Origin of the sequence: Myroides odoratus (genome assembly GCF_001549985.1) — a bacterium.
In the GTDB taxonomy this organism is placed as follows: Bacteria; Bacteroidota; Bacteroidia; order Flavobacteriales; family Flavobacteriaceae; genus Flavobacterium; species Flavobacterium odoratum_A.
Genome location: NZ_LROZ01000005.1, coordinates 115,344 through 230,686, shown reverse-complemented (window position 1 = coordinate 230,686; position 115,343 = coordinate 115,344). Strand labels below are relative to the sequence as shown.

At 34.4% G+C, this 115,343-nt stretch carries 113 protein-coding genes and 1 tRNA gene (2 of these 114 cut by a window edge); 80 read left to right on the top strand and 34 right to left on the bottom strand.

Translation table 11 applies throughout. From position 1 onward, the window contains the following. The 23 genes from AWV75_RS07965 to AWV75_RS07860 form a co-directional block, all read left to right on the top strand. Nucleotides 1–447, top strand: partial view of a hypothetical protein gene (locus AWV75_RS07965; RefSeq protein WP_060873877.1) — the 3' end only. It extends 1,047 nt beyond the left edge of the window; the window shows 447 of its 1,494 coding nt (coding positions 1,048–1,494); its start codon lies beyond the left edge, outside the window; the stop codon is at nucleotides 445–447. After that, nucleotides 447–722, top strand: a complete 276-nt coding sequence (locus AWV75_RS07960; protein WP_060873876.1) for a helix-turn-helix domain-containing protein — start codon at nucleotides 447–449, stop codon at nucleotides 720–722. Before AWV75_RS07965 ends, AWV75_RS07960 begins: the two co-directional genes overlap by 1 nt. Next, a complete protein-coding gene (locus tag AWV75_RS07955; protein WP_060873875.1) occupies nucleotides 712–954 on the top strand; it encodes a hypothetical protein in 243 nt (80 codons plus the stop codon). The genes AWV75_RS07960 and AWV75_RS07955 overlap by 11 nt, the downstream gene beginning before the upstream one ends. Continuing rightward, on the top strand, nucleotides 939–1,898 hold the full coding sequence (locus tag AWV75_RS07950) for a hypothetical protein (RefSeq protein WP_060873874.1): 960 nt from the start codon (nucleotides 939–941) through the stop codon (nucleotides 1,896–1,898). Before AWV75_RS07955 ends, AWV75_RS07950 begins: the two co-directional genes overlap by 16 nt. 70 nt (nucleotides 1,899–1,968) lie before the next feature. Then, nucleotides 1,969–2,304 carry a hypothetical protein gene (locus AWV75_RS07945; RefSeq protein WP_060873873.1) on the top strand — a complete coding sequence of 112 codons (336 nt, stop codon included), beginning with the start codon at nucleotides 1,969–1,971 and terminating at the stop codon, nucleotides 2,302–2,304. Nucleotides 2,305–2,306: 2 nt separating this feature from the next. Beyond that, on the top strand, nucleotides 2,307–3,269 hold the full coding sequence (locus AWV75_RS07940) for a hypothetical protein (protein ID WP_060873872.1): 963 nt from the start codon (nucleotides 2,307–2,309) through the stop codon (nucleotides 3,267–3,269). After that, a complete protein-coding gene (locus tag AWV75_RS07935; RefSeq protein ID WP_060873871.1) occupies nucleotides 3,247–3,642 on the top strand; it encodes an ASCH domain-containing protein in 396 nt (131 codons plus the stop codon). Before AWV75_RS07940 ends, AWV75_RS07935 begins: the two co-directional genes overlap by 23 nt. 516 nt (nucleotides 3,643–4,158) lie before the next feature. Then, nucleotides 4,159–4,326 (top strand): hypothetical protein, encoded by a 168-nt coding sequence (locus AWV75_RS18695; RefSeq protein WP_156424181.1) that lies wholly within the window; start codon nucleotides 4,159–4,161, stop codon nucleotides 4,324–4,326. A 2-nt stretch (nucleotides 4,327–4,328) separates the two neighbouring features. Next, nucleotides 4,329–4,763, top strand: a complete 435-nt coding sequence (locus AWV75_RS07930) for a DUF3127 domain-containing protein (RefSeq protein ID WP_060873870.1) — start codon at nucleotides 4,329–4,331, stop codon at nucleotides 4,761–4,763. Beyond that, nucleotides 4,738–5,289, top strand: a complete 552-nt coding sequence (locus tag AWV75_RS07925; protein ID WP_197429567.1) for a hypothetical protein — start codon at nucleotides 4,738–4,740, stop codon at nucleotides 5,287–5,289. The genes AWV75_RS07930 and AWV75_RS07925 overlap by 26 nt, the downstream gene beginning before the upstream one ends. Nucleotides 5,290–5,307: 18 nt before the next feature. After that, nucleotides 5,308–5,499, top strand: a complete 192-nt coding sequence (locus AWV75_RS07920; RefSeq protein WP_060873868.1) for a hypothetical protein — start codon at nucleotides 5,308–5,310, stop codon at nucleotides 5,497–5,499. Next, complete coding sequence (locus AWV75_RS07915) at nucleotides 5,499–6,542, top strand: hypothetical protein (protein ID WP_060873867.1); 1,044 nt, start codon at nucleotides 5,499–5,501, stop codon at nucleotides 6,540–6,542. The genes AWV75_RS07920 and AWV75_RS07915 overlap by 1 nt, the downstream gene beginning before the upstream one ends. Further along, the gene (locus tag AWV75_RS07910) at nucleotides 6,484–7,323 is read left to right on the top strand and encodes a hypothetical protein (protein ID WP_060873866.1); all 840 of its coding nucleotides are present in this window, start codon (nucleotides 6,484–6,486) and stop codon (nucleotides 7,321–7,323) included. The genes AWV75_RS07915 and AWV75_RS07910 overlap by 59 nt, the downstream gene beginning before the upstream one ends. Nucleotides 7,324–7,389: 66 nt before the next feature. Next, nucleotides 7,390–7,878 carry a DNA N-6-adenine-methyltransferase gene (locus AWV75_RS07905; RefSeq protein ID WP_060873865.1) on the top strand — a complete coding sequence of 163 codons (489 nt, stop codon included), beginning with the start codon at nucleotides 7,390–7,392 and terminating at the stop codon, nucleotides 7,876–7,878. Next, on the top strand, nucleotides 7,879–8,619 hold the full coding sequence (locus AWV75_RS07900) for a site-specific DNA-methyltransferase (RefSeq protein WP_060873864.1): 741 nt from the start codon (nucleotides 7,879–7,881) through the stop codon (nucleotides 8,617–8,619). Between the two features lies 1 nt (nucleotide 8,620). Next, entirely contained in the window at nucleotides 8,621–9,238 is a 618-nt protein-coding gene (locus tag AWV75_RS07895) for a hypothetical protein (protein ID WP_060873863.1), read from the top strand. Nucleotides 9,239–9,240: 2 nt separating this feature from the next. Continuing rightward, a complete protein-coding gene (locus AWV75_RS07890; RefSeq protein WP_060873862.1) occupies nucleotides 9,241–10,623 on the top strand; it encodes a DNA cytosine methyltransferase in 1,383 nt (460 codons plus the stop codon). Nucleotides 10,624–10,625: 2 nt separating this feature from the next. Next, nucleotides 10,626–10,985: a hypothetical protein gene (locus AWV75_RS07885; RefSeq protein ID WP_060873861.1), complete on the top strand. Its 360-nt coding sequence runs from the start codon at nucleotides 10,626–10,628 to the stop codon at nucleotides 10,983–10,985. 105 nt (nucleotides 10,986–11,090) lie between these two features. Beyond that, the gene (locus AWV75_RS07880; protein WP_231738064.1) at nucleotides 11,091–11,642 is read left to right on the top strand and encodes a hypothetical protein; all 552 of its coding nucleotides are present in this window, start codon (nucleotides 11,091–11,093) and stop codon (nucleotides 11,640–11,642) included. Nucleotides 11,643–11,713: 71 nt separating this feature from the next. Continuing rightward, nucleotides 11,714–11,950, top strand: a complete 237-nt coding sequence (locus tag AWV75_RS07875) for a hypothetical protein (protein ID WP_060873860.1) — start codon at nucleotides 11,714–11,716, stop codon at nucleotides 11,948–11,950. Then, nucleotides 11,947–12,297 (top strand): YopX family protein, encoded by a 351-nt coding sequence (locus tag AWV75_RS07870; RefSeq protein WP_060873859.1) that lies wholly within the window; start codon nucleotides 11,947–11,949, stop codon nucleotides 12,295–12,297. The genes AWV75_RS07875 and AWV75_RS07870 overlap by 4 nt, the downstream gene beginning before the upstream one ends. Nucleotides 12,298–12,299: 2 nt before the next feature. Further along, nucleotides 12,300–12,983, top strand: a complete 684-nt coding sequence (locus AWV75_RS07865; RefSeq protein ID WP_060873858.1) for a hypothetical protein — start codon at nucleotides 12,300–12,302, stop codon at nucleotides 12,981–12,983. 33 nt (nucleotides 12,984–13,016) lie between these two features. Further along, nucleotides 13,017–14,072 carry a nucleoid-associated protein gene (locus tag AWV75_RS07860; protein ID WP_060873857.1) on the top strand — a complete coding sequence of 352 codons (1,056 nt, stop codon included), beginning with the start codon at nucleotides 13,017–13,019 and terminating at the stop codon, nucleotides 14,070–14,072. A gap of 29 nt (nucleotides 14,073–14,101) precedes the next feature. On the opposite strand, the gene AWV75_RS07855 is transcribed toward AWV75_RS07860, so the two are convergent. Beyond that, nucleotides 14,102–14,611, bottom strand: coding sequence for a hypothetical protein (locus tag AWV75_RS07855; protein ID WP_060873856.1), 510 nt, complete (start codon nucleotides 14,609–14,611; stop codon nucleotides 14,102–14,104). A gap of 124 nt (nucleotides 14,612–14,735) precedes the next feature. On the opposite strand from AWV75_RS07855, the gene AWV75_RS07850 reads away from it, so the two are divergent. Further along, nucleotides 14,736–14,978 (top strand): hypothetical protein, encoded by a 243-nt coding sequence (locus AWV75_RS07850; protein WP_060873855.1) that lies wholly within the window; start codon nucleotides 14,736–14,738, stop codon nucleotides 14,976–14,978. A gap of 592 nt (nucleotides 14,979–15,570) precedes the next feature. Here AWV75_RS07850 and AWV75_RS19135 read toward each other — a convergent pair. The 6 genes from AWV75_RS19135 to AWV75_RS07820 all read right to left on the bottom strand — a co-directional run bounded on the left by AWV75_RS19135 (nucleotide 15,571) and on the right by AWV75_RS07820 (nucleotide 31,356). Further along, nucleotides 15,571–23,646 carry a hypothetical protein gene (locus AWV75_RS19135; RefSeq protein ID WP_231738062.1) on the bottom strand — a complete coding sequence of 2,692 codons (8,076 nt, stop codon included), beginning with the start codon at nucleotides 23,644–23,646 and terminating at the stop codon, nucleotides 15,571–15,573. Between the two features lie 3 nt (nucleotides 23,647–23,649). Further along, nucleotides 23,650–25,092: a hypothetical protein gene (locus AWV75_RS07840; RefSeq protein WP_060873854.1), complete on the bottom strand. Its 1,443-nt coding sequence runs from the start codon at nucleotides 25,090–25,092 to the stop codon at nucleotides 23,650–23,652. Nucleotides 25,093–25,094: 2 nt separating this feature from the next. Continuing rightward, nucleotides 25,095–25,865, bottom strand: coding sequence for a hypothetical protein (locus tag AWV75_RS07835; RefSeq protein ID WP_060873853.1), 771 nt, complete (start codon nucleotides 25,863–25,865; stop codon nucleotides 25,095–25,097). 79 nt (nucleotides 25,866–25,944) lie between these two features. Further along, nucleotides 25,945–26,346, bottom strand: coding sequence for a hypothetical protein (locus AWV75_RS07830; RefSeq protein ID WP_060873852.1), 402 nt, complete (start codon nucleotides 26,344–26,346; stop codon nucleotides 25,945–25,947). Beyond that, complete coding sequence (locus AWV75_RS07825; RefSeq protein ID WP_060873851.1) at nucleotides 26,339–27,058, bottom strand: hypothetical protein; 720 nt, start codon at nucleotides 27,056–27,058, stop codon at nucleotides 26,339–26,341. The genes AWV75_RS07830 and AWV75_RS07825 overlap by 8 nt, the downstream gene beginning before the upstream one ends. Beyond that, the gene (locus AWV75_RS07820; protein WP_231738060.1) at nucleotides 27,055–31,356 is read right to left on the bottom strand and encodes a fibronectin type III domain-containing protein; all 4,302 of its coding nucleotides are present in this window, start codon (nucleotides 31,354–31,356) and stop codon (nucleotides 27,055–27,057) included. The genes AWV75_RS07825 and AWV75_RS07820 overlap by 4 nt, the downstream gene beginning before the upstream one ends. A 96-nt stretch (nucleotides 31,357–31,452) precedes the next feature. Here AWV75_RS07820 and AWV75_RS07815 point away from each other — a divergent pair, with 96 nt between their 5' ends. The 19 genes from AWV75_RS07815 to AWV75_RS07730 all read left to right on the top strand — a co-directional run bounded on the left by AWV75_RS07815 (nucleotide 31,453) and on the right by AWV75_RS07730 (nucleotide 51,213). Continuing rightward, nucleotides 31,453–31,884 (top strand): hypothetical protein, encoded by a 432-nt coding sequence (locus AWV75_RS07815; protein ID WP_060873850.1) that lies wholly within the window; start codon nucleotides 31,453–31,455, stop codon nucleotides 31,882–31,884. Nucleotides 31,885–31,886: 2 nt separating this feature from the next. Beyond that, nucleotides 31,887–33,089 (top strand): hypothetical protein, encoded by a 1,203-nt coding sequence (locus tag AWV75_RS07810; protein WP_060873849.1) that lies wholly within the window; start codon nucleotides 31,887–31,889, stop codon nucleotides 33,087–33,089. A gap of 3 nt (nucleotides 33,090–33,092) precedes the next feature. Further along, nucleotides 33,093–36,161, top strand: a complete 3,069-nt coding sequence (locus AWV75_RS07805; protein ID WP_060873848.1) for a hypothetical protein — start codon at nucleotides 33,093–33,095, stop codon at nucleotides 36,159–36,161. Nucleotides 36,162–36,171: 10 nt separating this feature from the next. Continuing rightward, entirely contained in the window at nucleotides 36,172–36,966 is a 795-nt protein-coding gene (locus AWV75_RS19130) for a hypothetical protein (protein WP_231738058.1), read from the top strand. A 2-nt stretch (nucleotides 36,967–36,968) separates the two neighbouring features. Continuing rightward, nucleotides 36,969–37,856, top strand: a complete 888-nt coding sequence (locus AWV75_RS07800) for a hypothetical protein (protein ID WP_231738056.1) — start codon at nucleotides 36,969–36,971, stop codon at nucleotides 37,854–37,856. Nucleotides 37,857–37,867: 11 nt separating this feature from the next. Beyond that, the gene (locus AWV75_RS07795) at nucleotides 37,868–38,173 is read left to right on the top strand and encodes a hypothetical protein (RefSeq protein WP_060873847.1); all 306 of its coding nucleotides are present in this window, start codon (nucleotides 37,868–37,870) and stop codon (nucleotides 38,171–38,173) included. Next, nucleotides 38,173–38,700: a hypothetical protein gene (locus AWV75_RS07790; RefSeq protein WP_060873846.1), complete on the top strand. Its 528-nt coding sequence runs from the start codon at nucleotides 38,173–38,175 to the stop codon at nucleotides 38,698–38,700. The genes AWV75_RS07795 and AWV75_RS07790 overlap by 1 nt, the downstream gene beginning before the upstream one ends. A gap of 40 nt (nucleotides 38,701–38,740) precedes the next feature. Then, nucleotides 38,741–39,295: a glycoside hydrolase family 108 protein gene (locus tag AWV75_RS07785; protein WP_060873903.1), complete on the top strand. Its 555-nt coding sequence runs from the start codon at nucleotides 38,741–38,743 to the stop codon at nucleotides 39,293–39,295. Beyond that, on the top strand, nucleotides 39,295–39,738 hold the full coding sequence (locus AWV75_RS07780; protein WP_060873845.1) for a hypothetical protein: 444 nt from the start codon (nucleotides 39,295–39,297) through the stop codon (nucleotides 39,736–39,738). Before AWV75_RS07785 ends, AWV75_RS07780 begins: the two co-directional genes overlap by 1 nt. An 85-nt stretch (nucleotides 39,739–39,823) precedes the next feature. After that, nucleotides 39,824–40,417 carry a co-chaperone GroES gene (locus AWV75_RS07775; RefSeq protein WP_060873844.1) on the top strand — a complete coding sequence of 198 codons (594 nt, stop codon included), beginning with the start codon at nucleotides 39,824–39,826 and terminating at the stop codon, nucleotides 40,415–40,417. Nucleotide 40,418: 1 nt separating this feature from the next. Beyond that, nucleotides 40,419–40,769, top strand: coding sequence for a hypothetical protein (locus AWV75_RS07770; protein WP_060873843.1), 351 nt, complete (start codon nucleotides 40,419–40,421; stop codon nucleotides 40,767–40,769). A gap of 45 nt (nucleotides 40,770–40,814) precedes the next feature. After that, nucleotides 40,815–43,058, top strand: a complete 2,244-nt coding sequence (locus AWV75_RS07765) for a hypothetical protein (RefSeq protein ID WP_060873842.1) — start codon at nucleotides 40,815–40,817, stop codon at nucleotides 43,056–43,058. Beyond that, complete coding sequence (locus tag AWV75_RS07760) at nucleotides 43,045–45,429, top strand: hypothetical protein (RefSeq protein ID WP_060873841.1); 2,385 nt, start codon at nucleotides 43,045–43,047, stop codon at nucleotides 45,427–45,429. The genes AWV75_RS07765 and AWV75_RS07760 overlap by 14 nt, the downstream gene beginning before the upstream one ends. 99 nt (nucleotides 45,430–45,528) lie before the next feature. Further along, the gene (locus AWV75_RS07755; protein ID WP_060873840.1) at nucleotides 45,529–46,569 is read left to right on the top strand and encodes a hypothetical protein; all 1,041 of its coding nucleotides are present in this window, start codon (nucleotides 45,529–45,531) and stop codon (nucleotides 46,567–46,569) included. Nucleotides 46,570–46,574: 5 nt separating this feature from the next. After that, the gene (locus AWV75_RS07750; RefSeq protein WP_060873839.1) at nucleotides 46,575–47,936 is read left to right on the top strand and encodes a hypothetical protein; all 1,362 of its coding nucleotides are present in this window, start codon (nucleotides 46,575–46,577) and stop codon (nucleotides 47,934–47,936) included. Between the two features lie 62 nt (nucleotides 47,937–47,998). Beyond that, nucleotides 47,999–49,066 (top strand): hypothetical protein, encoded by a 1,068-nt coding sequence (locus tag AWV75_RS07745; protein ID WP_060873838.1) that lies wholly within the window; start codon nucleotides 47,999–48,001, stop codon nucleotides 49,064–49,066. 42 nt (nucleotides 49,067–49,108) lie between these two features. Continuing rightward, complete coding sequence (locus AWV75_RS07740; protein ID WP_231738054.1) at nucleotides 49,109–49,798, top strand: hypothetical protein; 690 nt, start codon at nucleotides 49,109–49,111, stop codon at nucleotides 49,796–49,798. After that, the gene (locus tag AWV75_RS07735) at nucleotides 49,798–50,625 is read left to right on the top strand and encodes a hypothetical protein (protein ID WP_060873836.1); all 828 of its coding nucleotides are present in this window, start codon (nucleotides 49,798–49,800) and stop codon (nucleotides 50,623–50,625) included. The genes AWV75_RS07740 and AWV75_RS07735 overlap by 1 nt, the downstream gene beginning before the upstream one ends. Nucleotides 50,626–50,628: 3 nt before the next feature. After that, nucleotides 50,629–51,213, top strand: a complete 585-nt coding sequence (locus tag AWV75_RS07730; protein WP_060873835.1) for a MarR family transcriptional regulator — start codon at nucleotides 50,629–50,631, stop codon at nucleotides 51,211–51,213. On the opposite strand, the gene AWV75_RS07725 is transcribed toward AWV75_RS07730, so the two are convergent. From AWV75_RS07725 to AWV75_RS18865, 14 genes are all read right to left on the bottom strand, one after another. Then, nucleotides 51,210–52,031, bottom strand: a complete 822-nt coding sequence (locus tag AWV75_RS07725; protein ID WP_060873834.1) for a hypothetical protein — start codon at nucleotides 52,029–52,031, stop codon at nucleotides 51,210–51,212. The genes AWV75_RS07730 and AWV75_RS07725 overlap by 4 nt on opposite strands. 633 nt (nucleotides 52,032–52,664) lie before the next feature. Then, nucleotides 52,665–52,949 (bottom strand): chaperonin, encoded by a 285-nt coding sequence (locus tag AWV75_RS07720; RefSeq protein WP_060873833.1) that lies wholly within the window; start codon nucleotides 52,947–52,949, stop codon nucleotides 52,665–52,667. Continuing rightward, nucleotides 52,946–53,242, bottom strand: coding sequence for a hypothetical protein (locus tag AWV75_RS07715; RefSeq protein WP_060873832.1), 297 nt, complete (start codon nucleotides 53,240–53,242; stop codon nucleotides 52,946–52,948). Before AWV75_RS07715 ends, AWV75_RS07720 begins: the two co-directional genes overlap by 4 nt. A 15-nt stretch (nucleotides 53,243–53,257) precedes the next feature. Further along, a complete protein-coding gene (locus tag AWV75_RS07710) occupies nucleotides 53,258–53,455 on the bottom strand; it encodes a hypothetical protein (protein WP_060873831.1) in 198 nt (65 codons plus the stop codon). A 63-nt stretch (nucleotides 53,456–53,518) separates the two neighbouring features. Next, nucleotides 53,519–53,752: an Acb2/Tad1 domain-containing protein gene (locus tag AWV75_RS07705; RefSeq protein WP_060873830.1), complete on the bottom strand. Its 234-nt coding sequence runs from the start codon at nucleotides 53,750–53,752 to the stop codon at nucleotides 53,519–53,521. Nucleotides 53,753–53,770: 18 nt separating this feature from the next. After that, nucleotides 53,771–54,037, bottom strand: a complete 267-nt coding sequence (locus AWV75_RS07700; protein WP_060873829.1) for a DUF2829 domain-containing protein — start codon at nucleotides 54,035–54,037, stop codon at nucleotides 53,771–53,773. Beyond that, nucleotides 54,030–54,221: a hypothetical protein gene (locus AWV75_RS07695; protein WP_060873828.1), complete on the bottom strand. Its 192-nt coding sequence runs from the start codon at nucleotides 54,219–54,221 to the stop codon at nucleotides 54,030–54,032. The genes AWV75_RS07700 and AWV75_RS07695 overlap by 8 nt, the downstream gene beginning before the upstream one ends. Beyond that, nucleotides 54,211–54,384, bottom strand: a complete 174-nt coding sequence (locus AWV75_RS18870; RefSeq protein WP_197429566.1) for a hypothetical protein — start codon at nucleotides 54,382–54,384, stop codon at nucleotides 54,211–54,213. The genes AWV75_RS07695 and AWV75_RS18870 overlap by 11 nt, the downstream gene beginning before the upstream one ends. A 2-nt stretch (nucleotides 54,385–54,386) precedes the next feature. Then, nucleotides 54,387–54,914 (bottom strand): hypothetical protein, encoded by a 528-nt coding sequence (locus AWV75_RS07690; RefSeq protein WP_060873827.1) that lies wholly within the window; start codon nucleotides 54,912–54,914, stop codon nucleotides 54,387–54,389. 2 nt (nucleotides 54,915–54,916) lie between these two features. Beyond that, nucleotides 54,917–55,096 (bottom strand): hypothetical protein, encoded by a 180-nt coding sequence (locus AWV75_RS07685; RefSeq protein WP_060873826.1) that lies wholly within the window; start codon nucleotides 55,094–55,096, stop codon nucleotides 54,917–54,919. Between the two features lie 410 nt (nucleotides 55,097–55,506). After that, nucleotides 55,507–55,580 (bottom strand) — tRNA-Asp (locus tag AWV75_RS07680). A gap of 118 nt (nucleotides 55,581–55,698) precedes the next feature. After that, entirely contained in the window at nucleotides 55,699–56,010 is a 312-nt protein-coding gene (locus AWV75_RS07675; RefSeq protein ID WP_060873825.1) for a hypothetical protein, read from the bottom strand. A 331-nt stretch (nucleotides 56,011–56,341) separates the two neighbouring features. After that, on the bottom strand, nucleotides 56,342–56,647 hold the full coding sequence (locus AWV75_RS07665; RefSeq protein ID WP_060873823.1) for a hypothetical protein: 306 nt from the start codon (nucleotides 56,645–56,647) through the stop codon (nucleotides 56,342–56,344). Between the two features lie 557 nt (nucleotides 56,648–57,204). Then, nucleotides 57,205–57,360, bottom strand: coding sequence for a hypothetical protein (locus AWV75_RS18865; RefSeq protein ID WP_197429565.1), 156 nt, complete (start codon nucleotides 57,358–57,360; stop codon nucleotides 57,205–57,207). Between the two features lie 540 nt (nucleotides 57,361–57,900). Here AWV75_RS18865 and AWV75_RS07660 point away from each other — a divergent pair. The 13 genes from AWV75_RS07660 to AWV75_RS07600 all read left to right on the top strand — a co-directional run bounded on the left by AWV75_RS07660 (nucleotide 57,901) and on the right by AWV75_RS07600 (nucleotide 69,111). Continuing rightward, entirely contained in the window at nucleotides 57,901–58,410 is a 510-nt protein-coding gene (locus AWV75_RS07660) for a hypothetical protein (protein ID WP_060873822.1), read from the top strand. Further along, nucleotides 58,410–58,652 carry a hypothetical protein gene (locus AWV75_RS07655; RefSeq protein ID WP_060873821.1) on the top strand — a complete coding sequence of 81 codons (243 nt, stop codon included), beginning with the start codon at nucleotides 58,410–58,412 and terminating at the stop codon, nucleotides 58,650–58,652. The genes AWV75_RS07660 and AWV75_RS07655 overlap by 1 nt, the downstream gene beginning before the upstream one ends. Nucleotides 58,653–58,738: 86 nt before the next feature. Next, the gene (locus AWV75_RS07650) at nucleotides 58,739–58,939 is read left to right on the top strand and encodes a hypothetical protein (RefSeq protein ID WP_231738052.1); all 201 of its coding nucleotides are present in this window, start codon (nucleotides 58,739–58,741) and stop codon (nucleotides 58,937–58,939) included. A 108-nt stretch (nucleotides 58,940–59,047) separates the two neighbouring features. Beyond that, nucleotides 59,048–59,689 carry a DUF3560 domain-containing protein gene (locus AWV75_RS07645; RefSeq protein WP_060873819.1) on the top strand — a complete coding sequence of 214 codons (642 nt, stop codon included), beginning with the start codon at nucleotides 59,048–59,050 and terminating at the stop codon, nucleotides 59,687–59,689. A 41-nt stretch (nucleotides 59,690–59,730) separates the two neighbouring features. Further along, entirely contained in the window at nucleotides 59,731–60,474 is a 744-nt protein-coding gene (locus tag AWV75_RS07640; RefSeq protein ID WP_060873818.1) for a hypothetical protein, read from the top strand. A 2-nt stretch (nucleotides 60,475–60,476) separates the two neighbouring features. Next, nucleotides 60,477–60,770, top strand: a complete 294-nt coding sequence (locus AWV75_RS07635; protein WP_060873817.1) for a hypothetical protein — start codon at nucleotides 60,477–60,479, stop codon at nucleotides 60,768–60,770. Between the two features lie 114 nt (nucleotides 60,771–60,884). Continuing rightward, nucleotides 60,885–61,097, top strand: coding sequence for a helix-turn-helix domain-containing protein (locus AWV75_RS07630; protein ID WP_060873816.1), 213 nt, complete (start codon nucleotides 60,885–60,887; stop codon nucleotides 61,095–61,097). 389 nt (nucleotides 61,098–61,486) lie between these two features. Next, entirely contained in the window at nucleotides 61,487–62,026 is a 540-nt protein-coding gene (locus AWV75_RS07625; protein WP_060873815.1) for a hypothetical protein, read from the top strand. Between the two features lie 46 nt (nucleotides 62,027–62,072). Further along, a complete protein-coding gene (locus AWV75_RS07620; RefSeq protein WP_060873814.1) occupies nucleotides 62,073–62,765 on the top strand; it encodes an ABC transporter ATP-binding protein in 693 nt (230 codons plus the stop codon). 73 nt (nucleotides 62,766–62,838) lie between these two features. Next, nucleotides 62,839–63,414 (top strand): cob(I)yrinic acid a,c-diamide adenosyltransferase, encoded by a 576-nt coding sequence (locus AWV75_RS07615; protein ID WP_060873813.1) that lies wholly within the window; start codon nucleotides 62,839–62,841, stop codon nucleotides 63,412–63,414. Nucleotides 63,415–63,546: 132 nt separating this feature from the next. Continuing rightward, a complete protein-coding gene (locus AWV75_RS07610) occupies nucleotides 63,547–63,768 on the top strand; it encodes a DUF2795 domain-containing protein (protein ID WP_002986941.1) in 222 nt (73 codons plus the stop codon). Nucleotides 63,769–63,843: 75 nt separating this feature from the next. After that, nucleotides 63,844–66,939 (top strand): preprotein translocase subunit SecA, encoded by a 3,096-nt coding sequence (gene secA / locus AWV75_RS07605; RefSeq protein ID WP_060873812.1) that lies wholly within the window; start codon nucleotides 63,844–63,846, stop codon nucleotides 66,937–66,939. A gap of 141 nt (nucleotides 66,940–67,080) precedes the next feature. After that, nucleotides 67,081–69,111 (top strand): M3 family metallopeptidase, encoded by a 2,031-nt coding sequence (locus AWV75_RS07600; protein ID WP_060873811.1) that lies wholly within the window; start codon nucleotides 67,081–67,083, stop codon nucleotides 69,109–69,111. Nucleotides 69,112–69,416: 305 nt separating this feature from the next. Here AWV75_RS07600 and AWV75_RS07595 read toward each other — a convergent pair whose 3' ends face one another. From AWV75_RS07595 to AWV75_RS07575, 5 genes are all read right to left on the bottom strand, one after another. Further along, nucleotides 69,417–69,998, bottom strand: a complete 582-nt coding sequence (locus AWV75_RS07595; protein WP_060873810.1) for a hypothetical protein — start codon at nucleotides 69,996–69,998, stop codon at nucleotides 69,417–69,419. 93 nt (nucleotides 69,999–70,091) lie between these two features. Further along, nucleotides 70,092–70,964, bottom strand: coding sequence for a pirin family protein (locus AWV75_RS07590; RefSeq protein WP_060873809.1), 873 nt, complete (start codon nucleotides 70,962–70,964; stop codon nucleotides 70,092–70,094). Nucleotides 70,965–71,237: 273 nt separating this feature from the next. Continuing rightward, complete coding sequence (locus tag AWV75_RS07585) at nucleotides 71,238–72,011, bottom strand: ABC transporter ATP-binding protein (protein WP_060873808.1); 774 nt, start codon at nucleotides 72,009–72,011, stop codon at nucleotides 71,238–71,240. A gap of 4 nt (nucleotides 72,012–72,015) precedes the next feature. Beyond that, complete coding sequence (locus tag AWV75_RS07580; protein ID WP_002986928.1) at nucleotides 72,016–72,762, bottom strand: MlaE family ABC transporter permease; 747 nt, start codon at nucleotides 72,760–72,762, stop codon at nucleotides 72,016–72,018. A gap of 68 nt (nucleotides 72,763–72,830) precedes the next feature. Then, a complete protein-coding gene (locus AWV75_RS07575) occupies nucleotides 72,831–73,685 on the bottom strand; it encodes a glycosyltransferase family 2 protein (RefSeq protein ID WP_060873807.1) in 855 nt (284 codons plus the stop codon). A 136-nt stretch (nucleotides 73,686–73,821) separates the two neighbouring features. Between AWV75_RS07575 and AWV75_RS07570 the strand changes: the two genes are divergently transcribed. After that, the gene (locus AWV75_RS07570; protein ID WP_060873806.1) at nucleotides 73,822–75,291 is read left to right on the top strand and encodes a lipopolysaccharide biosynthesis protein; all 1,470 of its coding nucleotides are present in this window, start codon (nucleotides 73,822–73,824) and stop codon (nucleotides 75,289–75,291) included. Here the strand turns inward: AWV75_RS07570 and AWV75_RS07565 are convergent. The 3 genes from AWV75_RS07565 to AWV75_RS07555 all read right to left on the bottom strand — a co-directional run bounded on the left by AWV75_RS07565 (nucleotide 75,288) and on the right by AWV75_RS07555 (nucleotide 78,524). Continuing rightward, nucleotides 75,288–76,199: a DMT family transporter gene (locus tag AWV75_RS07565; RefSeq protein WP_060873805.1), complete on the bottom strand. Its 912-nt coding sequence runs from the start codon at nucleotides 76,197–76,199 to the stop codon at nucleotides 75,288–75,290. The two genes, AWV75_RS07570 and AWV75_RS07565, sit on opposite strands and share 4 nt — an antisense overlap. A gap of 109 nt (nucleotides 76,200–76,308) precedes the next feature. Beyond that, entirely contained in the window at nucleotides 76,309–77,505 is a 1,197-nt protein-coding gene (locus AWV75_RS07560; RefSeq protein ID WP_060873804.1) for an MFS transporter, read from the bottom strand. 95 nt (nucleotides 77,506–77,600) lie between these two features. Beyond that, entirely contained in the window at nucleotides 77,601–78,524 is a 924-nt protein-coding gene (locus AWV75_RS07555; RefSeq protein WP_060873803.1) for a helix-turn-helix domain-containing protein, read from the bottom strand. Between the two features lie 471 nt (nucleotides 78,525–78,995). On the opposite strand from AWV75_RS07555, the gene AWV75_RS18860 reads away from it, so the two are divergent. The 7 genes from AWV75_RS18860 (at nucleotide 78,996) to AWV75_RS07525 (ending at nucleotide 86,667) form a co-directional block, all read left to right on the top strand. Further along, the gene (locus tag AWV75_RS18860; protein WP_197429564.1) at nucleotides 78,996–79,169 is read left to right on the top strand and encodes a hypothetical protein; all 174 of its coding nucleotides are present in this window, start codon (nucleotides 78,996–78,998) and stop codon (nucleotides 79,167–79,169) included. 701 nt (nucleotides 79,170–79,870) lie between these two features. Beyond that, nucleotides 79,871–80,749: a hypothetical protein gene (locus tag AWV75_RS07550; protein ID WP_060873802.1), complete on the top strand. Its 879-nt coding sequence runs from the start codon at nucleotides 79,871–79,873 to the stop codon at nucleotides 80,747–80,749. Nucleotides 80,750–80,868: 119 nt separating this feature from the next. After that, the gene (locus AWV75_RS07545; protein WP_231738050.1) at nucleotides 80,869–82,026 is read left to right on the top strand and encodes a YcaO-like family protein; all 1,158 of its coding nucleotides are present in this window, start codon (nucleotides 80,869–80,871) and stop codon (nucleotides 82,024–82,026) included. A gap of 13 nt (nucleotides 82,027–82,039) precedes the next feature. Continuing rightward, nucleotides 82,040–82,831 carry a hypothetical protein gene (locus AWV75_RS07540; RefSeq protein WP_060873800.1) on the top strand — a complete coding sequence of 264 codons (792 nt, stop codon included), beginning with the start codon at nucleotides 82,040–82,042 and terminating at the stop codon, nucleotides 82,829–82,831. Further along, nucleotides 82,828–83,694, top strand: a complete 867-nt coding sequence (locus AWV75_RS07535) for a SagB/ThcOx family dehydrogenase (protein ID WP_060873799.1) — start codon at nucleotides 82,828–82,830, stop codon at nucleotides 83,692–83,694. Before AWV75_RS07540 ends, AWV75_RS07535 begins: the two co-directional genes overlap by 4 nt. Further along, nucleotides 83,691–84,752 (top strand): hypothetical protein, encoded by a 1,062-nt coding sequence (locus AWV75_RS07530; RefSeq protein ID WP_060873798.1) that lies wholly within the window; start codon nucleotides 83,691–83,693, stop codon nucleotides 84,750–84,752. Before AWV75_RS07535 ends, AWV75_RS07530 begins: the two co-directional genes overlap by 4 nt. Beyond that, nucleotides 84,736–86,667: a hypothetical protein gene (locus tag AWV75_RS07525; RefSeq protein ID WP_060873797.1), complete on the top strand. Its 1,932-nt coding sequence runs from the start codon at nucleotides 84,736–84,738 to the stop codon at nucleotides 86,665–86,667. The genes AWV75_RS07530 and AWV75_RS07525 overlap by 17 nt, the downstream gene beginning before the upstream one ends. Nucleotides 86,668–86,748: 81 nt before the next feature. Here the strand turns inward: AWV75_RS07525 and gcvP are convergent, their stop codons facing one another. Continuing rightward, a complete protein-coding gene (gene gcvP, locus AWV75_RS07520) occupies nucleotides 86,749–89,601 on the bottom strand; it encodes an aminomethyl-transferring glycine dehydrogenase (protein ID WP_060873796.1) in 2,853 nt (950 codons plus the stop codon). Between the two features lie 124 nt (nucleotides 89,602–89,725). Here gcvP and AWV75_RS07515 point away from each other — a divergent pair, with 124 nt between their 5' ends. The 4 genes from AWV75_RS07515 to AWV75_RS07500 all read left to right on the top strand — a co-directional run bounded on the left by AWV75_RS07515 (nucleotide 89,726) and on the right by AWV75_RS07500 (nucleotide 93,560). Then, nucleotides 89,726–90,544 (top strand): hypothetical protein, encoded by an 819-nt coding sequence (locus AWV75_RS07515; RefSeq protein WP_060873795.1) that lies wholly within the window; start codon nucleotides 89,726–89,728, stop codon nucleotides 90,542–90,544. 97 nt (nucleotides 90,545–90,641) lie between these two features. Continuing rightward, complete coding sequence (locus tag AWV75_RS07510) at nucleotides 90,642–92,027, top strand: leucyl aminopeptidase family protein (protein ID WP_060873794.1); 1,386 nt, start codon at nucleotides 90,642–90,644, stop codon at nucleotides 92,025–92,027. A 151-nt stretch (nucleotides 92,028–92,178) separates the two neighbouring features. Beyond that, on the top strand, nucleotides 92,179–92,682 hold the full coding sequence (locus tag AWV75_RS07505; protein WP_060873793.1) for a GNAT family N-acetyltransferase: 504 nt from the start codon (nucleotides 92,179–92,181) through the stop codon (nucleotides 92,680–92,682). A 2-nt stretch (nucleotides 92,683–92,684) separates the two neighbouring features. Further along, complete coding sequence (locus AWV75_RS07500; protein WP_060873792.1) at nucleotides 92,685–93,560, top strand: hypothetical protein; 876 nt, start codon at nucleotides 92,685–92,687, stop codon at nucleotides 93,558–93,560. A gap of 268 nt (nucleotides 93,561–93,828) precedes the next feature. Here the strand turns inward: AWV75_RS07500 and AWV75_RS07495 are convergent, their stop codons facing one another. Beyond that, nucleotides 93,829–94,728, bottom strand: coding sequence for a hypothetical protein (locus AWV75_RS07495; RefSeq protein WP_060873791.1), 900 nt, complete (start codon nucleotides 94,726–94,728; stop codon nucleotides 93,829–93,831). Nucleotides 94,729–95,139: 411 nt separating this feature from the next. On the opposite strand from AWV75_RS07495, the gene AWV75_RS07490 reads away from it, so the two are divergent. From AWV75_RS07490 to AWV75_RS07480, 3 genes are all read left to right on the top strand, one after another. Further along, nucleotides 95,140–95,544: a hypothetical protein gene (locus AWV75_RS07490; protein WP_060873790.1), complete on the top strand. Its 405-nt coding sequence runs from the start codon at nucleotides 95,140–95,142 to the stop codon at nucleotides 95,542–95,544. Next, nucleotides 95,534–95,734 (top strand): helix-turn-helix transcriptional regulator, encoded by a 201-nt coding sequence (locus AWV75_RS07485; RefSeq protein WP_060873789.1) that lies wholly within the window; start codon nucleotides 95,534–95,536, stop codon nucleotides 95,732–95,734. The genes AWV75_RS07490 and AWV75_RS07485 overlap by 11 nt, the downstream gene beginning before the upstream one ends. A 64-nt stretch (nucleotides 95,735–95,798) precedes the next feature. Beyond that, nucleotides 95,799–96,347, top strand: a complete 549-nt coding sequence (locus AWV75_RS07480; RefSeq protein WP_060873788.1) for a HugZ family pyridoxamine 5'-phosphate oxidase — start codon at nucleotides 95,799–95,801, stop codon at nucleotides 96,345–96,347. An 87-nt stretch (nucleotides 96,348–96,434) separates the two neighbouring features. Here the strand turns inward: AWV75_RS07480 and AWV75_RS07475 are convergent, their stop codons facing one another. The 3 genes from AWV75_RS07475 to AWV75_RS07465 form a co-directional block, all read right to left on the bottom strand. Continuing rightward, nucleotides 96,435–97,469: a hypothetical protein gene (locus tag AWV75_RS07475; RefSeq protein ID WP_156424180.1), complete on the bottom strand. Its 1,035-nt coding sequence runs from the start codon at nucleotides 97,467–97,469 to the stop codon at nucleotides 96,435–96,437. 64 nt (nucleotides 97,470–97,533) lie between these two features. Then, complete coding sequence (locus AWV75_RS19125) at nucleotides 97,534–98,427, bottom strand: hypothetical protein (protein ID WP_231738048.1); 894 nt, start codon at nucleotides 98,425–98,427, stop codon at nucleotides 97,534–97,536. A 300-nt stretch (nucleotides 98,428–98,727) separates the two neighbouring features. Then, on the bottom strand, nucleotides 98,728–99,630 hold the full coding sequence (locus tag AWV75_RS07465; RefSeq protein ID WP_060873786.1) for a DMT family transporter: 903 nt from the start codon (nucleotides 99,628–99,630) through the stop codon (nucleotides 98,728–98,730). 284 nt (nucleotides 99,631–99,914) lie between these two features. Here AWV75_RS07465 and AWV75_RS07460 point away from each other — a divergent pair, with 284 nt between their 5' ends. From AWV75_RS07460 to AWV75_RS07420, 9 genes are all read left to right on the top strand, one after another. Next, the gene (locus AWV75_RS07460) at nucleotides 99,915–100,622 is read left to right on the top strand and encodes a hypothetical protein (RefSeq protein WP_060873785.1); all 708 of its coding nucleotides are present in this window, start codon (nucleotides 99,915–99,917) and stop codon (nucleotides 100,620–100,622) included. A gap of 99 nt (nucleotides 100,623–100,721) precedes the next feature. Next, nucleotides 100,722–101,264, top strand: coding sequence for an RNA polymerase sigma factor (locus AWV75_RS07455; protein ID WP_060873784.1), 543 nt, complete (start codon nucleotides 100,722–100,724; stop codon nucleotides 101,262–101,264). A 98-nt stretch (nucleotides 101,265–101,362) separates the two neighbouring features. Then, a complete protein-coding gene (locus AWV75_RS07450; RefSeq protein ID WP_060873783.1) occupies nucleotides 101,363–102,295 on the top strand; it encodes a FecR family protein in 933 nt (310 codons plus the stop codon). Nucleotides 102,296–102,389: 94 nt separating this feature from the next. Continuing rightward, nucleotides 102,390–105,809, top strand: a complete 3,420-nt coding sequence (locus AWV75_RS07445) for a SusC/RagA family TonB-linked outer membrane protein (RefSeq protein ID WP_060873782.1) — start codon at nucleotides 102,390–102,392, stop codon at nucleotides 105,807–105,809. Between the two features lie 15 nt (nucleotides 105,810–105,824). Beyond that, nucleotides 105,825–107,255 carry a SusD/RagB family nutrient-binding outer membrane lipoprotein gene (locus AWV75_RS07440; RefSeq protein WP_060873781.1) on the top strand — a complete coding sequence of 477 codons (1,431 nt, stop codon included), beginning with the start codon at nucleotides 105,825–105,827 and terminating at the stop codon, nucleotides 107,253–107,255. 4 nt (nucleotides 107,256–107,259) lie between these two features. Then, the gene (locus tag AWV75_RS07435; RefSeq protein WP_060873780.1) at nucleotides 107,260–108,234 is read left to right on the top strand and encodes a metallophosphoesterase family protein; all 975 of its coding nucleotides are present in this window, start codon (nucleotides 107,260–107,262) and stop codon (nucleotides 108,232–108,234) included. Nucleotides 108,235–108,239: 5 nt separating this feature from the next. Continuing rightward, nucleotides 108,240–109,820, top strand: coding sequence for a calcineurin-like phosphoesterase C-terminal domain-containing protein (locus tag AWV75_RS07430; RefSeq protein WP_060873779.1), 1,581 nt, complete (start codon nucleotides 108,240–108,242; stop codon nucleotides 109,818–109,820). A gap of 180 nt (nucleotides 109,821–110,000) precedes the next feature. Beyond that, the gene (locus AWV75_RS07425; RefSeq protein ID WP_060873778.1) at nucleotides 110,001–111,572 is read left to right on the top strand and encodes a M20/M25/M40 family metallo-hydrolase; all 1,572 of its coding nucleotides are present in this window, start codon (nucleotides 110,001–110,003) and stop codon (nucleotides 111,570–111,572) included. A 164-nt stretch (nucleotides 111,573–111,736) separates the two neighbouring features. Next, a protein-coding gene (locus AWV75_RS07420) for an alpha-2-macroglobulin family protein (protein WP_231738046.1) crosses the window boundary here: on the top strand, nucleotides 111,737–115,343 show its 5' portion. Its footprint extends 2,354 nt past the window's final position; the window shows 3,607 of its 5,961 coding nt (coding positions 1–3,607); the start codon lies at nucleotides 111,737–111,739; its stop codon lies off the right edge, out of view.

Genomic DNA, 115,343 nt, shown 5'->3' with positions numbered 1-115,343 from the left:
AAAGAAAAAGACGAGCTTCTGAAAACTAAACGTATTCAAGCTTTGAAAAACTTAGGATTCGATGAAGATTTAGTTCTAAACCTAGAACATTGCAAAATTGTCTTTCCTATTGAAGATATTTTATGTGATGAAGAAGAGTTTCAAGATTTACTAAACAATACTAAGTATAGAATAGAAAATCCACCTATTCCAGAAGCAGAAATTAAAGAAGTAGAGTACGAAGAACCGCCAACTTGGGCTACAACAGCATTTCCTGAGGATTTTATTGACCAAGAACCATCTTTAATGGATATCGAATCCGTTGACAATGATCATATCGTTTTAGTTGAGTTAACCTCAGAACAAAGAACTCAACAAACTCTTTTAAACGATTTCTGTGATTACTGTTTATCCAAACATGGACACATTGACCAGGATTTTATTGTTGAATTTTTAACTAGAACATAATGGCACTAAAAGTTGAAGTTGATTTAAGCGACGACCAACTAAAAAAAATCGCGCATTACATAGTTGCTTTCGGATTATTACCTAGTGGCGAGAATAAGGAAAAACCCTTAAACGAACAATATATGACTGTTAAGCAAGTCGCCAAATTTACTGGAGTTACTGAACCAACGATTTTGAATCACATTAAATCTGGGTTACTGAAAGCTGAACGACCAGGTAAATCTTGGAGAATTTCTAGGCAGTCATTAAAAGACTACATGACAAATGGAGAATAACGAATATTTTTTTTTAGACTTCTCAGAAGAAGTTGAGAATCACTTATTATTTAATGATTATGAAAAGCGTAAAGATGCAATTAACGAAGGAGAATTAGAGCTTTTTATAATTGTAAATAAGTCATCAAAACAGTTTTGGATTAACGGTAAACCACAGTTAAATCATGCTAAGAAAATGACACCTATTAAATTCATAACCTTTAAAGACCTACAAAAATGGCAAACGAAATAAGTACACTCCCACAATACCAATTAGCGGCAGCAGAAACAATAAACACACAAGTATTAGCTGTTTTATCCGACAAGAGTCAGAACTTCACAAATGCTTTTGCAATGGCTAATGCAATTTCAGTTATTCGAAATACATTAACCCCAGAGGTAATGCAACCGATTATGAGTTTAGCAGGATCTAAGCTTGGATTTAGAACAGATAGAGACAAACCAAGTAAAGGGCAAATGCCTCAACCATATCCATTGGAAACTGTAAAGGATTGTTTAATTGACGCTGTATTGTTAGGGTTAAATCCTACTGGAAATCAATTCAACATTATTGCGAGTAATATGTATGTAACAAAAGAGGGTTTTACTTATTTACTTAAAAAAATAAAAGGACTTCGTTACAGTATTATTTACCCAACAACAACGTTTGCTCAAAATAAAGAAACCGCCTTAGTTACTTGTGAAGTTACTTACCAAATCGGAGAAGACAAACCAATCAAACAACTACTTGAATTTACAGTAAAAGCAGGTTCTTATGCAACAACAGATTCTTGTAATGGTAAAGCTGAACGTAAAGCAAAATGTTGGCTTTACAATCACATTGAAGGTACAGATATTACTGATGGCGATGCAGAGGATATTCCTTACACAGAGGTTGGTTCAACTCGATTATCAAAAGAAGAACAGATAAAAGAAAAAGAATTAAACCGATTGAAAGAGTACTTAGATAAAGCAGATAAATTTAGTTCTCTTTTGCAGCTAAAAAAAGCCGTTGCTGATTCAGATAATATCGAACTTCAAGAGCTTTACAATTCCAAAGAAAGCGAACTTATTCCAAAAGCAATCGAAGGTATTGAAAACTTAAAAGACCTAGAAAAACTTTCTCCTCACATTGAGCAAATGGAACACATCGTTTTGCTTGATGACAAAAAGAGAGCATTAAGTGGCCAATCCTAAAATTTGTAAATGTGGCAAGGAGTTTATACAGTACAATTCTCTTGAACCATACTGCTCTTACTCTTGCAAAATGAAATACGCTAAACCTAAGCGAATCAATCAGGTTTCCAAAAAAAGACAAGAGGATAACGAAATCTACAAAGTTATCCGACTAGAGTTCCTCTCTAAAGAATACAATCAAAAATGTTTTATCGAAGGCTGTAATAAGCAAGCTACTACTGTGGAACATCTCCGCGGTCGCGTTGGCTATGCAGATGATTGGGCAAGAGAAAACGGGATAACGCTCTTTTTAGATGTCAGATTTTGGAAACCTTGTTGTTTAGAACACAATCTCGAATTAGAGAGAAATCCAGAACTATCAAAACAATATCAACTAAGCCGAATACACGGTGGTAAAAAAGAATAACCATGCAAACAGAAAACTTAATATTCACCAATTGGGAAGCTAGATGTTCTTCATTTGGTAAGTTAATGACAAACCTTCCAAGCAAGGAAGCAGCGGAAAAAAGAGAAGCTAGAATCAAGGAATTAGTCAATGAGCGAGATTACGGAGTAAATGCCAACGGTAACAAAGTTAAGTGGACTCAAAATAAAGCTGATGAACTCATTAAACTAACAGATGATCGCGAAAAAGGCGATGAACTTCCAACAGGTGCAATCACTTATTTAGAAGAAGTGTTTCGCCATGAATTTTGGAAACGCAGAAGATTCCTTGAAAACAAATATCTAAGCAAGGGAACTATTTGTGAAGAGGATTCACTTGATTTAAACTCTCAACGCGATGAGTTTTTCTACCGAAAGAATGATGAACACCTAAGCAATGGTTTTATCCAAGGAACCCCCGATAATCTTCAAAAGAAAATCAAGGATACCAAAAGCAATTGGGACATGGAGTCTTTTGAAAACGCAGAACTAACAACACTGTACGAATGGCAATTAAAAGGCTATATGTGGATTGCTCATAGTTACGATTTTCCTGAGTTAGAAACCAAAACAGAAGCGGAGCTTGTTTACTGTTTAGTAAATGCACCACTCCACTTAATTGAGGATGAAAAGAGAAGAATGTGGTTTCAGATGGGACAACCTGACGACACAGATGAAGAATTCCGTTACAAAGTTGCTCAACTAGAGCGAAACATGATTTTCGACGTAGCAAAATTCAAAAAAGAATATCCTGGTTACGACTTCTACAATCCTATTCAAGACTTTTCAATTCCTCCACATATGCGTCTTAAATCATTCAATGTAGTTCTTACAGAAGATGATATAAAACACATGACTCGAAGAGTTACAATGGCGCGTAAATGGCTTGTAAACAAAGAACGTGAAACCCTAAAACAAATCGCAGATGGCTGGCAAAGAAATAACTAAAGCACTTTCAGTAAAGCAACCTTGGGCAGAGTTAATCTGCCTAGGGGTTAAGGATATCGAGAACAGAACTTGGCGAACTAGATTCAGAGGACGTGTTTACATACACGCGCCAATGTATGGTGATAAAAATGCTTCATTAACTAATGAGCAATACACAATCATAAAATCAATACAGAAGCCAATATTAACTCTTAGTGCAATTATCGGCGAAGTTACTATTGCAGATTGTGTTCAAAACCACAAATCAATTTGGGCAGATAAAGGAGAAGGTATTTGGCACTGGGTTTTAAAAGACGCTGTTTTCTATGAAAAACCAATTCTAAACGTAAAAGGCAAACTAGGTCTTTGGGATGTAGATATTGAAAAATTATAGGATGATGGAAGATGAAAAAGAGAAAGGAGTATTAATTAATTTTTGTAATGTTATTTAAAACTACCATTGATTGTAATCATTGTGACTGAATCTACACCTAATTAATTTAATACACAATCGACTACTTAATAAATTTTCTACTCCTTTCCTTTAAAATAGTAGAAAGAGGTCTAGGTTGTATATGTTTAAAAATCTGCAATGAAGTCCCCACTTTTATAAAAACATTTTGTTTTTATTGATGCAGAAAAGTCCCTATACCCTCTTTCATGTTTTATATGAAAGCAAAGCACAGCCCTAGTAGCAATAAAATAAAATTTAGATTGAAAATTGTATTATGAAAAACAGACTGTGCTTGCTTTCTTTTGTTGAAACCTGTTTTTATGATAATAAAGTTACTGATTTTATTGAGATAAATAATTTAATTATAGTTAAAATAATACTTAAAAGTACTTATTGTTAAGTATAGTGTAAATATAATAAGTAAAACTTCCCGATTGTAGGAATCGGCAAAATAATATGAGTAAAGAAACGATTAAAAAAGAAATAGAAACTCTTAAAAAAGAAGCTAGTATTTATGGTTGGAATGATCATAAATCAAAAGAGTATGAGAAACTAAAAAACGAATGGTATAAGTGTGTTCATTATAACGAAAATGGGCAAACAATCTCACCACCAAATATTTAACCATGGACATACAAGGACGTATAAAACTAATAGGAAGCACTCAAGATATTAGCTCTTCTTTTAAAAAAAGAGAGTTTGTCGTTACAACGGATGAACAATATCCGCAAGACATCCTAATCGAAGTAACTCAAGACAGAGTGAATTTACTAGACGGATTCCAAGTCGGAACTTACGTAAAGGTAGACTTAAATCTCAAAGGCAGAGAGTGGACTTCACCACAAGGCGAAGTAAGATATTTCAACACAATTCAAGCTTGGAAAATTACTGCAGCTGTAAACCAACCGCAAATGCAAGATGGCACTTACCACGGCCAAGGTTCGGCAGCAGATGCTCATCAGCAATGGAAACAGAATCAACAAAGTCAACCTGCTCCAGGTAATCAATTTCCTCCTACACCACAGTACAACGAAGATGATGAAGACAATCTACCATTCTAAAGAGTGTATAAAATGTAAAGTGACTAAACCTATAAGTCATTTTTACAAACATAAGCAAATGTTTGATGGGCACTTGAACAAATGCAAAGAATGTTGTAAATCAGAAGCAATAAAACATAGTAGAATTAAATCACAAGATCCTACTTGGGTTGAAAAGCAGAGAGAAAGAGGAAGGGAGAAATATGAGAGATTAAACTATAAGGAAAAGCAAATGGAGGCAAATAAAAAAAGAAATTACAAGAATGCTAAGTACAAAAATCTTTCTAGGAAACTCAACACTCCTAAAGAATGTGAAATTCACCACTGGAGTTATCTAGATGAGCATTTTGAAGATGTGTTTTTTCTAGACAAACAAACTCATAGGAGAATTCATAACTATCTAGTATATGATAGTAGTAAAAAATGTTTTAAATCTAAGTGTGGTAAACTATTAGATACTAAACAAAAACATACTGATTTTTTAATAACAAAGGGATATGATTTAACAAAAAATCACATCTCTTTTTTTATTCCTAGTCAAAAATAATTTTTAACCCTATTAAAAATGACTAAGCAAACCAAAAAGAAGCGGGTTCTTGAAAAAGAGCCCCTTTCTATCTGGGAAGAACAAGCTGAGTTGAAAGACATAGCAAAGACACTTTCTCAGAAGAATGAAGAACGCGAACAGAAAAAGTTCGATAAAGGTTACACTTGGGTACAAGTGGATGGAAGGACACGTAAACTAGTTAAAAAGTGATGGGAAATTTTATAAACAAAACACAAGGAAATTTCACAATAGTTCAGAATGAAATTCTAAATAGTGAAAAACTGACTTTTGAGTCAAAGGGGCTTTATGTTTACTTGCTTTCTAAACCGAATGACTGGGAGTTTTCAGCAAAAAAAATATCTAATCAGACCAAAGAAAGCGAAGGGACAATCAAGAGAATTTTAAAGAATTTGGAAAATGAAAACCTGCTTTTAAGGCACAAAATCAAGAATGATAAAGGCGTTTTTAACGGTATCATTTATGAGATTTTATCACCCGTGGTACAAAAAACCGCCGACGGTTTATCCGCCGATGGATTATCCGCTAGCGGGTTTACCGACGTCGGTGTATCCGCTAGCGGGGAATTAGCTAATATTAGTAATACTATACTAAGTAATACTAATAAAGATATATCTGAAGATATATCTAATAATATTAGCGAATCAGATTTTGAAAAAGGCAATGAAGATATCAAGTCTAAGGTTTTTAGAATTTGGAAAATCTACAATGGCAAGAAAATGTCATTCAAAATTGATCTCGAAAAATTTTTAGAAAAAACTGAGGGCGTTGAAATTGATTTCGAAAAATTATATAAACATGCAATTCCACACAACAAAGTTTATTTCCAAACTTGGCTAAATAAATTCTTCCCAAAAAGTCAAAAAATAAATGAGACTGAAGTTTTTAGACAACATTTTCTAAGTATTGGAGTAGATGAAAAAATACTTGATGATTATATCAACCATCGAAAAAAGAAAAAGGCTTCGTTTAGTGAAACTGCTTTAAAAAGTTTAGTCAGTGAAATAAACAAAACCGATTTACATGCAAATGAAATTTTTATTGAATGTATTAACAGAGGGTGGCAAGGTTTTAAATCTGAGTGGGTGAGTAATAACAAAAATCAGAATCAGAATGGACAACAGCAAGAAAGGTTTGTCGGTCGCCAATCAATCGACACAATCCAACACAACGCCAATGTTGGTTACGAAGCAGCTGAACGAGTTAGAAAGCAGATGCTTGGCGACGCCAATTAGTTTTGTAAAAAAAACTTACCTAAGCAAAACGATTCGGGAACGATTGGACGATGAAACACTGTCTATGTTGCTTACTCAGGTTTTGACCAAATCAATTGCGTTAAGTGGGATGAAAGAAAAAACTGATCAGCTGACCATGAGTGAAATCATGAGAATGTTCATGATGGCTTATGCTCACCTGACACCAGAAGAAATTTACAAAGCTTTTGAACTAGAGCGAATGCGGATGTATGAAAGTAAAACTGAACACTATCAACTTTTCGATACAGGATACGCTGCTGAAATTCTTCAAAAATACGAAGCTTGGAAACTCGAACTAAAGCAAAAACACAACATTACTCGCGAAAGTGTAATTCCTGTTCAAAATCAACTTCCTGCCGTTTCTGAAAGCCAAAAAACGGACATCATGAATCAAGCAATCGAAAGACTGTTTGAAGAATACAAATCAAATCAGTCTTTTTTACCGCCTTTTAGCCACGTATTTCAAGAATTAGTAGAAAGAGGAGTTATCCCTTATCCGAATGAAAAATCGTCGCCTAAACTCAAAGAATGGTATTCTGAAAAAAGACGATTAGCTCAGGAATTGGTAGAAAAAGAAATCAAGGATGAAATTTCCAATCCCGAACGTACACAAAATAGAGCTTTCTTACAGCAAATCCTTTCCCAAGTACAACAAAGCGAACACGAGAAAATCGAGTTAAAACTTCAGCAAATTGTCTTAGAGGGAGTATTCCAAAAGCGAATCAACGAGAACAAATCAATCGAGGATTGGCTTAAATAAAAATCAACAAAAACTTATTGTTTAACACTATCCGAAGCAACTCGGACAGATAATCTATTGTTTAAAATGAAAGGAATTGGAGGGCATCAAGCACCAGAAGGAAAAAATGACGAGTGGTTAACACCACCTGAAATATTGGAAAAACTAGGCGAATTTGATTTAGACCCTTGTTCCCCAATAAAAAGACCATGGCACACAGCAAAAAAACATCTTACAATTCAAGATGATGGTTTGCAACAAAATTGGGAAGGTAGAGTCTGGTTAAATCCGCCATATAACAGATATCACATTCATAAATGGTTGAAGAAAATGGCAGATCACAAGAACGGAATTTGCTTAATGTTTGCTAGAACAGAAACAACTTACTTTCAAGATCTAGTATTTAATTATGCTCATTCGATATTTTTCTTAAAAGGCAGATTAACATTTTATGATGTGAAAGGCAAAAAAGCAAAAGCAAATGGTGGAGCACCATCTGTATTGATTTCTTATACAGAGAACGATACCAATACAATCATCAATAGCGGTTTACAAGGTAAATTAATCTTTTTATAAATGAACATTATTCCTATCAATAACTGTTGTTATGATTTCTTAAAAACGAAGCCTGATAAGTATTTTGATTTAGGAGATGCAGACCCACCATATTTCAAAGGTCCTGAAAAAAGAGGGTACTATGGAAACAAAGTAAATAAACTAAACATAAAAAGAAGAGATTATCCTATTACAAACAATTGGGAAGTTCCTGACTTAAAATGGTTTATTGAACTTAAAAGAACTTGTAAACATTGGATTGTTTGGGGAGCTAATTATTTTGATTTTATAGGAGTTCCTTTTAAGACACCAAGAGGACAAAAAGAGCTCCAAGATTTTATTGATAAAAATCCTAAGAATTGGATTATATGGGATAAATGCAATGGAAAATCGAGTTTTAATGACTACGAATTAGCATACACAAACTTTGATATTCCAACTACTGTTTTCAGATTTATGTGGAATGGAATGTTGCAAGGAAAATCTATGAATGAAGGGCATATAATGCAAGGTGACAAAACCTTAAATCAAAAAAGAATACACCCAACAGAAAAGCCAATCATTCTTTACGATTGGATTTACAAAAACTTCACAAAACCGAACTTTAAAGTAATTAACACACATGCTGGATCATTCAGCTGTGCATTAAGTGCTATGAAATTCAATTTCAAAGAATACAACTGTTTAGAAATTGAAAAAGTCTACTTCGATTTAGGAGTTGAAAGAATAAATAACGAATCCTCACAAACAAAACTTTTTTAAAATGAACACACAAAACGAGCCTAAATACTTCATCATCACAAAAGGTGAAGGCAGTAAAAAAACATACTACAACGGGAAATATAATTACTTCTGTGATTTAGCAAATGCTACATATGCTAACACAAACAAAGAGGCACAAGCAATTATTGTTGCTAGACAACTAGGCGAGGCAAAAGTAGAACCAATTACAGAAAGTGAGTTGATTTATTCTAAGGCAAATGCCATGACTAAAATCACGATTATGTCTGCCTCGCTTAGTGTTTTATTTGAACACACACTTCCAAACCTCCCTCTCAAAAGTCAAGTGATGAAAGGAGCCTACAAACACCTAAAGCATGCATCAGAAGCAGTAAAGGGATTGATACCTGATTACAAACATTTCGTAAAGAAAAAAGAAGAAGATGTTGACGATGTTCAAGGGTGTTTCGATGAATTTATACACGAAATCGCGTCAGTAAACTTTGTTGATTTAATCAATCTAACGGGCTTAATCCAAGCCTACAAAGAAGATGAAAAATCAATGATTGGTATTGCAAGAAAGGTTTTGAAAGAAGCGGAACGCAAGGAGAAAGAAAAGGTTGCTCAGAAGAACCAATTATCAATTTTAGACCAGATTTAGTTATGAATAGAATTAAAATTTATTGGATAGACCTCTTTTGTGGAGGGGGAGGTACCACAACAGGTATTCACCTAGTTGGAGAAAATACAGAAGTACTTGCGTGTGTAAACCATGATAAAAATGCTATTGAATCACACAAAGCAAATCATCCAAGCGCAATACACTTTACAGAGGATATACGCGATTTTAAAGTTGTACAGAAAATTAAAAACATTGTAGATAATATCCGTAAAAAAGAACCGTATGTAGTTATTAATCTTTGGGCGTCTCTGGAATGTACAAACCACTCAAGAGCAAAAGGGGGACAATCACGGGATGGGGATTCTAGAAGTTTAGCTAATCATATGAACATATATTTGGATGCTTTAGATATAGATTATTTTTATATTGAAAATGTAACTGAATTTTTAGACTGGGGACCAATTCGTTTAAAATCTGATTTACATGAATCTGGATTATATTCTGTACTATCATTAAACAAACAGGGAAAGTATATAAACATACCAGATAAAACCAAGAAAGGGACTTTTTACCATCCTTGGGTAGATTCCATAAAAAACAAAGGATATGATTATGAATATAAAATATGTAATTCAGCTGATTATGGTTCATATCAGACTCGTGAAAGGCTATTCATACAATTTAGCAAAAAAGGATTTCCAATATGTTGGCCAGATAGAACTAATGCTAAAAATCCTGAAGACAATCTATTCGACAAGGAATTACAAAAATGGAATTCTGTAAAGGAAATTTTAGAGCTGGGAGATTATGGCAAATCTATTTTTAACAGAAAAAAGCCATTAGTTGATAAAACTCTTGAAGTTATTTATAAAGGAATTATAAAAGCATTAAAGGAAGAAGAGGATGTTTTTCTTTATAAGTATTATGGGAATGGTATAAATTACAATTCTGTAAATAGCCCAGCGGGAACTGTTACAACAAAAGATCGTTTTGCAAAAATACAACTCATTTTTAACCAATATAAAACAGGATTTTGTTCATCTATTAATGAACCTTCTAGGACAGTTACAACAACGCCTAAGCAAAATTTATTAACTTTTATATTCAATCCTGCATATGGAGGTCATTCAACTTCTATAAATCGACCATGCCCAACGGTTATTGCCAGACAAGATAAATCACCTTTGTACTTAATTAATGCATTAATGACTGAACATGGCATAAGTGATATTTATATGCGTATGCTTAAAATACCTGAGTTAAAACAAATTCAAGGCTTCCCGAAAGATTACATTTTAAAAGGAACACAGGCAGAGCAAAAAAAATACATTGGGAATGCTGTTGACGTGAATATATCTAAAGCTCTTGCTACCGCAAATACTCTAGGAATTTTAAAACATTTTGAATCTAAAAAAATAGCGTAGTTATGACAATCCAAGAGAAACTATTTAGAAATGCACTCAAAGGCAGTAAAAAGTATTTTATAAAATACAGCGATGAGGTATTAAAGGTTGTAGGGCACCATAATGTAAGAATTTACGCAGAATGGAGGCTAGACATGATAAATGAAAATGAAGTTAAAGAACGTTGTAACTATGACCATTTAGAAGATTGTAACACTGATGACTTACTTTACGAACTTGAAATAAATGGTATAAAAATACGAGGGGATAGCATAGTAACAAGTGATTTGGCAATTCGATTTGCTAAAATAGTTGAATTGGATGATCCTACTAAACTAACGGCTATTATTGAACAACTAGAAAGAGAAAATAACTTACTATAACTATGCAAAAAAGACACAAATACCCATCCTTAGAAACGGCTCTATTGATTGCTTTAGCTACTGCAATCATCGTACTGAATTACATCTTTTCTTAAACCACATACTATGAAACATACCGAAGACAATTTTCTTCCTCAAGAGTTATTTGAGGAACTGCAAAACTATTGCCTAAACACAGATTTTCAACGAATCAAACTAGGCGATAAGGAGTTCGATATTTTAGAAACTCCAAAGGAAATACTTCCTCATTTACAAGTGGAAGACCACGAACTAATTACAACATTCATTAGGCAAGCAACGTCCAAATTTGATACTGACCTCAGAATTCATGCAGACAACATCATCCAAGGCGAAAAAACAGCACTTGCCAAGGTATTATACATCAACCCAAAAGACGGAACTACCGAAAACGGCACCGCATTCTGGAAACACCATATTCACGGAGAAGAACTACCAGAAGATGTTACAAACGAAGAGTTCGATCGGCTGATTACAGAAGATGCAAACGATTGGGAGAAATGGAGTATTCAGCAAATATTATTTAGCGAGCCGAATCGCTTAGTTACTTACAAATCAAATTTGTTTCACAGCAAGTTCCCTGCAAAAATTCATAACGGAAAGCGCATTGTATTAGTCGCGTTTTATAAAAAAGAATAACAATGTACTCTAAAAAAGTAATACGATATTATTCTGATTGTGGACGTGGATTTTGGAAAAAACACCAAGCTATGACACATGATGAAAATTGTAAATGTTGGAAGAATCCAAAATTTAAAACTTGCCTTACTTGTGTTAATCAATGTATAGTTAACGATAGTAATGGAATGGAAGATGAACCACAATTTTTAGAGACTTGGAAAACTAATAATTGCGAACATTCAGGACTTGGAGTACCTGCGCACAAAGACTTTGATTTTATCAGAAAAAATTGTCCTAAACATGAACCTAAAAAAGAAACAAGATGAGTAGAGAAATATTATTTGAATACGGATTTAAAAGCGTAAACGGTATAGTTAAAAAACAATACGGTTTATACGATATATCAAACATAAAAGAAAAATGTGATGTATGGAATGAATTACCACTAGTATATATTAGGCAATATACTGGAAAAGAAGACCGAAATGGAGTTAAGATTTTCGAAGGAGATATTGACCAAGACGGAGCCATTGCAATGTTTTACAATAATGCTTTTCAAATGTGTTCTGTAAAAAATAGAGAGGTAGTACAAGCAATTCCTTTTTGGCACTTCGACGATGACATGTACCCTCAAATAGAAATAGTTGGAAACATCCACGAAAATCAAGAGTAGATATGGGATATAGAACATACATAGGTTTTTTACCTAAAGAAGAATACGACAAACTTAAAGCGATGACTTTAAAAGAACTATTCGAACAAAAAGGAGAAGTGTATAATGATGAAGATCCTGATGATAACGGACATGTAGGTATTTATGATTTAGGAACTGAATTATATGAATTTGGTAAATACACCGATTTTACACCACCAGAAACTTCAGTAAAGCAATTCTTTGAAAAAGAAGATACAACAGAATATTATGCTTCGGGTAATGACTTGCATGTTGTTACAAAGGAATTTCTTGCATATATCATTGATTATTATTCTTTAAAAGTTCAGAAATACCAACAAGATATGTTGGTTCCTTTTTTTCCTGATATCACAGAAGAAAAATACTCACGACAACATAGCGAATTTTTGAACTCTGCAAAATCGAAGTACAATACACTTCTTGAAGAACAACACACTTTTGATTTTTCTAAAATAACTCAAGAGGAGCAAAATGCAATCTATAAAATCATAGAACATCTGAAACAGATGCATTTTGATTGGGCACACGACAGAAGACCTTATAATCTTGAGAGAGGAACTGCTGTTACAAAAAGCTGTAAATACGAGTATTCAGTTTTTGAGTTAGTTAGAATTTACAAAACATTCGATTGGGAAAACAACATCATGATTTATTACGGATACTAAAAATAATTACAAACCCTATTAAAATTTACCACAATGATTAATTTATTCAACACACAGATTGAAAGCCTTTCAATCCACCAAATCAATAACAAAGCAAGAGGCGAAGGTGTTTTTATGACTGAAAACCCTTATACGTTAACAGACGAAATCGCACCTTTGCTTAAAGAGTATTTCTTTAAACCGTTCCGAGAGAAAGACGAAGACTATTTCCGATTTGAACATGATGTTGATTTAGAATTTCACACCATGTATAATATCGCAACGAGCATTTTCCAAAATCCTAATTCGGCTCATGATAAATCAAAAGAAATCGCTCGCCATCTTTACGAGCAGTCCGGACACCCTCATATCAAAAGCGGAGAGCTTTATGTTACTTACCTAACCAATGTATCGATCGACAACAATGTAGTTGACGCGATCGGTATCTTTAAAAGTGAGATAAAAACTGATTTTATCCAATTCGACAAGGAGGAATCAAACCTAAAGATGCGGCTAGAACAAGGGGTAAACCTTGGCAAACTAGACAAAGGAGTTTTAATCTTCAACTACAAAAAAGAAGAAGGTTACAAAATCTTGACAATTGACAGCAACCGTTACGATGCACGTTATTGGTTAGAGCATTTCCTTGGACTAGATATTTTTGAAGATGAAAACTTCCACACCAAAAAGTATTTGAAATTCTGCCAAGACTTCGCGAAAGAAGTGGTCCTTCCTGCTGAAGATAAAAAAGAAGAAGTAATGTTTCTGAATCGCTCAGTTGATTACTTCGCGAAGAATGATGACTTTGAAGAAACGAACTTCTTAAACGAAGTACTCGATAACCCCGACCTAATTTCCGAGTTCAAAAACTACAAAGTTGACAAAGGCGAAAAATACAGTATCGAAGATGTGAGTTCCTTCCCAATTTCAAACAAGGCCGTAACCGAAGCGCGCAAGAAATTTAAAAACGTGATCAACCTGGATACAAATATTCAGATTCGCTTAGATTTTATCAACCCTGAAAGCGCAGATAAATTCATAGAAAAAGGTTGGGATGAAGAAAAACAGATGTACTATTACCTATGTTACTATAATAAAGAAACCAAATAAATAAAAAGCCCCGATTAATGGGGCTTTTACTATTTATATTTTTTTATACTAGTCAATAAATTACTCTCTATATATGTTATTCTATCTCTAATTTCACCTTCTGATGGAAACCCATTCTTAAATTCATCTTTTCGTCTATATTCAAGACTTAAAACATACTTGTAGAAAGAATACATAATGTTATGATATTCTGTTATTTTTTCCCTAGTAGAATTGATTGCGTATACTTTATTTAGAACTTCTATTCTAGAAAATAAATATGCTATTCGATCCATTCTTTTTTGAAGAAACTCATGATAGTATGTTTTAAAATATTCATTAAGATCATAATCACGAGTTTTTACCCTTTGAACAATAGGTTCGAGTTCTTTAAAAGTATTGTAGAATTTAGAAAGTTCATAAATACATTCTAAAAGCTCTTCCAACTTTGCCGTTTGTATCTGAGATATTCTAGATTTTCTGTTTTGAAAATAAGTAATAAAAAGTGTAATTATAGAAACACATAAGGCAAGGAAAGGTAAAATTATTTCGTATTTCATGGTTAACATATTGATTTTTATTAATAACTAAAATAGTATTTATTCTGAAATTAATTATATTTGCTCTAGTCAAATTGACTACGATATTTCGTCTACTTAATAGGCATAGAATCCTAAAAACTTAATGGGAGCCCTAAAAAACGATTCTACAACACCAAGTTATGAATCACTATTAAAATCATTTAACCTTATTAGAGAGTTTAAATCAACAGATGAATTAGTTAACATCGAAAAATCGATGTCTACTTTATTCATGCAATTTATTAGAACTCAATATTTCGCAGATTTAAAATTAGAGCATAGAGATGATTTAGTTTATCATTATGAAGCTATGCAAAGGTTTCTAAAAGGTATTGCAGAAGTTTAAAAGAATAGCTCTTTAACCTCAGCGTAATTGGAATGCTGTTTAAAGATACTGTTCTAATAGTAAAAAGCCCCAATTAAGGGGCTTTTCTATTTAAGTATAATATATTAATACTTATTTATTTTCAAATTTTATAAATCTTGTAAAAATAAAACTGCATAAAAAAGCTATTAATAAAGCTACGTAAAACATGTAATCCTTATAAAAGCAATCTTTTACAGATATTAAATATTCTAAACTACGCTTAAAATAAGTCATAAAAACAAATACAAGTGTGCCAATAATAAGTATGGTTGTTTTTTTCATTTTTAAATATTAATAATTACCAAAACTATTAAAAAATGGTATTTAAAAGCAATTGTTTTATCATATAAATATTTATTTTTATGATAAAATTAATTATTTAAAACTGCATTTGTTTTTTCTTTATTTAAAGAAAAGTAATCATGCATTTTTGTTGTATTATGATAAAATATAGTTAATTATTGTTATTTATGCATATTGTAATTGTGTAATTTGCTTGTATTGAGTATTTTATAATTCAAAAGTTAATTATTATTTCACCAACTTTTCATATTCAAACCATACTTCACTATTAACCGCGCTGTTTCTTCTCTAACTTTTTTAAATTTTCTTTATAGATTGATCTATTAATTTTTTCTACATTTTTCTCAAAGAAAGTTTTAATATCAGATTTGATTCTTTCATCCTTGTAAATATTACCCATTTTATTTAAATAGTCATTGTATGATTTTTCTGATATTGGTTTCAAAGGAAGTCTCCCTGTTTGCAGATAAAATTGATAATCAGATTTAGATAGCGCAAAAGAGGTTGAAATAGCGTCTTGTATTTTAGATTCGCTCATATTTAATTTTCTGGCAGTATTAATCATATTAGTTAAATCCTTTTCTACTTTAGAATAACCCTTATTATAATCAGAAATAATATCAGTAATCTCTTCTTCATTAAAAGCTTTTTTTCTTTTTGCTTTTTTAGCTAGATCATATCTTGTTTTAGCTGCATCATCTTTTAAATCATATCCCATATATAGCATTGAAGAATAAAAGTTAATAGTGCTAAATCTGAATCCTGCTAAAGCGAGCAAAGCGTCCTCATTAGTGTACTCACGTCCATAACTTGTTATTTTTTCTCCAAAGAACTCAGGCATAATATCATTAGCTCTAGCAAATTCAGAAATATTATTATAAACACCTGGTCCAGCTCCTTTCATTATATGATTAGTTACTTTTACGGGGTCTTTAAATATTGCTTCAAATAAATTATCTGATTCATATATTTTTTGTTCATACTGATTTTTATTAGAATATAGCTCAGTCATCATTTTTACTGTTAAATCAGCATCATAGTAAGGACTTAAAAATTCATCCATACCACTAGAAAGCTGCTCTAATGCAGAATCATAATCTTTTCTCTGACCAATAGCTGTCATTATAGGTTTTAACCATACTTCTGATGGAAATAGGGCTGTGGCATCAAAAAAAGAAGGTTCCCCATCCTTTATTCCAGAATATATTAATAAACTGTTTTTCTGCCAATCAGGAAGTGTTTTTCTTAACGCTTGTTCATCATCATCACTCCAACCAATTAAGGATCTGGTATAAACAGAAAGTACTGCAGGTAATGCACTAGCAACAATCATTCCAGCTAATCTTTTCATTGCCATTGATGTTCTACCGTCTTTAAGATCTTCCAAAACATACAAGGCATTATTCTTAGTGCTTCTCACAGTCTCGTATGGAAAAGATACAAATGTTCCCATTAGAGGAAATCTTCGTAATTTTTTCATCATAGGAGATAGATAAGAATACGTAGGGTATCCACCTCTAATCCTATAACCTGCTTTAGTAGCTGCTTCTGTTTCGCTCATGCCTGACTTTACAAATCTTTGTTTCTCTGTAAGGTAACCTATAACTTTATAAAAGTCATCACCAAAAGCATATAACGTCTGAACAGATTCAGCTGATTTTTCTAAAGCATTAGTTTTAACTAATCTATCTATATTCTTTTTAAAATCATTTAAGGTTGCTCTTAACTCTCCTGAATTAACACCATCATTTATAACTCCTTGTTTAATAAGTTCTGCTCTTAATTGTTTTGCATTTGCTTCTGTAAACACTGATTTTGTACTAAAAGCTTGATTCAATGCCTTAGATACATATTTTGCATTATAAGTTAAATGACCTGAATTTACCCCTAAAAACACTCCGCTAAGTACGTTTCTAGCTGTTGTTGTTGGAGACCAAACTGTTTTGCCAACCTTTGCAATAGCCGTCAATCCTACTAATACTCTTGCCCAATCTTCCTTAATTCTTCCTTCAGGTTGTATGTCATTTAATGCTTGAGCAAATTCATTCGGCACATACAAATCTGATAAAACAGTCCAATTTTCTGAATTAGAAGATAATTTAGTATATCCTGAAATTGATTCATAAGAACCAACACCACTGTTGATTAACCCTTCTAATAATTTTTCTTGATATGTAAGACTAGAGAGATAGTTGCTCATACTATAAATAGTATTTACATAGTTGTATAAAGGCTCTTGTACTTCGCCTAGTAATTCCCTAAATTCTTTTGATAAATCTTTTCTTTTCTTTAAAAAAGGTGCTTTGGCAGCTCCATTATTAGATGACGCATATCCCTTTGAATCAAACCCTTTTTTAATAGAGTCAAGGTATTCATATATACTAGTTTCTGCTTCTTTTTTAGATAATCCTTCCTCATTAATTAAATATTCCACAGCTTTATCTATTTTTTTTCTATTCGATTCACTCATATTTGATCTAGAAACAGTAAGCCTATCTATATATTTGTTATCTAGGAAGGCTTGATATGAACGAGTAATGTATTTACCTTTATTATCTTCTATTTTTTCAATGACTTTATAGATATTAATAATAGATTCTTTTATTCTATCAGAAGTTAAAGAGTTTTCTTTTTGTTTTGATAAACTATCTTCTAATTTCGAAGCTTTTTTTAGCAATACTCCTATAATATTATTAGATAGATTATCTATTCTAGATCTGAAAAAATCTATTTGAGAAATAGTTTCTGCATCAAGAAAAGTAATGTCAACATCCATCCCAGACATATAGTCATTTACCAATCTTAATTTTGCATTTTTAACTTTTAATGTGTCTTTATTTCCTATTTTACTGAGTATTGATTTAAACTGTTTTGTTTCATATTTTAATCCATCTATAACACTAGATTCACTTCTTTCTAATCCTTTAATAATTTCAAAAAAATCAACATTTTGTTTATTAAAAGAACTTAGTCCAGCACTGCTTTTAAATGTGTTATTCCATAATCTTTTTACTTTTGAAATAACTTCATTATTTGCTTTTGTTGAACTCTCTAATGATAAAGTTAAATCACGTCCTATACTTTTATTTATTTTGTTATTTAACTTATCAAAAGAATCTTTCACTTTAGAACTTATAGAAAATTGCACCCTAGGTTTACTTGATTCTGATTTAAATTGTTGAAGAGATTCAACGACTTTCTTTTGTTCAGAAACTTGATTACTATCTTTTCCATAAACATCGTTATAGTTACTTAATACTTCCGATTCTCTAGCTATAGCATCATCTATATTTATTTTACCGCTTTCTAATTCGGACATTATATTGTCTTTTATTTTAACAGGCGAAGTGTTTTTAGTTTTAAATTCCCCTTTTTGAGCACTAGCCAAACTAGCTTTTACAATATCTTCAAGTTTCAAATTAATAATTTGCTCAGGAGAGTAATTTTTAAGTGACATTCCAAACTGTTTAGCTAACCATTCAATAGCATCAATAACTGCAGCTTCTAATTTTTCATAGAAAGACTTATCTAATTGTTTATTACCGATTTCACCAATCATTTGAACTCTTGCTTCGGCTTGTTGTTGTTCTAGTGGTTTATTCGCGTAGTTAGGGTTGTTTTGAACAGTTTCTAAATACCCATTTTCTTTTGCTAGTTTATCAAGTCTACCAATAGCGACTAGAGCATGTACGTCATCGTTTTCTGATGCTTGTTTCATCATATCATCAAATGGGTGGTAAACTTCATGTAATAGTGTTTCGGGACTTAAAGAGGATTCATTAATGTAGATTTCGCGCTGTCCTTGCTCATTTAAATAGGTTGCACCCCAGATGGTTCCATCAGGAGTTTGCATGAATTCAACACCTTGTTCATTTATAGAATTTCCGTCAGTAAAGACATTATCCACTTTAACTTCTTTTGAAATAATATCGTATTTTCCATTTAGATGGTTTTCTCCATGTCCTATTGCATATTCTTTATTAATACTTACCCAATCTCCACTGTTAATTTCGGAAACACCTTTAGGGACTGCGCGATAAACGGTAATTGTTGAATTTGGTTTATCTTTTATATCTTTTAGAATAGAAAGTGTTTTTTTATCCATTTCACTGGATATTTTATCCCCATAATAATAATGAGCCTGATTTGAATATATATCCTCCCCATAAACACTCGATAAATCATGTATTGGGGTATCGTTTTTACCAGGAGCTTCGTGTTTATTTTTATAACTTTTTTCTTCTTTGGATTTAGAAGTTGGATTTGGTTTGTTTTTTAAAGTTGTCAATTCATCTGTTAATAAGGAAATTTCTTTTAAAACAGACTTAACCCTCGTGTCTTTAGTATATTCACTGAAAGTCTTTCCTTTTTTTAATTCAGATAATTTATCTCGAAGACTATTGATGTCATTTCTAATAGATAATTCACGTGTTTTGGAATCACTTACTTGAAATTTAACAAATTCAGGATCTTGTCCTAATACTTTGGCAAGTTTGTTAGAATCACTATGCACATTACCTGCTCCAAAGAATTTTTGGAACGTTTGTACTAGTTTATTGAAAGTGGACTTTGGTAGGTTTACTCGTTCTCCTTCGGCTTCTCGGCTTCCTGAGCTTTCAGTTCCTTGATTCTCTCTTGAACCATCTTGTTGTACTCTGGATTCTCCTTCATTGTTTTTGCTATCTGCAATTTCACGTACTCCCTTTGTGCTGGCGTTAGCTGTTTCTTGCTCATATTGTTCTCTTTGGTTAAGTAAATGTAATAATTCTTCATCAGACATAAAGTCTATTGAGGTCATTTGTTCTTGAAGTTGTAATTTTCTTTCATTCTGACTTACAATTTCTTGGATAACTTCATTTGTCGCTGGCAATCCTGTTAACTCTTCAAACTTCGCTTTTAAAGAATTGATATCCGAATGAAAACCATTATTCAAAAACGTTTGTGGACCGGTTGGATTCTCAAGAATGAAATCAACAATATCTTGTTCTGTAATTTCAATTCCTGCGATTTCGCTTAGTTCTTTTGCTTTAGTATCTAGGGGAGTTCCGTCTTTACGTAGATATTGAATAGGGATGCTTCCTCCTTCTTTTGCATGTACCTCGTCAGAATTTTGAATAAAACTTTCACGGCTGACATGCCCCAAGTTCTCAGCAATTACCTTTTGCTTATAATCGACTCCATTTCTATAATCTTCAATCTCATTACCAAGTATAGTTTCAGCAATTTCAAGTGGACTTTCAGACTTTTCTGCAATGAATTTATTAGCTTCTTTTGCTGTCATGTTAGCTAGTTCGCTACTATCAGTAACACCTTCAACTTCATGAGCGCGTTTACCCTCTGTTAAATTAGTTTGTTTAGCATATTCCAATGAAAGGCGATTATGCGTTCTTTTACTAGGTAAATTACCCTGTCTGTCTTTAAACACGATTCTACCTTCTTCATTTGAAATGGAGTATTCTCGACCATTATCAGAAGCTTTGATTACTTGAGGTCGTTCAGTTGTTTCGGCGGATTGTATCTCTTGTGTTTGATTATCTCCTTTCTTCCCGTTGTTAAGTTCTCCTTGTACTGAGTCCAACTGCTCATTTGAAGGTTGAGTATTTCCATCATCAACAATATCTTCTGTTTGTGCTGTTTCATTTGGTAAACTTTGTTTTCTGTAATTTTCTAAAGCACGTTCAGAAATTTCTTTATCCTCAATGGTAATGTTTTTGGTACCATCAGGATTTTTCTCTTGCATCAATTCTCTACCTGCTTCGTCTTTTAAGCGAATAACTTCTTCTTGTGGAAGTAGATTAAGTAAAGCGTTAGAATCTCGGTTTAAAATACCGATTCTGTCGTTTTCTATTGCTTCAAACTCTTGTTTTAAATTGGAAACAATCTGGTCCTTTAAACCTTGTTCTAATTCAGAAGACTGAATCTCTTTTGCTTGTTGCTTTAAATTCGATTGTGTTTTTTCAATTCTCTTAATTGCTTCAAACTCCTGGTTAGATAAATTTGAAATACCTTTTACCTCTTCTTCAAGTAGCTCTTGGTTTCTCAACTTTGCTTTAGACAATTGACTTTCTACGATAGTTCTATTAGCTAGAGATAAAGAGCTGTCATCTAAAGCTTTTTCTAATTTTAAGATTTCACGATTAGCTTGATCAATTCTTGAATCTAAAGAGAAAGGTTTAATTGCTCTTGAAACAACACTAGCGGAAAATGGAATAATTGCTCCCATAGCAAAACCAGCTGCAGAAGCATCCAAAACATTATCAAACACACCTACATCTTTTTTATCAAGAGCGTAGATATCCATTAAATTTTGCATGATTTCAGTAGCAGCTTCATCAGAACCTTCAAAAACAGCATTCTTCCCGACTTCTTTTCCAGTATTTAAAACACCTTTCCACATTCCTTGCGCAATCATTTTTCTTTCTGGAGCCGTAGCCGATTGAATGATTCTTGCGGAATTCATCAAAACAAGACGGTCAACATAAGCGGAAACAGTTTCAGAAACCCCATATCCAAGAGGAACTAACGTTTTTTGCAAGTAGTTATAATCCACTTCGCCTTTGTCTATTTCTTCTTGCATTTCTTCCCATTGAGTACCAGTAGCAGAAATACCCAAAAGACCTATACCACCAATTCCTGTTGCGACTGCTGCATAAATTGGAATTTGAGAAGCCAAGGCAGTATTTGAAAACCACTGTCCAAAATCACCTAGAGTATTTATGTTTTCAACTGAAATAGGTTTAGCTATTCCTTCGCGTACATCTGTTGCAGTGTCAGTTAATAGTTTAGAAGCATTTCTGATTTGCTTTGTAGCATTGGAACTTTCAAAGCCATTAACCTCGTTTGCCCAATTCATAACATCAAGAAGCCCGGCTGTCAAATCTAACCCCGTTGCACCTGCATTGTCAGCAAAGTTTTTCAACCAACCATAATTACGCTTTAAAACATCAATATTATCCTTTGCTTCTCCAATATCTTTTTGATTAGAAACAAATTCTTGAAATGTGTTTAAAGATTCTTGAATTACACCTTTATATCGCGAATCTAATTCTTGTCCTCGTTGAATATATTCTTCCTCAGTAATTTCTCCCTTCTGGGCTTTACTAACTAGATTTTTTACTTCATTTTGGATATTGTCAATCTCTAATCGCTGAATGTTTTGTTGAGTAAGGTTTAGTTTGTCTTTCTCTGATAAAGAGGCGAGTTCGCTTGTTTGAAATAAATTAAGCTTGTCCTTGTCAGACATACCGAATTTGTCCACTTCTTTCTGAGCATCTTTTAGATATGACCTAACCTGAGTTTCGGATTGAGAGGTAATTTCTTTTTCAATTTTCAGCTCCTTGGCTTTAGTAATTCGCTGATCATCAGTTAATGTTTTGGCAGGTCTATTTTCTTTTTTAGCATTTGCTACCTCTTGCTTAATTTGATTGTCTACTTCTTTGAGTTCGTTAGCAAGTGGATTGGTCTGTAATTGAAACTTCTCTTTTATGTCTTGGTGGCTACTTTTGGGAATTCCAGAAAAAGAAACGGCAGCATCCACCATCGCATTAAATCCTTTTTTACCATAAGCTTTGATGTTATTCCACCAACCACTTTGATTTACTTCATCCTCAACAGACTGAATAATTTCTTGTTTCTTTTCGTCAGAAACAGTTTTAGCTGTTTGGTATGTATCAAACAGTTTGGTTATTTCAGGGGTGCTTTCTTTTATTTTTTGTTGGTTCCAAGCAAGTGTACCTTCGACGTTTCCTTCATAAAAAGGAGATTTATTAGAGGCTATTCTTCCTCTAGCATGTTTAATAGCTTTTCCAATAATTTTCTCACCTATTTCACTTCTATCATTAGGATCATTTCCTTTTAAAAGCCAATCTTTTTCTGATTCACTTAGAGTAGGTACTAAAGTTGGTATTTCTCTTTCTTTTCCATCAATATTAACTCCGATAGATATTTCAGTAGCAAAATCATTACTACCATCTTTCATTTTTAGTTCACCAAAATAGCCTCTGCCTTTTTTGGTGCCATCATTTCTGTTTCCATAATCCACAGAACCATTTTTCGAATTGGATTCCGAATTTTGCTGAGGAACAGAAGAATCGGAAACATCTTTTTTTTTTGAACCTACTTGTTCAAAGCCAAACTTAGAAATAGCCTCATCGGTTCTATCACCATATTTGTCTTGTAGTTGTGAACGAGAATATTCCTTACCATTAAATGTGTATTTTGGCTCAGTAATTACTTCTTTAAAACCAAACTTAGAAATAGCTTGATCTGTTTTATCTCCATATTTTGATTGTAAATCTGAATAGGAGTATTCTTTTCCGTTGAAAGCGTATTTTTTATTGTCCATCGATTATAAATCAGGTAGTTCATTAAAATCGGGCAATTCGTTGGTTGACATATTTTGTTTAGTGTAGTTCGCACGTTGCTTTAATTCTTCAGTAGTAGTATTAAGCATCTTTGCTATTCGGCTTTCTGTTTCTTTCGAAACAATGGTTTTCATTTTTTTGTTTTCAGTAGAAGTGCTTTTACCACCTTCTCCAAATTGACCAAGATTTACAGTGGTTTTGCCTTCTGGATAACTTCCCGTAATAATCATTCTTCCGTCTTTAGAATAGGTGAAGTTGTCAACAGTTACATTGGATAATGTTTTTGGCTTTCCATTATCTTGTAGATCGATTGCTTCTAACTTCACTTTTCCATCAACGGGAACACTCATAGCTCCAGGAGCAATTTTTTCGTAGTGATTTCCCCAAGTGTTTTTTGTTGGTTCTACGGATTCTCCAATACTCGTTTCTGTTTCTTTTGCTTTATTGTCTTGATGAATCCTTTCGCGTTGAGCACGATTCAGCGCTCCTTGCTCTGAAGTTGTATCGCGTTCACGTAAACTTTCTCGGTCCTTTGAATTAAGAATTCTTTCAGCTACATCTCGTTCTATACCTTTTAAAGTTTCTTCGTCAGGGTTTCTATGATCATAACCAAGCTCTGTAAGTCTTGATTTTGCAAAGTTTGTTAAGTATCCGTTTGAATCATACATCATGGATTGGGCTGAAGATTGAGCCACTTCAAGAGGAATTCCTTTTTCTGTTATGATATCATAACCTTCTCGGTCTTTAGTTTTTACAGTTCCCAATCCTTCCGACATCTCAGTAATCATTTTGTCATAATCCATTTTAGGCTGAAACTCCCAAACACCAATACCATCTTTTAAATTATCCCATGGCATTAAATCCATTTTTCCATCACCATCTATATCTTTAAAACCGACTAACGGAAAACCATTTTCATCTATACCTCCCAAGTAGTTTTCAAAACCATTCAATACCTTTTTTTCAAAATCGAGATTTCTGAAAAGGGATCCGCTTTTCACTCCTTCCATGTAGTCCTGATTCATTTTAGTGAAATTTTGAGTAGCCACTTTTAGGTTTGAAGGAAGATTGTCTAAGTTCATGTTTTCCATTTCGAGTTTAATCCTTTCTGAATCACTCAAATTCCCCTTGCGTAGCTGATTGTATATTTCCCCTTTACGGTTAACAGCCTGCATAATCATACGCCCTTGTAGTTCGTTTAATGAAGCTGAGCCAGTATCATAGTTCTGAATCGTTTTCATAAGACGTTCACGCAACTTCTCATCCCGAGCAAGTTGTTTGTCTCGGCGATGTTCTTCTAGTTGTTGCTCACGCATTTGTTGGTCCTTACGAGCAAGATTCAATCTTTCCTGTTGACCTATTGTTTCAGCAAGATTAAAACCAGAAGCTTGAGATGGAGCATAAACGCTAGTGTGATTTCCTGCCATAATTATATATTAATTTTATAATTCATATTTTTTTCTGTAGTAAAGGGAACTATTGGCGATAGTTGGAACCTTGAATTAAAAAATGGATCATAACCCATGTAAGAAGGAGTTATTGAATTAGATAATGAAGCTTCCATTCTTCGTCCACTACTATTTGTCATTGGGGATAATGATTGAAAACTAGGATGTGAAATAGAACCTGCTAGAGACATGTTAGTTCTTGATTGCGGTGTAGGAATTTCATTGGCCGACTGTGGGGTTGGACTAGTATTAGGATTTGAACCAATAGCACTACCTAATGAACCAGCAGCCGCAATCGCTCCATTGATTCCATTCCAAGTATTTTGTTCTCCTGCCATATATTGACTTCCAAGAGCAGCAATATTTTGATTATCTCGTTGTTCTTTAATACCCATGATACGAGAATCTTCTCCAGCGATTGCATATTCTCGTTGGATGACTTGATCATCAATATCTTTTTGAATCTGTCGATTAACTTGGTTAGTATTAGCTTGTAAAGCTGGTAATAGAGCAAGCCCTCTGCTACCTCCGCCTTGTAAAGCATCAACAATATTTGCGGTAGTTCGTTGAGCTTCTTCTCTCATCAAATTAGTACCAACTGTTGAAATACCAACTTCTTCATAAGCGTTATTTAAATCATTTCTTTCATATGAATTAAACTCTGCTTTTGCTTTCTTTTTTTGTTCTTCTCCTTGATATATCGAGTATCCTGCAGCTGCAACCCCTATTGCAGCACTAGTTATTGCGGCCATAAAAAATAGATTTTACTTATTACGTTATTCAAAGATAATAAATAAAATCTATTGTATTTTAAATTACTATAACTAAAACTTATAGCAGTTTAATCATTTCTATAGTATGAGTAGATCCTTTAATGTATTGACAATCTGAGAAGTGATTAATCAATGAAGCGTTTTTTAGATTGGTATAAGCAACTTTAAATCCTTTACTTTTAGCTATTTCTCCAAGTTCATTAATAAGCGAAACTAAGGCTTCTTTTCTATCGGATTCGCGATAGTTTGGATTCGACACAATAAACTCAATCCAGCACATTTTTGAATTAGTATAGTATATGAATCCTGCACAGATATTAACACCTTCTTTTGAAAGCATAATACCACAAGTTCCATTGTTAGGCAACATTTCTTGTAGGGGAGGAGGGAATCTCCACCAGGTCCACCAAGAAACCAATTCTTGGTAATCTTCTTCTTTTAAAACTCGTGCGTTAAACATATGATTTAATTACGTTAGCATTGATAGCAAATAATTCAACTTGCTTATCATCGTTATTTTCCATTTCTATATCGGCATAATAACCTCGTATTTCTCCGCCATCTGCTCTTGCATTTCGGCTAGAGAAAAAATAAAAACCGTTGAGGTTATCCACTAGACTGACATCTACTCGAATTGAACTATCTGTTTTTTCAATAATATTTCCGACAAAAAGTGATTTATCACCATCTAGTTTGAATAGTTGATCACCAATATTACTAAGTACAGAAACAGTTTTAAAGAATAAGGTGTCAGAATTATTACTTTGGCAAATTCCTATTCCTTGTGCATTTCCGCTAAAGTCACCTACTTGTTCATTTCCTCGCAAATAAGCAAAGTATCTACTTTCCTTTTTACTGAAGTCCGTAGCTTTTAAAGAAGTTCTTGTAAGGTTAGTCTTTATTTCAACATCCCAAGACGAGCTACCTTCGATTACAAATGTTTTGAAAATCTTGTCATCGGTTTGGACCTCATTAAACACTGTATTTATTTTTGATGGATACTTTACACCAAAAAAAGTATTGGTAATTGGATTAGATTTATCATTCTGCTGCCAAAGGTTTCCGTCTTTAATAACAAAGGCAGTTCCGCCAAGTCGTAAATAAGCGTCAGGCAAAAAACTAAAGAATGACACCCATCCAGTTTCTTTTTCTTTAAACCCTAATGTTTTCATAGTGCAATCGTTTCAATTAAATAATCAGAAGTACTATTATCAATACCTATTGTTCTAATTCTTACCTCATATTCTGACCCATTGGATAAATCAGAAATAGTGTGATTTTGCTCAGTACTATCAACATATGGAATAAATATAATTTCACTCCATTGTGTTTCCTTTGAGTTTCTATATGAGATTTCATTTCCTTTCACAATGGAATTATCCTGCTCATTTTTAAACTTAACATCGATTGAGGATTTATCTGCTCCAATTCCTAATTCAAAATAAGAGGGTGGCAACACTTTTTCATAATTAGGGTTGTATCCTCCATAATTATAGACGAAATAAATATTACCTTCAGAAGTAAAATCAAATGAACCCTCAATCTCTTTTCCGCTTGTAGTTTTTAATGGAACAACCTGGCTAATAAGTTTAGGTAGATCTGATTCTGAATAATTTTCATCTGATATAACATAACCAATAGCTAAATCAGCTATATCGTTATCACTATAACTTCTCAATGTTATAGTATCAGATTTCTTAGGGAACTTACCTTCTCCTTGGATGCCTATTTCTTCTGAAAACTGATTTATGTTATTATCTTCTATAAGTAATTGATCAAAGAATTCTGGCCCGCCATTTATAGAAATACTATGATTCACATTAAGTCCATAAACCATATCATTTGACAAGGTAATAAATGTGATTCGTTGTGAAATTCCTTCAGGGGAAAATGAGCGAATAGAATATGTCGCAGTTTCTGTTGTAGGAACTACTGTTGTTTGTATTTCTGTAGTTTCTGTTTCGTCAACATTGATAATAAGTTGTCCGATTCCGGTCACATTGGATTCTACATATTCTCGTCCAGCGTATGTTGCTGAAATAGTAGCTCTGCCCTCTGTAATATCGTATTCAAAAATAGTTTGACCAACTCGTCTAGACAAGGCTAATTCAAAAACAAATTCATCACTTACTCGATATCTTGCCAATTCAGAACCACTAACTATTTGAGAGATATAATTTGGTGTATCTCCAATTGTCAAATTAAATAGTTTAGTATAAGGATCATATCCTCCGAGTATTTTAGCATTTTGTTTATTGGTTAAATTATCTCTAAACCATCCTTCCAAACCATAGGTAATTGGGCTAATTCCATTATTTGATAAGCGAAGTACTTGCCCACGCTTAGCATCTACCCAATAACATCGATTACCTTCTTTTTCAAATGATTCTGGGTGTGACATTCCATATTCTCCTGCATAAGGAACGGATTCACCTAATACATAGGGAACTTTGGCTACATTTGAAGTACCATCAGCATTATACATCACATCTTTTCCATACATTACTTGAGAAACTTTATCTGTTTGGTAAACAAGCAAATTACCTTCTCTTGCAACGATCTTTTGAATGGGACCATTCCCTTTATCTAATTCCTTCCAATTGATTAAGGTTTGGTTGAAACTACTAATCCCATTGAACCCCGTAGATTCTATAAATGATTCGGAATAAGTCAAATCAGAATACCTAGTAACTTCCGAATAATCATCTTCACTTGTTGAAGTTGGTTGCAAATCAATATTCAAAGCATTCGCATTGAACTTATCTTTTATTTGATATGATTCTAATCCGTTGCCAAAAGCAAAACAGTTGAAGAAATCTAATTCAATTTTAGCGGCAGAATTTGATGTTTGATTTGATAAGTTACCTTGATGTAACCCATTAATGATGTCAAATGATTGCGATGTTTTGTAAAATATACCAGTATCCAAATTCTTTTTTTCCTCTGTTTCAAAAATGTAATATCCAGTATTTGTTCGGACCACCATTTTCGCATCTAAATATCCTCTTCTTCCACCAGATGAAGCACTATGAGTTCCATCAATATAAAGCCCGTCTTTACCATTCACATTAACTTTTTTTATCTCACTTCTTCTACCAGGAATCTCTTCATTATAGTTTTTAATATCATTTCCAGAAGTACCCCATAAATCCTTTCCATTTATATATTCATCAAACCATTTTTGAAGATTATAATTCTCTTTATTAATTAACCATTCCTTTTCAAATGTATTTTCTTGCCAACCTTCGTCTAAATGATTTCTAGAATACATCCATAGATAAACACTTGATCCTTCTGTTAAGTCTAAACTTCCCCAATTTCCATCAATAGGAAGAACTAATGTTACGTCTGGATATCTACCTCTACTTTTTCTAGTATCGCTTTTTGAATCTTGATAAATTTTGTAATTGTTTTCATTCATTACAAAATCTTTTGCTTTTATCCGGATATATGTACCTGCTTCTTCTATGATATCATTTCCACTAGCATCTTTATTTCCCTGAATAAAATCTTTAGGTTGGCTCTTCTTTTCAAGGATAGGGATAGTCGTGAGTTTAGTTGCTTCTGCAGAAGTATCTTTTTTTAGAATAAGAATATCACCTTCATTGACTTTGTCTTTAGAACTTCCTTCTAGTTTACACCATACAAAATCATCCTCAACATAAAACCTACTTACAATTATATTTGAATAATTTAAGGGAGCCGATTTGATAGCAAATCTATAAGAGGTTGCCCAATAAGGGGCTTTGTTTTTTATCTCTATCTGCAACTTATTAATTGATGCTGATTTGCTTGGATCAATATAAATCGAATTTTCTAAAGAAGTTATAGCAGTTGAACATCTCCCAAATTCATCAGCATAGACAATTGCTGCTTCATAATCTCGATTTGATTTTAAGGATTGTCCTTTCCCAGCCTCAACAACTGAAAAATAGGCTTCATCGGAAAACTTAGTCCATAATTGGCCTCCTCCTGCTGGTCCTTGTGTAAGCAATCCATGACTAATATTTAACAACAAATCATTGCCTAAAAATCGAAAACTCACTTTCGGGTACTCATTTATAGTATCAGTTGGACTTAGTTTCCAATTGGCAATATTTGCTTCTATATAATAATTAATACTGTTAGTAAAATCAGAAAAAGCATTGTCATTATATATTTCATTTAGACTAGAGAAATCTTTATACAGTGTAAATAAAAATGTTTCTGAAATTAAGGTAGCCTCATAGTTCGGATTACCTTCAGAATAATAATCATTCAAAACGTCTAAAAAGACTTTAATTCCGTACCCTTTTTTATATAGATTTAGTCTGTTGTTTAACTTCAATTGCTGTGTTCCTGAATTAACAGAAGTTATTAAGCCCTTATCAATTTCTGATGAAGTACTACTTAATCTAAAATCAATATTAATATCTTTTTTTTGGTTATCCTTTAAATCATAACCTTCTGTGTAGTTGCCTAATACGACACGATTACCAATAACATCAAGGGCTTTTGCTTTTCTTGGGACATTATCATACTGCTTGAAAAAATCTTTTTCAGGCAAAACCTTGTAAAGTTTATTATTTGAATAACTCAAGCTTTTCTCTTGATTGTGACCAATACTTTCTTTTTTCTTATTGAAAGTTTCAACAATATAAACATTGTTAGAATTTGATTCTTTTGCAAGAACCTGGATTTCTTTTACACGTTTATCTCCAGTATTAAAAAAAACCTTTACCGAATTAAACTTATTGATCATACTCAAGTTATCTTGAGTAGAAAAATCAATTTCCAATTCTTTTGGTTCAAAAGCGCATTCAGTAAACGGGGCCATTGCAGAAAATTCTCCATCAAGATATTTATAACGATAGGAAAAAGAGATGAATTTTTCTTCTATATTATTAGAAGAAAGTCTATCAAATGTTTTTTGTATTCTTGGTGCTTTAGTTGGCGGTTTCTTGATTAAATAAATATCTTCCTTTTGAAATTCATTTGCGTAATATGACTTTGCGCGCTGAATATTAATACAGCAAATTTCCATATTATTGTCTGTCCACAACAACATGTCTTTTGAATCATCCTCAGAAATAATCTTAGCTATCCCTGTGATTTTGGTATTCCTTTTTAACTTAAGCACTCTTGTTGATAAAGGCCTAGAATCAAGTAGTATTCCTTCAATAGTTTTTGTATTAAAATCGTACCCGAAAAGGTAACAACCTTTACTAGAAATTACCCACCAATAAAGTTTGTTTTTAGCTTCATCACTGTATGAGCCAACTGTTTCTATATTACTTCCAAGGCTAAATAAGCCTGAAAAATTTATGAGTTGCTTGTTGGACAAACACTTTTCAATTGCACCAACATCACTTCCTTCAGATGTGTTTATTATAATATTTTCAGCATGTCGGTAGTAACCATCATCTAAAAGACGTTCATCAACATCCTTATTCATTACTCCTTTTACAAATGTTCTTCTGATGTTTGGCATAATTAAAAGTTTTATAATCAGCAGTTTTTATATAACAAATATACAAATAATAGATAAAACTTATTATCTTTGATTTAATAATAGATTTTATTTATAATGGCAAAGATTAGTAATAAAGAGGTCTACCCTGAAGATTACAATGTAACTCTTGAAGATTACCTTATAGGTACTGATTCCGCTAATAAAAAAGTGCTTCAAACCAAAACCTTTTCAGTTAAGAGTTTAACTGAAGTAATTAAAAAAGAGGTTGAAATAGATTTTGAGGTACCAAAAAAAACATCTGATTTAATTAATGATGGTGAAAATGGAGTTGACAAGTTCGCTACAGCAAAGGATATTGCAGGCAAAACTTACCAATTCAGTAATTTATCTGAAGTTGTTATTCCTCATAACTTAGGTAGATACGTAGAACCAACAGTAATAATCGGAACAGAAAAGATTTTAACTACTATACATTACGAAGAAGATTTAAATATAATCATTGTCAAGTTCGGAAAGCCCCAAACTGGAATTGTATTAATCAAGTAAGAATGAGAATAGGAGACGTATTAAATGTAGATCAATATGCGGTAATTAATATACCGTTAGATCCACGCCCTCAACCGCCAGCAAATCCTGTTGAAGGTCAAATTTACACTAACACAACAGATAAAGCTATTTTATTTTGGAATGGCACAAGATGGGTTAAGTTAGGTTCTTTAGATAAGGTAGAAAACACAGATGGAGGCATCAATGTTGCTCAAGCTGATGGAATTGCAACACTAAATCTTAATCTTGATAACACTACAATCGAAATAGGATCAGGTGTTGTAAGAATAAAAGATGCAGGTGTTACTACTGCAAAATTAGCTTCGAATTCAGTAACAACAGTTAAAGTAACTGATAAGAATATCACGTTCGCTAAGATAAATGATATTCCGACAATGACCGTTATTGGTCGAACTGCTGCAAGTACCGGTGTATCTTCAGCGATTCCAATTATTAATGCAAATGATTTATCAGGAGCAAATGGAGCTTCACTTGTAACAAGTGGAGCTGTAAAAGCTTATGTTGATGCTGCAGTAGCTGGATTAGGTAAATTAGTAGGTGGTTATGATGCGGCTGCCAATACAAACTTTCCAGGGGGCACCAATACAAAGAAAGCAGATTTTTGGTATGTAACCATTGCAGGTTCTATCCAAGGAGTTCCTTTTCAAGTGGGGGATGTAATTATTGCAAATAAGGATAATCCTAGCAATACTAATGCAAACGATTATATTTTCTTGCAGACTAATGCGGACCAAGCGACTACTACTATCCTAGGAATGGTTATGCTAGCAACAAATGCCGAAGTTCAAACAGGTACAAACAATACTAAAGCAATTACTCCAGCTGGATTATCCGCTAGAACAGCTACTGAATCTCGTACAGGTCTTGCTAAGATAGCCACAAACGCAGAAGCTTTAGAAGGTACAGACAACACAACAATAATGACACCTGCTAAGGTTAAGGCTGTTGTGGATGCCTCGGTTAACCAAGGTTATACGGCTGTTTTTGGTGACACCACAAATATTAAATATCCTATAACTCATGGAGCTAATACAAGGAATCTTATAGCAGAATTTTTTGAAATGCCATCAGAACAAAAAATATTAGTTGATTATTTACCTATAAGCAATACTCAAATACAAGCTTCATTTGGACGACCTCCTGGTTTAAATAAAGTAAAAGTAGTAATCATTACAATAGCATAATAAATGAGAATAGAAGGAGATTTTATAATTCAAGGTACTGCTACTATTGAGAACTTACCTACTTCTAATAGTAGTTTCTCTGCTATTGTTCAAACTGATGGAAACTTATTTAAGCGAGAATTAGGAACAATAAGTACAGCTAGTAAGGAATCATATATGCCAGGTTTATCAGTTGCATTTCCTTCTATCTTTAATTTAAATACTGAAAGCTTAGATTACAATAATCGTAGTTTAGTTGTATCCTTAAAAAACCAATTACAAGGTACTTCATTTATGGCTCCTATTGCAATGAATGGTACACCAGCTTTTAGGAGAATAGTAAAAACAGATTTGACAGATGCAACAGTTTTATTTTCTGACGATCCTAGAATATCGAATTGGGACACTGCTTTCAATAGAGGGGATTTTAGAGATTATGGTTTAGGTACTGCAGGATTATCTGGAATTGATTCTTGGGATAAAACAAAAATATTAGTCACATCTTTACATAAAGGAGGCGACCACGGAATAACAGGTATTAGTGATAACATATATGGTACTTCATATGTTGGTAATTCGAGATATGCTTTTGATTTAGCAGGACATTGGACTGGTAGAGCATTCATACGAGGATGGTCAGCAAATGCAACTAATGGTTGGCACGAGCTATGGCATACGGGTAATGCGTCTAGCATTGTTACTAAATTGTCTGTACTCGCATCACCAAACTACGGTCTTAGGTTTAATTACTCAGACAGTACATCAAGTAATGAAACAACTAGAACTTATCTTGGAACTACTGTTATAGATACTAGAAGTACACAATCAGGATTAGAGTCAGACGGTACTGTGAATTATCTACCAAATTCTCGAATCATACCCTCATCTACAACATTTTCATTATTTCATTATATTAATAATAGGTATCATACAAGTATTATAAGTAAAGGTTGGACTTCATTATATGCTGCTTGGAAGATTTCTGGACCTGCACATACGCAAAGTACGATGAACACACCTCAAGATTTTTACTTATCGCATACAAATACTGAAGGAGAATGGGGTAGAGATAATAAGATTTATCATGATGGTAACTTGACTAATGTTTCTCAATTAAATAATGATAGTGGCTACATCACTGCTAGTACTGCAGGATTTGTTAAGAAAACAGGGGATACTATGACAGGTCCTTTAACTTCTTCAGCTTCTACAGGATTAATAATGAAAACTGATAACTATGCTCTATTAGAAAGAGATATGGTTACAATCAATGGTGCTTGGGCTAGAACTTTACACAGAACTAAGCATAACGATATATCATTAGATGTTATAGGTCATTACGGTGAAGGAGGTATATTACGATATGGTTACATTGGAGGTACTGCGTACAATCAAACAAACACTATTAGGTGGACAACTGATGGTAAAGTAGGTATTGGATTAAGTGGTACTATACTACCTTCAGAAGCTTTAGATGTTGTCGGTACTATAAAGACAAATTTACATGGAGATTCTTCTCAATGGAAACAAGCTTTTGATTGGGGTACACATATTGGAAAATATTTAAACTTAGGAGATAATAGAATCTTTAGAAGTAAATCAGTAGGTGCAGACTTAGACTTACAGAAAGATTCTGTTGTATATGCTACAGGAGCTAATAGACCAAACAATACTAATTCAACAGTGATTACATTGTCAGGATTAGCAGATTACGGTTTTCAAATAGCAAGTAGAAATGCAAATATTTGGTTTAGAGGATTGGAAGCAGGTAATTATAGAGATTGGTATTCTTTTTGGCATTCAGGTAATTTAGTAAATCCTGCAACACAAGATTGGGTTACATCTAGAGGTTATGTGACCACCGATACAACATATTCTGTGTTTACTAGAACAGTTCCTGGGTTAGTTCCTATGCCTGGTGGTACTACTGCTACAAGATATTTAAGAGAGGATGGTACATGGGTTGTTCCTACAAACACAACTTATTCAGCTGGAACATTAGCATTACTTAATGCTGGAACGGATACTTCTAATAGAGTATGGCCCACTAAAGTATTGGCTGATTATGTTGTAGCTAAGTTAGCTCAAGGAGCTGACTCGATTTGGGAACATACACCACAAGGAGGTTTAAAAATCAGAAATTATGATTCACTTGCTACTCGCGATGGAGCTATTGCGATTACAAAAGGAGGTGGGGCAACAAAAATTAATGCAATAGGAATTGGAACATCTGTTAATTCAGATGGAAATGATGGTATAGTTGTAGGTCCATTAAGCGTTAATCTTGGAACTTATGGTACAGTAGTAGGTCCTTATTCTGTAAATACAGCAATGGAAGGAGTTGTAACCGGTCCTTTTTTACAAAACAACCAAAGAGGGTGTACTGTAACTGGTCGTTATAATCATCCTATTCAAAATGCTACTACCAATACAATAAATAATTATTCACCACTATTCATTATTGGAAATGGAAAGTCAGCTTATATACGTAGCAATGCGTATGAGATGTTTTCAGACGGTAAAGGAAAATTTGCAAATGTCCAATCGTATAAAAACCAACATTCATTCGGCGATATGGATATTCCAAACTGGAAATTCATTCAAGATAATATTGGCGGTGGAGATGGTAATGGTTCGGAAGATTGGGTTTCAAATTATGGGTCACAGATAAGTGTATTCGAAGAACAAAAAGCAAACGAACAGTTAGGTAATTCTCCTTACGAGGGTACGGGTGAAATATTAGCCGATCAGAAATTCTCTAATGTTGATAAACCTACACTAGTTTATTTAGGTAATGATGGCATCTGGAGAAAATGGAATAACAGTGCAAATGCTGAACAAGGAAATCTTTCTAATAGTGCAGTTTTAGGAATTGCATTATCTGATATGAAATCTGTATTACTTAGAGGATATTATCTTGGCAAGATGTCTGTTGAATTACAAAACTTAGTTGGTGATGTTAAGAATGGAAACATGTTCCATAGTATCAATAAAGGTTCATTGATGGCAGGATCTTCAACAAGCTTTACAGAAAGAGTTTTTGGGTATTCAATTAATGAGAGCGTAGCTTATTTCAATCCTTGGATGTTTTAAAAGATAAAATATGTCAGAACTAAAGATAATAGCGACCAACAATAACCTTCCTCCTGAAAGAATCGGAGATGTACGAGTGAGAGTTGTTGTTGGGCAAACAGTAAATATCACGAGGGCAGAATTAACTAACTCAACCCCTAGTTATCTACATGAATTTGGAAGGCCAATTGCTGGGATAAAAGTACTTGCACCAGGAATAAATGTAGAGAATATTTTGCGCCCTTCAGGAACTGCTACAATTGCCACTTTGACCAATAATGGTCAAGTATTACGTTATGTGAATAACACTGTACAAAATGGAGAAATAAGCAAATCTAATTTAGACGGGAGCCTTTTTAAAGTAAAAGGAAATACAATAGGGAGTGACTATGTGGAATACACGGCATCCGCTTTCGATTCGGGTAGTAGTGCAATTTCAGATTACATCAATGAATCTGCTAAGTTATTTATTGATGTTGTATCAGGAGTCAATCAACCGCCAAATTCTATCGGAAATAACACCATAGACTGTCCGATTGGGGTGTTAGTACCTATCAATATAAATGCGTTCACGTTTGATACTACACCTCCTTATGGAGATCCTGAAAATGACGCGCCTTTAAAAGTAATTGCGCGTGTTATACAAGGAACTGCTATCATAACTTTTAATGGAGTTCGTATTAATAATGGAGATGAATTTATGGCAGCTAATTTAGAATCGGGAGAGATGAAAGCTTTTTATCCTCCAGGTACAGCAGAAGGGGTTACAACAATCATCACATTCGATGTTGCTGACATCGGAAGTGGTCAATATAGCGGATTGTAATTATGGCAGAATTAAGATTAATAGCAGTAAGAGATACATCAAGTTCAAGTATAAGAACAGGAAGCAACGTAATCACTTGGACGGACAAGGATATTACACACGATAACCAATTAGATAGTATTGTAAATGATACAGCGAAAGGTTACAATCTAACATTATTTGATGTAACAACAGACACTTTTCCACCATATAAGCCAAATCAAGGAAGAGATTTCAAAGCTTTAAAAATTGCTGAAATATCTAATATGAATGTAAGAAGTAGCGATTATGCAAGTCACCCTCACCGAGATTTGATTGTTGGCGATATCATAAAAAAAGATAATCTCGAAAATAATCAAATTGGTTTTAGTTATGGTGGTGGAGCTGGACAATATGAAACGCGCGTAGGACATGTTGACTTCTTATGGTCAGATGATGGAGTGAGATTTACAGAAGATACAAGACAGCGATTCTATTATATGTATGCAGAAGCGACAGATTATGGTTCTATAGGGCATATAGTTTTGAATTTTAATGTCCTTGCTCAATTGAATATTTTTAATTTAGAGCGAACTCAATATATCAATCATAGGGATATTTCAGAGGCGTTAAATTATAGTGTCAACAACTCAACATTGACAACCAATAGCCAAGAAGTAATTGACTTCTTCAATACGTTCTTAAATGGAGAATATCCCGCTAAAATATATATCGAAGCAATATCAGGAATTAACTGTATTCGATACTTCGAAAACTTAATACAACCTGGACAGAAGCTGTCTTTTGAAGCTTTCCGCCAAAACAAAATAACGATAGATAGAAATCTATTAAACGTAAATGATTTGCCTATTCTTCAGATATACATTGGTGAAGCTAGGTCAGGAATTTTCAGAAAAGAACCTTTAATTTAAAAATAGAAAAAATGAACAAAGAAAAACAAACACAAACAAAAACATCAGTAGAGGATAAAGTTGAAGAAACAGTAAACAAAATCTCTCCGTTACATTTGGCAAAATTGCAAGAATCTAATCAGAAGTTAGAACAAATCAACCAACAAGCCGCAGAATTATATCAACGTGAGTTTGAACTGAAACAAGCAAAAAACGTTTTAGATGGCTCCAATTCAGAAGTTCTTTTTGAAAGGCAAAAGCTCATAAACGAGTTTACGCAAACATACGGTAGAGTAAATATCAATCAGATGACTGGGGAATTTAAAAACATGGAGTAATGAACATACAACAAATCCTTACTAGAATAACATTATTGTCAGAACCGTGTGTTAAGTGGCCAGATAGGATAGATTACTACTTATCTATTTTATACAGATTAGCTCCGATTGCATTTTTAGTGGATATAGTTGGTTGGTGGTTTTCAGAAAATAAGCAATTCGGGCAGTTTATGTGTATTGCATTGTTTATAAATATGGGGGTTGGTATTGCATTCCATGTTAAGAATAAAAGCTTTAGTTGGGGAGGTTTCTTTGCTAGAAATGGGATAATGATATTAACTGTTTCTGTTGTTTATATTATGCTTGAAATGTTGAGATATACCGCAGGAAATAATATTGTAGGAGAACTATTTAAAATAACCATTCAAATTACTACTCTACTTTACCCAACATCCAAAGTTTTTAAGAATGTATACATTATGAGCAATGGAAAGTATCCACCTGAATTTATAATGAAAAAGCTTTATGATTTTGAAAAGAATGGCGATTTAAAAGCCTTCTTTGATAGTAAGAATAAAGAAGAATAATTGTCAAAACAAAAAGCCTTTCACTTTTAATCGAATTGAAATGGCAACTTATACTACATTCGAAAATTTCGCTTTAGATGCAGAAATAGAATTACTCGGTCCCATAATTGCTAAATGGGAAGGTGGGTTTGTAAATGATCCAATAGATAAAGGAGGGGCCACTAATATGGGAATTACTCTCGAAACATGGCGACACTATGGCTATGATAAAAACAATGATGGTAAGATTGATGCTGAAGACATAAAATTATTAAATCAATCCGATTTTAAATACGTGCTCCGCCGATACTGGGACAAATGGCGTGCTAATGAAATAAAAAATCAATCAGTAGCTAATATTCTTGTTGACTGGTATTGGGGATCTGGCAAGTGGGGAATCATTATTCCTCAAAGAATTTTAGGGGTTACCCAGGATGGTATTGTTGGTCCAAAAACAATTAATGCTTTGAATGCTGTTAACCAAGCAGAATTTTTCAAAAAAGTATTTGATGCACGAGTAAAGTTTTTAAATGATATTGTAAAAAACAATCCTACTCAAAAACGATTTATTAATGGATGGATGAATCGATTAAATGACTTTAAATTTAAAGCCTAATGAAGTATTCAATCATCCTACTCTCAATTCTTTTAATGAACTGCGGTTCGCGTAAAGTAGAATTACAAAAGAGAATCAATGATATCGAAACCAATCTTAGTGTAAAAATAAAAGAGCTTGAAATTGAAAGAAGTAAGATTAAAATATACGAGACTTCAAGAATTTTTAAAGCCGATTCTATAGTTGAAAAAGATGGTAAACGAACAATCTATAATCCGAGTTCCGAAGAAAAGGAAAAAGGAAAAGAAGAAAGTGTTGAAAAAGAAAATAAAAAAGAAGAGGATATTCAAGAAAGCACCAAGGATAAGAGCACAACAAAAGATAAAATAACTGACCGAAAGCAGTTCAATTGGTGGGGGATTATTCTGCCTTTAATTCTAATAGTATTTCTTATTTACATATTTAGAAAACCCTTGAAAAAACTAAGCCGATTATTAAAATAATCGGTTTTATTGTTTTGTGTGTAATTTGTATAAAATTTACATAGAATTTTTCTATCTTTGAATTAACTCGTAATAGTTTTTATCTATGAAATCAATACATGACTTTATTGTTTATACAGACATTGTCTTTAATGAAACTTTCAAAACAGAAAGTGGATTAGAACTTTTTGGAGATAACCGATTCCTACAAAAACGATTGGCTCAAAGAGAAGTAGAAATTAAAGCAATGCCATTAAACTATGAGGGCGAGGACATTGTAGGATATCAAGCTTTTATTGATCCAACAATTTATTTTCAAAACCTTTATGACCATGGAAAAGGAGTTAACAATGAAATATCAGGACACAAAGGATTCTTTAAAGTTCAAGCAAACATGATACTTGCTATCCGAAAGGATGAAAATAGCGAATGGAAAGGTTTTAATGAAAATGTAATCGTTTCTAAAGTGATGGATTCTGGAGAAGAAAAGAAATCCGGTTTAATAATTACTGAAATTTCAAAACCTAAAGCATTAAAAGGAATAGCTATTGTCGAAATTCCAAATGATGATTTGCTTAGAGATGAAGTAAGTAAAGGTGACACCATACGTTATAACGACTACTACGGAGTTGATGTGTATATCGATGGTAAAGAATATACTTGGATTAGAACAAAAGATTGTTTAGCTAAAGTTGGATAGTATGAGTAACGGAAAATTACAAGAGAAGCGAAAAAATGAGATTCCGACGCTTATTGAGAAATATCAAAAGTTAGTAGATGATACTTTTAATGCTGTGTCTAAACCACTTCCTACTTTCACTGATATTACAGATAAAGATGGAGATATACTAAAAACAGCAGAACAACAATTGTATTCTTTCTTAGGTGTGCGAGATGCTGCTTTGGACAGAGCAGATGGGATACTTGGAAAGATTAATGAATTAGAAAGAGAACTTAATGATCCTACATTTTGGGATGTTGTAGAAAATGAAGAAGAATCTAAATCAACACCAGCCAATAAAAACCCATTAAAAAGGCACACCAAAAAATAATTGTCAAAACAAAAAGCCTATTGAAGTTTAAAAGCTTAAATAGGAATGTATTACTTAGGTACTAAGATTGAAGATAGAGTTGATGAAAAACTCCGTATTGCCAAGAATAAAACAAAATCTTGGGAGTATGGTTATAACGCTATTATAGATGTTGTAATTATTTCAAAAGATGGTACTCTTGGCGAAATATTTGATGTTTATGGCATACCAATCGGGTTACCTCAAATACCTGATAAAAAAGAAATAATCAATTTTGACAAACCTCAAAAGCTTCAAAAATGGGTACGAGAAGAATTACCCAAAGGAATGAATGCTGAAAATTGTTGGGATGCAAAGTTTACTGAATTTGTAGAACGACAATTCAAGTACCGTGATGAAGGGATTTGGATTTACTTAAATGGCAATCCAGTTTACATGACTGGTACTTACTGGCATTTTCTGCAATGGTTTCGCGAAGGTTCTGATTATCCTAAGCTTCGTATTATCCAAAATGAATTAATGGTGTTTTGGGAGGCTTGTAAAGCCGATGAACGCTGTTATGGAATGCAGTACGTTAAGAATAGACGTTTTGGAGCATCCGCACTTGGTAATAATGAAATGCTTGAAAGTGGTTCTATCCACGAAAACAAAATACTTGGGATGATCTCCAAGAAAGGTAATGACGCTAAAAAGATTTTCAATCGCTTAGTACGTGCCTTTAAACGTTACCCTCCTTTCTTTAAACCCGAAACAGACGGTACCAATACTCCTAAGACCGAACTTGTATTCACTGAGCAAACTAAGAAACGTAAGCAAGGCGAAACAGTGGAAGAAGGTCAAGGTTTAGATACTTCTATCTCCTGGCATAATACTGAAATGAATGCGATGGATGGTGAGGAAATATTCCGCTCCCTTTTAGATGAATCAGGAAAATACCCTAAAGAAGTTCCATTTGATGAGTATTGGCAAATTGTAAAAACTGCCCATAGATTGGGTAGTAATATCGTTGGAAAGTCGATGGTTGTTTCAACTGTAAACGCAATGAAAAAAGGAGGTGCAGGATTCAAGAAAATTTGGGATGATAGTAATGTAGAAAACCGAAACAAAAACGGTCAAACAAAATCAGGATTATATCGAATATTTATTGCTGCTAAATATTGTTTAGAAGGTTTCTTTGATGAATACGGATTTAGTATTGTTGAGGACCCGAAAGAGCCAATTACAAATGACCTTGGGAAAAAGGTTTCAATTGGTGCAGATACATTCTTGAAACAAGAAATAGAAGCTTTAAAAGATGATCCCGAAAAAGAATATGAATTTAAACGTCAATTTCCAGACTCTCCTTCAGATGCTTTCCGTGACGAAAGTGATGATTGTGCTTTTAATTTAGTTCATCTAACTGAACAAATTGAGCATAATTCAGATGAGCTTGATGAAGATGCGAATACCTACGTTAATGATGATGTTGAAAGAGGTAATTTAATTTGGAAGGACGGAATACAAGATACAGAAGTTATTTGGAAACCAGATCCTGTAAGTGGAAGATTTTGGATTAGAAAAGGTTGTCATCCTCCGAAAGAAATACGAAACTTAAAAGAGAAGAGAATGTTTCATGGGGTTATGGCTTGGGCTCCTAAAAATACTCATATTGGAGCAGGAGGAGTCGATCCTTACAATAGAAGTAAAACAGTAGATGGGCGAGGCTCTCAAGGTTCTATACATATTGCTACAAAATACAATGCTTATTTTCCAAATGAAAAAATTATAGTTGAATACATTGATAGAGCAAAGAAAGTAGATTACTTCTTTGAAGATGTAATTATGGTTCACGTTTATTACTCAATGCCATTTCTACCAGAGCTTTCAAATGAAAAGTTTTTGCAATATGTAAAAGATAGAGGATATAGACATTTCGTTTTAAATAATCCTTTTAAGAAGTGGTCAGAGTTAAGTCCTACTGAAAAAGAATATGGCGGTGTGCCTCCTCAAGATAGTAAAATTGGAGACCAACAATTTTATGCTGTCGAGGCTTTCATTGAAGATCATATTGGAGTAGCAAGGGATAGTTCAAACAGACCAATTGGAGAAATGGGAAACATGCCTTTTACTAGGACTTTAATACAATGGAAAGATGTTGACCCAAATAATAGAACTAAATATGATGCTTACATTTCTTCCTCACTTGCATTAATTGCGAATCAAAGTAGAGTAAAAGTTCAACTAGAAGAACCCGAAAAACCACTAGATATAAATCCATTCACTACATACGATAACTCAGGTTACATTTCCAAAGCATATGAAACAAGATAACAATTTAAAACCAATAGATCCTTTTGTTCCATTTGAACAGAAGAAAGAAAAAGAGTACGGACTTAACGTGGCAAGATTCATTTCTAGCCAATGGTTTGCAGGTGGAATTATAGGAAGTGGTAATTGTGCTTTCAATACTCGACGAGAGTCCATTGTAAATAAACGAAAGTTTGTTCGTGGGGAGAAAGACGTTAATCAATTCAAAAAGCTTTTAGCGAGCAATAAAAACAGCTTAAAGTATCTAAACATTGACTTCCGATATATCAATATCGCTCGAAAGTTTTGTAACATCGTGATTAATGGTATGTCGCCAGAAAACTATTCTCTTGATATTCGTTCAACCGATAAGATAACGGTTAAAATGAATGAAGAGAAGATGAATGAGTATCGAAAGTATATGACAAGCTTTAGTCTATTAAACAAAGCAAAAAAAGAATTAGGAATCGATTTAATGCCTAATTCATTTGTACCTGAAGACGAAGAAGAACTTGAATTATTTGTTGCAATAAAAGACAGACCAAAAATTGAAATTGCTGAAGAGCTACTAATCGATTGGATTCTTAAAACAAATGATTGGCTAGAACTTGATGCCCAACTTCGTGCAGATTTAGTCAACTGTGGTATCATGATTACTCGTGTTTATACCGACAAAAGCGATGGAGTAAAATTAGCTTATGTGGACCCTGAAAACTATGTGCACTCTTTTGTCAAGAAAAATAATTTCGATGACAAGTTCTACGAAGGGGTTGTTGATACGATTACTATTTCTGATTTGATTAGAGAGAGCGGACTTAGTTTAGAAAAAGCTAGAGATGTAGCCAAAGGATATGGTTATAATTGGAATACAGGATTGACTCCTGCAGAAAACTATGACAAACTACAAGGTCATAAGGTTGATGTGCTTCGATTCGCTTGGAAAACAGTTAAAACACTCAAGTACAAACAAAATATTCGTCAAGGTAAGGTATATAAGCTATCTAAGCGAAATGATGATTTTGAAGCCCCTAATAGAATTGATACAGGAACTTTAGAAAAAACGTTTGATACTTGGTTTGAAGGCAACTATGTAATAGGTACTGATTATTTATATGATTGGAAAGAATGCGAAAATCTATATGACGATGTGATGAACAAAGCCATGTCACCATTCCTAACACATGCGCTTGATATCTATAACAATAAACTATATTCATTTACTGATGAAATAGAAGTTATCGCAGATAACATGCAACTAACTGCCTTAAAGATTAAACAGTTATTGAATGAATTGAGATCCGATGTAATTGAAATAGATTTAGATTCATTAGCAGAATTACCAAGTGAAGGAGGAACTAAAAGAGCAGCTTGGCAAGAAGCATTTGATTTATTCGAAACTAAAAGTATTGTACTTAAAAAAAGAATCAATCTTGGTGAAGATGGAATCAAAGATGCTGGAGCAGTAAATGTAAAACCTGCTGGACAAGGAAATCAAATAACTACTTTATTGAACAGTTGGGCAACTGACTACAATTTAATACGAGAAAACACAGGTATTAACCCAGCTGTAGATGGCTCTATAGGTTCAAATGCACTAGTTGGAGTTTCTGAAATGAACCGATTAGCGGGTAACCGTGCTACAAAGGATATCGTTGATACCTGGGTAAGATTCCGATTGAAATTAAGCGAATTGATTTCTACACGCATTCAATCTATCTATAATTATTCAGAAGCTTCTCATATTAGAAAATTGTACGACAATGTAATTTCAAAACACTTCAATGATCATCTATCTGTTTTAAAGAATAGACATCTTCACGAGTTTGGATTCACGTTCAATATTGTACCTGCAATGGAAGCGATGCAAGAGTTTAGAGAAGATATGAATATTGCTTTACAAGAAGGTTCTATTTCAGTTGAAGAAAAGTCCGAAGCAATGAACATCTTTAAAACTAATCCAAAACTTGCTAAACAATATCTAGCGTATCGCCGTAGAAAGAACATGCAGATAAGAGCAGATGAAAATGAGAGAATACTTCAAGTTAAATCTCAAAATGACGCAATGGCTGCACAGGCTAAAGTTCAAGCTGATACAGAAGCTTACCAATATAAGAAACAAATTGATTTGCAATTCGCTTCTGAAATGGCACAAATCGAAGTGATGAAACAGCAAGCGATGAATGAGGTTAACAAACCAAAAGAAGACGAGAAGTTTCAACAAGATGTGTATTTAGCACAGATTGCTGCTAAAGGCAAAGAAAATTTGGAAGCTTATAAGGAATCCAAGAAAGATGAACGAACCAAAATACAAGCTTCTCAACAGTCAAAAATGATTACTCAACGACATAATAATTTAGCACCAATTGATTTTGAGGAAAGTAGTTGGCTTGAATAATATTTTTACATGTAATATTTTATATAAATTACATGTAAAATAAGTTTTATTTATTATCTTTGAACTACTTGATAGTTTTAATCTATTAACAAAATTGCTATGAACGAAGGAAATAATACTAATGACTTACCAGATGTAAATGGGAATCCACCTGCTGAACAAGAAACACCAGTAGTAAATACAGTTGATGAAACAGCTGTGTTGAATTACTTTAAAGAACAAGGTAGAGAGGTTTCCTCACTTGATGACTTGTTTAAAGAACCTGAAAAGGTGATTGAAACAAAAGAAGTGAATCCATATGAGGATTTAATGGATGATGAGGACAAAGCTTTTTTTCAATACAAAAAAGAAACGGGGAGAGGCCGTAAAGAGTTTGAATCTTTACGTACTAATCTAGATGATGTTCCTCCTATTGAATTCGCAAGAGCGCAAGTTCTAAAAGAAGCTGGGATGAAACTATCTAACGATCAGATCAATGGTTACCTACAAGACAAATTAGGCATTGATGACATGGACAACCTAACTACCAATGACTTAATTGAGTTGTCAAAATATGGAAAGTCTATAAAAGATGCCCGCTTAGAAGAACAGTCAAAATACAGACAACCAATCCCTAAACAAGAAGTTCCTCAGAACCAAAATACAAATCAAGATGAATATGTAGCATTGGCCAATGGTACGTATATGAAAAAATCTGATTTTGAAATTGCTCAACAAAACAAAGTCAAACATAACCAAATGGTACAAGAAGCTGTGAACAGTGTTACAGCAACTTCATTTAAAGTTATGGTTGACGATAATGGAGAGCAAAAAGAATTGAACTATGACTATAACTATTCAGATAACGACAGGAGCAGTGCTGTGTCAATAGTTTCTGATTTAGGAAAGTATGTTCAAGACACCTATGAAAGCGAACAAGGCTTTAACCACAAGCAATTCGCTGAAGATGTTTTTTGGTTGAATCCTAAAAACAGAGAGACTGCAATTTCGTCTTTAATGCATAAAGCGAGAGCCGAAGCAATTGAAGAAGTAATGAAACAACGTGGTAACGTTAACTACCAAACTCAATCAAATACTTTGTCAAGTAAAGAAAAGCCTAAAACAATGACTATTAAAGAAGTATTTAATCAAAATAGATAATAACTATGGCTTTTGAATTAAAAGAAAATAACTTATCAGGGTTGTCTATTAATGAAAACACAAATAATGAGTTGGTGGCTACTCCATATAACTTCATCAATTTGTATGATTATGCGATGCATTATCAACCTGAGTTAATTCCTGATCTTGTTTACGCGAATGGTAAAGGATCAATATTAGGTTTTTTACGTGCTACTGCAGGAAAAACAGGACGTGGATATGAATCAGATACGATTCAGCATGCTGAAATGAATCGTTTACACAATTCCATTGCAGGTGTAACGATTGTAAACAATGAGTTTACTTGCCCTAAACCTCACAATTTACGAGTTAATGATGTAGTGAAGATTTCTGATGGAGAAAATGAGTATCAAGCAATTGTTTCTCAGATTATTTCTAAAACGAAATTTATCGGATTGAATGATGCTGTGGGGGATTTTCCTACTGTTGCTGTTACAGTAAATGCTGATTTTTCATCTCGTTTCTTAAAGGGAGATAAAGGATTTAAAGAAGGAAAACATTGGAAACCCACAATTTACACAAACCATACTCATATTTTTAAAGAATATTATGGTATTGCTGATTCAGATTTGGCTCATAAAACGTGGATAAATACACCAGAAGGCCCTCGTTGGTTTAATCTTGAAATGGAACGTACAAATACTTTGTACGACAATAAGAATGAATTAACATTCTTAACTCATGAAAGAGCAGCTGATGATGCAGATTCAACTAAAGCTGGATTTGCTCAAGGTATGAATGGAGTTATTCCTCTTATTGAAGCAAGAGGTAATGTGTCTAATGACTTCATATCAACATTATCTGACTTATCAAACATGGCTTTACGTTTAAAGCAACAAGGTACTTGTCGTGAGCTTACTTTATGGATGGGACATGAACAAATGGCCAAGATTCGAGAATTAGCTTCGGGGATTAATGCATCATTTGTAAATGGGTCTCATTATGGAGCATTTAACAATAGCAAAGAGATGGCTTTGAACTTAGATTTTGTGTCTATTTTCATTGATGGTGTTCAGTTCCATTTTGTTTCTTGGGCTATACCAGATGATCCAACATTATTAGGGGCATCAAAATTTGACAAAACATCTTTTGCTTACGTTGGTGTGCCTTCTGGAAATACTCATGTAACTGAAAATGGGAATACAATTTCTAAACCTTATTTAGAATTACGTTATCGTAAGAACGAATTAGTAAACAGAGAAAAAGAGGTTAAGTTCTTTGGTAAATTTGGTCAACAAGTAGAAGATGATAAATCTTTCGTTACTTATTTGACTGAAGGAACTGTAGATATTGCCGCAGCAAATAACTTCTTTGTGGGAAGAAAATCAGATAGTTTCTATCTGTAATATAAAATAGAGGTAGGGAGTTAGTCTCCCTACTTATTTTTTTAACTGTAAAAAATAAAAACATGTCAAATACAACAACATTCGTTTTATTAAAAGGAAGTCCTACAAGTTGGAGTGTTAAGCAAAATGGCTTAATGATTGAAAAAAAAGGAGTTGGATTAAAATTTGCTGCATACTATCCTGGACAAGATTCTATTTTTGTTGAGGATATCAAGAACAAAGATTTAAAACCACAATTGATTCCTGCTTTTGAATTCAATCCTTCAACAAACAAAACTGAATTAACTGTTCCTAATACAGATGTTAACTTAATTACCCTATTAAAGTTACATCCGCATTATGGTAAAAAGTTTGAAATCTTCAGTGAAGAAATTGAAAGTGAGAGGGCTTTATCTAAGTACAACAACATTGAGAAAGCTTTAAAACTGATTGAGTCAGCAAATGATTTAGAAGTAAGAGCTAAAGGCGTCGTTGTGTTAGGCGTAGATGCGATGCATTATTTACCTACTGTAGCTATGGCTAAGTTAAAAGAATTAGCCTTCAGCAATCCTACACAAGTTATTTCTAAAATCGAAGGAATGGATTATGAGTCTCAATTTATAGCTGCGAAAGCATTTATTGATAAGATCGTAAAAACAAACCTTGGTCATACTGCTGTAGTTTGGTCTGATACAGAAAACCTAATCTTAACATTAGGTACTGGTGAAATTGGAGTAGAGAAGTTAGCAAGATTGCTTTCTCAAAACAATGAGCAAAGTTACAACATGTTACAGATTATTTCTCAAAAACTAGGCATTGGTACTCAGCAAGAAGAACAAACCCCAGTTAACTCAGTTTCAGAAAAAGAACTTCAAGCTAAAGATGCAAAACTAGCTGAATTAGAAACAGAATCTGCAAGTAAACTTCAAGCTAAAGACGATGAAATCGCACAGTTGAAAGCTCAATTAGAAGCTGCTAACAAAGGAAGTGTTCATGAAATAAACACTCCATCTACTCAAGCAGAAGCTACTAATAAAGTAGAAATGACTTTGGAAGAAGCTACAGCAAAGTATATTGAGAAGTTTAGAAAAGAACCTGGTCCGAATGTAAAAAACGACCTTGAGTGGATTTTAAGAAAATTAAGCGAATAATAGAAAGCACTCGAAAGGGTGCTTTTTTTAACTCTATTTACTATGTATTTAATTGATTTAGTTTACCGAACTGTTTTAACTATCGCGAATTCAGAAGTCCGTGGAAATGTAAAACCATCTGATATTAGACTATTGATCAACACAACAGTTGAAGAGATATACGAATCCTATTTCTATGAACTAAACCGAATGCTCAATCGTCAAAACAAAGGTTTAGTTGGAAACGGCTTAGAGAATATTCCCGATTTGATTAGGGATAAAATAAACCACTTCTTAAAGTCAGAAGAAGTAAGTGTGTCTAGTGGCAAAATATCGCTTCCTAACGATGTTAGATATCTTGATAATGTATTTGTTGATGAGGTAGAAGTAGAGTTATTAAAAAGCCTTAGAGAGTTCCAAATAGTTAAAAATACAGCGAACAGAACATACCCAATAGGGTATAAAAGTGATGCTACTACCATTGTTATATACCCGAACGGTTATAATGAAGCAACCCTCAGTTATTTGAGAAAACCTAAAGTTCCTAATTGGACATTTTTTGTAGTGAATGACACAGAAGTGTTTAATCCGGATGCTTCCGACTTCCAAGATTTGGATATCCACCAAAGCGAGGTGTCAAACGTAATTATAAAAACACTTCAAAAAGTAGGAATAAACTTGAAAGAACAAGATTTACAGCAAATAATGGCCCAGCAACAAAACATTGAGTTCAACCAAGAAATGCAAAGCTAATGACAGATTTAGAATACATAGACAATAAAGATGGTCATGGAGCATATCAGTATGTGGCTTTAAGTAAAGTGATCAACGATATGGTAACAGAATCATTAGATGATGATAGTTATTTAAAGAACACTCCGCGTTTTAGATTTATTCAATACGCAAAAGAGGGAATCAGAAATCTAAATCAAGAAGCAGCTAATGATATTCTAGCTTTTGAAATTACGGTACCCGACAACTTGGTTGTTGTAGTTCCAAAGGATTATGTGAATTGGGTTCGTATCTCCTTAGTTACACGAGATCCAATTACAAACGGATTTGTTCTTCAGCCTCTAAATGAAAACCGAAACATAAATACAGCAATCGGATATTTGCAAGACCATAAAGGAGATTTGTTGTTTGATAACAACGGAATGATTTTGACTTCCGATTCTTCCAATGCCTATGTGCATCCACATAAGCGATATAAAGTTTCTGATTTGGGCAGTTGTGGTCAAGGTAAATACCTAGATACAAGTAAGGTTTCAAAATATGGTGAGTTTGTAATCGACGATCGAAAAGGAAATATACTATTCAGTTCCGATTTAATGGATAAGGAAGTAGTTATCGAGTATATCTCAGACGGTTTGCAAGCGGAACTAAACGAGGAGGAAATAACCATTCACAAGGACTTAAAAGAAACTCTTGAGAATTGGATTTACTATGCCTGTATTGAAAAAAGAAGAAACGTTCCTGCCAATGAAAAACAACGCGCCTTGTTGAGGTACAAAACAACACTTCACAAAGCTAAGCTAGACCGACTAAACATAAAACTGTACGAAATAATTCGACACTTCTAAACTATGAGCAAACGATTAGATTTGATGTTCAAACTTCCTCCATTGGCTAAAAAACGAATGGAGAATGATAAAACAAAAATTGTAGAGGCCTTTCACAAAGGACAAGAAAAGGAAGTATATACCAGGTTACAGTACGCGAGGATTTACAAAGGTTATGACTTACTCGAGAACTTTGGTTACGTCCGACATGCCTTACAAAGAAAGTACGATATCAGTGTTACTCTATTAGAAACCATTTTATACCTGGTTCCTAAAAACTATTTCATGACTGGCGATCTAAAAGAAATCGCTCAGATACGATATACCTACAAGAACATCGATAGCCTTATCCGAATGGGATATGTATCGCGTGCAGCTAAAGGCAAAAACAAAAACGAGCATATTTATGCCATGACTGCGAAAGCACGTCAAATTTGCCAAGAAATGCACGAAATGTTAGCTGGGGAGATAGATATACCTACTGAACTTTATAACTCAAAAGAAGCCTCTAAAAGCGATTTGATTAAAGCTGAAATCATTGAAAAGCTAAATAAAAAAGAAAAGCCCAAAACAGTGAAATTGCTTTGGGCTAGAGTTAATAATACTTAATATTTAAGTTCATCTTCAAATTTATTTCTTGCAAAAAACCACCCTTTATCAGTTAATGTGAATTTCTCTGATTTATCTAAACCTAGCTCTTCTGGTCTTAGTTTTCGTATTAAGTTAAGAGAAATAAACCTGTCTAGTAATAGTTTGCTTTCTCTATTATTAGTCATATAATTGATGTCATAAAAATTTTCACTAAACTCTTTTAATGTTGAAGAGGGAGTGTTTAGATATTCCTGTAAATAATCATTTTCAATTAATTTCTTATCAAGAAAAACTTTAATTTCTTTTTCTCGGGCATTAAAAAGACTATTTAAATCATTGTTTTTAATTGTTGAATCATTCAATTTATTTGTCAAATCATCAATATCAGCCTTATAGATATCTATTTCATTTTTCAATTGCTTAATTTGATTATTTAAATCAGATTTTTCTTTATAATTTGCTCTTTTATCTTCTAGTTCTATTTCTTTATCAGCAATAGTGATTTGTCCTTCTATATCAACAGTTTTTGAATGATATAAGTGTTCATTTCTTTTCTTAAATGACTCAAATGTATTCTCATCTATCCAACACATTATTTTTGGTAAAAAAAGAACATAAAATAAAGAAAGAAGCAAAGGGAGCACTAACAAATAAGCAACGTCTGAATAATTATTAGAAACATAAGAAACCCTATCTTCAATTGGAATGTTTGAGAATATAACTATTAGTATAGGTTTCCAATTGAATGCGATAAAGGATATAATAAAAGACCCAACAAACGGATTTTTGAGCCTTTCTTCAGTTGTTTTAAATATTGATCCGAGAAAATCTTTCATAATTAACAGGTGATAAAAATAATCACCAAACGTAATATAATTATTTGAAAAGTTAAAGTTTCGGGAAAAAGTAAATCGAACTGATAGATAATTTTACAATGGTATTTTGTGAAAAATGACCGTATTGAAATTCTATTTATATTTGCAAAGTGAATGTTTCAGATTTACAAAATCAAGATAAACCCATACAGACTCAATAGTGTAAAAGTTATTAACAAAATTTGATAACTTAATCTAAAAAAGAGTTGATATAGAATAATCTTAGTAGTAAATTAGCGGTATTCAGTTTAAGAAATTAATGATAAACAACAAAAAAAGTTGAAGGCCTAATTTCAACTTTTTTTTTATTATCAAAAAACCTCGCTTCGGGTGCTGAGCAGTTTATGTTTAACAATCAAATTCATGGCAAAATGAAGAAGAAGAAAAACATAATGGAACACCTAAGAAACTTAGTGATGTTTACATATTATGCTATAAAAACGATAATAACTGTAGCTGATTTGTAAACATAAAAAAGTAGTGTGAATAATAGTAGCACTACTTTTTTCTTTTATTCTACTTGGACAAATGTAAAAAATAATTTACACTTGTATGTTAAAAATATGTTAAAACAATATTTTTTTATTTAATTGATTAAAGGTTAATGTCTTGTAATTCAGATTGTTGTTTTATAATATCAACATCATCCTTTTCACTCAAAACAAGATACTCAATACCATCAATAACACTTTGAACCCCATCCGAGTATTTAAACTTTCTAACGCGATCACCTGGTTTGATATGTTTCACTTTTACCCCGATATCAACTACTTTGTATTCATCTTCACTTTGGTAGTTTGTGGGTAAGATTAAACCGCTTGTGGTTTGTTTTTCTTCAACTATGCGAGTGCATAAAATTCTATCTCCTAATAGTTTCATTTCTCTATATTATAAATGATTACTCTATATTTTGCATTGAGTGTTAATTTTTTCGTTTCACCTAATCTGTGTTCACTTCTAAGTCTTTTAATTATAGTCCAAAAGAGTTGTTCTTGAGAACGCCCTTTATCCCAATCAGGATCTACTATGTAGTTCATGTTTTTCTTAATACTACCAGAGTCTTTTATATTTTTCTCTATGTGAGTTTTTGTAGGAATATAAATACTTCCTTTTGTAAATAGCACCTGAATAGCTTCATCTACCATTCTGGTTGTTTTTCCACTTGCCCTCATAATTAATCCGTTTAGTTACTTAATAATCTTTGCGAACTCGCCCTGTTTCCAAAAGCAGATAATACCAGAAGGACTTGTTACTGTATCTTCATCCGGATTATACTGCAATCGAGGAACGTTGCTTATGTTTACTTCTTTGTTCAGCTTCAAACAGTGAATTGCTTTGGCCTTGGCAAAGTGTTTTTCTATTTTCTTTAATTCTTTCTCGTTCATAACATTTCAAAATAAAAAAGCTGGCTTACGAGAAACCAGCCTTTACAACACAACTAATCTTACTTATGATTCAAAAAGCGATTTAACAGCCATCATGGTACCTTTTTCGATATCTGTGATTGCAGCAGCTTTTCTTCTTGGATCCTTTCCGTATTCTTCAATTAAGTTTACTAATTCAGAAGCTTTTTGTTTAATCAAATCCACGGATTCTCTATTCTCGTTATTAAAACGACCTATAATCTGTTCTCCTTTTGATCTTGCGTCATGAACAGCTGGAGCTGTAGTTTCTTGTTTCATAGCAATTTTACTTTTTAATTATTCCACAATATTCCAGTCTTCTGCGAGAATATCACTTACACTAGGAGTCCAAGTAGCAATGTCATTATCAACAGTTTTTAAGGCCAAGTAAGGTCTATACTTAACTTCTTCTCCAAATGTATTTTTAATTACATCTGTTTGAGATTTATAAACACCTCCAGGAACATAATAAGCAAACATGCCTTTTCCGTTCCATCCTTCTCTTGATACTTTTTTTCCTTCTTTTAATGCTTCTAAAGCTTTTCCAAAATTTAAACTATCCATCTTGTATATGTTTTGAAATTATATCTGTTACATTCAACACTTCTTCATCAATTAAACTTAAATCATGATTTTTCACTATACATTCCTCACACATCCATTGAGGGTCTTTGCTTCCTTTTTCAGTTGTTCTATGTAGGGGTTTATCAAAAAAACTAACTCCACATTCAATACATTTAACTTTCATTTTTAATTCGCTCAATTATCGTATTGTATTCTTGAATCCATTCAGTAGGAATAGCCATTTCTGATTTTCGGTAGCGTACAATCGCGTCAACTATTTCGGTTAGACGTTCGTTGTATAATTCGTTCTGCGTTCTTATTCCATAAGGAGGGGCTTGCTCTAACATACCTACTCAATTTTAAATTTTCGTCTTACATATTCCGCTATCAAAGCAGCATCGATCATTCCATCATTATAATTCTTGCTTTTAGAAAGCTTATTTGTTACCTTAAAATTTACAGATGCAAATAAGCTATTAGCCGCTAAAGTAGAAGTAGCCTTTGTATCAGTTTTTTTCTTACCATCAGAAGTTAGTTTGGTTTGTTTTTTTACATTTTCCCAAACTTCATTCTGCCATACTTTAGGATTCACAAGAGAATGAGAAATACCTAATCCCATTAACAAACCTTCAAACATTCCAACACATTTAAAGAGGCTGGCAACAGATGATTTAGAAACTGAAACAATAATGCTTGGATTTTCTAATCCAATGTGTACAAAATCATATGATCTTAAAAAATCAATAATAGTTTTTTTATCATATTCATTACCTATCAAAGGCATGCCTACCATTTCAACTACTTTTGAGTCTTCATCTATTACAACAAGTGCACCTTGTTTGCCAGGATCAATACCTAAAAAATATCTTGATTTCATAATTAAACCTTTTTACCTAATCCATCGGAATATGCACCCTCTTGATAAGCTTGTACCTTCCAACCTTTACTTTTACTAATCGGCATCATTTTTTCATATTCGGCAAGTGTCATAGTTTTTCTCATCACAACCTCGACAACTGTGTTATCAGGAAGCAATGTTGTTTTTGTCTGTTTCGCCATGATACATTGATTTAAAAAACACTTCAACATTCAGTTTTTTATAAAATATAGCTACGTATACACTCACTATATGTAACGTTACACGATCTGAATTCTCAAATATCGCCTGCTTGAATATTTAGTACTATGTTGGGGATGTTTCCTTAAACCCTTTGCAGATACTTGCTGACTTGGCTCAGCGTTGAAGTGTTTTTATGAAAAAAAGAATGTCGTTAAGTAGTCAGGATTCGAACCTGAAATGGTATTGAATATCTTTCTGAAATTATCTGACAGGCGGCATAGAATTCCACTTCTATGTCTCCTAAATACTTATTCAATTATCGTCTAACCAATTCCGACACTACTTACCATTGCTTTTTACAGAAACAATAAACTGGTTATTAACCAAAAAAACCATAAAATATGAATTGCAGTCTATACGAGACTCGAACTCGCGACCTCTTGCGTGACAAGCAAGCACTCTAACCAACTGAGCTAATAGACTAAAAGTAAAAATGAAGTGTTTGTTTAAGAAAAAAAGCCTTTCTGTAGAACGTCAATAAAGCATATAAATACTTAATGATTAGAAAGGCTTTTAAGTGGTTTGTTGTTTATTATAAAAGCTAGGTAATCCTAATTTTGTCGCGGATGCAAATAATAACCTTAGATTGCAGCGGTTCCAAATTTAGCGAAATAATATAAGTAGAAATATGTTTTTTATCAGCCAACACACTGGGGACGGAAAAAACATACTGACTACCTACATCAGCTTTTAAATCAACTGAAGCGAAAACCGCATCAACTTTTACTACATCAGAAAAAGAAGCAACCTCTGTTTTCTGTTTTGAATTTTCGCTCAGGTCTATTGTAGTCTTACAGATTCCCGCAATACTGAAACAAAACAGCATTGTAAAAAGCATAAACAAACGTTTCATAGTTTGTAGGATGAGCAGGAATCGAACCCGCACGAAAAGCCATTTTCAAATTAGATTTATTAAGACCTGATACCCGAAGGCATAAAACACTACTTAGTCAGTATCCATCGCTTCTCTTAAATCTACCCTTTATCAGCGTCTACCATTTCGCCATCATCCTATGAATAAAACCACCCGCCAGCCGTGCAATAAAGACGTCAAAAAGCCCGTTCAAACCGTCTACGCGTATGCTATTATTACGCCACGTTGGGTTGTCATTCCCTCAGCTAATCAAGTTAGCAGCGAATGGTTTATATATTTTCTATACACAAATGCCAAAAATGTCAATGATCTATTTTAAAAATTCCAAAGCCAATCGGTCATATAATTCAGAAGCAGTTTCAATTAACACATCTCCATCTTTTTCAATTCTTCCAAAATTGCAGAAGAAACAATAGTGATCAATTTCACTCAAAGCTTCCGCTTGATTATTGAAATGAAAAAGCATTATATCCTTGATTGCTTTCAACAAAAATGAATTGTCATAAACAGGAACTTGTGTTCTATACACCTGCGCTAAACTGTTTGAGATTTCATAATCTCTTGTCGTTTGCTCTTTGATCGATTCAATTACCGAAATAAAGATTGCCTTGTTCATATTTTCAATTTTGTTACATGACAAATATATAAAATATTCTATACGATTGTGTGTAATTTATATAAAATATTCTGTATTGTTTTTTGGTGGTAGAAAAAGAGTGTTGGCAATAGCCTTTTTTAAACAGAAATAAGCTTGTTTTAAGCCATGAAATGAATCAAATGATAATTGGGTTATGAAAAAAAGGAAAAGCTTTAAAAAGCAAAGAAAAGGGTATTAAATAATAAAAGTGAGATATGGTAGTGTGTTTGGGATGGTATACATGTTTCTGAGCGAACGGACCACAAAAGGAAAACGCGATTCAAAAGGGTATTGGGGGGCGATTTGCTTTTCAGTTCAAAAACATTTTAGCTTTTTATATCCAGGCATCCGGAACTCGTTTCAATCAGCAACTAATTTGAGGATTAGTCTTTTGGCTTTATTGATTTTCTAGGAAGTAAACTACTTCAAAAGGAAAGTGTAATCTTAGTATGATTTGAACTACTGAGTGTAATTTACTGTAAAACAACGCGTTGAGGTTTGCTTGTATGAATTCTGCACGACCATTGCACAACGCATCATAAATTGTGGCGCTTCTTCCAATACTCTAAAAGGTCGTTAAGTTCTTGAACTGCTGCATTGTACTTCGCTGGTACTTTCTTTTTTCTTATCGATTGATTGTTGCCAGATAACACCTTGCTTAGTTCAGTTACATTGATTAATTCGTTTATCATAATATACAGATTTATGTACTTTTTATCCGTGCTAAGATACAGAATTATGTGTATTTATTCCTTAGTGTATATAAACAATAAAAGAGATCTACACGACAGCGCGTTTGTGTTTGTTTTTTTATCACCCTTCCCTCACGTCAATACGACTCATTCCCTATTAAATTTTACCACAGTTCAATTATTTATCTTCTTCTAACATTGTATGCGTAAACTTTAATTAAAGCCTTTAAAACAAAGGGAAATTAATAACTATAACGATTATCTATTGCATTGCGTTTTACTATAGAAATTACGTATCAAAACTTTTTAATTAATGCTTTTTTATATAAAATACTTGTTATACATTTGTGTAACACAAAAGAAAGGAAGTAATACTTCTTTTTTTGATTCCCCCTTGGGGGTGTTCTTTGACTTACTGTCTGCTTTATCTTATATCTTGATTGTAGTTCTTAAATTATAACTAAGCGAATCAGGCTTGATAATTACCACTATGCAAGCCGTTACCACAAATATTAAATAACCCTATTAAAAACTTATAAGATGGATACAACCTATTTTACAACATGCAAAACCTTAGACGAAGCTAAGAATTTATTTAAAAAGCTTTGTTTTGAGTTACACCCTGATACTAGCGGCTATAACTCACAATCTGAATTCGTAAAAATGTTTAAAGAATTCAAATCTTTAGAAAATCGTTTCAGCACTTCTAATACAGAAGAAAATACAAATACCACATTTAACGCTGATCAGTTCTACAATATCGTAAAGATGTTTGAAGGGCTTCAAGGAATAAATATTTCTTTTGTCGGTTCTTTTATATGGCTCACAGACTTAACACCTGGGGCGATGTACTCACAAAAGGAAAGAATTAAATCTATCGCGATTGATAATTATAACGCTCCCTGCTGGGCGGGACAAAAGAAGTCTTGGTATTTCTCCCCTAGTGATTATGTGAAGAAGGGGAGATCTAATAAAGACCTAAGCGAATTAAAAGATTTATTCGGCTCTACAGATTTTCAAACTAAGTCAAACTTTAAATTAGCAATATAATGACACCACATCAATACCGTCTAAAAACAGAATCATTTTGTAAACTAAGAAGTACAAAAGGATTAAACAATGATTTAGATATAAATGACCAAATCTGGAATCAAAGACAAATACTAAAGGTTGTTGCTTACGATAGAACTAATTCTTTATTAATTGTTGAAAACGAAAATGGTTTTCAATGGAAAACAGATTTGAAAAAAATGGAATTCTGTTGGGAAGATGGAAGAAAAGTAAATTACTAATCATTAATAGCCCTTACAACTTACCACAGCGTAAGGGCTTTCTTTAAACCCTATTAAAAATGAAAGACAATCTTACTCTCGTCCTTGTGGCGGTATGCTTGGTACTTACTGTATCGGCTGCTTTTACTTTCCATAGTATAACTAAGCAAATCGAAAAATTAGAACAAGCCAATGAACAATACTACATGTTCATTTGGAATGATGACCCAGAGGGACTTCCTTCAGCTGGGACCAAAATTGTTATCGAAGAGATTGAAGGAAACATAATCTATCTAGGCAATGAGTAATGCTAAACACAGCAAGCGCCTAAGCTATCAATTGATAGTATTCGCACTCGTTTACTTCACTTTTCAAGTATCAAGAATATTTTTTTAACCCTATAAATTTTACCACAAATGAATACTTACAGTAAATATGTGCCAAATGTTTTCTTGGCCAAAACAGAAGAACGTCACGAAAAAGGCGACATCATCGCATTAACAACTAAATACGGAAAAGAGAATGAAGTAATTATACACAATCTGATCTATACTAAGGATGGTTTTTACTTCTATTCTTTTGTTCGTGCTGATGGTTTTAATATTCAGGAACGCGCCAAAAACAAAGCTGCTAAATATGAAAATTGGGCAGGTTCTGCAGAAAAGAAAAGTAATGAGTATTACGAAGCTTCTCAAGAGGGTAAAGATTTCTTAGCACTTGCCGAACCGATTAAGGTAGGTCACCACAGTGAAAAACGACATCGCGCACTCATTGAAAGAAATTGGAATAGAATGGGGAAAAGTGTCGAATTTTCTGATAAAGCAAATGATCATCTAAATAAAGCAGAATATTGGGAAAGTAGAGCCAGCGAAATTAATCTTTCTATGCCTGAAAGCTTAGAATACTATGAATACAAACTAGAAGAAGCTAAAGAGAAGCACGAGGGACTTAAAAGCGGGAAGTATGTAAGAGAACATTCCTTTTCTCTTACATACGCTAAGAAAGAAGTAAACGAACTTACTAAGAAGCTAGAAACAGCAAAAAAACTTTGGGAATAACATTAAGACCTGGGGCACGTCGTTAAACTGCTCTATTTATTATGAATAGAAAAGTAAATATATTTCAAGACAGCAAATCAATTAGAAATACTATTGCCAAAACATTAGGATATAAAACACCACAAGAATATAGTTGGTATACAGAAAATATATTTTTTGAAACATTTTTTTATCTATCAAAAAGATTTGGTATGCCTAAAGTATGGGACGAATATAAACAAGCTGGTGTATGGAGTTTTAGTGTAAAACATTATACGATAACTGTTGAAATGAATTCAAGTTGGGTAATCTTCATGATTTTTGGAGATAAAAAACATTATAGGCATTCAACTTTTCCTACTTATTGGATTAAATACAATCGAGAGGCAAATAAAAAAAGAGAATTGTTGTTAGATACTATGAAAGATTCTGAAGATAGGACAAAATATGAAAAGGATAAATTACAACAATTACTCAATGAATTTCAGGAAGAAAAAAAGATTCCTGACAATATAACTGTAGAAGACTTTCATGAAATATATGGTTCCGAATTTTTTAGAAAAATAGACGAATTTAACAACAAGGTTATAGGTGTTAATTCTAAAGACTTTGATTTAAATGTTGAATACATGAATTCAAAAAAAAGACATGCTTTAAAAACAATGGAGCAATTTATAAAAAATATGCTCACACCAATATATGTTAGGGATGTACCGTATAATATAAAAGGGAGAATGACAGACAACGAAGCACACTATTTAAACCAAAATATTAATAACATAAAAATTGATTATATATCTGATTAATTATGAAAACTACATATTTTAAAACGATTGTTCAAAAAACGACTGAAACACACAGTGTTTTAGTCGCTGTTATTCCAAACGAAATGTTAGGAGATTTACCCACTATATGTGAAATGGAAGCTTTCAAAATGCCTTCTACAATATACACAGGAACTTATCCTCAAATCAAACTAAACACGGATACAATCAAAGAAAGAGAAGACTTAATCGGGATAGGTATTAACAATATTTTAATGCAGCCTATTTGGTTTACCAAAACAACAGAAGAAAAAGATTTACTTGGTATTAAAATATAATCTTTAGATTTACTCAATAAAAAAATCCCGTTGGGTTACCACACACCAACGGGAAAATATGTCTGCATTTTTTTAACCCTATTAAAAATTTGCAACTACAAAATTATAGAAATTATGTCGTTAAAAGAAGAAATAGCTCAAAAATTAAAAGCTCGTAGGATTGAACTTGGCCTCACTATGGAGGAACTTGCGATACTTGTTTGGGGAGATCCTGCCAAGAGAGCTCAAATATCAAACTATGAAAATGGGAAAAGAGCTTTTTCCTTAGATACTTTGGAGTTGTTTTTGGAAGCTTTGCAGATGAATTTAATTTTGCAAAACAAGTAAATAAATGAATTGTACTTTGTTTATTATAGTTAATCAACGTAAAACACCATAAAATAAGCTTTATCTTTGTTGTGCAACAGTCGTGCAAAGTGAAGCTTTTTTACTTGTAATATATTGGTTATGACTTGATTAATTAAATTAAAAGTAATCCTGTCATCGTCACAAAAATGAAAACCCTACACATTTGTGTAGGGTTTTTTTATACCATTCAGTTAACGGATATCTCATCGTTTATGGTGGACAGCAAACGGCTCGCAGTGAATCTAAAAAAAGATGTTCTTTTTATCTAGCCCTTAACTTTGACGCCTAATCATAAAAGTCAAGCTGCTTTTCTATAGAAACACTTTAATTCTTGTATTTTTGTTTACGAAATAACAACAAGAGTACACATGATTTTCGATTACCTTCAATTCTGGTTTTCTGCTTATAATGAACATGGCATTCATTCGCCTTTTGTGTTTAATTTATTAACCCGTGGACTTTACCCTGCGGATACCCGTTGGAAGGGAGTATCAAGAAAAAATCAGTTCATCGATCGGTTGTTGACCTACTTTATGCCACAACAATTGACTACGTTGGATGGTGAATGCCCAAAGGAACTGAAAACAGCTATTTTGGTTGAATCCTATCATGCCAATCCCATCAACCTTTACGATTGTATGCTCTTTCAAGGAAAGGAAGCGATTTCATGGCCCACTGTAGAAGAAGTGGCGCAAACCATGCACAATGATTCGCTTTGGATAATTGATCGCAGAAGCAAGGCTGAATCGATTGAAAAATATTGGCAAGACGTGGTAGCATCTAATGAAATGGTTGTAACTTTAGATTTCTATTATTTTGGCGTTGCTTTTAAGCGAAAAGAGCAGCTAAAGCAGCATTTTAAACTGCGTTTGCAACCAGATCGTGTATTCCGCTTGCTTCGCGTGTAACAAATGGACGGATTGGGACACTTATAAGAAAGAAAATACGAGGATTATGTCTAGAGAATTAATTATTGATATCAAAGCAATTAAACGCGATTTTAAAATGGGATCCGAAACGGTAAAGGTTTTAAAAGGCGTGGATTTGCAAATTGAAAGAGGAGATTACGTCGCGCTGATGGGACCTTCTGGATCGGGTAAATCAACATTAATGAATATTTTAGGTTGCTTAGATACACCGACTTCAGGGTATTACAGCTTAAATGGCAAGGATGTCAGTCGATTGGATGACGATCAATTGGCAGAAATTCGCAACAAAGACATTGGTTTCGTCTTTCAAACTTTTAATTTGATGCCACGTACTACGGCTTTGGACAACGTAGCTTTGCCTATGATTTATGCAGGACGATCAAAAGAGGAACGCAACCAAAGAGCTTCTGATGTATTGCATATGGTGGGATTAGGAGATCGCATGGATCACCATCCTAATCAATTGTCAGGTGGGCAAAGACAGCGCGTGGCAGTTGCACGTGCTTTAGTCAATAACCCCTCAATTATCTTAGCGGATGAACCTACAGGAAATCTAGATACTAAAACCTCTATTGAAATCATGGGGTTGTTTGATGAAATTCACCGCAAAGGCAATACCGTTATCCTCGTTACCCATGAAGAAGATATTGCGGAACATGCTCATCGTATTATTCGCCTGCGCGATGGAGTAATTGAAAGTGACGAACGAATAAAATAAAAAGAAACGATTGCATTCTGCCTAAAGTATTGTATTTTGCTTCATCAAAACAAGACGGATTATACAGGCAACGATGAAAATATATACTAAAACAGGAGATCGAGGTACTACAGCTTTATTTGGCGGTACACGTGTACCTAAAAATCATGTGCGAATAGAAGCTTATGGAACGGTTGATGAATTAAATTCCTATATCGGATTGATTCGAGATCAGGAAATTCCAGCATTGGAAAAACAAACTTTACTTGCTATTCAACATCATTTGTTTACAGTAGGTGCTATTTTAGCTACAGATCCACAAAAAGCAGTGTTGAAAAATGGCAAAGAGCGACTGAATATTCCTAAAATCACCCCAGACACGCTTGTTTTTTTGGAAAATGAAATTGATCGGATGGAAGAAAATTTAGCTCCGATGACACATTTTATCCTGCCTGGCGGACATACGACGGTGTCATTCTGTCATATTGCACGTTGTGTTTGTCGTAGATCCGAGCGTTTGTCAGTACAATTAGATCAAGAAGAACCCGTAGAACCCGAAGTTTTGATGTACTTAAACCGACTTTCTGACTATCTATTTGTATTGGCACGAAAGTTGACTTTTGATTTACAAGCGGATGAGGTTAAATGGATACCTGAAAAGTTGAAATAACCCACTAAAATCAGCCGTTTTTTGTTGTGATTAAGCAAGACGTTCTTTAATGTTAGTGAAATACTATGAAAAAAGCTTGCTTATTTCATAATAAAATTTATTTTTGCAATAAAATTTTAAAAAGGTTAAGAGATGTATTGGACATTAGAATTGGCATCTTATTTAAGTGATGCTCCATGGCCTGCGACTAAAGATGAGTTGATAGATTACGCTATTAGAACAGGTGCACCCCTTGAAGTAGTAGAAAACTTACAATCCATCGAAGATGAAGGAGAAATCTATGAATCTATGGAAGAAATTTGGCCAGACTATCCTACGGACGAAGATTATCTTTGGAACGAGGATGAGTATTAATATAGAAAAAAGCCTTCTTCAAGGCTTTTTTTTGTTTATTTTAGCAAGTAAAAAAGAGTAAAAATATATAAACCTATGAGTCTTATAAATACCATATTAAAGGTTTTTGTCGGCGATAAATCTGAACGAGATATCAAAGAAATAAAACCTCTAATTGAAAAAATTAAAACGTATGAATCGTCTTTATCTGGTTTGTCAAATGACGAATTAAGAGCAAAGACTATCTATTTTAAAGAGAAAATTCAACAATCTAGAGCCGGTCAAGATGCTAAGATTGCTTCGTACAAAGAAGAAATCGAGAAGACTCAAGATATCGATAAAAGAGAAGCAATCTACGCAAGTATTGATAGCTTAGAAAAAGAAGCGTACGACAATACTGAAAAAGTATTGATGGACATCTTACCAGAGGCTTTTGCAGTAGTGAAAGAGACAGCAAAGCGTTTCAAAGAAAACGAAACAGTGGTGGTATCAGCTTCAGAAAAAGACATGGAGTTTGCACAAAACAAACCGTATGTAACGATTGCTGACGGAAAAGCAAGTTGGGCAAATAAATGGTCTGCTGCAGGTAAGGAAGTGACCTGGGATATGATTCACTACGATGTTCAGTTAATCGGGGGTATTGTATTGCACCAAGGAAAAATCGCAGAGATGCAAACAGGGGAAGGTAAAACATTAGTAGCAACCTTGCCTTTATACTTAAATGCCTTAACTGGAAACGGAGTACACTTAGTTACAGTGAATGACTACCTTGCTAAAAGGGATAGTCAGTGGAAAGCGCCTTTATTTGAGTTCCACGGAATGACCGTAGACTGTATCGATAACCACCAACCAAACTCTCCAGGTAGAAGAGCTGCTTATGCTGCAGATATCACGTACGGAACAAATAATGAATTTGGTTTCGACTACTTGAGAGATAATATGGCACATACGCCAGAAGAATTAGTGCAACGCGTACACAACTATGCTATTGTCGATGAGGTCGATTCAGTATTAGTGGATGACGCTAGAACACCGTTGATTATCTCAGGACCAGTTCCTCAAGGAGATCGTCACGAGTTCAATGAGCTAAAACCAAAAGTAGCTAACCTAGTTGAAATCCAACGTAAATTAGCGAATAACTTCTTGGCAGAGGCTAGAAAATTAATCCGCGAAGGAAATACAAAAGAAGGTGGATTCTTATTATTAAGAGCGTACCGAAGCTTACCTAAAAATAAAGCCCTAATTAAATTCTTAAGTGAAGAAGGGGTAAAACAATTGCTTCAAAAAACAGAAAACCACTACATGCAGGACAACAATAGAGAAATGCATAAAGTGGATGAAGCGTTGTACTTCGTGATTGAAGAGAAAAACAATCAAGTGCAATTGACAGATAATGGAATCAAATTCTTATCGCAAGATACAGATGAGCATTTCTTCGTTTTACCAGATATTGGAACAGAAGTAGCTCGTATTGAAAGTCAAAATTTATCAAGAGAAGAGGAAGCAATTGCCAAAGAGCGCTTATTCCAAGATTTTGGGGTAAAGAGCGAGCGTATCCACACGTTAAATCAATTGTTGAAAGCTTATACTGTGTTTGAAAAAGATACAGAATATGTTGTCATCGACAATAAGATTTTAATCGTGGATGAGCAAACAGGTCGTATCATGGATGGACGTCGTTATTCAGATGGATTACACCAAGCGATCGAGGCGAAAGAAAACGTGAAAATCGAAGCAGCTACACAGACATTTGCAACGATTACGTTACAGAACTACTTCCGTATGTACAAGAAGTTAGGAGGTATGACAGGTACGGCTATTACAGAAGCAGGAGAGTTCTTGCAAATCTACAAATTAGACGTAGTTGAAATTCCAACAAACAGAGGAATTGCTCGTAAAGATAAAGAAGATAAAATTTTCCGTTCAGTACGTGAAAAATATAAAGCAGTTATTGATGATGTAGTAGAATTATCACAAGCAGGTCGTCCTGTATTAATTGGTACTACTTCAGTTGAGATTTCTGAGTTATTGAGTAGATCGTTGAAAATGCGTGGTATTCAACACAACGTATTGAATGCGAAATTACACAAACAAGAGGCTCAAATTGTTGAAGAAGCAGGAAAACCTGGTATTGTAACAATTGCAACCAACATGGCAGGTCGTGGTACGGATATTAAACTTTCTCAAGAAGTAAAAGACAAGGGAGGTTTAGCGATTATTGGTACAGAGCGTCATGATTCAAGACGTGTTGACCGTCAGTTAAGAGGTCGTGCAGGTCGTCAAGGAGACCCAGGAAGCTCTCAATTCTATGTGTCATTAGAAGATAACTTAATGCGTTTATTCGGATCAGAGCGTGTAGCGAAGATTATGGATAGAATGGGATTAGAAGAAGGGGAAGTGATTCAACATTCGATGATGACCAAATCAATCGAAAGAGCACAGAAAAAAGTAGAAGAGAACAACTTTGGTATTCGTAAGCGTTTATTAGAATATGATGACGTGATGAATGCACAACGTGAAGTAATTTACAAACGTAGAAAACACGCGTTGTTTGGAGATCGTCTAAAAGTGGATATCGCCAATATGATGTACGATTTATGTGAGCGTATTAGCGAAACAAACAAAATGGCGAATGACTTCAAAAACTTAGATATGGATATGATCCGCAACTTCGGTATTAACGATGTTGTAACAGAAGATCAATTCAATAAAGAAGATGTTGTTACATTAGCCAATCGATTATACGATAAAGCGTTTACTTCTTACCGTGAAAAAGGACAGCGCAGTGCTGCTGAAGCATTCAAAGTAATTAAAAACGTATACGAGAATCAAGATAATAATTTCGAGCGTATTGTTGTTCCATTCACAGATGGTATGAAAACAATGAACGTCGTGACAAACTTAGAAACAGCATACAGCACACAAGGAATGAGTCTAATTGACGATTTTGAAAAGAATGTGGTATTGTCAATTTTAGATGAGGCATGGAAGAAACACCTTAGAAAAATGGACGAATTGAAACAATCTGTTCAGTTAGCTGTTCACGAACAAAAAGATCCTTTATTGATCTATAAGTTTGAAGCATTCGAATTGTTTAAGAAAACAATTGCTGAAATGGATGCAGAAATAACTTCATTCTTGACGAAAGCGGACTTACCAGTTCAGCCAACACAAGAAGAAGTACAAGCATAATTTTTAGCTTATTCCATACCATAGGGCTCTTACTATAAGAGCCCTATTTTTTTATGGTAAGAGGATGTTAAGACTAGACTTCTTATGTTCTAGTGCTTAATTAATTTGTAAATTTATAGAACAAATAAAAATTAGATTACGATGACTATTTTTAGTAAACCATTTACAACAAAATACGGTACAGCACCTTTCTCACAGATAAAAATTACGGATTATAAACCTGCATTTGATCAAGCCATTGCACAGTCAAAAGCAGATATTGATGCCATTACATCGAATCCGGAACTTCCAACATTTGAAAATACAATAGAAGCTTTGGCATTCTCTGGTATGGAGTTGGATATTTTAGCTAGTATCTTCTTTAATTTAAATTCAGCAGAAACTAATGATGAAATGCAGCAAATTGCACAGGAGGTAGCTCCTTTACTTGCTGAATTAGGGAATGACATTTTGTTAAACGAGCAATTGTTTTTGCGTGTTAAAGTAGTTTATGAGCAATTGAAGCAGTTGGATTTGACTACGGAACAACAAACCTTGTTGACTAAGAATTACAAGAACTTTGTACGCAATGGAGCGCTGCTGTCAGAAGAGCAAAAGAATAGGGTACGAGCAATTGATGCAGAATTGGCAACGACTGCTTTAAAATTTGGAGAGAATGTATTAGCAGAAACACACAATTATCAGTTGCATATCACGGAAGAAGCTGATTTAAAAGGATTGCCAGAAGGAGCGATTGAGGAAGCACATGCATTAGCCAAACAAGAAAATCGAGAAGGATGGATTTTTACTTTGGACTATCCGAGTTATATTCCGTTTATGACGTATGCAGAAAATAGAGCGTTGCGTAAAGAATTGGCGATTGCAGCAGGGGCAAAAGCGTTTAAAGCAAATGAATTTAATAATGAAACGCATGTGTTAACCATCGCAAAATTAAGACATGAACGCGCTACTATTTTAGGATATGCTACACATGCTGATTTTGTGTTAGAGGAGCGTATGGCACAATCGCCAACGAAGGTAAATACCTTTTTAGAAGACTTATTAATAAAGGCAAAACCTGCTGCGGATAAAGAATTTGAAGAGTTGACTGCTTTTGCTAAAGAACTAGATGGACTTGATCATTTAGAAAAATGGGATGGGAGCTATTATGCAGAGAAATTAAAACAAAAACGCTTTAATTTAGATGATGAAATCTTAAAACCGTATTTTCAATTAGAAAATGTATTAGATGGTGCTTTTCAAGTAGCAAATAAGCTGTATGGCCTCATTTTTACAGAAGTTTTTGATATTGAAAAATACCACGATGAGGTGCGTACGTTTGAAGTTACTAATGAAGAGGGGGACTTTATCGCTGTTTTTTATACTGATTTCTTTCCGCGAAAAGGAAAGCGCAACGGAGCTTGGATGACGTCATTTAAGAATCAATATATCAAACAAGGAGTGAATGAAAGACCACATATTTCAATTGTGTGTAATTTCACTAAACCAACAGCAACTAAGCCGTCTTTATTGACGTTTAATGAAGTTACAACCTTATTCCATGAATTTGGTCATGCGTTACACGGCATGCTTGCTAATACAACATATCCGTCTTTATCGGGAACAAATGTATATTGGGATTTCGTAGAGCTACCAAGTCAGATTTTGGAGAATTGGTGCTATGAAAAAGAAACCTTAGCCTTGTTTGCAAGACATTATCAAACAGGAGAACTGATTCCGATGGAATTTGTAGAAAAAATCAAAGAAAGTGCTTCTTTCTTAGAAGGAATGGCAACTGTACGTCAATTGAGTTTTGGTTTGCTTGATATGGGATGGCATGGACAAGATCCAACTAGAATCACCAATTTAAAAGCATTTGAAGTAGAGCAGTTTAAAGCTACTCAGCAATATCCAGATGTAGCAGAAAATGCAATGAGTACTTCTTTTTCGCATATTTTCCAAGGAGGATATTCTTCGGGTTATTACAGTTATAAATGGGCTGAAGTTTTAGATGCAGATGCATTTGCTTATTTTAAAGAAAAGGGAATTTTCAATAAAGAAGTAGCTACAGCATTTAAAGATCATGTGCTATCACAAGGAGGAACAGATCATCCGATGACACTATATATTAAGTTTAGAGGACAAGAACCGACACCAGAAGCTTTATTAAGACGAGCGGGCTTGTTAGCCTAAGTGCTATAAAATGAAAAAGAGTTCCTAAAATAGGGGAACTCTTTTTTACACTTAACAACATCACTTTTCTTTTTCAACTTATCTTTTATCCTGAAGGGATTTTTTTTGCTTTAGTCCTCTTGTTAAAAATGCAACGAGGAAGAAGATTTAACGAGGTAAATACCTTTTTAGGTTAAATCTATAAATCAAATATAAGTAAAAACTAATTTATTAACAAATAAAAAAGAAAAAAATCATCAATTTTGAGTTGAACACTTTTATAATGAATTGTAAATTATAAAAAAATAGTTAAATGATTTCTATTTTTAGAGAAAGCATTCCTCATTATACACATAAGTGTCAATAGTAGTAGGTAAATTCTTTGTTTTTCTAAGTTCTTCTTGCAAAAATGACAATGACTCTTCTTGATCGTCGGTTGGGTTAGCTTTTAGGTCAGCTATTTCTTCTTTCAAACTAGCTTGTGTACGCTGTTTGTTTTCTACTAATAATTGTTCCGCTAATTGAAGAATCCCTGTAAAAGTTAATCCATTTACTTTTTTACAATAAATAGCATGCCATTCATCAAAATTAATTTCATCGTCTTCCGTATATAAATCTACGGTTTCTGCAATTTTGTTGGATATAATTTGAATTGCTTTTTGCAAACGTTGTTGGTCAGGTTCATTTAGCATATTCAACATTTTCTCCTCTGAAGCTGCGTATAATTCAGGATTCGTACCGTCGAGTTTCAATTCTTCCTGCTCTTCTGTTTTGGTTTCAACTTTCGCTGTTTCCTTGTTTTCAACGCTTACTTTGTTGGTTACAGGCTGTTCAGTTATTGTGTTTTTGGAAGTACATCCCACACACAATCCAAGAAGTAAGCTTATTGTTGCGATTCTTTTGTGCATAGTTTTTATTTGCAAAATTAGGAGAATTCACAAAATGAGAAAATAAAATACATAAAAAAAAGGTGCTGCTCAGCAACACCTTTTCATTATTAATTAATTCCAAGTTCCGAATTTACCTGTGTTAAAATCGTCAAAGGCTTGTAGTAATTCTTCTTGTGTATTCATTACAAAAGGACCATAATGCGCAATAGGCTCTTTGATTGGCAGACCTGCTAAAACTAATACGATAGCATCTTCCGTTACTTCAATAGTGAATTGGTCTCCATCATGAGCCATAACAGCGACGTGATCTTGCTGCACATCAGATCCGTTTACTTTGATGCTTCCTTCTAGTACTAACAATAGGGTGTTATAGGTAGTAGGAAATTCATACGTTACCTCTGCGCCTGCTTTTGCTTTTAAGTTAGACATATGGATTGGCGTAAAGGTCGTCGCAGGGCCTTTTACTCCTTGATATTCACCTGCGATTACTTCGATAAATCCTCGCTCATCTGCAAGCGTATAATGAGGCATTTGCGCATTTTCTATCGCTTGGTATTGCGGCTGTCCTTTTTTTGCTTCTGCAGGAAGATTGACCCACAATTGAACCATCTGAAATTCACCTCCTGTTTTACTCCATTCTGTTTCGTGAAACTCTTTATGCAAAACCCCTGATGCGGCTGTCATCCATTGTACATCACCTTCTCCAATGATTCCACCACCACCGCTGCTATCGCCGTGCTCAACACGTCCTTTATAAGCGATTGTTACGGTTTCAAAACCTTTATGTGGATGGACACCTACCCCTCTTGGAATTTCACTTGGCCCAAAGTGGTATTTGGAGTTGTAATCTAACATAATGAAGGGATCCATGCGTTGCATACTCATTCCTGGAACACCTGGAATAAAATTGTGTACTCTGAAACCATCTCCTACAAAATGTGCAGGTTTTGGTGCTACGATTTGTTCAATATTTTTTGTTTTCATATCCTTTTATTTTATACTCAAAGTTACTTCATTGCGAATGAAAATGACTTAATCTAAAACAAGAACGGAAGTGGGAGATAGGCTTAAGAGCGAATGGTGTTTGCCTTTGTATAGGAGAAGTTTGTTGAAAGGAGAAGACCCAATGAAAATGCACGAGGATTCAAAAATAAAAAGCGAAAGGCTTGCATCTGCAAGCCTTTCGCTTTTTATCAAGAAAGAAATAAGGTTAGAATCGATAAAATTAATCTATTTCCCATTTCTTTTTCTTATCACTTATTTAGTAGAGCCAATGTGTCGCATTGCATCTCGAACCATCTGAAAGAGCTCAGAAGAGTAAACGAAATCAACGACATCTTCATTGTCTGTTTGAATAATTTCTTTATTGTTTCCAGACCAAGCCAATACCCCATTTTTCAAGAAGACGATGTGTTCTCCAATTTCCAAGACTGAGTTCATATCGTGTGTGTTAATTACAGTTGTAATATCGTATTCGTGGGTGATTTCTTGAATCAAGTTATCAATGACGATTGCTGTTTTGGGATCTAATCCTGAGTTTGGTTCGTCACAGAACAAATATTTAGGGTTGTTTACGATTGCGCGTGCAATGGCTACCCTTTTTTGCATTCCTCCAGATATTTCCGAAGGTTTCTTTTTATTGGCGTTGATTAATTTGACGCGGTCAATTACCTCATTTACGCGATGCATGATTTCTTTATCGCTTTTGTTGGTAAACATACGCAACGGAAAAGCAATATTTTCTTCCACTGTCATGGAATCAAAAAGAGCACTTCCTTGAAATACCATTCCAATTTCCGTACGCAAATCACGGCGTTGATGTTTATTCATATCGGCATAATCCCTTCCATCAAATAGAATTTGTCCGTTGTCATGGGCGTGAATACCCAAAAGTGTTTTCAAGAAAACCGTTTTTCCTGAACCACTTTGTCCTATGATTAAATTGGTTTTTCCCGTTTCAAACGTCGTGGTAATTCCCTTCAAAACCTTATTGCCATTAAAAGACTTTTCTATGTTTGTTACTTCAATCATCTTGCTAATTACTTAAAAGGAGAGAGGTTAATATATAGTTTGTTAGGATAATAGCCACACTGGTCCATACGAAAGCAGTTGTACTTGCTTTTCCTACTTCTAGTGCACCACCTTTCATGTAGTATCCAAAGTAAGAAGGAATAGTTGCTAATAAAAAACCAAAAAGAGTCGTTTTAATAAACGCATAGGTAATGTGAAATGGAATAAAGCTATCTTGTAATCCAGTGATGAATTGTTCTGAAGATACAAAATTACCCATAACACCACCGAACCATCCACCTAAAACACCTAGGAACATACTGATACCAATAACAAAAGGATATAACAAAACAGCGACCATTTTAGGGAAAACAAGGTAGTTCAATGAACTAACTCCCATGACCTCTAAGGCATCAATTTGTTCCGTAACACGCATGGTTCCAATACTCGATGTGATAAAAGATCCCATTTTTCCCGCCATAATGATGGAGATGAAAGTTGGAGCAAATTCTAAGATAACCGATTGTCTAGTTGCGAATCCGATAAGATATTTAGGAATTAAGGGATTGGTTAAGTTTAAGGCAGTTTGAATTGCAACAACACCTCCAACGAAAAAAGATAAGAAACAAACAATACCCAAAGATCCAATAATTAAATCGTCTATTTCTTTGAAGATGAGTTCCTTCATTACTTTCCACTTAGTCATTTTGCTAAAAATTTCTTTTAGCATAATAAAGTACTGACCAATATTTGTTAATCCAGTTTTTATCATAAAAAATAAATATCGGCTAAATTACCAATTACAAATGAGTTTTTAGGTTTATAAGGTCAAAAAATGTACTAAAACAACTTGGACTTTATTTTAGCCCAACGGTATTGACGAATAAATTTTCCTTGTTCTTCTGTGACTAAATAGGGTTCTTGCTTTGCTTTTGCTTTAAAATACCCTTTGATATAATCGAGAAACAACAACGGTTTTCCTTTTTTAGAGGCTAATTTTAAACTAGCGATAAGCGTTATCAATAAACCGTAGTGTAGGCGATAAAAGGCTTCTCCCTGTTTATAACGTGCAGTTTGATCGTATTGTGCCCCTGTTGGTTTGAGATGTTTGATTTGTAAATCTTGGCGCACAAGGATTTCCCACTGATAATATCGGCAGAGTAATTCATCAACGGTATCCCATCCCATGGCTGGTTTGAGTCCCCCAATTTGTTGAAAACAAGCCTTTCGGTAGGCTTTGAATGCGCCGCGAATATGGTCTTTATCCGTTAAGTTTTCGACAACCCAATGGTTGTTTTTCTCTATTAATGCAATACCTCCAGCCATACCGAGTTTAGGATTGTCTATAAAGGCTGCTAGGATAGAAGCAAAATAATCAGGAGGAAGAATTAAATCTGCATCCAATTTTACAATGATATCATAAGTTATAGATTCAGGTAGAAGGGATAAGCCATAATTGAAGGCTTGCACTACTTTACTTCCTGGTAAATGAATGGCTGCTGAAGATTTAGTGGTTAAGTGTAACCAAGGATATTGAGCGGTAAATGTTTCTACAAGTGCTGCTGTTTGATCCGTTGAATTATCATTGACTACAAGAACCCATTCCGGAAGTACGGTTTGAGCCGCTAAACTGTGCAACGTCTTTGCAATATAAGAGGCTTCATTGTAAGCGGGAATAATAACAATATACTTCATGGAATAAGACATTTACAACTGCCACTTTTTTTAAAATGAAAACTTTTAGCATGCAGTCACACAAAAATATAAAAAAATGTAGTTAAGCATCGAATAGCCAGTATATTTGTAGATACAAATCAAGGAAATAAGTACAATGGGGAATGGTATTTCAACCAAACAAGCTTTTTTATTTACGCTAATTAATTATTTAGGCGTATTGATTGGCGTTGTTTCAACGATTTTAATCTACCCTCAAGATAAAGAAATGCTAGGGATTATTCGTTTTGTTGATGCCTGTGCTCAAATTATGTATCCTATCATCGTTTTGGGAAGTACCCATGCCTTGATTAATTTCTATCCCCAATTGACCGAAAAATTACAGCATAAACTCTTTAGTTATAGCTTGATTTCTTTGGCAAAATTGGCTGGTTGGGTCGGAATTTCTTTACTTGTTATTCGATTTTTTTACGCAGATGCTTCGTTTAACTATGTAGCTTTTGCCTTTCCATTAGCTATTGCAATGGCTTATATCGAGTTGTTCCGCAGGCAAGCGACAAACCTGCAAAAGATATCCTTTCCTACTTTCTTTGAGAAGATTATTCCCAAAATTACATTACCCAGTATCTTTTTGTTAGCGCTGTATACCACAACGACGATTGATCAAGGTTTAGTGTTGTATATTGTAAGTTATGGGCTAATCACTGCGGTGATAGGAATCTATATTTATAAGTTATATCCTTATCACCTGAGCAAAAACTATGAGGACTTATTCGATAAGGTAAAGAAAAAGGACTATTACGCCTATAGTTTATTTGCTTTTGCGGGGAGTTTTGGTTCTTTTTTTGCGTTTCGCGTGGATTCGTTGATGATTCCGTATTTCATTTCGTATGAGGCGAATGGAACCTATAATATTGGGGTAACTTTAGCTTCCACCTTAGCAATTCCAGCTACAGGTGTCTTTGCTTTGTATGCTCCTGTTATTTCAGATTTAATTAAAAATGTACAGCTCAAAAAACTCAATGAGAAATACAAAGAAGTAGCCCGTGTAATGTTTTTTATCGGAATGTTGTTGTTCTCTTGTGTAGCAGTGGGGATTGATCCGTTATTTCGTGTCTTGCCCACCTATGATAAATTAGCAGCTTCTATTCCAATTATCTATTTGTTAGGGGTCAATGGGGTAATTAATATGTCGACAGGATTTAATTCAGAGATTATTTCCTATTCCAAATACTACCGTTTTAATTTAATTTCTATTCTGTTTTTAATGGTGCTGAATGTCGGTATGAATCTGTGGTTTTTGACTCAAACTGATTTTGGTATTTTTGGTGTTGGGTTAGCTTCATTAATTAGTTTAACCCTGTTTAATGTAGGAAAGGTCATTTACATCTACTTAAAAATGAAACTATGGCCTTTTGATTTACAGTTTGGCAAGTTATTCCTTTCTATGTTATTGGTGTTGGGGATTGGGTTTTATATCCCCGTTCTCAATCACAGCTATTTGCTTACGTTAGTTGTTCGCGTGGGATTTGTCTTGCTTTGTGGCGGGGTTTTAATTTTTAAAACGCCGTGGGTATTTTTAATCCAACAGCGTTTTATTTTATTGTTGAAGCGTTATTGGCATTAATGCTCTGGAATTTCCTTTTTCTTTATTTTCGTCAGTAATAAGATGGTGAAAATAATACAACTACTACCTAACCAATCTAGAAATTCAAATTGAACTCCGAAGTAAAAAACGGCAATTAAGGTTGCTGATAAAGGCTCAGCACAAGCGAGTAAACTGGCGCGTTGTGGACCAATATTGTTGATGGCATCTAAGAAGATATAGAAGGAAATTAAGGTTCCAAATAGAATAATAAAAGCAACGGCCCAAAAGGTTTCCATATCCCATATTCCAGGAAAATGCGTAGGTGGATATACAATTGCCATGCCCGTACCTGCAATTAACATACTCCATCCAATGATGACAATAGGGCTGTATTCTTTTAATAGGTGTACGGGTAAAATCGTGTAAGCTGCCAGTGCAAGGGCAGAGATAATTCCCCAAATTAAAGCTGTAGGGGTAATCGTTAAACTATTGATATCTCCGTGTGTAACCAATAAAAAGGTACCTAACATAGCTAAACCAATCGCTAATATTTCAATAGGCTTGGGCCACTTTCTCAAGCGAAGGGCTAAGTAAATAGCAATAAAAACAGGACCAATATATTGAAGTACGGTAGCTGTTGCTGCATTCGAGTGAAAGATGGTAATAAAGTAAGAGTATTGTACTAATAACATACCCAAAAAACTAAAGACAATCAATTGAGAGGCATGTTTTTTATTTTTCCAGATATGCCATACATCTTTATCGCCTTTTAGGATACCTAATGAAAGCATAATGCTACCTGAAATTAGAAGTCGAACAGTAACTAGCCATTCCGCATTAAAATGTTTCTCATTGAACAAAAATTGAGCAAATGCTCCCGATACACCCCAAAGTGCAGCAGCAAAGATAGCTGCTGAAAAACCTAGAAACTTATTGTTTAGTCCCATAATAGGTAATACAAATTATTTAGATGATAAAACCGCTTCCTTCAAGCTGAGGGAAGCGGCGGCAAAGGTACATATTTCGATGGAAATTGACTTCTTTTTTTAGGGTTGACTAGTGTGTTTTTTTATTGAGTTGAACGATGTACAAAATCAAGAATAAAAGACAAAGAATCAGTGCGGTATAACGAGTACTCAATTGAAATTGAGTATTGATGGCTCCAGACGATGAAATGATGAAACTGGTTAAAGAGGTAATGACATAGGTTAATCCCCCCATCAAGCCTCCTGCTGTTCCTGAATTATTGGGAAAAGCTAACATCGTAGAGGTGAAAAAATTGTTGAATAAGGTACCTGAACAGATATGGATGAAGAATAAACCAACCATCAAAAGGTATAAGTTGTCAATGTAATAGCTCGTTGCTAATAAAACAAGAGACAAGACCAACTGGATATAAATTGGTCGTGTGGTGCGCTGCTCAAAAGAGAGGTGCATTCTTCTTTTGCCAATAAGTCCTCCTAACATCCAAGAAAATCCCAAGAGCAAGGTACAGTAGCCAATGACGATGGAATTTTGATTGAAGGTATTTTCAATTAAAAATGGACCTGCAATATTGAAAATCATCACGATGGAGTAACTCATACCAAGAATAAATATACCCATGATAAAGTTTTGGTTGCTCAACATGGTTTTGTACACCTGAAGGGTTTGGCTCAAGTTGAATTTTTTCTTTTCTGGAATACTTTCACCACTGATGGCAAGATCTAAAACAAAAAGTAGTAAAGCATAAATCGAAAGAAAATAAAAATTGGCATGCCAAGAAAACATAGCATCGAGGTATCCACCTAAGAAAGGAGCAAGAATGGGGCCACAGGACCAAACGACAGTGAAATAACTCAAGTAATGGACCCGTTGTTTTTCTTCGTAGATATCCATGAAAATGGCTCGAGTTGCTACAACTAAAATAGAAATAGCAATTCCTTGAATAATGCGCAACAGGCAAATCAAGAAAATATCATTTGTAAGCGCGATTAACGTACTGGATAAAGCAATAAAAAGCAACGCAATTAAACGGGGTTTATAACGTCCAATACTATCGAGAACACTACCAACAAAGAGTTGTGAAATACCATAACTCAATAAATAGCAGGTTAAAGTAAGTTGTACTTCTTTTTCTGTAATGGCTAAATCATTTGCCATGGAAGGAAAAGAAGGTAAGTAGATGTCCGTTACAAATCCAGATAGGGGAATTGAACTAAAAGCCAGAATAGTTGCTAGCTTTTTTCTTTGGTTTGTAGCTTCTCTAAGCATAAAGTGAATTGTTGTTTTATGGACACAAAAGTAAAAGAACAACGCAGCAGCTATCTTAAAAAAGACAAAGATATAATTGTATAAATCAAAGAATTTTAATTGTGGTTCCTAAATTGTAAAGGAGTTTGTTCGAGGTGTTTTTTAAAGAAATGCGTAAAATGAGAAGGTTGATCAAAACCGAGCGTATAGCCCACTTGTGCAATATCCCAATCTGTGTTGATGAGTAAATTTTTTGCCTCTAATAAAATGCGATCTATAATGTGTTGTGACGTTGTTTTTCCGGTTGCAGACTTGATGGAGGAATTCAAGTGATTCACATGTACATTGAGTTTCTTAGCATAATCAATAGGGCGACGTAATGCAAGTGGATAAGCAGGGGAGTCTAAGGGGAATTGTTTGTTCAATAGCTGATCAAACAGGCGAAATAGACGCATAGATGCATTTTGTTCCTCGAGGGAAATATCTTCTACTTTAAGTTGTAAAGCTTGATGAAGCAACAGGGATAATAGATTTCGAATTACCTCGTATTTTAACGGATAATCGGACTGTGCCATGGTATACATTTGCTGAAAATAGGTATGCGCAATATCCAATTGAGCCGGAGTTAAAAAGATTAACGGTTTGCCCCATTCTTTGAATAAAGACGTCTTTTTAAAGGATTCTAAATTTCTGTTTTCTGTAAAAAACTCGTAATTGAATAAGCAAAAATACCCTTCTTGTTTTTTTTCAATACACGTCCAAGAGTATGGTGTTGTTGGACAAGGTAAAAACAGCGCAGGTCGGTCAATCGTGATGGAATGCGTACCATAATGCAATTCCCCTCGACCAATGATTAGTCCTACTTTATAAAAATCACGACGATTATAAGGCGTTGTAAAACTACAATATTTGCGCATATTGATATTAAAATGCGAGGTCCCTGTCTTGTATTCGTTAATACTAAACGCATAATTTTGAGAAAGAGAAGAGGAAGATCTCTCTTTGTAATAATCAGCAATGGTTTCTAAATCTTTACTCATGAAGGATGATATTTGAGGAGGTAAAATTACAAAAATCAAATAAAATTAAGAAATAAGAATAGCATTAACAGTTCAATAAGAAACCTACACGATTAGAGAGGTTTGACTTTCCATGGACCTCCTTTTTCTCAAATCATCGATAAAAATAGTGAATTTGCATTTTTTTTCCATACGCTGTATTTTAAGAATTGAGGTGAAATAATTTCATTTTATGGGTTATTTTGATTTAATCTTAACGTTTTTCTGATTTGGATTGTATTTCGTTGGACGTATTTGTTCTAATTTTTGTAAAACTATATTAATCAAGGAGTTGATTCTGGGAAGAGTTTTTAAAAGTGGAATGTTTTTTGTGAGTATAGGATTGCGAATGGATTGAATGTTTTTTAGTCATAGAACAAGTAGCATTTAGATTGATTCTTATGGTAAAAGTTAGCTCAGATAAAGGGGAAATTAATTTCAAATTTTATAAAAATGGATAAATTAGTTAAAGTATTGGTGCTTGTAACCACCTTGGGACTTGTATTGAATTTGTTTGATTTTTTTAGTTATCGTCATGCAGATTTAGTTTGTTATGCACTCTTAATTTTAAGTGGAGTATATTTTCTAGTTAAGAAATATCGGTTTAGAGATGAGTCGAATGGTTAAGGATACTCCATCCATCGAGTAGCGAGTATTTTCAAATATTACATTCACAAATCAATTTATTTTATATTTTTTCGTTATAATATCAAGTATTTTAAAGGATGACTAGGTAAGCGTATTTCTTTTTTGCTTACTTTTATTTTATCGCTAGGGAAAAAGCAATTAGATTCTCCCATTTTTACCAGTACACATAGCGGTTACTGTCAATAGACAGTTTTCTATTCGATATCAAATAGTTTTGCTCAACTACGTTAGTTGCAGATATAGCTCTTGCACTTTGTAGTTTATCTATCTCCCAATCAGAGCAATCGTTGATATCATTTACACCAAAAAAAACAATATTTCGTTCAGCCAATTCATTGTGTTTGCTCTGTTATAGGGTGTTTATCATTTTTGGCTCATCGTAAACAATAACAATTGAAGAGGTTAACCTCGAACTAGTATCTTGATCAAGAAAAGACCAAGACTCACAAGTAATGTCTTAAAACTAGGCTTGTATTTAATCAACTAAATTTTATTACACATGAAACAATTAGAACTTACAATTGAAACAATTGAAACAAAAGAAGTATCCTCTTTAGGTATCCCAATGTCTCAGGAAATGGATGTTTATGCTTGTTGCAGTTGCTGCTGTTGCTGTTAGTAACTCAAATTAGTAATATCAATTGAAAGATTGGTATTACTAGTTTTTAAATTATGTCTTTATGAAAAAGAAAAAATGGAAAATTATTCAAACGAATTCCAAGGAATATATCTTAATGTCTGATTCTAATTCCATCAAGAAGATTACAGGTAAAGATGCTCCTGATATGATTGCCGTTCTTGCATTAGTACAAGAACAACTGCCTATTCCGCCAGATTTACTTCTTTCCGATACCGCTATCTTACCGCAAAATAGAGTAGAAGAGCTGCTTTCTTGGTTGACGCTACATCAATTTGTAATACCTAATATGGAACTAAATACACCTTTATATCTAGATATTATTGGTGAGTTTGGAACTGATTTAACCTTATTGGATGCGTTTATTACGGGTTTACCAGAACAAATTAAGGTTTCAACTGTTTATAATCTATCGCGGGAGGAACAGCCTGTGTTTCAATCTTCGGAACATCCCGTTGCATTAACACTCCTTATAGGACCTTATTTTTACAATACAACTACGATTCAACAGATAAGTGCGTGGCAACAAACGAAATCTTCTGATTTTTTATTTGTCGAACTATATGAGAATGGTTTATTGTTAGGTCCTTTGATGAATAGTCATAAAGGAACGGTTTGCCTCAATTGCATTGAAACTAGAAAAATATTCAATACCACTGCCCCAGATGTACTTATTGATCATCTTTGGGATATAGAAAGGGTTAAAGATCATGCGCTGTCTGTACTAGAAATAGGAGCCTTTACAATTAATGTCGCTTTGCTCTACAATGAACTGTATAAGGTTATGGTTCAATGCGATAAATCGCTGTATAACAAAGCTGTATTTATTGATTTTAATCGGTATCACAACCAGTATTTCTCTGTGTTAAGTTCTCCTTCTTGTGAATTTTGTGTGAACCTTGCTATTTACAATCCACTATGATGCGTACGTTACATGGAGCCTTTGGTTTTTTGAATAAGCCCCAATTAAAGGTACCTCGAAATTTGTATCTACCTCGAGATCTACGTGAAAGGGTCTGTTTTTCGGATCACTTACATGTGATGCAAAACAATAGGACAAGTATTCACGGTGGAGGGATTGCTTTTAGTGAAAGGGAAGCGGATTTAGCAGCATTGGGAGAGTATATGGAACGGTATGCGTCTAGTTTTCAGCTGAAGCATCAATTGTGCTATGGTTCGTATGAGGAGTTAAAACACACCCGCCCTTGTTATCCTCCCCATCGTATTCGTTATTTTACTGAAACGCAATATCGCAATCCCAATTTTAAACTTCATCGTTTACAAGAAACTAGTCCGACACATTGGATTAAGGCATGTAATTATATTACACAAGAAGAGATTTGGTTGCCTTTTTTTATGGTAAATGTTGAAAATATTAAAGGAGATGGATTGTACCACAAAAATACTTCTACCGGGACCGCCTCTCACACTAAGGTAGCACAAGCTATTCAAGGAGGATTATTAGAATGTATAGAACGGGATGCTTTTGCTACGTTTTGGTACTTTCAACATCGACTTCAATATAAGAAATATGCACAGGCTTTTATTCTTGAAAAGTTTAAGTCAGACCAGCAAATTCAGCAGTTGTTTGCAACTAACAGGGTGAAAATTACAACCTATGACCTAAGTGAATATGCTTTTTGTCCAACTTTTGTGGTTTTTATTTTGTTTAAAAAGGGAGATACAGTATTCCAAAGCGTAGGATCGGCGACTCGATTAAACAAAAAAGAAGCCTTGGTGAAAGCCGCAATTGAAGCATACCAAGGCATCGAGTATACTGCTTTTGCCTGTGAACAATATAAGGAAGTGCTTACCCAAGAAAAAATAGAGGCTTTTGATTTCTCGGAGATTGACTCGTTTAAGAAACACTATGCACTGTATAATCTTTATCCCGCCTTGGTACAACAGGTTCCTATTCTCCAAGATGTACGAAGTGAGACAAATTATGCCACAACTTGGGAAGCGTATCACCCGCATCATCTGGTGAATCTCACTGCCCCTGAATTGATAAAAAAGGGAATAGATGAGGTGTATTATGCGCGTTTGAGTACGATAGATACGTTACAATTAGGATTTGAAGTGGTCAAAATTGTCACACCTCAACTTAGTTTGTTGACTGGAGATTTTAATTACCCTTATTTGGGAGGATTTGATTCACATGAAGATTTATTTACTTCTTTTCCTCATCCTTTTCCCTAAAAAAAACAAGACAATGAAAACAAAACAACTCATAAAAATTAATGTATTACTCAGTATGGTTTGTATTCAGGTATGTTGTAGCCATACCCCTCAAAATAAGAAGGATAAAGAACCTGTCTCAGGGACTTTATCTGAGGAATACTGGGACAGAATAGCATCCAATACTGCTGTCAAACAAACCTATCAAGTTCGAATAGATCGCATTGTTGAACAGCTGTTTAAGGATAAAAAAATGCAGGCTGTTGAGGAGGAATTGAAAAATATTGCCCAAGTGCATACTGATTTTTATGCGATGTATTGGAAAGCGTATTTACTCTACTATACGGCTGTTTATTATAAAATGATAGTAGCTGATGAAGGAAAAGCAACGGAAGCTATAGCTGAATCACTGGCAGTAATACGCGAAAAAGAATATGAAAACTCAGAATATTATGCGCTATTGGCTCAAGCTACTTCTTTTTCCATTCAATTTGCCAATATTATGCAATTGGCAAAAATATCGATGGCTGTAGAAACTGCAGCTCAAAAGGCGTTGGCACTCAACAAAGATAACCTCCGAGCTTATCTTGTATTAGCCTCGCATAACTTCCATACACCAAAAATGTTTGGAGGTATGCAAAAAGTAGAAACCTATGCCGTGGAAGGGTTAGCTTGTCCTGATGCTTTGACATCAGAGGATTATGCACCTACTTGGGGACGAAATCAACTGTATCAGTTGTTGCTTCAATACTATAAACAAGAAGGTAAGCAGACACAGTTGGAAGAACTTCGAATAAAATACGACCTTAATTTATCACACAAATGACACAAGAAGAGCTATTAAATGTATTATCGGAGCATCGGATAAGTGAGGGGACCTTAGACTTTTTGGATAGTATAAAGTTTAAAAAATACGACAGGGAGTCTTTGGATAAATTTAAGCGGATTGCTTATATTAATAAGAACCCGAAGTTGATGAAGAAAATACTTGAATCTCAGTATGAAATGGGATTCTGTACCACGTATGCGTTGGATACAAACATGCATTGTTCGGATTGGGCGAGGAGTTTAGTTCAATTGAATCAACGCAGAAAAAGTGTACGTAAATTTGCTGAGGTTCCACTTTCTTTGGCTGATATTAGTGCGTTTTTTCAGTTGTGTTACACGTTAACAGGACAAGAAGAATTGAATTTGGATGGAACAAAACTCATGCGAAAGAGGAGAAACATTGCCTCCGGTGGTTCGTTATATCCTACAGAACTCTACCTAATCAATCATCATATCAATGAACTCCCCTTAGGAGTATATCGCTATAATGTATTTCACTTCAATTTAGAGTTGATTACAACCTTTGACACCCCCGCAGATTGGGCGAATTTTTATGAGATTATCATGAAAACACCAGCTGCTTCTATTGATTTTGAACGAGCTTCTGCCTTTGTGGTTTTTACTTCGATTTTAAACAAGCATTCCTTTAAATATCAGGATTTTGGTGTGGCTCTATCCCTTGTTGAGGTGGGAGCTTGTATACATGCTGCTTACTTAGCTGCAGCTGCCCTAGATTTAGGATGTTGTGCGTTTGGTGGATTTCTCAATAAGGAGATGCATCAGTTGTTAGCATTGAAAAATACGCTGCATCAACCCTTGTTTTGTATGGCTATTGGACACCAACTTAAACCAGAATTATGAAGTTAAATCACATTATTTGCATAGAAGAGCAACAAAATGATTTGCTTTTAAAAATTAAAGATGCGGATCATTTGGTGAAACTATCTAAACTTGAATATGCCATTATCTCTTACTACTGCCAAGTGTTAAACAAGAAAGCCGTTATTGTTTTTTTTAGTACACAAGTAGCAATAGGAGAGGAGCAATTGGATTTGCTGTTAGAGTTGGCGGTACAAACGAAAATTATTGTTCCAGAAGAAGGGAAAAAGCATCCCTACATCGTGCAGTTGCGACTGAAGAGGCGAAAAGCTATACTTGAATTATTTTCATTGGATTTTACAGGTACCATGTTGGAGCGTCTCTTTGAAAAAAAGAAGCTGCTTCTCGCGTTCGTTATTCTGGGAATTGGTTTGTCTGTAGGCGCATTAGTTTACTTAAATAGTTATCTTATAGCATTTGTAGAAAATTACAAGGCAACGCTATATTTGGTACCTTATTCGTTGAAGCAATTGATTGCTTTTATTTATATTGGAGCGTTCTGTAGTATTGTTATACATGAATGGGGACATTATTTATTTTATAAATTATATGGTGGCAAATGTTCTATTTTTGGAATTGGATTACTGCTTTATATGATTCCTGTATTTTATGCTAGATTGTATATCCAACAAATTCCAAAGAAGAAACACCGCTTGGTAACGTATGCAGGAGGAGCTATTTTTGACGGTATAACGGTACTGTTCCTACTTGTGGGAACGGTCGTTTGGAAGGATACTCATCCCACTCTTGCCTTTATAGGTTATGCGATGCTTATTTCCATAGGTATACGATCGATGTTTAATGTAAATGTATTTCTTCCTTATACGGATGGTTACTTTATACTCAACGAGTTGGTGGGTAAGGAAAGTCTTTGGCAGGAATCTTATTCCGTTTTTAAACGTTTTTTCGAAGAAAAAATAACGGGTAGGCGATTGTTGTTGTGTTTATACTTTTTACTCAGTTGTCTAGCAGTCGTTGTCGCCTGGTCTTGTTTTGCTATTCCCCTGTTTTTGTTGTTGATGTATGCCTTTTCCTTTTAAATGTTTAGGGCTAGTTTTTAGCTTTAGTATCGTCTCTACATTGGCCTATACACAAGAAAGAGAACAGGACTCTACAAGGCAAGCACTACATGAAATTGTTATTGTGAGACAAGACCCCATAGCAGAAAAATTTTCAAGTAGCAAGATGAACCGATTGGATATTTATTTTAATCCAGCTTCAAGCGGTGATCCACTAAAAGCGATTAATCTTCTGCCTATGTCTACTTCTAGTTCAGAAACCGCCAATCCTGTACTTCGAGGAGGATTAGCCGATCAATCCAAGGTATATTTGAATGGAGCACCTATTGTGAACCCCGTGCGAAATACGCAAGATAATGGTCTAGGTAATTTTTCTATTTTCAATGCGGAGATGCTTGATAAGCAATATGTCTATGCTAGTAATCCTCCATTAAATTACGGTAATGCTACTGCGGGAATCGTGGAAATAGAAACGACAAAACAACTGGAAGAGGATTCGTATCAAGTGGCTCTGGGGTTATCGAACCTGGGGCTACAAGTCCATAAAAAACTAGGCAAAACGGCTTTTGTTCAGTATTATGCCAATCTTCAGTTTTCGGATGCTTTGCAAGTGATTAACCCCAATAGTTTGAAAGATTTGCATCGGTTTGAGTCGAAAGATATGGGGTTGCATTTTCGAATGAATCTGACAAAGAATATGAGCTTTACGAGTTACAGCTATTACATTGATGAAGGGTATGAATCCCAAAACTATCGCTTGCAGTATACAGGAGAGGCTGTTGCGAAGCAAAAGCGTTTTTTTACTATTCAATCTTTGGAATATGCTCAGACACATTCTATTGTTAAATTGACTGCCTTAGTGGACCAAAGTGCTAGGGCTTATACTTTTGCAACGATAGATGCTAAATCGAATGCTACTCAATATTTTTTAACTGCTTCACACAAGTATAAATTAGCTTACGGTTGGCAGGTACAATATGGGGTGGATTTTTCGACCACACAGTATGAGAATCGAGAACAACGACCTCAGTTTTTTTATGCTATGCATCCACAGCATCCTGTGGTTCACGATAAAACAACCAAGCAATTTACCTATACGGAAACATATGGGTTTACAACATATAAATTTGCCAATGACTTAGGTGTTTCCTTGGGGATGCGAAAAAGTATTTTTGCACCAAGTGGTTCATTTGATTTTTTAAGCACACAAGGGGCTGCTTTTTACAAGATGAATCCACAACATCGCTTTATTTTTGGCCTGGGCAATTACCATAGCTATTCCACACCGAATTATTTTAATTCCACTGTAAGCTTATTGAACAGCAAACAGATAGCTTTAGATTACTACTATGAAAATACACAAACAACAATAACAGGTGCGGTGTATTACAAAAAAGATCGAGGACATTTAGCGCTATCCGCTTTGGAGGAACTTGCGCAGCGACACCTCATTGGAACGGAGTGGTCTTATACGCATTATTTTGGACGCTATTTCTCCTTGGTGGCATCTAATACGCTGTTACATCAAACGGAATATATCAACAAGAGCCCTCATAAACGATGGATGTATTTTTTTAAAACACAATGGACTTATAATCATCCGAAGTATTTTACTGCATCCTTAGTGGGAACGACTCACCCTGGGAGTTCTTATATGGCAGTAAAAACTGCTATTTGGGATACAGAACAATCGGTATTTATTCCTGTGGTAGAGCCAAATACCAGTGCGCATTTGAACTCATATTTTAGAGTGGATTTTACCATCAATAAGATTGTTCCTATTCGACGTTCTTATGTGGTTGTCTATGCCTCTATTATCAATGTATTGAATCGGAAAAATGAACAAAAACCGTATTATTCAGCAGATTATACCCACGTATATTTTCAACATTTTCAACGAAGGGTTTTTTATTTTGGTTTACAATTTAAATTGTAAATCTGCTTGTATTGCATCACAAAATTACGTGAAAAAAAAACGCCATCGATTCGATGGCGTTTTTGATGTATGTACAATGAATTAATTTTCAAGGTAAGCTTCGATTGGAGCACAAGAACAAACTAAGTTTCTATCTCCGTATGCATCGTCAATACGACGAACCGTAGGCCAGAATTTATTCTCAGCTACGTATGCTAATGGATAAGCTGCTTTTTGTCTTGAGTAAGGTAAATCCCAATTATCTGCAGTTAATAAAGCTAAAGTATGCGGTGCATTCTTTAATTCATTTACAGGGTTCTCCATTGTTGCGTTTTCAATTTCTTGACGAATAGCAATCATTGCATCACAGAAACGATCGATTTCTGATAAGCTTTCACTTTCTGTAGGCTCAATCATTAATGTTCCTGCAACAGGGAAAGAAACTGTAGGTGCGTGGAAACCGTAATCGATTAAACGTTTAGCGATATCTGTTACTTCAATTCCTTTTTCTTTGAACTCACGAACGTCAACAATCATTTCGTGTGCAGCACGTCCTTTTTCGCCTGTATATAAAATAGCATAGTGTTCTTCTAACCTAGCTTTCATATAGTTTGCGTTTAGGATTGCTGTTTGTGTTACTTTTTTCAATCCTTCAGTTCCCAACATAGAGATGTAACCGTAAGAGATTAAACATACTAAAGCCGAACCATAAGGAGCAGATGAAATAGAAGTAATTGCATTTTTACCTCCTACTTGTACCAATGGGTTAGATGGTAAAAACTCTACTAAATGCTCAGCCACACAGATTGGTCCAACTCCAGGTCCACCACCTCCGTGAGGAATAGCAAATGTTTTATGTAAGTTTAAGTGACATACGTCAGCACCAATAGAAGCAGGGTTAGTGAAACCAACTTGTGCGTTCATATTTGCACCATCCATATATACTTGTCCTCCGTTATCGTGGATAATTTGTGTAATTTCCATGATTGCTGATTCATATACTCCGTGAGTAGATGGATAAGTAACCATTAAACAAGAAAGGTTGTCTTTGTGTAATTCTGCTTTTTCTTTCAAGTCAGCCACATCGATATTTCCTTCAGGTGTAGTTTTTGTAACAACTACTTTCATTCCAGCCATTGCTGCAGAAGCAGGATTTGTTCCGTGAGCAGAAGCAGGAATTAACGCGATTGTTCTTTGGAAATCCCCTCTTGAATGGTGGTAAGCACGAATAGCCATTAATCCAGCATATTCTCCTTGAGCACCTGAGTTTGGCTGTAATGTTGTTCCAGCAAATCCAGTAATAACATTTAATTTATGTTCTAAATCTTTCAACATTTCAATATAACCTTGTGCTTGATCTAATGGCGCAAAAGGGTGGATGTTGTTCCATTGACCGTTGCTTAAAGGAAGCATCTCTGCTGCCGCATTCAACTTCATCGTACAAGAACCTAAAGAAATCATCGATTGATTTAACGCTAAATCTTTACGCTCTAAACGCTTGATGTAACGCATTAATTCTGTTTCAGAGTGGTAGCTATTGAATACGTCATGCTCTAAGAATTTAGAAGTACGTTTTAATTTAGCTGGGTAGTTTACTGCTTCTTCATTTAATGCAGTAATGGTAAAGGCTTCTTTTCCTACTGCTTGAGCGAAAATAGCAATAATCGTATTGATATCATTTACATTTACGGTCTCATTTAAAGAGATTGAAATAGTATTGGCGTCAATATAGAAGAAGTTTACGTTATTTGCTTCAGCGATTGGTCTCACTTTAGCAGCATCAGCTTTTACAACGATGGTGTCGAAGTAAGCTGTATTTGTTTGCTCAATACCTAATTTAGCTAAGTTTTCTGCTACTGTATTTGCTTTTGCATGTACTTGGTTTGCAATAAAACGAAGACCATTTGGTCCGTGGTAAACAGCGTAGAAACTAGCCATAACAGCTAATAATACTTGAGCTGTACAGATATTTGATGTTGCTTTCTCGCGTTTGATGTGTTGCTCACGTGTTTGTAAAGCCATACGCAACGCTCTGTTTCCGTCTGCATCTTTAGAAACTCCAATGATACGACCTGGCATACTGCGTTTGTACTCTTCTTTTGTCGTGAAGAAACCAGCGTGAGGTCCTCCAAATCCTAATGGAATACCAAAACGTTGTGTTGTTCCAACTACTACGTCAGCTCCCATCTCTCCTGGAGAAGTTAATGTTACTAATGACAGGATATCTGCTGCAACTGCAACTTTAATATCTTTTGTCTTAGCTGTATTGATGAAGTCAGCATAATCATATACTTGACCGTATTTACCTGGGTATTGTAAGATTGCTCCAAAGAAATCTTCTGAGAAATCAAACGTTTGGTGATCTCCTACAACTAATTCGATTTCGAAAGGAACCGAACGAGTTTGTAAAACTGAAAGTGTTTGAGGTAAAATTTCTTCAGAAACGAAGAATTTTAACGCGTTGTTTTTCTTTTGATCTCTTGTACGAACATCGTATAATAACATCATTGCTTCTGCTGCTGCAGTACCTTCATCTAATAAAGATGCATTGGCAATTTCCATTCCAGCTAATTCAATTACTGTAGTTTGGAAATTTAATAAAGCTTCTAAACGACCTTGTGCAATCTCAGCTTGGTACGGAGTATAAGCTGTGTACCAACCAGCGTTTTCAAATACGTTGCGAATAATAGGAGCAGGGCTAACAGATTCGTTGTATCCTAATCCAATATAAGAACGAAAAATTTTGTTTTTGTTGCCTAAGTTCTGAATATAAGATAAATACTCATATTCCGTCATTGCAGGAGCAAGATCTAGATCTTGTTTTAAGCGAATTGAAGTTGGAAAAGTCTCATCGATTAATTGTTCAATGTTATCAACTTTCACAGTTTTAAACATTTGTGCCATGTCCTCAGCACGAGGGCCAATGTGTCTTAAAGCAAATGCATTTGTTTTCATTTGGGCAAAATAATAAGTTGTGTATAAGCATACAAAAATAACCATAAATCTGAGATAAATTAAGTATATTCCTAGTAATTTTGTTAATGTAAATTTCTAGCGGATTTAGGTATAAAAAATTAGCATGAGAAAAGTCCTAGGTAAAGTATTTGATTTTTATCTGAAAGCGAGTATTCACGTTTCTTTCGCAGTTTTTGCATTGGTGCAAATGACGTTTTATTTCTGTCATTTACCCTTCGATTGGACGGTTTCCCTTTTGGCATTTTCAGGAACGTTGTTTTCCTATAATTTCATTAAGTATGCTGATTATGTCGTAATCCACCGCAAAAACTTATCTCCAAAGATGAAAGCAATTCTCGTATTGAGCGCGATTGCTTTAGTCGTTGGTATGGTGAGTTTCTTTTTTTTAACCACAGCCGCACAACTAGTCACTATCTCTTTACTGGTGCTAGCTGTACTTTATGCCGTTCCCATTTCCAAGCGAATTCCCAATTTGCGCAATTGGTCCGGACTAAAAGTGTACATTGTCTGTCTGTGTTGGGCTACAGTGACGCTAATTATTCCTGTTTTCAATGCTGGGATTGATTTATCCTTGGATATTTGGATTAAATTCTTACAGCGATTTATCTTGGTGTTGATTTTAATAGGCATATTTGAAATCGTTGATTTGCAGTATGATGAGAAGTATTTAAAGACAATACCCCAATTGCTTGGTACCCGCCGAACGAAAATCTTATTAGCCCTATTATTAATTCCTTTTTTTGTTATTGAATTTTTTAAATTGGGTTTTCAACCCATCCAAGCGTGGAATAATCTCATTATTGTAAGCATTACCTTGCTTTTTATTCAATTAGCATCACCGAAACGCAGCTCTTATTTTAGTTTGTTTTGGGTAGAAAGTGTCCCCATTTATTGGTGGATCTTAGTGCTTCTTGAAGGATAAAAAGAGATAAAATATCAGAGAATGCAGCAATCTTTTTGATGTCAATTTTTAGCTATGTCTAAAAACCCGTATATTTGTGAGTATAAAAACAACAAAAATGATACAACTTATACAAGAGGTTCAATCCAACGGAAATATAGTTTTCGTTTTAGGAAATGATAATACAGTAGGAGTTCCTGCTCTTTTAAATGATTTTGTACAAGCTTTTAAAACAGGAGAAAAAGAAGAAGATTTTGCAAAAATTGGAAATCAATATTTCTTTTTTGTAAAAGAGAACACGAATTTAGAGAAAATGCGTTTGGCTGGATTCAACATCCGCAAACAATTAGATAAAAAAGCAGATAACCTGACAATTGTAGGAAATGGAGATTCTACCTTGGCTTTGGTGGAAGGAATTGCACTTTCAAACTACCAGTTCTTGAAGTATTTCAAAGAAGCTGAAACGATGAAATACGCGTTGGAGAACCTTGCTGTAAAAGGAAATTTTGAAGCAAAGCAAATCAGTGATTTAAATCATACAATCAAAGCGGTTTATTGGGCGCGTACCATGGTAAATGAACCTGTGAGCTTTTTAACGGCTACACAATTAGCGAAAGAAATCGAACTTTTAGGAGCCGAAGCTCACATTGCAGTAAAAGCATTGGGTAAAAACGAGATTGAAGCGTTGAGAATGGGCGGGTTATTAGCTGTAAATAAAGGTTCTGTAGAGCAACCGACTTTTACAATCATGGAATACAAACCTGAAAATCCAATCAACAAGAAACCAATTGTTTTGGTTGGTAAAGGAGTGGTTTATGATACTGGAGGTTTGAGTTTAAAACCAACAGCGGGATCAATGGACTCGATGAAGAGTGATATGGGAGGAGCTGCTTGTATGGCTGGAACCATTTATGCTGCTGCTTTGAATCAATTGAACGTTCACGTAATTGGGTTAATTCCAGCAACAGATAACCGTCCAGGTGGAGATGCTTATGCGCCAGGAGATGTAATTACAATGTATGATGGTACAACCGTTGAAGTATTGAATACGGATGCAGAAGGACGCATGATTTTAGGAGATGCGATTGCTTATGCCACCCAATATGATCCTGCCGTTATTATTGATGCAGCTACTTTAACAGGAGCAGCTCTAGTGGTAGCAGGAGATACAGCTTCTTGTATTATGGGGAATGATGAAGAAACAATGCAAGCGATTGTAGCGTCAGGATACAAGGTACACGAGCGTTTAGCTCAATTGCCATTCTGGGATGATTACAAAGATTTATTGAAATCAAGTGTAGCCGATATGAAAAATATTGGAGGTCGTTTCGCTGGAACCATCACAGCAGGAAAATTCCTAGAGCATTTTGCAAAAGCACCTTATGTGCATATTGACATTGCTGGTCCAGCATGGATGGATGCTCCAAGAGATTACAAAGGAAACGGAGGAACAGGAACGGGAATTCGTACTTTAGTTGATTTCTTAGCTAATTATAAAGCATAGTTTTGTATATTTGACGATATAAAAGCAGTAAACACAATGTTTACTGCTTTTTTTATTTAGAGATGGGAGATGAGAAAATATTGTATTTAAATCAAATTTTCAAAAAAGCAACCCACAAAAAAGCAACTCACAAAAAACAAAGAACAAAAAAATGGAAAATATAGCAATCGAATTTCAAGCCGTTACCCCAGAAAACATGCACCATATCCGTCCCTTAGCGGATAAAATTTGGCAGAAAACATACGGACCTTTATTAGATCCAGCACAAATTGAATATATGTTGCCGATGATGTACAGTCCAGAACGCATTACGAATGAAATAAAGGAAGGGTATATTTGGGAATTGTTTGTGGTTGAAGGACAGGTATTAGGTTACTTAGACTATAAATTAATGGAAGACAATCGCGTGTTTTTGTCTAAGATTTATTTAGATACAGATCAACAACAAAAGGGATTAGGTAAGATTATGCTACAGCATGTGGTCACCTTTGCCCAAGAAAGCAAAGCAGATGCGGTATATTTAACGGTGAATAAATACAACGCCAAAGCCATTTCGTTTTATGAGCGCAACGGATTTCAATGCATGGAGTCTAAAACATTTGATATTGGAAATGGCTATGTGATGGATGATTATATCTATCAATTGAGCATATAAAGATGAGAGGTGCATCATACTTAGCTGCTTTGATTGGTTGGTTCTGCTGTACAACAGGTCAAGCGCAGGAAATGATCTCATTTAAAATGAATGGGCATTACAATATTTTAGTTGAGGGAATCATTAATCAAAAAGATACGGTTGATTTAATGTTTCAACTTGCAATGCGAGAAGCTTCTTTAGCGCCTAATCGAACGCATCCAGTGAAATCTGTGGTCTTTGATACGACTGAGTTTCCAGAAGGATTGAGTAAGTCTAATCGCATTCAAGTAGGTGGAACTGTAGTGGAACCCATTTGGATTTGGGACAATGAATACACAGGGAATGGAGCAGAAGGTAAAATTGGTACCCAACTATTTGGCAATCAAATTGTAAAAATCAATTATGATCAATCTCAGTTTGAACTATATCCTGCACTTCCAGATACAACGGGATTTATAGCTTTACCTTTAGAGCAAAAAAACGGACAGTTATTTGTTGAAGTAATTAGTATTGTGGGAGAAAAAGAAATACAGGCAAAAGTATTGTTACAATCTGGTTTTTCTGGTGCTCTTTTGTTTAATAATCAACTAGCAGATGAATATCATTTAGCAGAAGTACTTCCTCGTTTGGAGGAAAAAACAATGATGAATTCAGCAGGTCAACAATTGACGAGTTTAGTCTGCGAAATACCAGCTATAACGGTAGGAGGTATTCGCTTTGATATAGCTCCTGTTCAGGTTTTTACAGGAGAAATTAAAAACCAAACAACTAGTTATATGGGGGCAGATCTCATCCATCGCTTCAATTGGATTATTGATGTAAAAGGTGGAACTGCTTATATTCAACAGAATAAGCATTTTGCTGATGCATATTATTTTAATTCAAATAAAAAGTAAGTTATGTCAGGTGTTGTCTATTTTGTGTAAACCTATTTTAGGATGGGACAACATTGATATAAAAAAAGCCTCAACGATAAGTTGAGGGCACTGAAAAACTATATTAATTACAGGAAAAGAGCATTTTTACAGTAAGAATGCTCTTTTCTTTTTTTATCATCTTGTTGATTATTAATAAGATGTGTTTTAGTGCATTCTAAATAATATTAGTTTTTTCTAAGAAAGACTTTTTCAGCGCGCTCCGATAAGTTTGAGGCTTTTTTTATATTTAAAAAGTAGCAAAGAATTCAAATGCACTAGGACTTATATACCTTACATAAGAATTATCTTTTACCTCTGTATAGATTTTGAAGAAATTTTCAGTAGATTCTGGGCTTACTTTGATGTTATCTAATAGTAAATTTCCTTTGTAGATGTATTCTATATTTGACATGAAATCAGAATGCCAATTTTCCATTATGTATCCACTTAATCCGAAAGGAATATTTGGATTTAATCCATCTGTTAAAGTATAATTAATTGCATTATTCTCATAATGACTTTTGACATCAGTATAGTTAAAATAATATTTTTGTTGTTCTTTGTTATTATTTTCGTAAACTAAGAAATTTAAGTTGTTATTGTTATCAAAATTAAAATATCGAATGGAGTTGAAATGTTGATTTTCTGCGCTCGTATAAAGTGTTTGTATACTAGCTAATTGCCCATTTGTTGTATAGCGTAGAAGAGATTCCTTAGTATCTTCTTTAATTGATATTATTTGAAGCAATTGATTATATTGGAATTTTTTAATTTGAGTTCCTCTTTCACTTGTTGTTTTTTCTTCAAGTAGTAAGTTTGTTTGCTTATCATAAGTAAGCATCTTTTGCTCTTGAATTTTGATAATTTTATTTGCAAATTCACCTGTCTCTTCAATACTCCAATTGTCTCTAAAGGTAATAGCTGAGCGAATGATACTTGGTTTATTTTGCTTGTTGTATTCAAAGTCAATAGTGGCATCGTAAAAGAAAGCAAATTCTGGCAATTTTTGGTAATCTCCGTCTTCCGTCTTAATGATTATTTGTTTTACAAAATCATTATCAACGTTTGGTGTAGTGTTGTCATCCGATTTATTGCATGATAAAAAGGCAAGAGAAAGTAAAAGGGAAATTGAAGTATTTATTTTCATGTTTGTTGGCTTAAATTTTTGCAAAATTAACTATAATAAATAAAGTAACATAGTAAAAAAATGATACGAAATAAAAGATGTAGTATGTCGCTTATTTTTTTAAAAATAGGAAAACAAGCACATGTATAAAGTAGTATTATACACGGAATAGAACCTTTGATTTGTATCTATTCCGTTGGGAAATTAGTAAGATACTGTAAGAGAAAGAAATCATTTGCATCCCTTTTACTAAACCTTATTATGGTTATTGGAGTTGAAATGGTTGAGCAATCTATAGAACAGAGGAGGCGGTGCAGTCTTCACAAGCACTGATTGGGAACAAGAGTTGATTTTTTTAGACACAAATGTAAAGTTTACTTTGCATTATTGTAAAGCTTGCTTTACATTTGTATCAACTAAAAACAAAAAAATATGAAACAATTTCCTTTATTTCCTCGTTATTTTCGATGGATTGCCTTAGCTTTTGTTGTATTAGCTCTTGTCTTAAGCATTGCCTTGTTGGGGCATGTACAAGATTTCCGAAAAGAAGTAAGCTCTATTTTGATCAACCTGCTGAATGTAGCCTTGTTTATTTACTTCTTTACTCGACGTCAAAATGACGATGAGATGTTTATCGATATGCGATTAAAGGGCATAGCAGGCGGGGTTCTCTTTATGATTATTGGCATATTTTTTACAGCAATTTGGAATATAGTTGATCCAGAGGGATTATATGATAAAGGAGACGCTGGACGAATTTTAGAGGGGATGATACTAGTTAATCTAATGTTTGAAATGCAATACCGAAAATTGAAACAAAGTTTAGATGAAGAATAACGTAAAAGCGGAACGGGTACGTTGTTATTTAACCCAACAAGAGTTAGCAGATGCGATTCAAGTATCTAGGCAAACGATACATTCCATTGAAGCAAACCGGTATGTGCCTTCTACGATATTAGCTTTAAAGCTAGCGCGAACACTAAAAGTAAGCGTCGAAGATTTGTTTGAATTGGAAGAAATAGATTGATGTATTATTTTTATTTAGTTTAAATAATTTAGTATCTTAGCGCAACAATATAAATACAATTACAATGAGTACAGATACAATCAATCCAAACTTCGACCAACATAAAGTAAAACCAAAAGCACCGAAAGTAGAGGAGCTTATTAACGAGTGTAAATCAGTGATGATTGCGTCGTTAAATGAAGATGGTTCACCTTTGGTAAGTACAGCGCCTTATTCAAGAGTAGGAAATGATTTTCAAATCTTAGTTTCGTTTATGGCTAAACACACAAAGAACTTGAGAGATCGTAAAAAAGTATCTTTTATGTTTGTAGAAGATGAAAGTACATCGAAACAATTATATGCAAGACACCGTTTAACAATCGAAACAGAAGCTGAATTGATTGGAAAAGAAAATCCTTTATATGATCAAGCCATGGTTGATTTAAGAGAGAGACATGGAAAAGTAATTGAAGTTTTAGGAAACTTAGAAGACTTTATCATGTTCAACCTAAAACCAATCAAAGGGTCTTATGTAAATGGATTTGGAAGTGCTTACTTTATTGATGAGAATTTACAAGTAATGGAGCACAGACATGGAGCTCACGGGCAACACAATGTAGATGTAAAAAAATAATATACCTTTCTTGTTGAAATAAAAAAAGTCTTTGGTTACAACCAAAGACTTTTTTTGTTGGTATGTGATACTAGCAAAGCGATTGAACTATTTCTTCTCTTTTATTGTTTTGGCTAAATCTTCTATTTCTACTCTTTTAGTAGCAATCATATACACATACTGTATAAAAGAATAGGTTTTTTCGATGATTATATCTTGTTGATTAACAGTATTTATTTTTAGTGATTTAGCTAATTTAGTTTTTCCATCAGCTAAAGTATATACATCAAATAATTGAAGTTGTTGTTGTACTTTGCTTCCTACTTTATCATAGTCAACTTCAATTAAACGGTGGATTAATTTTCTTTTTGTTTTAAATAAGATTTTATCTCCAACATCAAAAAAATTTGCGTCTAATGTGGTGCTAACAAATTTACTGACTCGATTTTTAGTTGTATTAATTTCAAATAACCAATAATTGTCCCAACGATCATCGTAAACATAATAGTCTTTATCTATTTTTTTTACTTTGAGCTTTTTTAGAATTTTTAATAAAGTACGGAATTGTTTTTTGTGACTAAAAAAGAAGTAGTGTAAATGTTCACCAGCTATGGGACTAGTTGCTATAGGGTCAGCTATTTCCATGTAATTAGCGAATTGATTCGCATAATAATAGTTGGTATTGTAATAGGTAAAGTTTTTATAATAACTTTCTTCTTGTGCCATAATGGATCCTAACGTATCATTTTCATAGATTGTTCCTTTGTAGTAATAATACTGATCTTTAAAAGGATCTGCACTATATTGTGCATAGGTATTTTTTAGTATAGCTAGGAGTTGTTCTTTAGCGTCTGCTTTAACTTCAATAATAATATTATTTAAAAGCTCATCCATGCAAATGACTGCCTGATTTATGGTTGGGATTGAACCATACTCAGGATGTACAAGAACAATATCAGTAATTGTAGCAGGAAGGTTAATTTTTCCCTGTTGATCTGTTGTTCCCAGTATTTGATTGTTCGAAGCATTGTAAATAATCGCATTGGATATAGGTTGTTGAGTTTTACAATCCTGTAGTAGGGTTTGAGCATATAGATTGTTGATTCCTATGCCTAAGAAATAGAAAAAGAGGTACTTTTTCATGTTGTTATCATGTTTATGTAAGAGAGAAAATAATTTTATTTTCTCTCTTGTTGATTTCAATTCATTAAGGTAAAAGAGTATAGTATTTGATACCATATCGCAGTGTAGCCATTTTGAACAACAAAGCATCTCTCATTGTAGATGCTAAATCTACGTCGTCCATAAGCTGTGTTTCTATAGTTGTTGAATAAGCGATGAAAGCATCTAAATCTTCCTCCTTAGTTGCTTCGTATGCTCGTTCATATAATTGTGAGATTTCAATGAATTTCAAGTCAGATATATTATCCTTGAGCTGAAACACTCGGCGGTAATAAGCATCTCCTTCAGTATAACTTTCTCCTTCTTGAAGTTCTAGTGTTTGGTTGAGTATTCGAATATCTATTGAAGAATCAAAGCTTTGTGTGGGATAAAGGATAGACAATTCTTTACGTATAGCGTCCTTAAGAGCAATATATTGTTGCTCTGGATCGGTGATTACCTTGAAATTTGACATCTTGTTTAAGATGTTATTGATTACCACATAGTGATTATATCCAGCTAAATCAAATGTGTTTTTAGAAAAGGCTACTTCTTTTAGTATGGCAAGATCACCAATACCAGTTGTAAATTCATCTACTGTAATTTGATCTAAGGGTTTGAAGATTTCTACGACAGAAGCTCCTACAGCTCCCCATAGCGCCCCGTTTAAGTTACCTGTAGAAATTCCTCCATTAATTCCTCCATTAGCATCTTTGTGAACAATCTTCTTTACTTTCTTCCATAAATTTCCCCAAAAACCTCGGGTACTGTAAGAATTGAATGTGTCTTCCTGTTGAATACTCACAAGATATTGGTTTGTTAGCTGTTCATAGGAGGATTCTGTTTGTTTGATAGTACCTGTTGTTGATTCGTTTTCTTTTTCACAGGATACTAGTAGTAAAACGAATAGTATGGGAATGATTTTATTAAATTTTTTCATGGATTCTGATTTTTGTATTAAAAATAAACACCAGTTTGAAGTCATTGGTTGCTCTGGGACTTATCTTGCAAGATGTTTATTAGTATTACAAGTTTTAAGCCAATTTTACCATAAATTTGAATCTTTGTAGTAATTGATAATTATATTTTATAATTGTAATTTATTGATTGTTAGTATTTTTTTTAAATTCATTTGTTACCTGAAAGCAATAGTTAATGAAAGAATCAGAAAAGTAGATCTCGTTTTTTATCTGAATAAAGAGCAAAAAAAAAGACCCATGTTGAGGTCTCTTTTCTTATTTTATGTAGCATTTTGTTTACTAAAAGTAATCACCAAGGTGACGGAGAGCAACACAAAGAGCAAGCCGAGTGCAGACATCCAATCAAAGTATTCTCCAAAAAACAACGTTCCAACTAATACAGCCACTACAGGTTCCATTGAACCTAGAATGGAAGTAATCGTAGATCCTGCATGTTTGACAGCTAATACCAAACACAAATCAGAAATAAACGTTGCGAAGAATCCCAATAAAATTAAATTCATCCAATCGGCTTTTAAGGTGATTGTATCAATACCCGTAGTCAATAAGGCGTAAAATAAAAAGATTAAACACCCCATGAGCAAGACATAAAAAGTCAACGAATCAAAGTTCATATTGGAAATTCTTGACTTATTCAATCCCACGATATAAAGCCCATAAGTAAAGATGGTCAAAGCAGATAAAATCAATCCTCTGAATAATGCAGGAGAAGCTTCGCCATGCCAACACATCATACCTACTCCTAATAGAGAGAGAAGTGAAGCAATAAGCAGCACCATTGATTTTTTTTCTTTAAAGAATACAATCATTACAATGCTGACAAAAAGCGGATATAAAAAATGGACGGTTGTCGCTAGTCCACTGGCAATATATTCGTAAGAGTCAACTAGAAACTTGGCGGTAGCGGCATACAATAGAGCCAAGAAAAAGACGACTGCTAAATCCTGAATCGAAATTTTTAAACTTGTTTTCTTGTACACACAAACAGCTCCCATTGTAGCTGATGAAAACAAAAATCGATAAAATAGAAGGGTCGGTATGCCGATAGCCGCCACTCCTTCAGGTCGCAAACTCGGTACAAGTAGAGGTAGCGAAAACAACGGAACCAATCCAAAAGTACCAGAGGAAATCAAGGCGAACAAAATTCCTTTCAGGTTTTTCATTGTAAATAAAAAATATAAAAATTCTGCGCAAAGATACAGCTTCTGATTGGGGAGAGATAGCTGTATGACATTATTGCCAACATCGTAATTTCAGATGACTTTGCTTAAAAATATCCACAGTCATTCCGTCAAATCAAAAACAACGCTTTAATTTGTTTTGCAATTAAGTTCGAATCAGCTAATAGAAGGCCTCTTTTTCTGTTTACTTTTTTAGTAAAAAACGTATTTTTACTGCGTTAGTTAAAAAAACAACGATTAACTTGAGTTTTATACACCTATAAACGATGATGAAATACTACCTACTCCTCTTTTTTGTATTGTTGGGATTGAACCAAAGTCAGGCGCAAGTTTTGACGGATTGGCAGACGGAAAACCTCAAGGGAAAAGTAAAAACCCTCATAAGTATAGATTATTCTAGTGAAGGAAAAGAGGCAAAAAAACAAATTGTACATTTTGATGAACGCGGTTTTTTTACTTTGAAAGAGATTTATGTTGGCGTACAGGAAGGAGATGAGGAGACTCCTATGGTGTATACCAAAATTGGAGAGCTTCAGTTTTTTGAGTATCAAAATAACAAACGCCATAGCATAAGTTTAAATGCGGATGGAACAAAGGCTACTGAAATTATGCAACAATGGCCCAAGCCTACGACTTGTGAGTTTACATACACCTATTTTAATAAACCGAAGAATAAAGGAACAATGCAATTGTTGTTTACTCCCCAAGCGCAAGTGAAAGAAATACATCTTATCATCAAAAATAAAGAAGATGGGACTATTGAATTTGAAACGAAATCTTTCCATCAATATGATGCAAAAGGATATGAAATTCAATTTAAGCAACAAACCCTTCAGCCTTATGGAGATACTCAGGTACTAACCTTTAAAAATAAAATCTTTGATTCTCAAGGGAATATTTTGGAAAAAGAGGTACGTGATGAATACAATCAAGGGTATAGTACCACCGTTTTTGATTATGTTTACTATGAGTAAAACGGTCGGTAGAAACGACTAAAACTTAACAGTGAATTAAAATCCAATGCACGCATTACACCTACATTTGTTTGAATAATTTTTTTAATTCAAACACAAATGGTAAGTCATAACCATGATTTTGATCAGATCTTTCAAAAACACTGGGCTGAATTATATAGTTTTGCCTATAATGTAATGCGGGACAAAGCCAAAGCAGAGGATATTGTACAAGAAGTATTTATTGACTTCTGGAAGAGACAAGTTGCAGTTGAATTACCGCGAGCGTATTTGTTTCAAGCAACGAGAAACCAATGTGCAAAGGCCTTATACAACCGCCGTTTTGACGCTGTTCAGGTAGAAAAACTAGCTACTATAATTCCCGATTTAGAAGAAGTACAATACGATGAAGTCAAAGCCATGCTTTTAGATGAAATCGAAAAAACAGCTTTGGCTATTCTACCCGATCGATGCTTGTTGATCTTTAAAATGCGTTTCTATGAACAACGCACCTATAAAGATATTGCCCAATGCTTGGGAATTACAGAGAGTACCGTTGAAAATCAAATCAATAAAGCTTTACGACTCCTAAAAGAATCTACGCCTTATAGGGTTGATCAGTCTGGAGCGATTTTATTGTTAGTATGGCTTAGTGTTATCTAAATGTTTTCTATTTTAAGGAATGATTAAGCCTGAATTTTAGCATAGGGGAATGTTCCTTTTTTGGGTACTTCATTATAGTATTAGATCACAAGACTATAATGTATAAGAAATTCAAAGCCCTATTAGCGCAATACCACAAAGGCACAGCTACACCTACGGAGGAAGCTGTTGTAGATCAATTTTTTAATGCTCTACAGGTTGGTGGAATCACAGAAGCGGAAGTAAAACGCAATAAGGCGTTATACAAACGTTTACATCAATCTATTTCATCTAAAACCAAACCTTCTATTTTTAAGACGCATGTAGTCCGTTATGCTGCACTAGCTGCTTGCTTGGCTAGTGTAGGCTTGTTGAACTTTTTTCTTTTTGTAAAGGCAGACCCTAAATGGGTGAAACAACAAGCACAGCAAGGAGAACAATTAGTTTTTCAATTAAGCGATTCCACAGTGGTTTACCTTAGTGGAGGAAGTTCAATACAATATCCTACTCATTTTGATGCAAAACAACGAATCGTTCATTTACAAGGGGAAGCTTTCTTTGAAGTGAAACGAACCCACCCTCAACAACCTTTTAGGGTGGAAAGTGAGAATCTACAGGTACAAGTGTTGGGAACAAAGTTCAATGTAAATGATGTAAAAGGAGAAACCATCAGTGTGAGTGTACATGAAGGAAAGGTACAGGTCAGTGATGTGCAGGGAACGAAAAACGTCATCTTACAAGCCAATGAAAAAGTAGATTTTCAAACGAAACAACAACAATTTGTAGCCTATACCCTAGAGAAGCAAGATTTAGATCAATGGCATAAAGGGCATTTGAAATTCAGAAAGGCAACCATCCAAGAAGTTATTCACGTACTCAACAGAAGGCTAAACACAAAAATTAGTTGGCAGGGAGAAGCAGTACCAACATTGACAATATCGGGGGATTTTAAATATAATTCTATAGAGGAAATACTCAATAGCTTGAACTTTTTATATGGTATTGACTACGTGAAAAAATCAGATGGAACAATAGCAATAAGTCAAAAATAAGAATAAAAAAACCTGCTTATAGTTGCAGCTATAAACAGGGTATCAATTAATTATCCAAAATAATATTGATTAACTAAAAACCAAAGATAATAAAATGTACCGAAAATTAGTAAAAAGTAGGAGAAAATCCTATCCTAAATGGATGTATGTCGTTACGTTGAGCAGTACGTTCAGCCTTGGTGTACACGCACAAAAAGAAGCAAAGTTTCTTCCGGGTTATGCTGATGGATTATCGATTGAAGAAGTATTTGAAGATGTGAAGAAGCAAACCAATTACACCGTGGTAGCTTCTGATGAAGTATTGAAAACCAATAAGAAGATTGCCATTGCCGTAAAAGACAGAAAGATTACAGACGTATTAGATGAAGTTTCTACTGAATACGGCTTGACGTATCAAATTTCAGGAACTACTATTTCAGTGAAAGAACAACAAAACCACCAGCAAATAAAAGGGGTGGTAAAAGATAAAGAAGGCTATACTATTCCAGGAGCTACCGTTACAATTAAAGGAACAAATAAAGGAGTGGCAACAGATAGCAATGGAGTATTTAGTCTGACAGCAAATGTTGGAGTGGATGATTTAGAAATCTCATTTATTGGTTTTAAGACACAAATCGTTCGAGCAGCACAAAATTTGGATATCATCCTCCAAGAGGATCATACCAGTTTGGATGAGGTTGTTGTAACTGCCCTGGGAATTAAACGGGAAGAAAAGCGATTGGGGTATGCGCAAGAAACAGTAAATGCAGAAAAACTAGCCACTGCTGTAGCAAATAACTGGTCGAGTGGATTAAAAGGAAAAGTAGCTGGATTGAATATTGCCTCTGGAGGAACAGGGCCAATTAACTCACAGCGCATCCAATTGCGTGGAAATACTTCATTAGATGCAAGTAAAAACTATGCGTTGATAGTAATCGATGGTGTACCAATGGATCAGGAAATTAATTCGAATGGATACAATACGGCAGCATTTGGTAATGACTCTCCAGTTGATAATGGAAATGCAATTTCAGATTTGAATCAAGATGATATTGAAAGTGTAACCGTTTTAAAAGGGCCTACCGCTGCGGCACTCTACGGATCTAGGGCTGCGAATGGAGCCTTGATTATTACGACAAAATCAGGAAAGAAAAATGATCGTTTTGGTATTACCTATAATAGTTCTGTAGCTTTTGATGTAATTAACAGATGGCCGGATTATCAATATGAGTACGGGCAAGGATCGGGAGGATACTTTGACAAGAATGGAAATCCATACTATTCTTTTGAAAACTCTGCAGATGGACCGGATACAGGAAACCATCCAGAAGCATGGGGACCTAAGTTTAATGATCAGTATTTCTATCAATATGATCCCACTACCCAAGGGCAAACGCCAGAACGAACGCTATGGAGACCCTATAAAAATAATAGAAAAGATTTTTTTGATACAGGGATAACCGTAAATAATGCTATTGCTTTTCAGGGAGGAAATGACAAAGGTTCGATGCGATTGAATATTTCACACACCGATAATAAGTGGATTGTACCCAATACAGGATACAAAAAATACGGGGCTTCTTTTAATGGAAATTATCAGATATCGGATCGTATTAAACTATCTGCAGTGATGAATTACAACAACCGCAAGAGTGATAACCTTCCTGTGCTGGGGTATAATAATGGATCCTTGGCCTATTTCATGATGTTTCTTTTACCTAATGTGGATATCAATTGGTATAAACCGATGTGGAAAAATGGAAAAGAAGATAGAGAACAATTAAACCCCTTCTCTCCTTGGTCTAGTAATCCCTACTTTATTACCAATGTGGATCAAAATACGTTAGATAGCAATCAATTTATCGGAAACGTAAAAGCAGATATTAAATTGACGGATAAGTTAGACTTCATGGGGCGTTTAGCCATTAATAACTTGACACAGTTCAGAGAAACGAAACGCGGGTTTTCAAGTAAACGCCATGCAGAAGGATTTTATGCCCGTCAAGATATATCAAGTAGAGAAATAAATGCAGATTTCTTACTGACGTATAAAGATAAAATCTCAGAAGTATTGGATTATCAAGTGATGGTGGGAGCAAACCATATGTCTTACACCCATAGAAACTTAAGTACTTCTGTAGATGCTTTAGTGGTACCAGGTGTATTTAAACTATCGAATGGAGTGAATAATCCGATTGTCAATACATCAGATGCGTTGAAAAAAGTAAATAGTACCTATGGAATGATGACTTTTGGATACAATAATTTTTTATTCTTAGATGTAACGGCAAGAAATGATTGGTCTAGTACATTACCTAGTGGGAATAATTCTTATTTCTATCCTTCTGTAAGTGCCAGTGCCATTCTATCGGATATGTTTGTGATGCCAACAGTGATTGATTATTTGAAATATAGAGTGTCTTTTGCTAAGGTAGGAAGTGATACAGATCCCTATCAAGTATCGAAGTATTATGCACAAAGTAATTTTCCTAGCTCAGCTATTATGCCAAGTACGTTGTACAATGCCAATCTAAAACCAGAAATTACCTCAAGTTGGGAAACAGGTGTGGAAATGAAAATGCTACAGAATCGATTGGGATTTGATGTTACCTTCTATAATTCTGATACGAAAAATCAAATCTTAGTACTGCCGATGGATATTGCTGAAGGATTCAGTTCTCAGGTCATCAATGCGGGGAAAGTGAGAAACAAAGGGGTGGAGTTAGTGTTACACGGAACGCCAATCAAACAAGGAGATTTTACATGGAATGTTTCAGCTAACTGGTCTAAAAACAAAAATGAAGTACTTGAATTAAAAGACAATTTAGAAGAACAAGTGTTAGCTACTGTCGTAAATGGACGATTGATTGCTAAAGTAGGAGGAACTACAACGGCATTATATGGAAGAAAATTTGTTCGAAGTCCAGAAGGGCAAGTAGTTTATAGCAATGGAGTTCCTGTTTTAGGAGCGGATCCAGAGTATATTGGCGACGTTGCTCCTAAATGGAAAGCGGGATTGGTCAATACCTTCAAGTACAAGAATTGGAGTTTTGGATTGACGGTTGATGGATCCTATGGAGGAAAAATATACTCCCATACTCACCATAAAGCAACAGAAGCGGGGCAGCTGAAACATACATTGAAAGGACGTGAAGAAGGAGAATTGATAGGAGAAGGGGTAGTACTGAATGCAGATGGAAGTTATACCCCCAATACAACACCCATTCGCGTAGACAATTACTATAGAAAATACTATGAATACCAAAATGTGGAATCGAACACGTTTGACGCTTCTTTCTTAAAAATTAGAGAACTCTCTTTATCCTACTCATTTACCAAAAAACAATTGAAACGCATCGGGTTAGAAAGTTTAACACTAACGGTGTACGGTCGTGATTTAAAAACGTTTACAGACTTCCCAATTTATGATCCAGAGGCAGCAACAATGAATGGAAGTGTCATTGTACCTGGTATGGAAACAGGTCAAATGCCTTCTACTGCTTCCTATGGTTTTAATTTAAAAGTAGAATTTTAATACGCTTTAACTCTCATGAAAAGAATCATTTATATAGCCGCTTCGGTTTTCTTCTTCCTTTCTTGTACAGAAAACTTTGAAGAAGTGAATACCAACCCCAATCTTATTGATCAAATTAGCCCAGGTACACTCTTGAATGAGATTATCTATAATATGGCAAATAACAACGTGCGAAACTACTACGATATTACAGCCGAATTAATGCAAGTAAAATTGCCTTATCCAAGTTTTTATGGAGGTAGACATCGCTATGAAATTCTAGATAATACCGGAAACTCACAATGGAATGCCAGTTATAAATGGGCAAAAAATATCCGAGAAATGTTAGCAGTTTCAGAAAGCAATCCCAATGATTCAAATTACAAAGCCATTGGATTGACTTTACGTGCTTGGATTTATTCCAACTTGACCGATTCGTTTGGAGATATCCCTTTTTCTGAAGCATCAAAAGGAGATGAAGGGGGATTAAAACCAAAGTATGATACACAACAAGAGATTTACATGACGTTATTACAAGATTTAGAAGAGGCTAATGCCTTGTATAATCATGAAAATCCCATGTTGTATGGAAAAGAAATCTTATTTGATAACAATACCAAAAATTGGCAGCGATTCACCAATTCTCTTCACTTGCGTTTGCTATTGAGAATCTCCAATGTATATCCAGAAGCTTTTGGAGCTATGGCGACGATGTTGAATCAAGAAGATAAATACCCCATTATTACTGATTTTACGCAAAGTGCAGCGTTAAAAGTAACGGGAATCACCCCCAATTTATCTCCTTGGTCTAGAGCGCTAGATTTTTCTACGAATCAAGCTACAGCCGCTTTTTTTGTCGATCATTTAAACGAATTGAAAGACCCTCGTCTACCTGTGTATGCAACAGAAGCTAAAGATTTAGAAGGGAAATCAATAGGATACGTCGGAATTCCAAGTGCTTATGTGGGAGATAATTCTCAATTTAAATTCTCTCCTTCTTATATGAATAACAAGCAAGTGGTAGCGCCAATGAGTATTCCCATCTTAATGCACTCAGAAGTCGAATTTATCAAAGCAGAATTGGCACAACGCGGATACTATAATAGCAGCAATGCAGGCCAATATTATATGAATGGAGTAAAGAGTGCTATTTTCTTTGTAACAGGAAAAGAAGTGTCTGCATCCTATTTTGAGCAAGAAAAAGCAAAATACAAGGGCAGTTTAGCGCAAATTATGTTGCAAAAATACGTGTCGTTGTACTTCACAGATTACCAACAATGGGCGGAATATAGACGTACAGGTTTACCAGTATTGCCAACAACTTCCTCTATGTTAAATGAAGGAAAAATGCCATATCGACTGTTGTATCATTCGGATCAAAAAGTATATAATCCAACAAATTATACAGAAGCGAGTCAGCGCATAGGAGGAGATAAAATAAATTCAAAAATTTGGTGGATCAAGTAGTAAGATGAAAAGAAGTGAGTTTTTACGGACGGTTGCTTTAGGTACATTAGCTACGGCAATTCCTTTTGATGTTCAGGCCGATGCAAGCAGTTTGCTAAAGAAAAATGAAACGTTGAGTTTTGGAATTATTACCGATTTACATCAAGATTTGACCTTTGATGCTCCTCAACGATTACAAGCTTTTGTAGATGAAATGAACCAGAAACAAGTCGATTTTATTATTCAATTGGGGGACTTTTGCGTGCCTAAAAAAGAAAATCAAATCATTTTAGATATCTGGAATTCCTTTCAGGGAGATGCTTTTCACGTGATTGGCAACCATGAGTTTGACGAAAATAAATCATTGGAACAAATCATGGATTTCTTTGAACTAAAGCAGCATTACTACAGTTTTGATTGCAAGGGATATCACTTTGTGGTATTGGATGGCAATGGAAAAATACCAGGAAATGATGCAGCACGTTATCCATCCTATTTCCATCAAGCGCAATTGGAATGGATGGAGCATGATATCAATAGTTCTCCTCTACCAACAATTGTGTTTATTCATCAAGGACTAGATCACAATGGGGTACACAACAGAGAAGCTGTACGTATTTTGTTCGACAACTGTAATAAAAAAGCTGGATATACGAAGGTGAAAGTTGTTTTTTCTGGACATCATCACATGGATTATACCAATGTTATCAATGGAATTCACTATGTGCAAATCAATAGTGCGGTCTATCGTTGGTTGGGAGAACCTTATAACAATACGTCATTTCCTCCCGAAGCTTATAAAAAGTATCCCTATTTGCGCAATATGGGATATTACAAAGAACCACTATGGGCACAGGTGCAAATCGCATCGAACGAATTGAAGTTGACGGGAAAAGAATCACCTTGGTATGGAGATTCTCCTGTAGATTTAGGTGAACCAATCGTATCATGGAACTATGTTTCAGCAGCCAAAATATCAGATCGATTAATTAAGTTATAAAAAATATGAGAAATTTTATAGTAAGTATTGTATGCTTGTCTACCTTGGCATTAAGTGCTCAAAATAAAGTAATGGGCTATGTTTTTGAGGATAGCAATGCCAATGGAAAAAAAGAGAAGAAAGAAAAGCCAATAGCCAATGTGGCGGTAAGTAATGGAGTTGAAGTCGTGTTGACTGATGCACAAGGGAAATATGAATTGCCCGTATCAGAGGATAACCCCATATTCGTAATTAAACCAGCGGGTTATGGTTTTGTATTAGATGAATACAATTTACCTCGATACTATTATATGCATAAACCCAATGGGTCACCCAAGCATTTGAAGTATAAAGGGATTGACCCTACAGGGAAATTACCTAAAGAAGTTAATTTTGGCTTACTCCCACAAGTAGAAAACGACGAATTTAAGGCTTTTGTTTTTGGTGATCCACAACCCTATACGATGGAAGAAATGGAATACTATAAAAGAGCCATTGTAGATGAAGCAAAACAGCAAACAACAGGGATTTCTTTTGGAATTAGTTTAGGAGATATTGTAGGAGATGACTTAAGCTTACATCAACCATACAAAGAAGTAATGAAAGCCATGGGCTTGCCGTGGTACAATGTGTTAGGGAATCACGATATGAATTATGATGCGGAAGAAGATCGTTATTCTGATGAAACCTTTGAACGCAATTTTGGTCCTGCAAATTATGCCTTTAACTATGGAAAAGCACATTTCATTGTATTAGATGACGTGCTTTATCCACATCCAATTACCAAAAAAGGATATTGGGGTGGGTTTCGAAAAGACCAGTTGGATTTTGTTCGAAACAATCTGAAATTGGTAGATAAAGATCGCTTAATCGTAGTTTCTTTCCATATTCCATTGTATGTAGGAGAAGAAAAACACTTTGATGCTCAAGCTAGACAAGAGCTTTTAGACGCCTTGGCGGAGTTTGACAATGTCTTGTTGTTATCTGCTCATATGCATACTCAAAGTCATCAGTTTTATGGAAAAAAACAAGGCTGGGATAAGGCTAAATTGCTCCATGAATACAATGTAGGGACTACTTCAGGGGATTGGTATTCAGGAGAATATAATGAAGAAAATCTACCTGTTTCAACCATGCGTGATGGTACACCAAAAGGATATGCTATTTTAACCGTAAAAGACAATAAATACGAGTTAGATTATAAAGTGGCGGGGAAACCGGAAGATTATCGTATGGAAGTGTTTTTACCTCAGGTAGTTGCAGATAAAAAAGGAGGAAATTCTTTTGTGTATGCCAATGTATTTATGGGAACTGAATTTGATGAGGTAGACTATCGCATTGATGGACAAGAATGGAAAAAAATGAATAGAGAAGTGACGATGGATCCATCGTTGTACGCAAAAGTGCAAAAATACGATCTATCTCCAACATTAGTAGACGGAAAAAGACCTTCCAATCCAGTGGATAGCCCGCATTTATGGAGTGCGAGAATCCCATCTAATTTAAGTGTGGGAACCCATCAAGTGGAGATTCGAACCAAAGATATGTTTCAACGTGTATTTTCTACAGTAAAGACATTTAGAGTAGAAGCTCGCACGCAACAATAAGTTTAAGTGAAGAAGTAAAAAAGTGAAGTGAAAGTAATTTCATGAAGTAAATGTGTTAATTTAGTTCAGATAGGCGAGATTTTTCTCGCCTATTTTTTGTTGATAAAGGAGATGAAAAAATAGTTGTGTGACAGCAGATATTCGAGTATTTTGCCAGAAACAAATGAAAACCAAATAACCATGAAGTTTACCACCTCGCTCAATCAAGCGCTAAAGTATAGTTTTATAGGAATTGCCCTTATTTCGAGTAGTTTCACGATGGCTCAAAGTCAAGATCCGATTGTAGATGCGATCATCAAAGAAGGAACCTCAAATTCACAACTCAAGACCTATGCGTTTGAATTATTAGATGGAATAGGGCCTCGTTTGGTAGGAACCCCACAGATGATGCAAGCACACAATTGGGTCAAAGACACCTATCAAAAGATGGGCTTGGAAGCGCGTAATGAAGCATATGGAACATGGAAAGCATGGGAAAGAGGAACCTCTCAAATCACCATGACTAGTCCTCGCCTGAAGTCTTTAGAAGGAACCCAATTAGCTTGGAGTCCAGCAACAAAGAAAAATGGAGTAGAAGGAGAGGTAGTTATACTCGTTGATGCTCAATCGAAAGCAGATTTTGAAGCTTGGCTACCAACAGTAAAAGGCAAATATGTTATGATTTCTCAACTTCCTCCAAGTGGGCGCCCAGATTACCAATGGAAAGAGTATGCCACACCTGAGTCGTACGAGAAGATGAAAAAAGAAAGAGAAGCAATTGAGCAAGCGTGGAACCAACGCATAGCCAATACAGGATATACTACAAAAGAATTGCCTAAAGTTTTGGAAAAAGCAGGGGCAGCAGGTGTAGTGATGTCTTTTTGGACAGGTATAATGGGAGCAAATAGAATTTTTGGCGCACAAACAACACAAGTACCAACCATTGATATTGCTTTAGAAGATTATGGTCTATTATATCGTTTGGCAGAAGGAGGAAAAGCACCGCGAATTAACGTAAATGTACAATCGAAGAATCTAGGAACTACACAAACCTATAACACCATTGCAGAATTAAAAGGAACAGAAAAAGCAGATGAATACGTGATTTTATCTGCTCACTTAGATAGCTGGGATGGTGGAACAGGAGCAACAGATAACGGAACAGGAATTATCACCATGATGGAAGCAACCCGCATCTTAAAACAGGTGTTGCCGAATCCAAAACGAACCATCTTAATCGGAAATTGGGGAAGTGAAGAACAAGGATTAAACGGATCTCGTGCTTTTGTTGCTGACCACCCAGAATTGCTAGAAAAAATACAAGTTGTTTTTAATCAAGACAACGGAACAGGACGTATTGCCAATATAACAGGTCAAGGATTTTTACATGCGTATGACTTTTTAGGGAGATGGCTGTCTGCAGTTCCTGATGCGTACAAAAAAGACTTAAAAACACATTATCCAGGTTCTCCATCAGGAGGAGGCTCGGATCATGTGTCTTTTGTGAGTCAAGATATTCCAGGATTTATGATGAGTTCACTCAGCTGGGGATATGGAAATTATACCTGGCATACCAACCGCGATACAGCAGATAAAATTGTGTTTGACGATGTACAAAGTAATGCAATTCTTTTAGCAATCATGGCCTATAAAGCAAGCGAAGAACCTGAATTGGTATCTAGAGAAAAAATTGTTCTACCAACAAATGACAAAGGAGAACAACAGCAATGGCCAGTGTCTAAAGAACCACAACGTAATTCAGATCAGTACTAATAGAAAAAGGCTTTTACCTAGTGTAAAAGCCTTTTTTTGTGCGATTCTATAAAATGATGTTAAGGGTTCTATTCGTTTTTTGATAACGTCGTGTTTTTTGGTAAGGAAATAACAGATATCATTGCGAATAGTCATATATTTATGCACCCAATTTATTATTTCTTATGAAAAAATTAAATATGTATTTAATGATACTTGCTCCCATCTTAGGTTTTGCTCAGCAACCCAATAAAAAGATACAGGAGTTATGGAAGAGTATCGAACATAAAGAGCAACAACAAGAAGTAAGAAGTCTGTTGCCCGAAGTACAAGAGGTGATTTCACTTTCTCGTCAATCCAAGGCGTATGCTAGCCTTTTAAAAGGAATGTTTTATGAAGCAAAAATCAATATTACAGTCCAAGAAGATAAAGACTACGATATCAATCAAGTACTCCAAGCTTTTGAAAAAGAACTAAACACAGCGACAGGAGAGTATAAAGCGATTGTTCAAGCTTATATGGCTCATTTATACCAATTATACTATGAAGAGAATGCGTATAAAATTAGCAATAGAACAGCTGTAGAACAACAGAAAGGAACAGATGTTCGCTACTGGACAAAAGAAGATTTTGAAAGAGAAAGTACACAATATTGGGAAGCAGCTTTAGAAACAGCTAAGAAACAAGCATCGGCTACAGTTGGAGGATGGAATGAAGTATTCCAAACAACTGAACAATATAATTTAGACTTTTCAAAGTTTTCGGTCTATGATGCGTTGCGCATGGATTATGCTCTTTTCTTGAATAATGGATTTTCATATCGTGCTTCGGCTGAACAAAGAGAATTAAAAAGAACACAGGCCAAAGATTTAATGAATCAGGTTATCCAAGACCTGACGAAAAAAGGGCAGACTGAATTGGCAGCGTATGTTCGCATCTATACGTTGAATAGTTTTGAAGAACAACAAGGAGAAGCAGAATTGAATAAAATTTATCAAGAACTCCTTAAACAAAACCCTAAATCTGTTTTGGTACACGAGGCGGTAGCACAATTTATGTACTATACGTATCGCGATACTCAAGATAAAGAATTAGAAAAAACAGCAGGCGCAACGTTATTAGCTTTTATCAATCAAACGGCAGAGAAGTTTCCTGAAACAGAAACGGCACAACGCCTACTAGAATTAAAGAAAGTAGTAGAAGCTCCTGGATTAGAAGTGAGTTATAATTCGTACGAATTACCTGACTTAAGTTCTATTGTGGCAGTGACCCATAAAAATTTAAATACCTTACATTTTAAAATTTTAAAATATGAAGGGGATGCTAAAATATTCGAGGTGAATCAACCGAGTACATTAGCAGGATATAAAAAGATTGCATCTGATTATGAAAAGGTGACCGATTATACGATTGCCCTTAAACCGTTTACAGATTACCGATCTCATACAACCAATGTAGAGTTAAAACCTCTTGCCCCAGGGCGTTATATTGTGTTGTTGTCTAATCGAGATTTCGATTACCTAACAGAAGAACAAGATGTAGTGAGCATGGCTTTGATTAATGTTACATCCAATGCCTTTTTAACAAGTGGTAATAAGTTTCGATTATACGACCGTAAAACGGGACAACCAAAAGCAAATCAATCTGTGTTTTTGGCCAATGGACCACAGAAAGAGCTGAGTAAAGCCTATTGGGAAACCATCGTGAGTACAGATGCAAATGGAGAGTTCTCGACTGATTTCGTCAAAGAAAATACCAATTTATTTTATGGCGTAAAAGGAGAATCAATTTACTATTCAACTTATACTTATCCTAAAAATAAAGGTACAGAAGAAGGAGTAGAAGCGGTAAATTGGAATGCGAAGGTGTTAACAGATCGCGCTATTTATCGTCCAGGTCAAGTGGTGTACTTCAAGTCGATTGTATTCCGTCAAAAAGGAAAAACAAGACAAGTAGGAGCAAATCAATTGGTAACAGTTAAATTAATGAACCAAGAAACTCAACAAGAGGTTGGGAATTTAACGTTGAAAACTAATGCTTTTGGATCAGTTCAAGGCGAATTTATTTTGCCTACAGCAGGGTTGTTGGGGAATTTTAATTTTGAAGTACTTTTAAAAGACAGCAATATTGAGGAATACGCATCGATTTCGGTAGAAGAATACAAACGCCCAAAATTTGAGGTGACAATGGATGCAGTAAAAGGCGTGTATTATTTCAATGAAAAAGTTGTAGCGAAAGGAAAAGCAATAGATTACTCTGGTGCCACTGTTGCACAAAGTAAGGTAAGCTATCGCGTTGTTCGCAATTCTGGATATCGTTATGATGTACGTGGGTATTATGGATGGCCACGTCCAGATCAAGCAGTAACAATTGCTCAAGGAGAAGTAGAAACAGATGCAGAGGGAAAATTTGCTATTGATTTTACAGCTATTCCAGAGCGCAAAGAATACAAAGCAGATGCGCCACGTGTAGATTCTTATACCGTTTATGTAGATGTGATGGATATCAAAGGAGAGACCCACAGCAGTACACAAACGATTTATGTAGGTGATAAAAACATCAGTTTACAATTGCCAATTATCACCAATGAAATGGTGTCAACGAAGGAATTGGAAGGCATCAAAGTAACGACAACGAACCTGAACGGAGAAACTTTTGCCGCTAAAGGAGAAGTGAGTATTGTTGAATTAGAAGCACCTTATGCCCGTAGAATGCTACTCCCTTATGATAACTATAAAAGAGAGGATTATGAGTTGTATTCATACGAAGAATTTACTGCGAAATTCCCTTATGTTGCATACGGAAATGAAAATGACCACACCAAATGGAAACAAGGAAAAGTAGTGTTTTCAAAAGCATTTGATACAGCGAAAGAAAATACAATTACTTTTCCAAATGCTAAAATTCTAAATTCTGGATTTTACTTGTTGAAAGGATTTGTTTGGGAAAAAGATGAAAAAACAGAGGTTGAACAGTATTTCTATTATGACAATACCAAAGAAGAACCAGGCATCATTTACCAATTGCTTTCTGTAAAAGCAGATAAAGAAAAATATAAAGTTGGAGATTTAGCAAAGATTCGATTACAAAGTGGTGAAAACCAAACAACCGTAATTGCCTCTGTATTTGTAAATGGATACTTGAAACAAAAGAAAACGCTTGAAGTAAACCGAAAAGCAAGTTATTTTGAATACCCAATGAGTGGGGAAATGGGCGATGTAAGAGTTAGTTTTACAGCCATTAAACACAACTATGCGACACAAAAATCAGCACAGTTACTACTAGATGCTTCACAAGAAGATTTGAAATTAGAACTAGTTACATTCCGTGATAAATTAACTCCAGGACAAGAAGAAACTTGGCGTTTAAAAGTATCGGGAATGTCGAAAGATAAATTCGCTGCTGAGGTAGTAGCCGCTATGTATGACGCCTCTTTAGATCAATTTAGAAGCAATACCTCATTCCAAACGAGTTTTGATTATAACTTTAGCTATGGTCAAGATTCAGATTTTAGTACGTATAATTTGAGTAGAAAGAGTTATGCTCAAAATATTCTGTACAGTAGTACATATCCAAATTTAGTTTCATATAATTCACCGATTGAATTGAATCTATTTGGATTTAGTACTTCGATGTATGGAAATGTAAGAGCAACGTTCGGAGCGGCTCCTAGTATGGCAAAAAGAAGCGTGAATGCAGCTGTAGAAGGTAAAGTCATGGGACTTTCGGTAAACAATGTAGTGGAGGAAAGTGCGGATGCCTTGAGTGAGGAAGTCATTTCCACAAGTAAAC

What these genes read in the sequence shown, in the direction of transcription:
- AWV75_RS19130 (WP_231738058.1), top strand. Translation starts at nt 36,172, where the DNA reads ATGTCAGAACTAAAGATAATAGCGACCAACAATAACCTTCCTCCTGAA.
- AWV75_RS07875 (WP_060873860.1), top strand. Translation starts at nt 11,714, where the DNA reads ATGACACATGATGAAAATTGTAAATGTTGGAAGAATCCAAAATTTAAA.
- AWV75_RS07615 (WP_060873813.1), top strand. Translation starts at nt 62,839, where the DNA reads ATGAAAATATATACTAAAACAGGAGATCGAGGTACTACAGCTTTATTT.
- AWV75_RS07500 (WP_060873792.1), top strand. Translation starts at nt 92,685, where the DNA reads ATGAGAGGTGCATCATACTTAGCTGCTTTGATTGGTTGGTTCTGCTGT.
- AWV75_RS07865 (WP_060873858.1), top strand. Translation starts at nt 12,300, where the DNA reads ATGGGATATAGAACATACATAGGTTTTTTACCTAAAGAAGAATACGAC.
- AWV75_RS07805 (WP_060873848.1), top strand. Translation starts at nt 33,093, where the DNA reads ATGAGAATAGAAGGAGATTTTATAATTCAAGGTACTGCTACTATTGAG.
- AWV75_RS07930 (WP_060873870.1), top strand. Translation starts at nt 4,329, where the DNA reads ATGGACATACAAGGACGTATAAAACTAATAGGAAGCACTCAAGATATT.
- AWV75_RS07685 (WP_060873826.1), bottom strand. Translation starts at nt 55,096, where the DNA reads ATGGCGAAACAGACAAAAACAACATTGCTTCCTGATAACACAGTTGTC.
- AWV75_RS07545 (WP_231738050.1), top strand. Translation starts at nt 80,869, where the DNA reads ATGCAAAACAATAGGACAAGTATTCACGGTGGAGGGATTGCTTTTAGT.
- AWV75_RS07860 (WP_060873857.1), top strand. Translation starts at nt 13,017, where the DNA reads ATGATTAATTTATTCAACACACAGATTGAAAGCCTTTCAATCCACCAA.
- AWV75_RS07710 (WP_060873831.1), bottom strand. Translation starts at nt 53,455, where the DNA reads ATGAACGAGAAAGAATTAAAGAAAATAGAAAAACACTTTGCCAAGGCC.
- AWV75_RS07425 (WP_060873778.1), top strand. Translation starts at nt 110,001, where the DNA reads ATGAAGTTTACCACCTCGCTCAATCAAGCGCTAAAGTATAGTTTTATA.
- AWV75_RS07715 (WP_060873832.1), bottom strand. Translation starts at nt 53,242, where the DNA reads ATGAGGGCAAGTGGAAAAACAACCAGAATGGTAGATGAAGCTATTCAG.
- AWV75_RS07575 (WP_060873807.1), bottom strand. Translation starts at nt 73,685, where the DNA reads ATGAAGTATATTGTTATTATTCCCGCTTACAATGAAGCCTCTTATATT.
- AWV75_RS07955 (WP_060873875.1), top strand. Translation starts at nt 712, where the DNA reads ATGGAGAATAACGAATATTTTTTTTTAGACTTCTCAGAAGAAGTTGAG.
- AWV75_RS18695 (WP_156424181.1), top strand. Translation starts at nt 4,159, where the DNA reads ATGAGTAAAGAAACGATTAAAAAAGAAATAGAAACTCTTAAAAAAGAA.
- AWV75_RS07665 (WP_060873823.1), bottom strand. Translation starts at nt 56,647, where the DNA reads ATGAACAAGGCAATCTTTATTTCGGTAATTGAATCGATCAAAGAGCAA.
- AWV75_RS07870 (WP_060873859.1), top strand. Translation starts at nt 11,947, where the DNA reads ATGAGTAGAGAAATATTATTTGAATACGGATTTAAAAGCGTAAACGGT.
- AWV75_RS07580 (WP_002986928.1), bottom strand. Translation starts at nt 72,762, where the DNA reads ATGATAAAAACTGGATTAACAAATATTGGTCAGTACTTTATTATGCTA.
- AWV75_RS07455 (WP_060873784.1), top strand. Translation starts at nt 100,722, where the DNA reads ATGGTAAGTCATAACCATGATTTTGATCAGATCTTTCAAAAACACTGG.
- AWV75_RS07775 (WP_060873844.1), top strand. Translation starts at nt 39,824, where the DNA reads ATGAAATCAATACATGACTTTATTGTTTATACAGACATTGTCTTTAAT.
- AWV75_RS07530 (WP_060873798.1), top strand. Translation starts at nt 83,691, where the DNA reads ATGAAGTTAAATCACATTATTTGCATAGAAGAGCAACAAAATGATTTG.
- AWV75_RS07560 (WP_060873804.1), bottom strand. Translation starts at nt 77,505, where the DNA reads ATGCTTAGAGAAGCTACAAACCAAAGAAAAAAGCTAGCAACTATTCTG.
- AWV75_RS07850 (WP_060873855.1), top strand. Translation starts at nt 14,736, where the DNA reads ATGGGAGCCCTAAAAAACGATTCTACAACACCAAGTTATGAATCACTA.
- AWV75_RS07435 (WP_060873780.1), top strand. Translation starts at nt 107,260, where the DNA reads ATGAAAAGAAGTGAGTTTTTACGGACGGTTGCTTTAGGTACATTAGCT.
- AWV75_RS18860 (WP_197429564.1), top strand. Translation starts at nt 78,996, where the DNA reads ATGGATAAATTAGTTAAAGTATTGGTGCTTGTAACCACCTTGGGACTT.
- AWV75_RS07440 (WP_060873781.1), top strand. Translation starts at nt 105,825, where the DNA reads ATGAAAAGAATCATTTATATAGCCGCTTCGGTTTTCTTCTTCCTTTCT.
- AWV75_RS07690 (WP_060873827.1), bottom strand. Translation starts at nt 54,914, where the DNA reads ATGAAATCAAGATATTTTTTAGGTATTGATCCTGGCAAACAAGGTGCA.
- AWV75_RS07735 (WP_060873836.1), top strand. Translation starts at nt 49,798, where the DNA reads ATGACAGATTTAGAATACATAGACAATAAAGATGGTCATGGAGCATAT.
- AWV75_RS07945 (WP_060873873.1), top strand. Translation starts at nt 1,969, where the DNA reads ATGAAATACGCTAAACCTAAGCGAATCAATCAGGTTTCCAAAAAAAGA.
- AWV75_RS07515 (WP_060873795.1), top strand. Translation starts at nt 89,726, where the DNA reads ATGAGAAAAGTCCTAGGTAAAGTATTTGATTTTTATCTGAAAGCGAGT.
- AWV75_RS19125 (WP_231738048.1), bottom strand. Translation starts at nt 98,427, where the DNA reads ATGAAAAAATTTAATAAAATCATTCCCATACTATTCGTTTTACTACTA.
- AWV75_RS07600 (WP_060873811.1), top strand. Translation starts at nt 67,081, where the DNA reads ATGACTATTTTTAGTAAACCATTTACAACAAAATACGGTACAGCACCT.
- AWV75_RS07480 (WP_060873788.1), top strand. Translation starts at nt 95,799, where the DNA reads ATGAGTACAGATACAATCAATCCAAACTTCGACCAACATAAAGTAAAA.
- AWV75_RS07820 (WP_231738060.1), bottom strand. Translation starts at nt 31,356, where the DNA reads ATGCCAAACATCAGAAGAACATTTGTAAAAGGAGTAATGAATAAGGAT.
- AWV75_RS07465 (WP_060873786.1), bottom strand. Translation starts at nt 99,630, where the DNA reads ATGAAAAACCTGAAAGGAATTTTGTTCGCCTTGATTTCCTCTGGTACT.
- AWV75_RS07900 (WP_060873864.1), top strand. Translation starts at nt 7,879, where the DNA reads ATGAACATTATTCCTATCAATAACTGTTGTTATGATTTCTTAAAAACG.
- AWV75_RS07840 (WP_060873854.1), bottom strand. Translation starts at nt 25,092, where the DNA reads ATGGCAGGAAATCACACTAGCGTTTATGCTCCATCTCAAGCTTCTGGT.
- AWV75_RS07705 (WP_060873830.1), bottom strand. Translation starts at nt 53,752, where the DNA reads ATGAAACAAGAAACTACAGCTCCAGCTGTTCATGACGCAAGATCAAAA.
- AWV75_RS07770 (WP_060873843.1), top strand. Translation starts at nt 40,419, where the DNA reads ATGAGTAACGGAAAATTACAAGAGAAGCGAAAAAATGAGATTCCGACG.
- AWV75_RS07755 (WP_060873840.1), top strand. Translation starts at nt 45,529, where the DNA reads ATGAACGAAGGAAATAATACTAATGACTTACCAGATGTAAATGGGAAT.
- AWV75_RS18870 (WP_197429566.1), bottom strand. Translation starts at nt 54,384, where the DNA reads ATGTTAGAGCAAGCCCCTCCTTATGGAATAAGAACGCAGAACGAATTA.
- AWV75_RS07720 (WP_060873833.1), bottom strand. Translation starts at nt 52,949, where the DNA reads ATGAAACTATTAGGAGATAGAATTTTATGCACTCGCATAGTTGAAGAA.
- AWV75_RS07445 (WP_060873782.1), top strand. Translation starts at nt 102,390, where the DNA reads ATGTACCGAAAATTAGTAAAAAGTAGGAGAAAATCCTATCCTAAATGG.
- AWV75_RS07800 (WP_231738056.1), top strand. Translation starts at nt 36,969, where the DNA reads ATGGCAGAATTAAGATTAATAGCAGTAAGAGATACATCAAGTTCAAGT.
- AWV75_RS07940 (WP_060873872.1), top strand. Translation starts at nt 2,307, where the DNA reads ATGCAAACAGAAAACTTAATATTCACCAATTGGGAAGCTAGATGTTCT.
- AWV75_RS07695 (WP_060873828.1), bottom strand. Translation starts at nt 54,221, where the DNA reads ATGAAAGTTAAATGTATTGAATGTGGAGTTAGTTTTTTTGATAAACCC.
- AWV75_RS07785 (WP_060873903.1), top strand. Translation starts at nt 38,741, where the DNA reads ATGGCAACTTATACTACATTCGAAAATTTCGCTTTAGATGCAGAAATA.
- AWV75_RS07790 (WP_060873846.1), top strand. Translation starts at nt 38,173, where the DNA reads ATGAACATACAACAAATCCTTACTAGAATAACATTATTGTCAGAACCG.
- AWV75_RS07635 (WP_060873817.1), top strand. Translation starts at nt 60,477, where the DNA reads ATGAAAACTACATATTTTAAAACGATTGTTCAAAAAACGACTGAAACA.
- AWV75_RS07645 (WP_060873819.1), top strand. Translation starts at nt 59,048, where the DNA reads ATGAATACTTACAGTAAATATGTGCCAAATGTTTTCTTGGCCAAAACA.
- AWV75_RS07880 (WP_231738064.1), top strand. Translation starts at nt 11,091, where the DNA reads ATGAAACATACCGAAGACAATTTTCTTCCTCAAGAGTTATTTGAGGAA.
- AWV75_RS07675 (WP_060873825.1), bottom strand. Translation starts at nt 56,010, where the DNA reads ATGAAACGTTTGTTTATGCTTTTTACAATGCTGTTTTGTTTCAGTATT.
- AWV75_RS07750 (WP_060873839.1), top strand. Translation starts at nt 46,575, where the DNA reads ATGGCTTTTGAATTAAAAGAAAATAACTTATCAGGGTTGTCTATTAAT.
- AWV75_RS07570 (WP_060873806.1), top strand. Translation starts at nt 73,822, where the DNA reads ATGGGGAATGGTATTTCAACCAAACAAGCTTTTTTATTTACGCTAATT.
- AWV75_RS07625 (WP_060873815.1), top strand. Translation starts at nt 61,487, where the DNA reads ATGATTTTCGATTACCTTCAATTCTGGTTTTCTGCTTATAATGAACAT.
- AWV75_RS07485 (WP_060873789.1), top strand. Translation starts at nt 95,534, where the DNA reads ATGAAGAATAACGTAAAAGCGGAACGGGTACGTTGTTATTTAACCCAA.
- AWV75_RS07640 (WP_060873818.1), top strand. Translation starts at nt 59,731, where the DNA reads ATGAATAGAAAAGTAAATATATTTCAAGACAGCAAATCAATTAGAAAT.
- AWV75_RS07740 (WP_231738054.1), top strand. Translation starts at nt 49,109, where the DNA reads ATGTATTTAATTGATTTAGTTTACCGAACTGTTTTAACTATCGCGAAT.
- AWV75_RS07905 (WP_060873865.1), top strand. Translation starts at nt 7,390, where the DNA reads ATGAAAGGAATTGGAGGGCATCAAGCACCAGAAGGAAAAAATGACGAG.
- AWV75_RS07620 (WP_060873814.1), top strand. Translation starts at nt 62,073, where the DNA reads ATGTCTAGAGAATTAATTATTGATATCAAAGCAATTAAACGCGATTTT.
- AWV75_RS07915 (WP_060873867.1), top strand. Translation starts at nt 5,499, where the DNA reads ATGGGAAATTTTATAAACAAAACACAAGGAAATTTCACAATAGTTCAG.
- AWV75_RS07655 (WP_060873821.1), top strand. Translation starts at nt 58,410, where the DNA reads ATGACACCACATCAATACCGTCTAAAAACAGAATCATTTTGTAAACTA.
- AWV75_RS07920 (WP_060873868.1), top strand. Translation starts at nt 5,308, where the DNA reads ATGACTAAGCAAACCAAAAAGAAGCGGGTTCTTGAAAAAGAGCCCCTT.
- AWV75_RS07725 (WP_060873834.1), bottom strand. Translation starts at nt 52,031, where the DNA reads ATGAAAGATTTTCTCGGATCAATATTTAAAACAACTGAAGAAAGGCTC.
- AWV75_RS07950 (WP_060873874.1), top strand. Translation starts at nt 939, where the DNA reads ATGGCAAACGAAATAAGTACACTCCCACAATACCAATTAGCGGCAGCA.
- gcvP (WP_060873796.1), bottom strand. Translation starts at nt 89,601, where the DNA reads ATGAAAACAAATGCATTTGCTTTAAGACACATTGGCCCTCGTGCTGAG.
- AWV75_RS07460 (WP_060873785.1), top strand. Translation starts at nt 99,915, where the DNA reads ATGATGAAATACTACCTACTCCTCTTTTTTGTATTGTTGGGATTGAAC.
- AWV75_RS07810 (WP_060873849.1), top strand. Translation starts at nt 31,887, where the DNA reads ATGAGAATAGGAGACGTATTAAATGTAGATCAATATGCGGTAATTAAT.
- AWV75_RS07495 (WP_060873791.1), bottom strand. Translation starts at nt 94,728, where the DNA reads ATGAAAATAAATACTTCAATTTCCCTTTTACTTTCTCTTGCCTTTTTA.
- AWV75_RS07540 (WP_060873800.1), top strand. Translation starts at nt 82,040, where the DNA reads ATGAAAACAAAACAACTCATAAAAATTAATGTATTACTCAGTATGGTT.
- AWV75_RS07730 (WP_060873835.1), top strand. Translation starts at nt 50,629, where the DNA reads ATGAGCAAACGATTAGATTTGATGTTCAAACTTCCTCCATTGGCTAAA.
- AWV75_RS07760 (WP_060873841.1), top strand. Translation starts at nt 43,045, where the DNA reads ATGAAACAAGATAACAATTTAAAACCAATAGATCCTTTTGTTCCATTT.
- AWV75_RS07450 (WP_060873783.1), top strand. Translation starts at nt 101,363, where the DNA reads ATGTATAAGAAATTCAAAGCCCTATTAGCGCAATACCACAAAGGCACA.
- AWV75_RS07925 (WP_197429567.1), top strand. Translation starts at nt 4,738, where the DNA reads ATGATGAAGACAATCTACCATTCTAAAGAGTGTATAAAATGTAAAGTG.
- AWV75_RS07505 (WP_060873793.1), top strand. Translation starts at nt 92,179, where the DNA reads ATGGAAAATATAGCAATCGAATTTCAAGCCGTTACCCCAGAAAACATG.
- AWV75_RS07590 (WP_060873809.1), bottom strand. Translation starts at nt 70,964, where the DNA reads ATGAAAACAAAAAATATTGAACAAATCGTAGCACCAAAACCTGCACAT.
- AWV75_RS19135 (WP_231738062.1), bottom strand. Translation starts at nt 23,646, where the DNA reads ATGGACAATAAAAAATACGCTTTCAACGGAAAAGAATACTCCTATTCA.
- AWV75_RS07510 (WP_060873794.1), top strand. Translation starts at nt 90,642, where the DNA reads ATGATACAACTTATACAAGAGGTTCAATCCAACGGAAATATAGTTTTC.
- AWV75_RS07525 (WP_060873797.1), top strand. Translation starts at nt 84,736, where the DNA reads ATGCCTTTTCCTTTTAAATGTTTAGGGCTAGTTTTTAGCTTTAGTATC.
- AWV75_RS07745 (WP_060873838.1), top strand. Translation starts at nt 47,999, where the DNA reads ATGTCAAATACAACAACATTCGTTTTATTAAAAGGAAGTCCTACAAGT.
- AWV75_RS07535 (WP_060873799.1), top strand. Translation starts at nt 82,828, where the DNA reads ATGACACAAGAAGAGCTATTAAATGTATTATCGGAGCATCGGATAAGT.
- AWV75_RS07855 (WP_060873856.1), bottom strand. Translation starts at nt 14,611, where the DNA reads ATGAAATACGAAATAATTTTACCTTTCCTTGCCTTATGTGTTTCTATA.
- AWV75_RS07475 (WP_156424180.1), bottom strand. Translation starts at nt 97,469, where the DNA reads ATGAAAAAGTACCTCTTTTTCTATTTCTTAGGCATAGGAATCAACAAT.
- AWV75_RS07585 (WP_060873808.1), bottom strand. Translation starts at nt 72,011, where the DNA reads ATGATTGAAGTAACAAACATAGAAAAGTCTTTTAATGGCAATAAGGTT.
- AWV75_RS07595 (WP_060873810.1), bottom strand. Translation starts at nt 69,998, where the DNA reads ATGCACAAAAGAATCGCAACAATAAGCTTACTTCTTGGATTGTGTGTG.
- AWV75_RS07660 (WP_060873822.1), top strand. Translation starts at nt 57,901, where the DNA reads ATGGATACAACCTATTTTACAACATGCAAAACCTTAGACGAAGCTAAG.
- AWV75_RS07555 (WP_060873803.1), bottom strand. Translation starts at nt 78,524, where the DNA reads ATGAGTAAAGATTTAGAAACCATTGCTGATTATTACAAAGAGAGATCT.
- AWV75_RS07700 (WP_060873829.1), bottom strand. Translation starts at nt 54,037, where the DNA reads ATGGATAGTTTAAATTTTGGAAAAGCTTTAGAAGCATTAAAAGAAGGA.
- AWV75_RS07490 (WP_060873790.1), top strand. Translation starts at nt 95,140, where the DNA reads ATGAAACAATTTCCTTTATTTCCTCGTTATTTTCGATGGATTGCCTTA.
- AWV75_RS07430 (WP_060873779.1), top strand. Translation starts at nt 108,240, where the DNA reads ATGAGAAATTTTATAGTAAGTATTGTATGCTTGTCTACCTTGGCATTA.
- AWV75_RS07630 (WP_060873816.1), top strand. Translation starts at nt 60,885, where the DNA reads ATGTCGTTAAAAGAAGAAATAGCTCAAAAATTAAAAGCTCGTAGGATT.
- AWV75_RS07835 (WP_060873853.1), bottom strand. Translation starts at nt 25,865, where the DNA reads ATGGCCGCAATAACTAGTGCTGCAATAGGGGTTGCAGCTGCAGGATAC.
- secA (WP_060873812.1), top strand. Translation starts at nt 63,844, where the DNA reads ATGAGTCTTATAAATACCATATTAAAGGTTTTTGTCGGCGATAAATCT.
- AWV75_RS07895 (WP_060873863.1), top strand. Translation starts at nt 8,621, where the DNA reads ATGAACACACAAAACGAGCCTAAATACTTCATCATCACAAAAGGTGAA.
- AWV75_RS07815 (WP_060873850.1), top strand. Translation starts at nt 31,453, where the DNA reads ATGGCAAAGATTAGTAATAAAGAGGTCTACCCTGAAGATTACAATGTA.
- AWV75_RS07935 (WP_060873871.1), top strand. Translation starts at nt 3,247, where the DNA reads ATGGCTGGCAAAGAAATAACTAAAGCACTTTCAGTAAAGCAACCTTGG.
- AWV75_RS07890 (WP_060873862.1), top strand. Translation starts at nt 9,241, where the DNA reads ATGAATAGAATTAAAATTTATTGGATAGACCTCTTTTGTGGAGGGGGA.
- AWV75_RS07825 (WP_060873851.1), bottom strand. Translation starts at nt 27,058, where the DNA reads ATGAAAACATTAGGGTTTAAAGAAAAAGAAACTGGATGGGTGTCATTC.
- AWV75_RS07885 (WP_060873861.1), top strand. Translation starts at nt 10,626, where the DNA reads ATGACAATCCAAGAGAAACTATTTAGAAATGCACTCAAAGGCAGTAAA.
- AWV75_RS07550 (WP_060873802.1), top strand. Translation starts at nt 79,871, where the DNA reads ATGAAAAAGAAAAAATGGAAAATTATTCAAACGAATTCCAAGGAATAT.
- AWV75_RS07960 (WP_060873876.1), top strand. Translation starts at nt 447, where the DNA reads ATGGCACTAAAAGTTGAAGTTGATTTAAGCGACGACCAACTAAAAAAA.
- AWV75_RS07610 (WP_002986941.1), top strand. Translation starts at nt 63,547, where the DNA reads ATGTATTGGACATTAGAATTGGCATCTTATTTAAGTGATGCTCCATGG.
- AWV75_RS07765 (WP_060873842.1), top strand. Translation starts at nt 40,815, where the DNA reads ATGTATTACTTAGGTACTAAGATTGAAGATAGAGTTGATGAAAAACTC.
- AWV75_RS18865 (WP_197429565.1), bottom strand. Translation starts at nt 57,360, where the DNA reads ATGATAAACGAATTAATCAATGTAACTGAACTAAGCAAGGTGTTATCT.
- AWV75_RS07565 (WP_060873805.1), bottom strand. Translation starts at nt 76,199, where the DNA reads ATGGGACTAAACAATAAGTTTCTAGGTTTTTCAGCAGCTATCTTTGCT.
- AWV75_RS07795 (WP_060873847.1), top strand. Translation starts at nt 37,868, where the DNA reads ATGAACAAAGAAAAACAAACACAAACAAAAACATCAGTAGAGGATAAA.
- AWV75_RS07780 (WP_060873845.1), top strand. Translation starts at nt 39,295, where the DNA reads ATGAAGTATTCAATCATCCTACTCTCAATTCTTTTAATGAACTGCGGT.
- AWV75_RS07830 (WP_060873852.1), bottom strand. Translation starts at nt 26,346, where the DNA reads ATGTTTAACGCACGAGTTTTAAAAGAAGAAGATTACCAAGAATTGGTT.
- AWV75_RS07910 (WP_060873866.1), top strand. Translation starts at nt 6,484, where the DNA reads ATGTTGGTTACGAAGCAGCTGAACGAGTTAGAAAGCAGATGCTTGGCG.